The sequence below is a fragment of the Bacillus sp. DE0042 genome (assembly GCF_007680225.1).
Taxonomy (GTDB): domain Bacteria; phylum Bacillota; class Bacilli; order Bacillales; family Bacillaceae_G; genus Bacillus_A; species Bacillus_A wiedmannii.
Genome location: NZ_VEJP01000002.1, coordinates 1 through 115,343, shown reverse-complemented (window position 1 = coordinate 115,343; position 115,343 = coordinate 1). Strand labels below are relative to the sequence as shown.

At 33.6% G+C, this 115,343-nt stretch carries 135 protein-coding genes and 1 pseudogene (1 of these 136 running past the window's edge); 104 read left to right on the top strand and 32 right to left on the bottom strand.

The genetic code is table 11. The features are described 5' to 3' along the window. The 6 genes from FS802_RS10910 to FS802_RS10885 all read left to right on the top strand — a co-directional run. Positions 1–860, top strand: partial view of a M3 family metallopeptidase gene (locus FS802_RS10910; RefSeq protein ID WP_098654233.1) — the 3' portion only. It extends 715 nt beyond the left edge of the window; the window shows 860 of its 1,575 coding nt (coding positions 716–1,575); its start codon lies off the left edge, out of view; the stop codon is at positions 858–860. Positions 861–905: 45 nt separating this feature from the next. Then, entirely contained in the window at positions 906–1,904 is a 999-nt protein-coding gene (locus FS802_RS10905) for a phosphotransferase (RefSeq protein ID WP_098654234.1), read from the top strand. A 20-nt stretch (positions 1,905–1,924) separates the two neighbouring features. Beyond that, positions 1,925–3,304 carry a 5'-methylthioadenosine/adenosylhomocysteine nucleosidase gene (locus tag FS802_RS10900; RefSeq protein ID WP_144525027.1) on the top strand — a complete coding sequence of 460 codons (1,380 nt, stop codon included), beginning with the start codon at positions 1,925–1,927 and terminating at the stop codon, positions 3,302–3,304. 169 nt (positions 3,305–3,473) lie between these two features. Further along, a complete protein-coding gene (locus FS802_RS10895; protein WP_141545957.1) occupies positions 3,474–4,178 on the top strand; it encodes an alpha/beta hydrolase in 705 nt (234 codons plus the stop codon). A gap of 390 nt (positions 4,179–4,568) precedes the next feature. Continuing rightward, complete coding sequence (locus tag FS802_RS10890) at positions 4,569–5,027, top strand: GNAT family N-acetyltransferase (RefSeq protein ID WP_098654237.1); 459 nt, start codon at positions 4,569–4,571, stop codon at positions 5,025–5,027. A 100-nt stretch (positions 5,028–5,127) separates the two neighbouring features. Then, the gene (locus FS802_RS10885; protein ID WP_000504416.1) at positions 5,128–5,625 is read left to right on the top strand and encodes a DinB family protein; all 498 of its coding nucleotides are present in this window, start codon (positions 5,128–5,130) and stop codon (positions 5,623–5,625) included. A 45-nt stretch (positions 5,626–5,670) separates the two neighbouring features. On the opposite strand, the gene FS802_RS10880 is transcribed toward FS802_RS10885, so the two are convergent. After that, on the bottom strand, positions 5,671–6,087 hold the full coding sequence (locus tag FS802_RS10880) for a hypothetical protein (RefSeq protein ID WP_000591751.1): 417 nt from the start codon (positions 6,085–6,087) through the stop codon (positions 5,671–5,673). A gap of 121 nt (positions 6,088–6,208) precedes the next feature. On the opposite strand from FS802_RS10880, the gene FS802_RS10875 reads away from it, so the two are divergent. The 3 genes from FS802_RS10875 to FS802_RS10865 all read left to right on the top strand — a co-directional run bounded on the left by FS802_RS10875 (position 6,209) and on the right by FS802_RS10865 (position 10,223). Further along, on the top strand, positions 6,209–6,856 hold the full coding sequence (locus tag FS802_RS10875) for a response regulator transcription factor (protein ID WP_098654238.1): 648 nt from the start codon (positions 6,209–6,211) through the stop codon (positions 6,854–6,856). Continuing rightward, positions 6,849–8,225: a sensor histidine kinase gene (locus tag FS802_RS10870; protein ID WP_098654239.1), complete on the top strand. Its 1,377-nt coding sequence runs from the start codon at positions 6,849–6,851 to the stop codon at positions 8,223–8,225. Before FS802_RS10875 ends, FS802_RS10870 begins: the two co-directional genes overlap by 8 nt. Positions 8,226–8,426: 201 nt before the next feature. Next, entirely contained in the window at positions 8,427–10,223 is a 1,797-nt protein-coding gene (locus FS802_RS10865) for a Xaa-Pro dipeptidyl-peptidase (RefSeq protein WP_098720324.1), read from the top strand. Between the two features lie 62 nt (positions 10,224–10,285). Here the strand turns inward: FS802_RS10865 and FS802_RS10860 are convergent, their stop codons facing one another. After that, complete coding sequence (locus tag FS802_RS10860; protein WP_098654241.1) at positions 10,286–10,564, bottom strand: hypothetical protein; 279 nt, start codon at positions 10,562–10,564, stop codon at positions 10,286–10,288. Positions 10,565–10,758: 194 nt separating this feature from the next. Here FS802_RS10860 and FS802_RS10855 point away from each other — a divergent pair, with 194 nt between their 5' ends. From FS802_RS10855 to FS802_RS10845, 3 genes are all read left to right on the top strand, one after another. Then, entirely contained in the window at positions 10,759–11,523 is a 765-nt protein-coding gene (locus tag FS802_RS10855; protein ID WP_144525025.1) for a class I SAM-dependent methyltransferase, read from the top strand. Between the two features lie 202 nt (positions 11,524–11,725). After that, entirely contained in the window at positions 11,726–11,989 is a 264-nt protein-coding gene (locus FS802_RS10850) for a hypothetical protein (RefSeq protein WP_098654243.1), read from the top strand. A gap of 373 nt (positions 11,990–12,362) precedes the next feature. After that, on the top strand, positions 12,363–12,593 hold the full coding sequence (locus tag FS802_RS10845; RefSeq protein WP_000789031.1) for a hypothetical protein: 231 nt from the start codon (positions 12,363–12,365) through the stop codon (positions 12,591–12,593). Positions 12,594–12,853: 260 nt separating this feature from the next. Here the strand turns inward: FS802_RS10845 and FS802_RS10840 are convergent, their stop codons facing one another. Beyond that, complete coding sequence (locus tag FS802_RS10840) at positions 12,854–13,285, bottom strand: cytidine deaminase (protein ID WP_076538278.1); 432 nt, start codon at positions 13,283–13,285, stop codon at positions 12,854–12,856. Between the two features lie 170 nt (positions 13,286–13,455). Here FS802_RS10840 and FS802_RS31875 point away from each other — a divergent pair. The 8 genes and pseudogenes from FS802_RS31875 to dltD form a co-directional block, all read left to right on the top strand. Then, a pseudogene (locus tag FS802_RS31875) lies at positions 13,456–13,518 on the top strand (ankyrin repeat domain-containing protein); the annotation flags it as partial. A gap of 17 nt (positions 13,519–13,535) precedes the next feature. Continuing rightward, on the top strand, positions 13,536–14,132 hold the full coding sequence (locus FS802_RS10830) for a DJ-1/PfpI family protein (RefSeq protein WP_098654244.1): 597 nt from the start codon (positions 13,536–13,538) through the stop codon (positions 14,130–14,132). Between the two features lie 394 nt (positions 14,133–14,526). Further along, complete coding sequence (locus FS802_RS10825; RefSeq protein WP_001228713.1) at positions 14,527–14,883, top strand: FtsB family cell division protein; 357 nt, start codon at positions 14,527–14,529, stop codon at positions 14,881–14,883. Positions 14,884–15,142: 259 nt separating this feature from the next. Beyond that, complete coding sequence (locus tag FS802_RS10820) at positions 15,143–15,469, top strand: DUF3870 domain-containing protein (protein WP_000271317.1); 327 nt, start codon at positions 15,143–15,145, stop codon at positions 15,467–15,469. Between the two features lie 154 nt (positions 15,470–15,623). Next, on the top strand, positions 15,624–16,685 hold the full coding sequence (locus FS802_RS10815) for a dipeptide epimerase (protein WP_141545962.1): 1,062 nt from the start codon (positions 15,624–15,626) through the stop codon (positions 16,683–16,685). 39 nt (positions 16,686–16,724) lie between these two features. Beyond that, positions 16,725–17,726: a C40 family peptidase gene (locus FS802_RS10810; protein WP_000755434.1), complete on the top strand. Its 1,002-nt coding sequence runs from the start codon at positions 16,725–16,727 to the stop codon at positions 17,724–17,726. Positions 17,727–17,746: 20 nt separating this feature from the next. After that, the gene (locus FS802_RS10805; protein ID WP_000758263.1) at positions 17,747–19,369 is read left to right on the top strand and encodes a peptide ABC transporter substrate-binding protein; all 1,623 of its coding nucleotides are present in this window, start codon (positions 17,747–17,749) and stop codon (positions 19,367–19,369) included. A gap of 333 nt (positions 19,370–19,702) precedes the next feature. Beyond that, complete coding sequence (dltD, locus tag FS802_RS10800) at positions 19,703–20,884, top strand: D-alanyl-lipoteichoic acid biosynthesis protein DltD (RefSeq protein WP_000782287.1); 1,182 nt, start codon at positions 19,703–19,705, stop codon at positions 20,882–20,884. A gap of 39 nt (positions 20,885–20,923) precedes the next feature. On the opposite strand, the gene FS802_RS10795 is transcribed toward dltD, so the two are convergent. Together FS802_RS10795 and uptA are read right to left on the bottom strand one after the other, a co-directional pair. After that, on the bottom strand, positions 20,924–21,148 hold the full coding sequence (locus FS802_RS10795) for a hypothetical protein (protein WP_098094608.1): 225 nt from the start codon (positions 21,146–21,148) through the stop codon (positions 20,924–20,926). A 171-nt stretch (positions 21,149–21,319) separates the two neighbouring features. Beyond that, positions 21,320–21,925 carry an undecaprenyl phosphate transporter UptA gene (gene uptA, locus FS802_RS10790; RefSeq protein WP_098654245.1) on the bottom strand — a complete coding sequence of 202 codons (606 nt, stop codon included), beginning with the start codon at positions 21,923–21,925 and terminating at the stop codon, positions 21,320–21,322. Between the two features lie 277 nt (positions 21,926–22,202). Here uptA and FS802_RS10785 point away from each other — a divergent pair, with 277 nt between their 5' ends. Then, complete coding sequence (locus FS802_RS10785) at positions 22,203–23,603, top strand: HD domain-containing protein (protein WP_098654246.1); 1,401 nt, start codon at positions 22,203–22,205, stop codon at positions 23,601–23,603. A 192-nt stretch (positions 23,604–23,795) separates the two neighbouring features. On the opposite strand, the gene FS802_RS10780 is transcribed toward FS802_RS10785, so the two are convergent. After that, on the bottom strand, positions 23,796–24,560 hold the full coding sequence (locus FS802_RS10780; protein WP_000447228.1) for a DUF1836 domain-containing protein: 765 nt from the start codon (positions 24,558–24,560) through the stop codon (positions 23,796–23,798). A 259-nt stretch (positions 24,561–24,819) separates the two neighbouring features. Between FS802_RS10780 and FS802_RS10775 the strand changes: the two genes are divergently transcribed. Continuing rightward, complete coding sequence (locus FS802_RS10775) at positions 24,820–25,269, top strand: hypothetical protein (protein WP_000914488.1); 450 nt, start codon at positions 24,820–24,822, stop codon at positions 25,267–25,269. Further along, positions 25,257–25,565: a YxcD family protein gene (locus FS802_RS10770; RefSeq protein WP_000447756.1), complete on the top strand. Its 309-nt coding sequence runs from the start codon at positions 25,257–25,259 to the stop codon at positions 25,563–25,565. The genes FS802_RS10775 and FS802_RS10770 overlap by 13 nt, the downstream gene beginning before the upstream one ends. Positions 25,566–25,589: 24 nt before the next feature. On the opposite strand, the gene FS802_RS10765 is transcribed toward FS802_RS10770, so the two are convergent. The 4 genes from FS802_RS10765 to FS802_RS10750 all read right to left on the bottom strand — a co-directional run bounded on the left by FS802_RS10765 (position 25,590) and on the right by FS802_RS10750 (position 29,156). Continuing rightward, positions 25,590–26,825, bottom strand: coding sequence for an NAD(P)/FAD-dependent oxidoreductase (locus FS802_RS10765; protein WP_098654247.1), 1,236 nt, complete (start codon positions 26,823–26,825; stop codon positions 25,590–25,592). Beyond that, positions 26,822–27,154, bottom strand: coding sequence for a (2Fe-2S)-binding protein (locus tag FS802_RS10760; protein WP_098654248.1), 333 nt, complete (start codon positions 27,152–27,154; stop codon positions 26,822–26,824). The genes FS802_RS10765 and FS802_RS10760 overlap by 4 nt, the downstream gene beginning before the upstream one ends. Beyond that, positions 27,151–27,423, bottom strand: a complete 273-nt coding sequence (locus FS802_RS10755; RefSeq protein ID WP_016087518.1) for a (2Fe-2S)-binding protein — start codon at positions 27,421–27,423, stop codon at positions 27,151–27,153. The genes FS802_RS10760 and FS802_RS10755 overlap by 4 nt, the downstream gene beginning before the upstream one ends. A 71-nt stretch (positions 27,424–27,494) precedes the next feature. Further along, positions 27,495–29,156, bottom strand: coding sequence for a sigma-54 interaction domain-containing protein (locus FS802_RS10750; protein ID WP_098654249.1), 1,662 nt, complete (start codon positions 29,154–29,156; stop codon positions 27,495–27,497). A gap of 180 nt (positions 29,157–29,336) precedes the next feature. On the opposite strand from FS802_RS10750, the gene FS802_RS10745 reads away from it, so the two are divergent. From FS802_RS10745 to FS802_RS10715, 7 genes are all read left to right on the top strand, one after another. Beyond that, a complete protein-coding gene (locus FS802_RS10745) occupies positions 29,337–30,512 on the top strand; it encodes an NAD(P)/FAD-dependent oxidoreductase (protein WP_098654250.1) in 1,176 nt (391 codons plus the stop codon). Further along, positions 30,509–31,546, top strand: a complete 1,038-nt coding sequence (locus tag FS802_RS10740; protein ID WP_001257547.1) for a proline racemase family protein — start codon at positions 30,509–30,511, stop codon at positions 31,544–31,546. Before FS802_RS10745 ends, FS802_RS10740 begins: the two co-directional genes overlap by 4 nt. Beyond that, positions 31,543–32,484, top strand: coding sequence for a proline racemase family protein (locus FS802_RS10735; RefSeq protein ID WP_098654251.1), 942 nt, complete (start codon positions 31,543–31,545; stop codon positions 32,482–32,484). The genes FS802_RS10740 and FS802_RS10735 overlap by 4 nt, the downstream gene beginning before the upstream one ends. Positions 32,485–32,506: 22 nt before the next feature. Continuing rightward, positions 32,507–33,403, top strand: coding sequence for a 4-hydroxy-tetrahydrodipicolinate synthase (gene dapA, locus FS802_RS10730; protein ID WP_098654252.1), 897 nt, complete (start codon positions 32,507–32,509; stop codon positions 33,401–33,403). Positions 33,404–33,421: 18 nt separating this feature from the next. Beyond that, entirely contained in the window at positions 33,422–34,906 is a 1,485-nt protein-coding gene (locus tag FS802_RS10725; RefSeq protein ID WP_098654253.1) for an aldehyde dehydrogenase family protein, read from the top strand. A gap of 130 nt (positions 34,907–35,036) precedes the next feature. Further along, the gene (locus FS802_RS10720; RefSeq protein WP_098654254.1) at positions 35,037–36,527 is read left to right on the top strand and encodes an alanine/glycine:cation symporter family protein; all 1,491 of its coding nucleotides are present in this window, start codon (positions 35,037–35,039) and stop codon (positions 36,525–36,527) included. Positions 36,528–36,557: 30 nt separating this feature from the next. Continuing rightward, positions 36,558–36,995 carry a carboxymuconolactone decarboxylase gene (locus FS802_RS10715; RefSeq protein WP_141545958.1) on the top strand — a complete coding sequence of 146 codons (438 nt, stop codon included), beginning with the start codon at positions 36,558–36,560 and terminating at the stop codon, positions 36,993–36,995. A 146-nt stretch (positions 36,996–37,141) separates the two neighbouring features. Here the strand turns inward: FS802_RS10715 and FS802_RS10710 are convergent, their stop codons facing one another. Further along, the gene (locus tag FS802_RS10710) at positions 37,142–37,438 is read right to left on the bottom strand and encodes a P-loop NTPase family protein (protein WP_098654255.1); all 297 of its coding nucleotides are present in this window, start codon (positions 37,436–37,438) and stop codon (positions 37,142–37,144) included. A gap of 107 nt (positions 37,439–37,545) precedes the next feature. Here FS802_RS10710 and FS802_RS10705 point away from each other — a divergent pair, with 107 nt between their 5' ends. The 5 genes from FS802_RS10705 (at position 37,546) to FS802_RS10680 (ending at position 42,722) form a co-directional block, all read left to right on the top strand. Further along, positions 37,546–38,049 (top strand): GNAT family N-acetyltransferase, encoded by a 504-nt coding sequence (locus FS802_RS10705; protein WP_098654256.1) that lies wholly within the window; start codon positions 37,546–37,548, stop codon positions 38,047–38,049. 398 nt (positions 38,050–38,447) lie between these two features. Then, a complete protein-coding gene (locus FS802_RS10700) occupies positions 38,448–38,963 on the top strand; it encodes a DinB family protein (RefSeq protein WP_098654257.1) in 516 nt (171 codons plus the stop codon). A gap of 247 nt (positions 38,964–39,210) precedes the next feature. Beyond that, positions 39,211–39,876, top strand: coding sequence for a lytic polysaccharide monooxygenase (locus FS802_RS10695; protein WP_098654258.1), 666 nt, complete (start codon positions 39,211–39,213; stop codon positions 39,874–39,876). 161 nt (positions 39,877–40,037) lie between these two features. Further along, positions 40,038–40,967 (top strand): manganese-dependent inorganic pyrophosphatase, encoded by a 930-nt coding sequence (gene ppaC, locus FS802_RS10690; RefSeq protein ID WP_000416841.1) that lies wholly within the window; start codon positions 40,038–40,040, stop codon positions 40,965–40,967. A gap of 108 nt (positions 40,968–41,075) precedes the next feature. Then, a complete protein-coding gene (locus tag FS802_RS10680; protein WP_098654259.1) occupies positions 41,076–42,722 on the top strand; it encodes a M3 family oligoendopeptidase in 1,647 nt (548 codons plus the stop codon). An 18-nt stretch (positions 42,723–42,740) separates the two neighbouring features. On the opposite strand, the gene FS802_RS10675 is transcribed toward FS802_RS10680, so the two are convergent. Further along, entirely contained in the window at positions 42,741–42,938 is a 198-nt protein-coding gene (locus FS802_RS10675; protein WP_098654260.1) for a DUF4017 family protein, read from the bottom strand. Positions 42,939–43,099: 161 nt separating this feature from the next. Here FS802_RS10675 and FS802_RS10670 point away from each other — a divergent pair, with 161 nt between their 5' ends. The 3 genes from FS802_RS10670 to FS802_RS10660 all read left to right on the top strand — a co-directional run bounded on the left by FS802_RS10670 (position 43,100) and on the right by FS802_RS10660 (position 45,298). After that, positions 43,100–44,305, top strand: coding sequence for a peptide ABC transporter permease (locus FS802_RS10670; RefSeq protein ID WP_141545959.1), 1,206 nt, complete (start codon positions 43,100–43,102; stop codon positions 44,303–44,305). 20 nt (positions 44,306–44,325) lie between these two features. Further along, positions 44,326–44,775, top strand: a complete 450-nt coding sequence (locus FS802_RS10665) for a DUF6884 domain-containing protein (protein ID WP_098654262.1) — start codon at positions 44,326–44,328, stop codon at positions 44,773–44,775. A 307-nt stretch (positions 44,776–45,082) separates the two neighbouring features. After that, positions 45,083–45,298: a hypothetical protein gene (locus FS802_RS10660; protein WP_033657660.1), complete on the top strand. Its 216-nt coding sequence runs from the start codon at positions 45,083–45,085 to the stop codon at positions 45,296–45,298. Here FS802_RS10660 and FS802_RS10655 read toward each other — a convergent pair. From FS802_RS10655 to FS802_RS31035, 4 genes are all read right to left on the bottom strand, one after another. Continuing rightward, the gene (locus FS802_RS10655) at positions 45,283–45,735 is read right to left on the bottom strand and encodes an SET domain-containing protein (protein ID WP_000877592.1); all 453 of its coding nucleotides are present in this window, start codon (positions 45,733–45,735) and stop codon (positions 45,283–45,285) included. The two genes, FS802_RS10660 and FS802_RS10655, sit on opposite strands and share 16 nt — an antisense overlap. A gap of 142 nt (positions 45,736–45,877) precedes the next feature. Then, positions 45,878–46,234, bottom strand: a complete 357-nt coding sequence (locus tag FS802_RS10650) for a cytoplasmic protein (RefSeq protein WP_076874545.1) — start codon at positions 46,232–46,234, stop codon at positions 45,878–45,880. A 129-nt stretch (positions 46,235–46,363) separates the two neighbouring features. Continuing rightward, on the bottom strand, positions 46,364–46,987 hold the full coding sequence (locus FS802_RS10645) for an acetylglutamate kinase (RefSeq protein WP_141545960.1): 624 nt from the start codon (positions 46,985–46,987) through the stop codon (positions 46,364–46,366). Positions 46,988–47,671: 684 nt separating this feature from the next. Further along, entirely contained in the window at positions 47,672–47,833 is a 162-nt protein-coding gene (locus FS802_RS31035) for a hypothetical protein (RefSeq protein ID WP_000813317.1), read from the bottom strand. A gap of 285 nt (positions 47,834–48,118) precedes the next feature. On the opposite strand from FS802_RS31035, the gene recQ reads away from it, so the two are divergent. The 19 genes from recQ to FS802_RS10545 all read left to right on the top strand — a co-directional run bounded on the left by recQ (position 48,119) and on the right by FS802_RS10545 (position 64,783). After that, entirely contained in the window at positions 48,119–50,236 is a 2,118-nt protein-coding gene (recQ, locus tag FS802_RS10640; protein ID WP_098654264.1) for a DNA helicase RecQ, read from the top strand. A 25-nt stretch (positions 50,237–50,261) separates the two neighbouring features. Next, positions 50,262–50,645 carry a gamma-glutamylcyclotransferase family protein gene (locus FS802_RS10635; RefSeq protein WP_098654265.1) on the top strand — a complete coding sequence of 128 codons (384 nt, stop codon included), beginning with the start codon at positions 50,262–50,264 and terminating at the stop codon, positions 50,643–50,645. Positions 50,646–50,823: 178 nt separating this feature from the next. Further along, a complete protein-coding gene (locus FS802_RS10630) occupies positions 50,824–51,567 on the top strand; it encodes a class I SAM-dependent methyltransferase (RefSeq protein WP_098654266.1) in 744 nt (247 codons plus the stop codon). 116 nt (positions 51,568–51,683) lie between these two features. Next, entirely contained in the window at positions 51,684–53,759 is a 2,076-nt protein-coding gene (locus FS802_RS10625) for a HelD family protein (protein ID WP_098654267.1), read from the top strand. Positions 53,760–53,840: 81 nt separating this feature from the next. Then, entirely contained in the window at positions 53,841–54,197 is a 357-nt protein-coding gene (locus tag FS802_RS10620) for a DUF952 domain-containing protein (RefSeq protein ID WP_000629059.1), read from the top strand. 145 nt (positions 54,198–54,342) lie between these two features. Further along, positions 54,343–54,690, top strand: coding sequence for a PadR family transcriptional regulator (locus FS802_RS10615; RefSeq protein ID WP_000339351.1), 348 nt, complete (start codon positions 54,343–54,345; stop codon positions 54,688–54,690). Further along, the gene (locus FS802_RS10610) at positions 54,677–55,678 is read left to right on the top strand and encodes an HAAS signaling domain-containing protein (protein ID WP_098654268.1); all 1,002 of its coding nucleotides are present in this window, start codon (positions 54,677–54,679) and stop codon (positions 55,676–55,678) included. Before FS802_RS10615 ends, FS802_RS10610 begins: the two co-directional genes overlap by 14 nt. A 43-nt stretch (positions 55,679–55,721) precedes the next feature. Beyond that, positions 55,722–56,234 (top strand): GNAT family N-acetyltransferase, encoded by a 513-nt coding sequence (locus FS802_RS10605; protein WP_098654269.1) that lies wholly within the window; start codon positions 55,722–55,724, stop codon positions 56,232–56,234. Positions 56,235–56,438: 204 nt separating this feature from the next. Then, entirely contained in the window at positions 56,439–56,810 is a 372-nt protein-coding gene (locus tag FS802_RS10600; RefSeq protein WP_098654270.1) for a hypothetical protein, read from the top strand. Between the two features lie 32 nt (positions 56,811–56,842). Continuing rightward, positions 56,843–57,259, top strand: coding sequence for a GNAT family N-acetyltransferase (locus tag FS802_RS10595; protein WP_098654271.1), 417 nt, complete (start codon positions 56,843–56,845; stop codon positions 57,257–57,259). A 285-nt stretch (positions 57,260–57,544) separates the two neighbouring features. Beyond that, a complete protein-coding gene (locus FS802_RS10585) occupies positions 57,545–58,351 on the top strand; it encodes a GH25 family lysozyme (RefSeq protein ID WP_098654272.1) in 807 nt (268 codons plus the stop codon). A gap of 240 nt (positions 58,352–58,591) precedes the next feature. After that, positions 58,592–58,996, top strand: coding sequence for a GNAT family N-acetyltransferase (locus tag FS802_RS10580; protein ID WP_000288959.1), 405 nt, complete (start codon positions 58,592–58,594; stop codon positions 58,994–58,996). 15 nt (positions 58,997–59,011) lie between these two features. Next, positions 59,012–59,365, top strand: a complete 354-nt coding sequence (locus tag FS802_RS10575; protein ID WP_000340184.1) for an MmcQ/YjbR family DNA-binding protein — start codon at positions 59,012–59,014, stop codon at positions 59,363–59,365. Positions 59,366–59,386: 21 nt separating this feature from the next. After that, positions 59,387–60,094 (top strand): class I SAM-dependent methyltransferase, encoded by a 708-nt coding sequence (locus FS802_RS10570; protein WP_098654273.1) that lies wholly within the window; start codon positions 59,387–59,389, stop codon positions 60,092–60,094. Positions 60,095–60,159: 65 nt separating this feature from the next. After that, the gene (locus tag FS802_RS10565; protein WP_098654274.1) at positions 60,160–60,546 is read left to right on the top strand and encodes a ribosomal maturation YjgA family protein; all 387 of its coding nucleotides are present in this window, start codon (positions 60,160–60,162) and stop codon (positions 60,544–60,546) included. Positions 60,547–60,567: 21 nt separating this feature from the next. Next, positions 60,568–61,086, top strand: a complete 519-nt coding sequence (locus FS802_RS10560) for a DNA topology modulation protein (protein WP_000821261.1) — start codon at positions 60,568–60,570, stop codon at positions 61,084–61,086. A gap of 32 nt (positions 61,087–61,118) precedes the next feature. Further along, positions 61,119–61,796, top strand: coding sequence for a formylglycine-generating enzyme family protein (locus FS802_RS10555; protein ID WP_001078763.1), 678 nt, complete (start codon positions 61,119–61,121; stop codon positions 61,794–61,796). Positions 61,797–61,865: 69 nt separating this feature from the next. After that, positions 61,866–63,059: a macrolide family glycosyltransferase gene (locus FS802_RS10550; RefSeq protein WP_098654275.1), complete on the top strand. Its 1,194-nt coding sequence runs from the start codon at positions 61,866–61,868 to the stop codon at positions 63,057–63,059. Positions 63,060–63,415: 356 nt separating this feature from the next. Then, positions 63,416–64,783 carry a lytic polysaccharide monooxygenase gene (locus tag FS802_RS10545; protein WP_098654276.1) on the top strand — a complete coding sequence of 456 codons (1,368 nt, stop codon included), beginning with the start codon at positions 63,416–63,418 and terminating at the stop codon, positions 64,781–64,783. Positions 64,784–64,913: 130 nt separating this feature from the next. On the opposite strand, the gene FS802_RS10540 is transcribed toward FS802_RS10545, so the two are convergent. The 3 genes from FS802_RS10540 to FS802_RS10530 all read right to left on the bottom strand — a co-directional run bounded on the left by FS802_RS10540 (position 64,914) and on the right by FS802_RS10530 (position 66,442). Then, positions 64,914–65,348 carry a GNAT family N-acetyltransferase gene (locus tag FS802_RS10540; RefSeq protein WP_098654277.1) on the bottom strand — a complete coding sequence of 145 codons (435 nt, stop codon included), beginning with the start codon at positions 65,346–65,348 and terminating at the stop codon, positions 64,914–64,916. A 106-nt stretch (positions 65,349–65,454) separates the two neighbouring features. Then, positions 65,455–66,117, bottom strand: a complete 663-nt coding sequence (gene rpiA, locus FS802_RS10535; RefSeq protein WP_033657767.1) for a ribose 5-phosphate isomerase A — start codon at positions 66,115–66,117, stop codon at positions 65,455–65,457. 4 nt (positions 66,118–66,121) lie between these two features. Further along, a complete protein-coding gene (locus tag FS802_RS10530; protein WP_001125372.1) occupies positions 66,122–66,442 on the bottom strand; it encodes a 2Fe-2S iron-sulfur cluster-binding protein in 321 nt (106 codons plus the stop codon). 142 nt (positions 66,443–66,584) lie between these two features. Between FS802_RS10530 and FS802_RS10525 the strand changes: the two genes are divergently transcribed. After that, positions 66,585–67,271, top strand: coding sequence for an RNA polymerase subunit sigma-70 (locus tag FS802_RS10525; protein WP_000337485.1), 687 nt, complete (start codon positions 66,585–66,587; stop codon positions 67,269–67,271). A 21-nt stretch (positions 67,272–67,292) separates the two neighbouring features. Then, positions 67,293–67,874 (top strand): ATP-dependent Clp endopeptidase proteolytic subunit ClpP, encoded by a 582-nt coding sequence (gene clpP, locus FS802_RS10520; RefSeq protein WP_000991621.1) that lies wholly within the window; start codon positions 67,293–67,295, stop codon positions 67,872–67,874. A 43-nt stretch (positions 67,875–67,917) separates the two neighbouring features. Here clpP and FS802_RS10515 read toward each other — a convergent pair whose 3' ends face one another. Continuing rightward, complete coding sequence (locus tag FS802_RS10515; protein WP_098654278.1) at positions 67,918–68,775, bottom strand: glycine betaine ABC transporter substrate-binding protein; 858 nt, start codon at positions 68,773–68,775, stop codon at positions 67,918–67,920. Between the two features lie 171 nt (positions 68,776–68,946). Between FS802_RS10515 and FS802_RS10510 the strand changes: the two genes are divergently transcribed. Beyond that, complete coding sequence (locus tag FS802_RS10510) at positions 68,947–70,152, top strand: quaternary amine ABC transporter ATP-binding protein (protein WP_000370615.1); 1,206 nt, start codon at positions 68,947–68,949, stop codon at positions 70,150–70,152. Continuing rightward, a complete protein-coding gene (locus FS802_RS10505; RefSeq protein WP_098654279.1) occupies positions 70,145–70,981 on the top strand; it encodes an ABC transporter permease in 837 nt (278 codons plus the stop codon). The genes FS802_RS10510 and FS802_RS10505 overlap by 8 nt, the downstream gene beginning before the upstream one ends. A 48-nt stretch (positions 70,982–71,029) precedes the next feature. Here FS802_RS10505 and FS802_RS10500 read toward each other — a convergent pair whose 3' ends face one another. Further along, entirely contained in the window at positions 71,030–71,266 is a 237-nt protein-coding gene (locus FS802_RS10500; protein WP_141545961.1) for a hypothetical protein, read from the bottom strand. A 217-nt stretch (positions 71,267–71,483) separates the two neighbouring features. Here FS802_RS10500 and FS802_RS10495 point away from each other — a divergent pair, with 217 nt between their 5' ends. The 7 genes from FS802_RS10495 (at position 71,484) to FS802_RS10465 (ending at position 74,932) form a co-directional block, all read left to right on the top strand. Beyond that, the gene (locus tag FS802_RS10495) at positions 71,484–71,651 is read left to right on the top strand and encodes a glycine zipper domain-containing protein (RefSeq protein WP_098654281.1); all 168 of its coding nucleotides are present in this window, start codon (positions 71,484–71,486) and stop codon (positions 71,649–71,651) included. 100 nt (positions 71,652–71,751) lie between these two features. Beyond that, entirely contained in the window at positions 71,752–72,243 is a 492-nt protein-coding gene (locus FS802_RS10490) for an HIT family protein (protein WP_255291334.1), read from the top strand. After that, positions 72,227–73,051 carry a PP2C family serine/threonine-protein phosphatase gene (locus FS802_RS10485; protein ID WP_098654283.1) on the top strand — a complete coding sequence of 275 codons (825 nt, stop codon included), beginning with the start codon at positions 72,227–72,229 and terminating at the stop codon, positions 73,049–73,051. The genes FS802_RS10490 and FS802_RS10485 overlap by 17 nt, the downstream gene beginning before the upstream one ends. A 68-nt stretch (positions 73,052–73,119) precedes the next feature. After that, positions 73,120–73,443, top strand: a complete 324-nt coding sequence (locus tag FS802_RS10480) for a DUF4181 domain-containing protein (protein WP_071742437.1) — start codon at positions 73,120–73,122, stop codon at positions 73,441–73,443. Between the two features lie 27 nt (positions 73,444–73,470). Continuing rightward, positions 73,471–73,914: an NUDIX domain-containing protein gene (locus FS802_RS10475; RefSeq protein WP_098654284.1), complete on the top strand. Its 444-nt coding sequence runs from the start codon at positions 73,471–73,473 to the stop codon at positions 73,912–73,914. A 19-nt stretch (positions 73,915–73,933) separates the two neighbouring features. Continuing rightward, a complete protein-coding gene (locus tag FS802_RS10470; RefSeq protein ID WP_098654285.1) occupies positions 73,934–74,314 on the top strand; it encodes a DUF4181 domain-containing protein in 381 nt (126 codons plus the stop codon). Between the two features lie 39 nt (positions 74,315–74,353). Then, positions 74,354–74,932, top strand: a complete 579-nt coding sequence (locus tag FS802_RS10465; RefSeq protein WP_098654286.1) for a uridine kinase family protein — start codon at positions 74,354–74,356, stop codon at positions 74,930–74,932. Between the two features lie 44 nt (positions 74,933–74,976). Here FS802_RS10465 and FS802_RS10460 read toward each other — a convergent pair whose 3' ends face one another. Further along, the gene (locus FS802_RS10460) at positions 74,977–75,495 is read right to left on the bottom strand and encodes a GrpB family protein (protein ID WP_098654287.1); all 519 of its coding nucleotides are present in this window, start codon (positions 75,493–75,495) and stop codon (positions 74,977–74,979) included. A gap of 41 nt (positions 75,496–75,536) precedes the next feature. Next, positions 75,537–76,382, bottom strand: a complete 846-nt coding sequence (locus FS802_RS10455; protein WP_218012315.1) for an oxidoreductase — start codon at positions 76,380–76,382, stop codon at positions 75,537–75,539. A 135-nt stretch (positions 76,383–76,517) separates the two neighbouring features. Between FS802_RS10455 and FS802_RS10450 the strand changes: the two genes are divergently transcribed. The 7 genes from FS802_RS10450 to lpdA all read left to right on the top strand — a co-directional run bounded on the left by FS802_RS10450 (position 76,518) and on the right by lpdA (position 84,160). After that, entirely contained in the window at positions 76,518–77,477 is a 960-nt protein-coding gene (locus FS802_RS10450) for a helix-turn-helix domain-containing protein (protein WP_098654289.1), read from the top strand. Positions 77,478–77,600: 123 nt separating this feature from the next. Further along, the gene (locus FS802_RS10445) at positions 77,601–78,797 is read left to right on the top strand and encodes an MFS transporter (protein WP_000664571.1); all 1,197 of its coding nucleotides are present in this window, start codon (positions 77,601–77,603) and stop codon (positions 78,795–78,797) included. 41 nt (positions 78,798–78,838) lie between these two features. Continuing rightward, positions 78,839–79,318, top strand: a complete 480-nt coding sequence (locus tag FS802_RS10440) for a DinB family protein (RefSeq protein ID WP_000233780.1) — start codon at positions 78,839–78,841, stop codon at positions 79,316–79,318. A 169-nt stretch (positions 79,319–79,487) separates the two neighbouring features. Next, positions 79,488–80,486, top strand: a complete 999-nt coding sequence (acoA, locus tag FS802_RS10435) for an acetoin:2,6-dichlorophenolindophenol oxidoreductase subunit alpha (protein WP_098654290.1) — start codon at positions 79,488–79,490, stop codon at positions 80,484–80,486. A gap of 17 nt (positions 80,487–80,503) precedes the next feature. Further along, the gene (acoB, locus tag FS802_RS10430) at positions 80,504–81,538 is read left to right on the top strand and encodes an acetoin:2,6-dichlorophenolindophenol oxidoreductase subunit beta (RefSeq protein WP_000198898.1); all 1,035 of its coding nucleotides are present in this window, start codon (positions 80,504–80,506) and stop codon (positions 81,536–81,538) included. A 27-nt stretch (positions 81,539–81,565) separates the two neighbouring features. Beyond that, positions 81,566–82,765: a dihydrolipoamide acetyltransferase family protein gene (locus tag FS802_RS10425; protein WP_144525023.1), complete on the top strand. Its 1,200-nt coding sequence runs from the start codon at positions 81,566–81,568 to the stop codon at positions 82,763–82,765. Positions 82,766–82,780: 15 nt separating this feature from the next. After that, entirely contained in the window at positions 82,781–84,160 is a 1,380-nt protein-coding gene (lpdA, locus tag FS802_RS10420) for a dihydrolipoyl dehydrogenase (RefSeq protein ID WP_098654292.1), read from the top strand. 82 nt (positions 84,161–84,242) lie between these two features. Here the strand turns inward: lpdA and FS802_RS10415 are convergent, their stop codons facing one another. Beyond that, complete coding sequence (locus FS802_RS10415; protein ID WP_088107288.1) at positions 84,243–84,836, bottom strand: hypothetical protein; 594 nt, start codon at positions 84,834–84,836, stop codon at positions 84,243–84,245. 220 nt (positions 84,837–85,056) lie between these two features. Here FS802_RS10415 and FS802_RS10410 point away from each other — a divergent pair, with 220 nt between their 5' ends. Continuing rightward, positions 85,057–85,683: a DUF4085 family protein gene (locus FS802_RS10410; RefSeq protein WP_098654293.1), complete on the top strand. Its 627-nt coding sequence runs from the start codon at positions 85,057–85,059 to the stop codon at positions 85,681–85,683. Positions 85,684–85,733: 50 nt separating this feature from the next. On the opposite strand, the gene FS802_RS10405 is transcribed toward FS802_RS10410, so the two are convergent. Continuing rightward, positions 85,734–86,225, bottom strand: coding sequence for a hypothetical protein (locus FS802_RS10405; protein WP_098654294.1), 492 nt, complete (start codon positions 86,223–86,225; stop codon positions 85,734–85,736). Between the two features lie 250 nt (positions 86,226–86,475). Between FS802_RS10405 and FS802_RS10400 the strand changes: the two genes are divergently transcribed. From FS802_RS10400 to FS802_RS10375, 6 genes are all read left to right on the top strand, one after another. Next, the gene (locus FS802_RS10400) at positions 86,476–87,246 is read left to right on the top strand and encodes a DeoR/GlpR family DNA-binding transcription regulator (RefSeq protein ID WP_098654295.1); all 771 of its coding nucleotides are present in this window, start codon (positions 86,476–86,478) and stop codon (positions 87,244–87,246) included. A 12-nt stretch (positions 87,247–87,258) separates the two neighbouring features. Beyond that, positions 87,259–87,810 (top strand): GNAT family N-acetyltransferase, encoded by a 552-nt coding sequence (locus tag FS802_RS10395; RefSeq protein WP_098654296.1) that lies wholly within the window; start codon positions 87,259–87,261, stop codon positions 87,808–87,810. Between the two features lie 4 nt (positions 87,811–87,814). Next, positions 87,815–88,153: an NIPSNAP family protein gene (locus FS802_RS10390; RefSeq protein WP_098654297.1), complete on the top strand. Its 339-nt coding sequence runs from the start codon at positions 87,815–87,817 to the stop codon at positions 88,151–88,153. A 314-nt stretch (positions 88,154–88,467) separates the two neighbouring features. Continuing rightward, positions 88,468–90,318, top strand: coding sequence for a sigma-54-dependent Fis family transcriptional regulator (locus FS802_RS10385; protein WP_098654299.1), 1,851 nt, complete (start codon positions 88,468–88,470; stop codon positions 90,316–90,318). 112 nt (positions 90,319–90,430) lie between these two features. Then, positions 90,431–90,676 carry a DUF3977 family protein gene (locus FS802_RS10380; protein WP_098654300.1) on the top strand — a complete coding sequence of 82 codons (246 nt, stop codon included), beginning with the start codon at positions 90,431–90,433 and terminating at the stop codon, positions 90,674–90,676. A 21-nt stretch (positions 90,677–90,697) separates the two neighbouring features. Next, entirely contained in the window at positions 90,698–90,937 is a 240-nt protein-coding gene (locus tag FS802_RS10375; protein WP_098654301.1) for a hypothetical protein, read from the top strand. A 28-nt stretch (positions 90,938–90,965) separates the two neighbouring features. Here FS802_RS10375 and FS802_RS10370 read toward each other — a convergent pair whose 3' ends face one another. Continuing rightward, a complete protein-coding gene (locus tag FS802_RS10370; protein WP_088081319.1) occupies positions 90,966–91,163 on the bottom strand; it encodes a hypothetical protein in 198 nt (65 codons plus the stop codon). A gap of 92 nt (positions 91,164–91,255) precedes the next feature. Here FS802_RS10370 and FS802_RS10365 point away from each other — a divergent pair, with 92 nt between their 5' ends. Next, entirely contained in the window at positions 91,256–91,693 is a 438-nt protein-coding gene (locus tag FS802_RS10365; protein ID WP_000062931.1) for an NUDIX hydrolase, read from the top strand. Positions 91,694–91,728: 35 nt separating this feature from the next. On the opposite strand, the gene FS802_RS10360 is transcribed toward FS802_RS10365, so the two are convergent. Next, positions 91,729–92,340, bottom strand: a complete 612-nt coding sequence (locus FS802_RS10360; protein ID WP_098654302.1) for a TetR/AcrR family transcriptional regulator — start codon at positions 92,338–92,340, stop codon at positions 91,729–91,731. Between the two features lie 159 nt (positions 92,341–92,499). Between FS802_RS10360 and kynU the strand changes: the two genes are divergently transcribed. From kynU to FS802_RS10335, 5 genes are all read left to right on the top strand, one after another. Then, positions 92,500–93,786, top strand: a complete 1,287-nt coding sequence (gene kynU / locus FS802_RS10355) for a kynureninase (protein ID WP_098707879.1) — start codon at positions 92,500–92,502, stop codon at positions 93,784–93,786. 2 nt (positions 93,787–93,788) lie between these two features. Further along, positions 93,789–94,418, top strand: a complete 630-nt coding sequence (gene kynB, locus FS802_RS10350) for an arylformamidase (protein ID WP_144525021.1) — start codon at positions 93,789–93,791, stop codon at positions 94,416–94,418. Positions 94,419–94,450: 32 nt separating this feature from the next. Beyond that, on the top strand, positions 94,451–95,290 hold the full coding sequence (gene kynA, locus FS802_RS10345) for a tryptophan 2,3-dioxygenase (protein ID WP_098707881.1): 840 nt from the start codon (positions 94,451–94,453) through the stop codon (positions 95,288–95,290). Positions 95,291–95,407: 117 nt separating this feature from the next. After that, positions 95,408–96,325 carry a serine hydrolase domain-containing protein gene (locus FS802_RS10340; protein WP_098707882.1) on the top strand — a complete coding sequence of 306 codons (918 nt, stop codon included), beginning with the start codon at positions 95,408–95,410 and terminating at the stop codon, positions 96,323–96,325. A gap of 16 nt (positions 96,326–96,341) precedes the next feature. After that, complete coding sequence (locus FS802_RS10335) at positions 96,342–96,965, top strand: Pr6Pr family membrane protein (RefSeq protein WP_001258052.1); 624 nt, start codon at positions 96,342–96,344, stop codon at positions 96,963–96,965. 51 nt (positions 96,966–97,016) lie between these two features. Here FS802_RS10335 and FS802_RS10330 read toward each other — a convergent pair whose 3' ends face one another. Next, complete coding sequence (locus FS802_RS10330; RefSeq protein WP_000734895.1) at positions 97,017–97,349, bottom strand: DUF3889 domain-containing protein; 333 nt, start codon at positions 97,347–97,349, stop codon at positions 97,017–97,019. Positions 97,350–97,493: 144 nt separating this feature from the next. Between FS802_RS10330 and sleB the strand changes: the two genes are divergently transcribed. The 9 genes from sleB (at position 97,494) to FS802_RS10285 (ending at position 103,842) form a co-directional block, all read left to right on the top strand. Continuing rightward, positions 97,494–98,273: a spore cortex-lytic enzyme gene (sleB, locus tag FS802_RS10325; RefSeq protein ID WP_001249038.1), complete on the top strand. Its 780-nt coding sequence runs from the start codon at positions 97,494–97,496 to the stop codon at positions 98,271–98,273. Between the two features lie 15 nt (positions 98,274–98,288). Beyond that, positions 98,289–99,629: a germination protein YpeB gene (gene ypeB / locus FS802_RS10320; protein WP_098654443.1), complete on the top strand. Its 1,341-nt coding sequence runs from the start codon at positions 98,289–98,291 to the stop codon at positions 99,627–99,629. A gap of 26 nt (positions 99,630–99,655) precedes the next feature. Further along, positions 99,656–100,252, top strand: a complete 597-nt coding sequence (locus tag FS802_RS10315; protein WP_098720323.1) for a YhcN/YlaJ family sporulation lipoprotein — start codon at positions 99,656–99,658, stop codon at positions 100,250–100,252. Between the two features lie 107 nt (positions 100,253–100,359). Beyond that, positions 100,360–100,716: a hypothetical protein gene (locus FS802_RS10310; RefSeq protein WP_098720322.1), complete on the top strand. Its 357-nt coding sequence runs from the start codon at positions 100,360–100,362 to the stop codon at positions 100,714–100,716. 26 nt (positions 100,717–100,742) lie between these two features. After that, complete coding sequence (locus tag FS802_RS10305) at positions 100,743–101,240, top strand: GNAT family N-acetyltransferase (RefSeq protein ID WP_098707883.1); 498 nt, start codon at positions 100,743–100,745, stop codon at positions 101,238–101,240. A gap of 197 nt (positions 101,241–101,437) precedes the next feature. Beyond that, entirely contained in the window at positions 101,438–101,896 is a 459-nt protein-coding gene (locus FS802_RS10300; RefSeq protein WP_098654440.1) for a GNAT family N-acetyltransferase, read from the top strand. 152 nt (positions 101,897–102,048) lie between these two features. Next, on the top strand, positions 102,049–102,585 hold the full coding sequence (locus tag FS802_RS10295) for a DUF1697 domain-containing protein (protein ID WP_144525019.1): 537 nt from the start codon (positions 102,049–102,051) through the stop codon (positions 102,583–102,585). A 147-nt stretch (positions 102,586–102,732) separates the two neighbouring features. Continuing rightward, positions 102,733–103,161 carry a hypothetical protein gene (locus FS802_RS10290; protein WP_098654439.1) on the top strand — a complete coding sequence of 143 codons (429 nt, stop codon included), beginning with the start codon at positions 102,733–102,735 and terminating at the stop codon, positions 103,159–103,161. A gap of 96 nt (positions 103,162–103,257) precedes the next feature. Beyond that, a complete protein-coding gene (locus FS802_RS10285; RefSeq protein WP_098654438.1) occupies positions 103,258–103,842 on the top strand; it encodes an SMI1/KNR4 family protein in 585 nt (194 codons plus the stop codon). A 139-nt stretch (positions 103,843–103,981) separates the two neighbouring features. On the opposite strand, the gene FS802_RS10280 is transcribed toward FS802_RS10285, so the two are convergent. Continuing rightward, a complete protein-coding gene (locus FS802_RS10280) occupies positions 103,982–104,383 on the bottom strand; it encodes a DUF2178 domain-containing protein (RefSeq protein ID WP_098654437.1) in 402 nt (133 codons plus the stop codon). Between the two features lie 210 nt (positions 104,384–104,593). Here FS802_RS10280 and FS802_RS10275 point away from each other — a divergent pair, with 210 nt between their 5' ends. Both FS802_RS10275 and FS802_RS10270 read left to right on the top strand, forming a co-directional pair. Then, entirely contained in the window at positions 104,594–105,763 is a 1,170-nt protein-coding gene (locus FS802_RS10275; RefSeq protein WP_000025618.1) for a ParM/StbA family protein, read from the top strand. An 11-nt stretch (positions 105,764–105,774) separates the two neighbouring features. Then, complete coding sequence (locus FS802_RS10270) at positions 105,775–106,110, top strand: hypothetical protein (protein WP_001257747.1); 336 nt, start codon at positions 105,775–105,777, stop codon at positions 106,108–106,110. Positions 106,111–106,228: 118 nt separating this feature from the next. Here the strand turns inward: FS802_RS10270 and mleBCA are convergent, their stop codons facing one another. Beyond that, entirely contained in the window at positions 106,229–107,083 is an 855-nt protein-coding gene (gene mleBCA / locus FS802_RS10265; protein ID WP_000136590.1) for a BCA family alpha/beta fold macrolide esterase, read from the bottom strand. A gap of 186 nt (positions 107,084–107,269) precedes the next feature. Between mleBCA and FS802_RS10260 the strand changes: the two genes are divergently transcribed. Continuing rightward, positions 107,270–108,199, top strand: coding sequence for an NADP-dependent oxidoreductase (locus FS802_RS10260; RefSeq protein ID WP_098654436.1), 930 nt, complete (start codon positions 107,270–107,272; stop codon positions 108,197–108,199). 117 nt (positions 108,200–108,316) lie between these two features. Here FS802_RS10260 and pdxR read toward each other — a convergent pair whose 3' ends face one another. Further along, positions 108,317–109,756 (bottom strand): MocR-like pyridoxine biosynthesis transcription factor PdxR, encoded by a 1,440-nt coding sequence (gene pdxR, locus FS802_RS10250; RefSeq protein ID WP_098654434.1) that lies wholly within the window; start codon positions 109,754–109,756, stop codon positions 108,317–108,319. A gap of 146 nt (positions 109,757–109,902) precedes the next feature. Between pdxR and FS802_RS10245 the strand changes: the two genes are divergently transcribed. Then, entirely contained in the window at positions 109,903–110,820 is a 918-nt protein-coding gene (locus tag FS802_RS10245; RefSeq protein ID WP_098654433.1) for a DMT family transporter, read from the top strand. 131 nt (positions 110,821–110,951) lie between these two features. After that, positions 110,952–111,989 (top strand): DnaA N-terminal domain-containing protein, encoded by a 1,038-nt coding sequence (locus FS802_RS10240; protein WP_098654444.1) that lies wholly within the window; start codon positions 110,952–110,954, stop codon positions 111,987–111,989. Positions 111,990–112,006: 17 nt separating this feature from the next. On the opposite strand, the gene secY is transcribed toward FS802_RS10240, so the two are convergent. Further along, on the bottom strand, positions 112,007–113,311 hold the full coding sequence (gene secY / locus FS802_RS10235; RefSeq protein ID WP_000490105.1) for a preprotein translocase subunit SecY: 1,305 nt from the start codon (positions 113,309–113,311) through the stop codon (positions 112,007–112,009). A gap of 535 nt (positions 113,312–113,846) precedes the next feature. Between secY and FS802_RS10230 the strand changes: the two genes are divergently transcribed. Continuing rightward, the gene (locus tag FS802_RS10230) at positions 113,847–114,362 is read left to right on the top strand and encodes a DinB family protein (RefSeq protein ID WP_001091622.1); all 516 of its coding nucleotides are present in this window, start codon (positions 113,847–113,849) and stop codon (positions 114,360–114,362) included. Between the two features lie 583 nt (positions 114,363–114,945). Further along, the coding region (locus FS802_RS10225; protein ID WP_186367212.1) for a metallophosphoesterase at positions 114,946–115,343 on the top strand (398 nt) is incomplete at its 3' end.

Below are 115,343 nucleotides of genomic sequence, written 5' to 3'. Positions count from 1 at the left end.
GTAATGAGGTTAATATCCCTTTTTCAGTAGCACTTCAAAGCATATACGATGCGTTTGAAAATATAGATAAAGAATTAGCAGAATTTGCACGGAATGCAATAGAGAATGGATGGGTAGATGCGGAACCGAGAGAGAATAAACCACCAGGTGGCTTTTGTGCTCCTTTCTTCGGTGAAAAAGAATCACGGATCTCTATGCGTTATGACGGAAGTATTGATAGTGTAAGAGTACTTGCACACGAACTAGGACATGCTTGGCACTTTTATAATATGAGTTTTGAGCAATCTACTTCTTTTTTAGATGATTATTTGCCAATGAGTACGGCTGAATCGGCGTCTATATTCTTTGAAACCGTGCTTATAAACTATCTAATTCAAACAACAGATAGTATAGATATGAAAAAGTCATTGCTTAGTTGGAAAATAAGAAACTGTTTAAATTATGTAATGGCAATTCGAGCATCATTTGAATTTGAGAAGAATTTTTATGAAAAATGTAAAGAAGGTCCTTTAAGTGCTGATGAAATCGAGAAATTATCTATAGTAGCGCAAGAAAAAGCATACGGGAATGCATTATTAGAATATCAGCCGTTTGTTTGGATGAAATATGTTCAGTTTTATATAGCAGATGTTCCTTTTTATAATTATCCATACACATTTGGCTATTTAGCTAGTTTTAGTTTATTAGAAATAGCTCAAGAAAGTAAAAGTACTTTTCATTCGAAATATAAGGAGTTTTTACGAGAAACAGGAAAAGCTTCAGTGGAAGAGCTTATGAAAAAACATTTTGAAATAGATATAACAAGCTATTCGTTCTGGAATAAAGCTTTTAGACAAATTTCTAAAGATGTTGATGAATAGTTGCAATTGATGTAAGGAACGCCACGTAAAGGAAGGATAAGTAAGATGATTGATCCATTATGTAATAAAAAAGCTGCAATGATTTTTCAAGAGCTGAAGGTGGAGTGTGAATTTTTATTTAAGTTTAAAATTCGAAATGCAATACCTATTCATCGTGGTTGGCTAAATTTAAAGTGGAAACTCGAAACGGATGCAGGATCTTTTGTATTAAAGCAATATAATAAAGAACGATACAAAATGTATAACCCAGAAATTTTACTACAAGCATTACAACAACAGCAAAGATTACATAATAATGGTGTAAGTTGTCCAAAGCTCCTAACTTATAAAAATAATGTAATGCATACATCAAAAAATAATGAAAGATTTATAGTTTTAGAACATAAAGAAGGTAATCTAATTTCACCAGGAAAATTGAATGAAAAGGAAATCTACTCTCTTGGTAAGACAATAGGTCAAATGCATGATTTGTTAAATGATGGCTCTTTAATAGAAGGAGAAAAACCTAAATTTGTTCCGCCTACTAAAGAGGAAAGGTTGAAACATTGGGAAGATAAAAGGAGAGAAGCAGAACAGCTAGGAAAAGAACATATTCTCTACCATATAAAATTACAGCAAGAAGCAACACAATTAGTAAATATAGGTCAATTTTATAGTAGTAAAAGAGGATGGGTGCACCGTGATCTATGGGTAGATAATTTCTTATTCCATAACAATGAAGTCTCAGCAATTCTAGATTTTGATCGTATGGATTATGATTATGTAGAGTTGGATATTGGGCGTGCGATTATATCTTGTGCCTTACATGATGGAGTATTAAATAAGAGTCTAGTTGCATCATTTTTAGCGGGATACCGTAATAAATTAGACTTTCCAGTAGGGAGTATTGTTCGGACAATTCAAATGCTTTGGTATATGGAGTGTACATGGTGGATTCATGCCAACATGGATCAGCATAGTGTACCACCTTCACGCTTTGCGGATGAAATGAATTGGATAGCTGAAAATTACGGTGCCTTACATAATATATTGGCAGATTTATAAGAAAAAAGGGGACAACATACATGAACAGAATCGGCATTATCGGAGCAATGCAAATTGAAATAGACTTACTTTTAGAAAAACTAGTTATAGAAGAAGAACAGACAATTGCGGGAATGCCTTTTTACATTGGCGAATTCATGGGAACGAAAGTAATTATTACACGTTCTGGTGTAGGGAAAGTAAATGCAGCCGCATGTACGCAAACGTTAATTCATAAATTTGATGTAGATGCTATCATCAATACAGGTGTTGCTGGCGGATTACATCCAGATGTAAAAGTTGGTGATATCGTTATTTCAACGGATGTTACCCATCATGATGTAAGTAAAACTCAAATGAAAAATTTATTCCCGTTCCAAGAAGAATTTATCGCAAGTAAGAAATTAATAGAGTTAGCACGTACAGCATGCAATAGTAGTAGTTTACATATGGAGATTCATGAAGGAAGAATCGTCAGCGGTGAATGTTTTGTTGAAGACTCAAAACTAAAAGCGAAATTAATAGACGAATATGCACCGCTTTGTACAGAAATGGAAGGTGCAGCAATTGGACATGTTGCCTACATAAATGATATACCGTTTCTCGTTATACGATGTATTTCTGACAGTGCAGACGATGAAGCGCAAGTTTCCTATGATGACTTCGCGAAAACTGCCGCAAATTATTGTTCAGAAATTATCGTGGAGATGCTGAAAAATATATCGAGTAATACTTATAGTTCAAAAGGAGAGAATGGAATGTTACATGCATTAATTTTTGATATGGACGGAACGTTATTTCAAACAGATAAAATTTTAGAATTATCGTTATATGATACATTTGATCACTTAAGATCACTACAATTATGGGATACGGTAACGCCTATTGATAAATACCGTGAAATTATGGGTGTGCCTTTACCGAAAGTTTGGGAAGCTTTATTACCGAATCATTCTCTTGAAGTAAGAGAACAAACTGATGCATATTTTTTAGAAAGATTAATTGAAAACATTAAGAGCGGAAAAGGTGCTTTATATCCGAACGTAAAAGAAGTTTTTACATACATAAAAGAAAATAATTGTTCAATATATATTGCTAGTAATGGTTTAACTGAATATTTACGAGCGATCGTATATTATTATTCTTTAGACCAGTGGGTTACTGAAACATTTAGTATTGAACAAATAAACTCTCTTAATAAAAGTGACTTAGTAAAAAGTATTTTGAACAAACATGAGATAAAAGAAGCAGCGGTAGTTGGGGACCGTTTATCTGATATAAACGCAGCTAAAGATAATGGCTTGATTGCGATTGGATGTAATTTTGATTTTGCACAAGAAGATGAACTTGCGCAGGCGGATTTAGTAATAGATGATTTAATGGAGCTAAAGGGGATATTGCCTACTGTGCAGAGATTATAAAGTCATTTAAAAAATCATATAATATTTTAAAAATCCTTCTTCCACGAACGGAGTAGAATCATTTGTGATAAATTAGTAATAGTTTGATTTTTTTAAAAACTGAGTAGAGGATTATTAAGTGTGTGCAGTTTTTTGCCAATTCCTATATATCTTATTCCACGGAGGAAATATGCTGAAAGATAATTTTAACATTAGTAATATTCCCACGGTTTTGTGGGGAGATAAAAGTGAAAAAGTTTTTATTGCAGTACATGGAAATATGTCAAATAAGGAAGATGCAGTTATTCAAATATTAGCTGAAGAAGCTAATCAAAAAGGTTATCAAGTATTAAGCTTTGATTTACCTGAGCATGGAGACAGAAAAAATGATAATACTCCTTGCAAAGTACAGTTTTGTGTTAGTGAATTATCTATAATTATGAATTACGCAAAAGAACATTGGAAAGAAGTAAGCGTGTTTGCATGTAGTATAGGAGCTTATTTTAGCCTTTTAGCTTATCAAAATGATGTGATAGAAAAGGCATTATTTTTATCACCAGTAGTTAATATGGAACGAATTATCGAAAATATGATGAAATGGTTTAATGTAACACCAGAGCTTTTGCAAAAAGAAATGACTATAGAGACACCGATTGGTCAAAAGTTATATTGGGATTATTTATGTTATGTAAAAGAACATCCTATTAATACATGGAATACAGATACATATATTATGTACGGATCCAAGGATGAACTGTGCGAATTTGAAACTATTAACTATTTTACAAAAAAACATCGTTGTAAATTAGAAGTCATGGAGACAGGTGAACATTATTTTCATACTGAAGAACAGTTCAAGATATTTGAACAGTGGTTACACAAACATATCGATTAACAAATTATAATTTATCATGAACCTGTTAGAGAAGAATAGTGAATATATAAACTAATATTATATTTGAGAGACATTATAAATGTAAAAGTATTCACTTAAACAAACAATTGCCTGAGTTCAATAAGAATTAAACAACTTTATTAATGATTTTTTGAGTACAAATATCTTTATATGTATAGAAATTAAATAACTTTAAAGAGCTTTCCCACACACTAGAGTGTAGCAAGGCTCTTATATTTTCATAATAAAATAAAACAACTATATTATCGATTTACATCTGAAGTGAAGAATACGCATACTACGAATTAAATAAAATAACAACCATAAAAATGCTCAGAATAAATGATTCTTGAGTATTTTTATGTATTTTCAAATTAAGGGGGAAATCACTTGAAAGATATACATATTCAACAAATAGAAGATTTAATGATATACGAACACGATTTTCTTGTTCAAGAGAGCAAAGAAGAAGGATTTAATTTTCTAATAAGACTTATAAGTGAATATGAAAATAAAATAAACATATTTAATAAAACTGGTGAATATTTATATGGCATTTTTCAAGGGGAAAAGTTAATTGGAATAGGAGGATTAAACGAAGACCCATACTCAGAAAATAATAAGATTGGTAGAGTAAGGAGATTTTATATTGCAAAAGAATACCGAAGGAAAGGATTAGGGAGGTTATTATTAGTGAGAATTATAAGCGATGCGAAAAAACATTTTAATATAGTTGTTTTAAATACAGATACAGTACAGGGGGACAAATTTTATACTTCGAGTGGATTTGTGAAAGGGATAAAATTTGTGGGAGCGAGCCATTATTTGAACTTACATAAAAGGATGTAGTGAATTAATATTTATCCCTCTAACAGAACTTTTGTTCGTTTTTTGTATAGAGTGATGGTATAATTTATTAGAATCTATTATTAGAATGGGGAATTGGATAATGGGGGAGAATAAAATTATTAATGATTTTAATGAATATTCAATTTGGTTAAATACATTGAAAGGTATGAAAAAGGAATTGTGGGTGGCTCCAATATCAGAGGGGAAATGGACTATTAGCGAGATCATATCACATATTATGAATTGGGATGACTATCTTTTACGTGAGACATTATCATCAGTGAGAAATGGACAGGGAATGGAGTTCCCTGATTTTGATACATATAATAAACTAGCATCTAATTATGCTAAATCAGGTATATCTAAGGTGAAACTTCTTGAAGAAGCAAAAGCTAAAAGAGAGTTACTCGTAAAAGAACTTAAATTACTGCCTGATGAAAATCTAAAGAAACCTTTAACAGCCAATGGGGTATCACACTGTCCTCATACTGGAACGCCGTATTCTCTTATATATATTATTAAAGAATTTATAGATCATGATAACCATCATAAAAGACAGGTTATTCATTTTTTAAATGAAAATGTAGTTGCTAACTGATAAATAAAAGATCCCGCAAATGATATTTGTGGGATCTTTCTTACATTATAATTTTACATTCATTTGTTTCAATAATCCCTTCGGATCACCTTTCACATAATAAAAATGCGGGTTGTTTTCATCATCGTAAAGCATAATATAAGGCTTTTGATTAAGCGGTAGAAGAATTAGTACTTCATCAATTGTTGTATGTAACCATTGATTTGTAATAGAAACTGGTTTAGATAAAGGGATTTTTATCATGTGACCATCTTTTGGAACGACGTTTAAGTTTTTGAATGGGCCAGTAATCGATTTAGCATATTGAACAGCTTCTTTTTGAATAGCTGGATCTAAAGATTGTTTTTGAACGACCATTTCTTTTTGACAATCAAACACTTCAATTTGTTGATTTGTATTTGCGAACACATTTGTTGATAATAAGAAACAAAGAAGAGTAATGAACCCGATTTTTTTAATCATAGTACAACACCTCGTCTTTACTATACCCTTAAAAAGTTTAAATATTTTTCTGTCACATTTATGTAACAAAGAAGTTGTATAATACAATTGGTTTTTGTTTAATAGCAATGGAGGATAATGTATGAAAGTATTAATAGCAGATGATGAACAAGATATGTTAAGGATTTTAAAAGCTTATTTCGAGAAAGAAGGCTTCGAAGTTTTATTAGCGAAAGATGGAGAAGAAGCACTTCAAATATTTTATGATGAAAAAATTGATTTAGCTATTTTAGACTGGATGATGCCGAAACATAGTGGTATTACTGTTTGTCAGGAAATAAAAAAGAACTCAAGCGTTAAAGTATTAATGCTTACGGCGAAAAGTGAAAGCGAAGACGAATTAGCGGCGCTTCAAAGTGGTGCAGATGAGTACGTAAAAAAACCATTTCATCCAGGTATATTAATAACTAGAGCGAAAAAGCTTATACAGCATAATGATGTCATTCAAGTTCAAGATTTGAAAATAGATTTCACTAAAAATAAAGTTTATAAAAATGACAAAGAGTTAGATATTACAAAAACAGAGCTAGAATTAATAAAGTGTTTTTTAAATCATAAAGGCATGATTTTAACTCGTAAAAAATTATTAGATATCGTATGGGGATTTGACTATTTTGGAGAAGAGCGAACTGTTGATACACATGTAAGAAGATTACGTAAAAAAGTAGGAGAAAATATTATAAAGACGCATCGTGGTTTAGGATATAGTTTGGAGGAGCAGAGTGAATAAACTTGGAAAAAAGCTATTTCTCAGCATTTCTTTAACTGTTATTCTTATTTTTACAATTTCTTTATTATTAATTAACTATCTTTTACCGAAATATAATATTTACAAAACGCGAGAAAGTTTAGAAGGTATTACAGCACAAATACAGTCCATACCGAGCAAACAACTGGATGAAGCAATTACTAGCATTGAAAATAAAGGAAATGTTACGATTGCGTATACATCAATTAACAATTCGGAAGATCAAATTAATGATGAGTTACGTATGCAACTTACAAGGAAAAGGGTTGCTCTTAATAAACTTTGGATTACAAAAGAAGAAGTAATGAAAGTAAAGAACTTCGGGCAAGCGAATAAAATATATGATCAAGAAAAGATTAAATCTAGTTTTTTTGTGAAATACATTGCGAAAGACGATATGTTAATTTTAGTAGGAGTTTCGATCGCACATTCTAATGAAGTAATAAAAACGTTAAATTCATTTTATTTTTACATTTTTGGCATTACGATTTTTCTCATTATCGTACTTGTATGGATACTTTCAACAACAATCACCAGACCATTGAAAGAATTAAGTAATGTTGCAGAAGATATTTCAAATTTGAAATTTGAACGAGCGAAAGTGAAAACAAATGATGAAATAGGGGACTTAGCTAATAGTATTAATATCATGAGTGAAAAACTAAATGAAGCGCATGAAGATTTAACAGATCGAAATGAACATTTAAAACGATTTATGGGTGATGTGACGCATGAATTAAAAACTCCAATCGCATTAGTGAAAGCATATTCTATGGGAATAAAAGATGGTTTAGATGATGGTACATACATAGATACAATAATAAAACAAACTGATCACATCTCAAACCTAATTGAAGAGTTATTACGATTTTCTAAACTAGAAAGAGATGTTTTAGAAAGAGAAGAATTCGATATTAAATCACTAGTCCAAAGTATATTAGATAAGCATAAGATTGAACTGGAATCGAAAGAAATCAATTTGCAAGTGAACTATAATGTTAGCGATGCAGTTGTTAATGCTGATGTAAATAAAATGAAAATGGTCTTTCAAAATTTAATATCTAATGCGATAAAATATACAGCAAATCAAAATATAAAAATTACTTTAGAAGATCGACATAAAAATATATATTTTCAAATTCAAAATGGTATGAATGCTGAACAAATGAAAGATATCGATAAAATTTGGGAACCTTTTTACGTCCTAGAATCTTCTCGTAGTAAAGATCATTCTGGTACAGGACTAGGTTTAGCGATAGTGAAAAGTATTTTAGAAAGACATGGTTTTGATTATGGAGTCTCTACAATAGAGGGAGATATAAGATTTTATATTAATATGAAGAATGACTAATTCGAAACTATAAAAAACATCGTCTATTATTAGGCGATGTTTTTTTATGATTATATGAGAGCAGTAAATCAGAATATATAACCTCGAAAGCTCGTTTGAAGAGTGTTCTACAAATTTTTCAAGTTGTTGCATGAAATATAAACTGAATTTTCTGTGATTTTGTTGTATAGTAAAAGGAGACATATATGGGGAGGAAAAAGTATGGGGAAAAAGAAAATAGCAATTACATTATCAACAATCTTATCTTTATCAGTCACATCAGGAGTTTCTAGTATGACTGCGTATGCAGACAATAAAGAAACAAACTACATAAATGAGAATGACGTGAAGTTAAATGGGAAAGTTTCAGAAGGGGTACAATCAAATACGAAGATCGAATTAGAAAATGGGATGACAAAACCGATTTACTCGCTTGATGAAGCAATTATCGAAAATCTATTTGTAGAGACGGAAGTTGATAGTGATCGAGATGGAAAAAAGGATCGTGTATCAGTAAAAGTTATGCGTCCAAAAACTGATTCGAATGTGAAAGTTCCCGTTATTTATGAAATGAGTCCATATCGATCTGGCTTAAAAGATGTTCCTGTATATAATGTAGATGAAGAATTGTATGCGTATGAAGGGAAACCGTATGGAGCTGTTAATCTTGGTTCATACGGAAATTATTATGTGCCAAGAGGCTATGCAGTCATTTTAGGTGAAAGTATAGGAACTGGAAAATCAGACGGATGTCCAACTACTGGGGATGAGCAAGAAATATTAGGGACGAAATCTGTCATTGATTGGGTAAATGGGCGTGCGAAAGCATATACAGAAAATGGTGAGGAAGTTAAGGCTGATTGGTCAACAGGAAATGTAGGGATGACAGGAGTATCTTATAATGGTACGTTACCTAATGCTGTTGCGACGACTGGTGTTGAAGGGTTAAAAACAATTATTCCAATCGCAGCGATTAGTAGTTGGTATGATTATTATCGTGCAAATGGTGCAGTCATTGCGCCAGGTGGATACCAAGGAGAAGATACAGATAATATGGCCGAAGCAGTACTAACAAGAGAAAATCCTGAAGTTTGCAGACAAGTAATAAAAGAGTTAACAGCTGGACAAGACCGAAAAACTGGTAATTATAATGATTTTTGGGATAAACGTAATTATGTAAAAGATGCTAAAAATGTAAAAGCAAGCGTATTTGTTGTTCATGGTTTAAATGATTGGAATGTAAAGACGAAGCAGTTCGCGCAATGGTGGGATGCACTTGGAGAAAATAATGTTCCTCGTAAAATGTGGTTACATCAAGGTGGACATGGTGGAACATCAGCGAATGACTGGCAAAGAACACAAAATAAATGGCTCGATTATTGGTTGTATGGAATTGAAAATGGAATTATGAATGAACCAATGGTGGATGTTCAACGTGAAAATAAAACTTGGGATAAAATAAAAAATTGGCCGGATCCAGCAGCTGTACCGTCAAAAGTTCGTATGTATTTAAGTAACAAAGCAGTTAATTTTCCATTAAGTATGAGCTCTGCAAATAAAGTTTTCTCATTCGTAGATGATGCAAAAATGAAATCAAATCAATTAATAGCAAACCCAGAATTAGAAGTAGCCAATCGATTAGTGTATACAATGCCTGTACTTCAAAAAGATACGCGTATAAGCGGTACACCAAAGATTTCAATTACAGGAAATATTGATCGATCTGTATCAAATTTAACTGCTTTACTTGTTGATTATGGTGGAGCAAAGCCGGAAATTGTAACGAGAGGCTGGATGGATCCACAAAACTTAAAGAGTATAGAAAATTCAACAGCGATTCAATCGGGCAAAGATTATACATTTACATGGGATATGCAGCCTGATGATTATGTATTTAAAGCGGGGCATCAAATAGGGGTCATTTTAATCGCTAGTGACTATGATTATACAATTAGACCGAAAGCGGGCACGAAGCTTACAGTAAAATTAAGTGAAGTAACATTGCCGATTGTGAAATAAATAGTTATGAATAAAGAGCTTACTGCATAGTAAGCTCTTTAAACTTTGAAATGGGGAGTTTATTATGAATTTTTATTAGTAGATACAAAAATGCTTACAAATAAAAAAATTGCATTCATGATCAATAGACCACTAAAGGTAAGCCCAGCAAAACCTCCAGCGAATCCATCTCCTACTTTTTCACCAATTACGTGCAAAGTGGCGAAGAAAACAACGGGAGAAGAAAGTATGAAAATACCACTGGCTATTTTCCATATCCGTTTATATTTCTTTGCTATAAAGAAAATCAGTGTATTAAAAGTGATAAGAAGAAAAATAAATCCAATTAATGAATTCATCATATCCTCCTTTCAATATAATTCTGAATTTTCATATGTTCATTTTGAATGGAATATTATACAATATAATTATATTGTATGGAAAGCGAGTGATATATTATGACAGTCAGCTCTTTCGAATTTTTATTAAAAATAAAGGTACAGGAAGATTAATTGAGTTAAAATCTTCCGTACGTATAAAACGGAGGAGAAAATAAATGTTTAGTTTTTATAGTACACTTTGCACGGAACTTTATGATTACACAAAGCCTGTCGGGTATTCTTTAAATGGTGATATTGAGTATTACCAAGAACGTTTAAAAAATGGTAGAGGAAGAATTCTCGAAGCGGCAGTAGGATCAGGGCGTGTTATCATCCCACTTCTTGAAACTGGTTTTAAAGTGGATGGGATTGACTATTCACCTGAAATGCTAGAATCGTGCCGTATACGATGTAATGAGAGAGGCTTACATCCTCATTTGTATGAAGGAAGTTTACAACAATTTTCACTGCCGCATAAATATGAGGCAATTATCATTCCTACTGGATCCTTTTGTTTAATTGAAAATCGTGCGGATTCTATAAACGCATTGAAATGTTTTTATGAACATCTTAATCCAGGCGGGCGTTTAATCGTAGATATTATGCTTCCGCATGACTGGAAGACTGGAGAGGTTCATACATCGACCTTTTCTTTGCCAAGCGGAGACGGAATTACATTAGAAAATAAATCAATTGAAATAGATTGGTTGAACCAAGTTACTCTATCATATTTAAAATATGAAAAATGGAGTAAGGGACAGTTAGTACAATCAGAACTGCAACGCTTTGCGGTGCGCTGGTTTGGAATAGACGAGTTTAAAATTCTGTTAGAAAGTATAGGTTTCTCTAACATTACTTGTTCGGCTGACTATGTTTATGAAAATGAACCGTCAAATGCAAATCAAATGTTTACTTTTGAAGCTATGCGAAACGAAAAATAAAGAACTATCTATGATAACAAGGCAGTCGATATAGTATCGATTGTCTTGTTTCAATTGTATAGTACCTATATGTTATTACGTTTTCATTGTCCAAGCATTCTTCTACTAACTACATATACTATTTATATTAAAGACAGTCGCTCTTTTCAATAGAACTGTTATTTTTCTATAAATGATATTTTAGAGGAGTAGGGGGATAAATTTGGAAAAGGAAGCACAAGGAAGAATTGAAAATCAAGTGTATTCAAATCGTGTATTAAGATCAGAATTTGATGCAAATTGGGAAACATGTATATCAAAAAGTGGTCATGTAATTTATGTAGCGACAAGTAATAATGCTGAAGTAATTGTCCTTCTTGGAGATGGTTCAAGTAAATTATTAATATTTGAAAAAGGCGGTAAAGTAGTAGTAGGCGGCGGTGGAACAAGTCATTACAGTAAACCGCATATCGCAAGAAATATTTAAGGTAGAACGCGTTAATTGAGGAGAAGCTGGAAAACGGTTCGTCATTCATGTTTAGAGCATGATAGACTAACCGTTTTTATTTCTTTAAATCATTTTAGAGGAACTTGATTTATTACAAATACATCGGGATGACTAGCGAAAATTGGAAGGGAATTGTACGGATAAGAATTCGAATTATAATATAAGTTTGGAAGAAACATAAAAGCAATATAAAAAAGCATTTCCTATTTCGGGAAATGCTTTTTCTATGTTATAGTATAATAGTGTTTCGAAAAGATGTTATTTTAATATACTTCAAATCTTGTTGTGTATTATTTTTATATTAAATTAGTCGTGCAAGTATTTTTTTATATAAGGAGTAACAATTAGAGAAATGAAAAATATAGACTTTATACTAGAAAGTGATGAGGCATTAAAACCGTCTGAACGATTAGTACTATTATTATTAGAGAAGCATAGAATGTTATATACGAACGATCTATTAGCGTTATCTAATTTATCATATAAAACATTAACGGATTCATTAACAGCGCTTGTTTTAAAATCATATGTGTTAAAGGAAACAGGTAAAGGAAGAAGACAGAATTGTTATAGATTAGTATGATAAGACTGCTTACTTTAGAGAATTTATATTGATATTTTTCGAATATAAGGAGAAATAGAATTTTAATTTTCAAATGAAAAACGCGCCCGATGCGTACTTAAATATTTGAATTTCATTTTTATTAATGATAATCCTATCAGTAATGAGAATAGAAAAATAAAATAAACTGCATAAAAAAGAAATAAAAAAACAATCCATTTTTAAAATGGATTGTTTTTTTATTGGAATAATATTATTTGATGAATGGAAAACAGGAATGATTATTCTACTTCACTTGTGTACTTTTCAGGTAATAATTCCATTACGTTACATTTTACAAGTTCACCATTATAAGAAAGTATAACGTTTGTATTTTTTCCGTAATCACTTATTAATTCTCGACACATACCACACGGAGCAACAACCCAACATTTTTCTATGTCTTCATGAGGGTGTGGGTGAGCAACTGCTACAATGGTATCAAATTCATGATCGCCTTCTGAAATAGATTTTCCAATCGCCATAGCTTCACCACACACTGTAATTCTTCCAACATTCGCTTCAACATGCACTGCTGCATAAATATTACCTGTTTTAGTACGTACAGCGGAACCGATATGATGACGGCCATATTTATAGTTTTTTTCAATTACTTTTTCAGCAGCTGTAATTAAATCATAGTCCTCACTATTTAAAGGTATTATTTGTAACATAATTTCTCCTCCTTATTAAACATAATTATCGCTATTTTAACAGAAAATTTTAATATTTAAAACAAAAGATGGGAGTTGAAGATATAATATTATTATGTAAACTGACGTTTTGACAGGAAAATATAGTAATTAATAGAACATATAGAAGAGTATACTTAAATATTTTGAAAGATGAGAGAATAGCATATGATATTGCATTAGAAAAAGGATACGAGCACCTTTTAAAACATTAAAAACAGGAAGTGAACGTATGATAAATAAATGGAGTGTAGGCATATTTTTATTTAACGAGGTAGAAGTGTTAGACTTTGCTGGGCCATTTGAAGTTTTTTCTGTAACCGAAGCGGATGAAGAAAAACCATTTACTGTTTATACAGTTAGCCAAAATGGAGAAATGATTACAGCAAGAAATGGATTAAAGGTAAAACCGGATTATAGTATTGAAGATTTACCACCAATTGATATTTTAATCATTCCAGGTGGTAAAGGCGTTAGGGAAAATGAAGTGCAAAATGATATTATAATAAATTGGGTTCGTCAGCAAATGAAAGAAGTAAAGCTAATGACTTCAGTTTGTACGGGTGCGCTATTACTTGCGAAAGCCGGTTTATTGGAAGGCTTAAAAGCAACAACGCATTGGGCTAGTATTCAAACTTTCAAAGGTGATTTTCCGAATGTAGAAGTTATGGAGAATGTGAAATTTGTAGATGAAGGACACATTATTACATCTGCAGGTATTTCAGCTGGTATTAACATGTTATTTCACATTGTAAAAAATTTGTTAGGTGTGGAGATTGCTGAGGAAACAGCAAAAAGCATGGAATATGATATTGACTTACAAAATTAAAAAGCCCGATTTGGGCTTTTTTTATTATATTGAATGTATATAGGTAAGTTCCATTACAGATAATTTATGCTCCAAATCTTAGTTCTGAAACGATAGTATCGAATGTACGAAAATGCAGCTTTTTTCTCCTTGTAAGCATGTTAAAACGAGGAGAAATTTCGTATGTAAAAAAACTCTTCTACAATAGTAGAAAAAGAATAACAGAAACTACTATTTTATGGCAGCATACATAAAAAAATTCAAAGTAAATATGGAAATGTCGTCGAATGCTATCTTTAATTGGTTAATTTGTGAGATATTTTTGTGAAGGAGCTTATTTTATAAGAATAGAATTAAAGTTAGTAAGGGATTATGCCGAGGGTAGTGAAAATATATGTGTTAGGGGGATTTCATAATGAGGAAACTCAAGCGAATAAATGTTCCTAATATAGAAGAGCAACTATCACAGCCTAATGAGAAGCGAGCAATTAATAAGAAAAAACTAAGAAGATTTATATTCATGTTTATATTTATTGCGGCGACTACTTTGTACGTTCAATTTATTTTAACGAAACAACAAGAAATAATCGTAGAAAAAAAAGATACAATAACGAATCAAAAAAAACAATTGGTCTCTTTAAAGAAAGATCAGGATTCTTTAAAGACTAACATAGAAAATTTAACAGACGATGAGGAAGAAATTTTGAAGTTTGCGAGAAAAGAATATCAATTTTCTAAGTCAAATGAAACTATATTTGTGTTGCCGAAGTAGTGTAATAGAGCAGTTAGCGATTGCTAGCTGTTTTTTCATGTATGAATGGCATGGTACAAGTAACAATCACATATTGTAAAAATGAAGAGTTTGAGCTGTTTTTATAATTATGGAATATACACCGAAATAAATGTTGTTAAAATTCTGTCAATTGTATTATAATACAAGGTAAGCGGATACATTTTTTAATCAACGTTGAGTTTATCACTCATACGACTATTAAGAAAACCGTTATCCCGTATTAGAAAGGAAGATAGCTGTGTACGCTTCAAATACAATTTATATCGTAGGGGATGCGAAAGCACCTCAAAATAATCCTATTACCGAAAAGTTCAAAAGTTATTTTGTAGCGTTTGTACTTGTTAAGGAGACAGGGGAAATTGTAGATGCAGATTGCTCAGCGACAATTGCGTTAACATCTCAATTCGTTAAATATTTGTTTCTACATAAAAATATTAATGATCCACTATTGGTAACTGAAATAAAAAATAGATACTTCGGTTCGTCTCAAAAAGCACTACTTGTAGCATTAAAAGATGCACAGAAAAAATATAATCAAATCGCTGCTTTGTCTACCCATTCCTAGACAAAATCCAGCCATAAGAATCTTCTTATGGCTGGATTTTTTTATTTCACATTAACTTCCTACATGAAAAGTAAGCGAAAGAGGAGATTTATTGCTCCCAAAAAATTAATTATTTTTTGGGGATTAAGGTTCCACTTTGTCAGACAACGAAAGGATGAACAATATGAAAATTACCGATGTAAAAGTAAATCGTAGACGTGTAAATCTTCATACACCGTTTAAAACGGCGCTTCGTACCGTAACCGAAATAGAAAGTATAGATGTATATATTTATACAGATGAAGGAATTGTTGGGAAGGGTGCTGCAACCGCAACACCAGTTATTACGGGGGATTTCGCTAACGGGATTGAAGAAGCAATTTTAGGACCGATGCGTTCCTGTTTAATTGGTCAAGATATCATTCAATTTCAGCAGTTACTGCAGCACATTCAAATGAGTTGTATTGGAAACCCAAGTGCGAAAGCGGCGGTAGATATCGCTTTATATGATGTGTATTGTCAACACCAAAACGTTCCACTTTACGCATTATTAGGCGGGAAGAAAGAAATTTATACAGATATTACGGTGAGTGTAGATGAGCCTTTTATTATGGCGAAAGAGGCAAAGCAACATGTAGAAAAAGGATTTCAAACTTTAAAAATTAAAGTGGGAAAATCTGCTCATTTAGATTTAGAACGTATTGAAGCAATTCGAAATAGTGTACCCAAAAATACGACGTTACGATTAGATGCAAATCAAGGGTGGAACCGAAAAGAAGCGGTTACGATCATTAAAGAGATGGAAAATCGTAATTTAAATATCGAGTTTATTGAACAACCTGTTCATGCGAAAGATTGGGATGGGTTAAAGTATGTCAAAGATCATGTACAAACGCCCATTATGGCAGATGAAAGCATATTTTCAGCGCGTGATGCATTGAAAATCGTTCAAGGAGGATATGCAGACTTAATTAATATTAAATTAATGAAATGTGGTGGCATACGTGAAGCGTGGCGTATTGCCGATATTGCCGAAACAGCTGGTGTAAAATGTATGGTCGGAAGTATGATGGAATCTTCACTTTCTGTTAGCGCTGTAGCCCATTTAGCAGCTGCCCATCCTAATATTCATTACTTCGATCTTGATGCACCGCTTTGGTTAATGGAAGAACCGGAAGGAATGACGTATTCAGGGTCAAAGGTAAACCTTCAATCGACAGTGAATAGTAAATCTTAGGAGAAGAGACTAGTAAACTATCTTTTAAGGGGGATATGTATGAAAAAAGTAGGAACTGCATTTTTAACAACTTTATTTATATTTTCATCGTTTACATCAGCAAATGCTGAAGAGAAGAAAGATAGTAAAGCGTTTATCGATGTATCTGCCGCAACACTTTGGACTGCGCCTGATTCATTACGGCCAATAGATGTACCGAGCGCTACAAATCCAGTTGATTTATGGAAGTGGACGAAATCGATGACGCTTGACGAGAAACTTTGGTTAACAGATGCAAATAAATTAGAAACGCAAGCACTATTAGGTCAAGAAGTAACGGTTGTTGATAAAAAAGGCGACTGGGTGAAAGTGTTAGTCCATGGTCAACCAACACCACGAAACGAAGAAGGTTACCCGGGATGGATGCCTGAAAAACAATTAACATATAATCAAGAATTTGCAGATAAAACAAATGAACCTTTCGTATTAGTAACGAAACCGACAGCTATTTTGTATATTAATCCTTCTGAAAAACATAAATCGCTTGAAGTGAGTTATAATACGCGACTGCCGCTACTTAGTGAAGATACAATTTCGTACCGCGTGTTGTTACCAAACGGACAGAAAGCTTGGCTACGAAAAAATGATGGAACGGTTTACCGTTCTCAAAATGATATTCCAACTCCGGCGGCTGATGATTTAATAAACACTGGAAAAATGTTTTTAGGATTACCGTATATATGGGCTGGTACGAGTGGTTTTGGATTTGATTGTTCTGGATTTACACATACGATTTATAAATCGCACGGTATTACTATTCCGCGAGATTCTGGTCCGCAATCGAGAAATGGAATTGCAATTGATAAAGAAAATTTACAAAAAGGCGATTTAATCTTCTTTGCACATGATCAAGGAAAAGGTAGTGTTCACCATGTTGCTATGTATATTGGTGACGGAAATATGATTCACTCACCAAGAGCTGAAAGATCTGTAGAGATTATACCGCTAAATACACCAGGATATATAGAAGAATACGCTGGTGCTCGTCGTTACTTACCTTAAAAAATAGAGGGGGTTTTCAAATGAAAAAAGTTGTTCGTTACTCATTAGTTAGTACTCTATTAGTTTCTTCATTTTTAGTAGGATGCGCAAAAGAAAAAACAACGACAAAGCCGAAAGATGAGAAGAAAGTATTACAGTTACTAGAAACTGGTGAAATTCCGTCATTAAATTCAGGGAAAGTAACAGATGCAGTATCATTTAACGTTTTAAATAACGTAATGGAAGGATTATTTCGTTTATCGAAAAATGATGAAGTGATTGAGGCTGGAGCACAAAAATATGAAGTAAGTAAAGATGGAAAAACATATACATTCCACTTGCGTGAAGCGAAATGGTCTAACGGAGATCCAGTAACAGCACAAGATTACGTATACGCTTGGAAGCAGCTTATTAATCCGGATACTGCTTCTCAATATGCATACATTGCGTACGATGTGAAAAATGCGGAGAAAATAAATAAGAAACAATTAGGGTTAGAGGAATTAGGAGTGAAAGCGACGGATGATAAAACATTCGTTGTAGAACTAGAACATCCAGTGCCGTATTTTACGAAATTACTTATTTTACCGTCCTTCTATCCAATTAACGAAAAATATGCGAAAGAGCAGGGCGATAAGTACGGATTAGAAGCAAATAAAGCGGTGTATAACGGGCCATTTACATTATCAGAGTGGAAGCATGAAGCAAGCTTTACAATGAAGAAAAACGATAAGTATTGGGATAGAAAAGAAGTGAAGCTAGATGAAGTAAACTATCAAATTGTTAAAGAAATTTCAACTGCGGTAAATTTATATGAAACAGATAAAGTTGATAGAGCTGTCATTTCTACAGAATTCGTCGATAAATATAAAAATAATAAAGAGCTAAAACAATATACAGATCCGGTTATGTACTTCTTCCGATTCAATGAAAATGTACCGATTCTTAAAAATAAAAATGCACGTCTTGCGCTAAGTACAGTGTTTGATAAGAAAGGACTTGCGAATTCATTTTTAAATGATGGTTCGGTTGCTGCTAACTATTACGTACCAAAAGGATTTTTAAAAGGTCCAGATAAAAAAGATTTTAGAAGTACAGCAGGTGAGTTTAATAAAACTGATGTAAAACAGGCGAAAGAATATTGGGAAAAGGCGAAGCAAGAGACTGGTACAAATGAAGTAACGCTTGAGTTATTAAACTATGATTTGGAAAACTTTAAGAAAGTAGGAGAGTACATTAAAGAACAGCTAGAGAAAAACTTACCAGGCTTAAAGGTAAATGTAAAATTACAACCACATACGCAAAAGCTAGCGCTAGAGAAGAAGAAAGAATATGAAATGTCATTATCACGCTGGTTACCGGATTATCCAGATCCAATGACATACTTAGAAGTATTCCTTTCTGGAAGTAGTGTGAACAATACAGAATATGCAAACCCAGAATATGATGCGTTAATTAAGAAGATTAAAACAGAATTAGGTAATGATGAAAAAGCTCGTTGGAAAGCAATGCAAGATGCTGAGAAAACGTTACTGGATGATGCAGTAATTGCACCGGTATTCCAGCGCGGATTATCATACTTACAAAAGCCATATGTGAAAGATTTATATGTACATCAATTCGGTCCAGCTACAAGTTTAAAATGGGCAGATGTACAAAAATAAAAGTATAGAAAAACAGACTTCACGTATGTGATAGTCTGTTTTTTTGTACAGTTTCAAATGTAGAGACATTTTATATATTTTTTCATGTCTTAAAAATAAAATTATTAGTAAAATTCCAGTGTGAAATTTATGTAGAATCTTGTATAATTAACGTGTTTCTATGGAAACATTTTCTTGTGTTATTTATATAGGACTTAATAGAACAAGGAAAGAAATACATACATGTATATAATAGATAAATAGAATGGAACATGTATAGAGAAAAAGGAGAGAAATGATGGCGTGTCAAAAACAAGGGTTACAATTTAATAGCGATAGAAAGAGGAAGAGACGATGAAAATGAAGCATGCTTTTGGTCCCATAATTTTAGCGTGTGTGTTTTTTTTCATTATCATACTCATCCCATCGAAAAGTTTAGTATCACTTATTAGTGATAAGAAGGTAGAAGATGCGGCAACTTCCTTACAAAAAGAAAAATTGCAAAGTGTTTTCTTACAGCAAAAAATGTTAGAGAATTCGCAGTATTTACCGATGTATGGTTCATCTGAATTTTTACGAATGGATGCATATCATCCGTCTAATTACTTTAAAGTAAATCCCGCAGGTTTTACACCATATTTAATGGGGATTGGCGGTACGCAAAGTTTAGCTCATATATTAAATATGACGTCTACAATGGATGAGTTAGAAGGTAAAAAAGTAGTCTTTGTTCTATCACCACAATGGTTTACAAAGACTGGGGTATCACAAGGGGATTTTACGAACAATTTCTCTAAGCAACAAGCATATCATTTTATTTTAAATGATGAAATAAATGCTGAAATGAAGAAGCAAATTGCGAAACGACTATTAGACTATAAAGTTGTTCAAAAAGATGATATATTAAAGCATTCATTAGAAGGTATTGTATATAATGATACGAAACATAACATAAAAGCAGGTTTAGTTAAACCACTTGCTTATATGCATCGAAATATATTAGATCATAGAGATTTATTTAACTCTTTATTTAAGATTGAACCGATGAAAGAAAAAACTAATATGGGACTACGTTCAATATCTTGGGTAGATGCACGTAAACATGCAGAAGAAGAAGGGAAATTGGAATCTACTACAAACACATTCGGAATTGAAAATCCGTATTACTATAAACATAATTTGAAGAAAAAATTAAAAGGTTTAAAAAACTTTAGAGCAAATGAATCATATGAAGAATCACCAGAATATGATGACTTACAAATTGTTTTAAATATATTTAAAGAGAAAAATGTTAAGCCACTATTCATTTCTGTACCTGTAAATGGACCGTGGTATGATTACGCTGGTTTCCCTAAAGAACGCCGCGAAGTGTATTATAAAAAAGTTCGGGAACAAGTTGAGAAAGCAGGATACCCAGTAGTTGATTTTTCTGGCCATGAATATGATAAGTATTTCTTAAAAGATACAATTCATTTAGGTTGGAAAGGCTGGATTTACTTTGATGAAGCAGTGCATAACTTTTATACTGAAAAATAAGTGTGGAGAAAAAGGAACGGCTATAAGCTGTTCCTTTTTTTAATACAGAGGATTTTGATGTGGGCAATTCGGAAAGGCATGTATATCTTGAATTTGTCTAAAATCATAATGCTTCATTGCGAATTGAGCTTGATAAAGGTATTCATACACATATAATTGACCATCATGTGCTGAACATAATACACCAGAAGTTCCTTGCCCGTTCATGAAAGAAATGCCGATAGGGCGTCCGATTAAGTATTGTATTTTTTGTTGCCAATGCATAGGGGAATCACTCCTTTTTGAGATAATATACGAAATGGACGAGTGAATTGTTGCTTATCCATGTAAATGTTAAACTGAGGGGTTTTCTTGTAATTTCTACAGATTAGTCAATTTAAACATAAAAAACCGCTATAGTTCGTAATGAATGTATAGCGGTTTTTATTTATTATCTTAAGCAAGATTTTTACGTTTTTTTGTCCATTTTTTAATGATGAAGTATAAAAGAACGAGTATGACACCGCCAATTGCGAATGATTTCACATATGGCCCAGCAATATCATTAATATTCTCCCAATTTTGACCTAGTTTTTCACCTAAATAAATGAAAATGATAGACCAAGGGATGATTGCAAGTGCTGTTAATGTAGTGAAACGTAATAATGGCATTTTTGTAATACCAGCAGGAATTGAAATCGCATGACGTACTACTGGAATAAAGCGTGCAGTGAAAATTACACCAGTCCCGTAACGGTTAAACCAATCTTCAGCTGCATCTATATGTTTTTTATGAATGAAAATATATTTTCCGTATCGTTCTAATATAGGTCGTCCACCGTATCGTCCAAGCCAATAAATAAAGATTTGAGCAATAATGCCGCCAATTGTACCGAATACAACGGCGCCTACAAATGAGATACTACCATTGAATACTAAGAATCCCGCATAAGCAAGGACGATTTCACTTGGAATAATCTCAATCATTAGACCAAGCATAATGCCCCAATAACCTAATCCTTCAAAAAACGTTAATACTGAATGAATAAAACTACTTACCATTGTTGCACCTTCTAGTTTATGTATTTTTGAATAAATGTCCCTTTATTTAACAATGTAAAAGGTTCACTATATGTAGATTATACCTTATTTATATAGGGGATTGCTATTTCAATTCTTTTATGTCTTGCATTAGTAGTTTAGTAAAGGATATAAGCCCAGTTTTCATGAAGAGATAATAAATATTCTCTTATCACTTAGACAGGTACTTCACTTTCAAATAACGAATTATAATGTTAATAAAATTTTTATAGAAAATTAACATGATGAAGGTGAAAATATGAAAAAGGAATTATTAGAAAAGGCCTCATATCTACATAAAGCAGAATTAGAACAACTACATAAAGCTATATTAGTTTCCGAGAAAGCTCATGAAGGACAATTTCGCGTTTCAGGTGAGCCGTATATTACTCATCCATTTGCAGTTACAGAAATTTTGTTAGATTGTAAGGCAGATATTATAACTTTAGTTGCAGCATTATTACATGATGTGGTGGAGGATACAGATTATACAATTGAATATATACGTGATATATTCGGTAAAAAAGTGGCTGATATTGTAGAAGGGTTAACTAAAATTGATAAAAAACAAATCCCTAATAAAGAAGAGTATGAAGCAATAAACTTAAAGAAATTATTGTTAGCTACGCAAGGAGATATAAGAGTAGCTATTATTAAAGTGATAGATCGTCTACATAACATGAGAACTTTACAGGTGAAAGCTGTAAAGAAACAAATTCCTTATGCAAATGAAACACTCAAAATTTTCGCTCCGATTTGTAAAAGACTAGGGTTATTACATATTCAACATGAGTTAGAAGATTTAGGTTTTTATTATCTTAACCATTCTAAATATAAGGGAATGAAAATTCTTTTACAAAATTATGTTAAGTTATTAGAGGGTTTGTCTCAAAATATCATGCAAGATATAAATAATTTTCTAAATCCATCTTTAATATTTGAAGTTAACTATGAAGTAAGCCCTATTTATACAGCTTATTCTCGTCTCCAAGATATTCAAGACATTACAGCAGTGTCAAAAATAATTATCACGGCCTCAAATAATTTAGACTGTTATAAAATATTAGGAGTTATACATCAACTATACCAACCAATTCCATATCAATTTGAAGATAATATAGCAATTGAAAGTGATGTATTAAACAAATACTTAAAGACCAAAGTGGTAATCAATAACCATGAAATAATGATATGTATTGAAACAAAAATAAATCAGGAGATACGAGATAAAGGGGTATTTCATATTCTTACAAAAAGTATAACTGATAAGGATATGCAAAATATAATTCATAAATTGATGGATCATTTTATTAAGACAAATGATCTAGTAACTCAAGATGCGATTGAATTTTATGATTTAGTATCATATGAACTATTCCAAGATAACATTGTAGCATTTACTCCTAAGTTAGATTCCGTGAACTTACCGCAAGGTGCTACTGTAATTGATTTTGCTTTCGCATTAAACCCTGAGATTGCTAAGTATATGTCAGGTGCCAAAGTTAATGGTATAAATAAACCGATAACAACGAATGTTTCACATCTAGATATCATTGAACTTTTGGTAACTGAAAACATTAGTAATGTGAGACAGGATTGGTTAAGTTTTGCTAATAGCTCAAAAGCTCAAATCCAAATTTGTAAAGAGTTACAAAGATGAAGGAATTAAATTTATCGAGAAAATTTTTTCGGAATTTAATAGAATGAAATAATCATTTTTGAATTAATAATAGGCGCTTATAATTTTTCAAAATTAATACCTAGAAAAACAAGCATCCACCTGTTCTAAATATATAACAAGTGGATGCTTGTTTTCGTTATAAAAAAATAGAAGCATTTCTGCTCCTATTTTTTACGGTTTCACTTCTAAATTTTGTAAAAATAAAGTTGCTGTTACGTAACGTTTCGCTAACATTTGTACATAAGCGGTATGTACAGAAAGTGTGGCGATAATAATAGCGTTACGAATTGCTTCACGTTGTTCGTTGTTAACCTGATCGAACTTGCTTGCGATTTTATCAGCTTTTTCTTTTACGATGTTTTCAATTGTATGAACTGTATCTGTTGCATTTAGTTGTAAGCAATTCCCTTGATTGAGTTCTTCAAATAGGGAAGAGTATGCTCCATATAAATGAACAGGATTGATTAAGTCATCACTTCGATCGGCTGGGTCATTTACGATAAGGCGTAATAGCTTACGAATGGATTCAAAATCAAGTGCTGTTTTTAAATCTTCGACAATGAATAGTAAGGCTGCTTGTTCAATTGAATATTTTTTCCCTTTTTGAGGGGAGCCAATCATTTCTTTAATATCTCGTTTTACCCAGTTTTGCATGGCCGTTACTGAGAAACTTGTATTTTCAATCTGATTTCCAAGCGCAACTATTTCATTTAATGAAAAACCGACGTCTGTATCATCAATTTTAATCAGTTTTTCAAAAATAGGTGAAAGTGCGGTAGTAATAAAAGCAGTTACGCTTTGTCCGCTTTCAATATCTTTTTTATGTGACTTTGCCCACGCTTCTTGTAAAATACCGAGAGGCTTTTTCGTATTCCATCCTCTTAAAGATAGAAGAAGGGTAGCCATTTCGTTTCGTGTGAGATGAAATGTTTCCATCTTTTCACCTCCAAAAATATTAAAAAGTTCTTATGAACCTATAATATGTTTTGTTTCATTTAAAGTCAATTCTGTTTTGCTTAATTTTTCCTTTGTCACCAAACTGTTGTAAGTAAATAATGCTTGCATATTTCGACAAAAGTTCATATAATAAGTTCATAAGAACCTTTAAAATGTTTTTAAAAACAAATCTATCATTCTGAATTTACTAGAAAGGTAGATTTCACATATATCTATATAAAAGGAGAATGGATATAATATGTTGAAAAAACTTGTAGCAGTCATGACAGCATTCATGGTTATCTTTGGAGCTAGTAGCTTCATGTTTGTAGATCACGCAGCAGCGAAGAGTTACAAATCTGGTAAAAAATCATACACACCAAGTTCTGGTCAAAAGTCAAAAGTTGATTTGAACAAAAAAGATACTAACGTGAATTCACAAAAAACAACAACAGATTCAAAAAACAAAGCAACAAACACAGCACCAAAAAGTAATAAAGGAAGCTTTATGAAAGGTTTATTACTAGGTGGTCTTGGTGGTTTACTAATGGGTAGCTTATTTGCAAATATGGGAGCTCTTGGTTCTGTATTAGCGTTTATGGTAAATATGTTAGTAATGGCTGGTATCGTAATGTTAGCAGTTCGTGCATTTAAATACTTCAAAGATCAACGTAAGAAAAAGGCAGATGAAGTAGCATGGAAACAATAAAAATTTCTGAACAAGAATTAATAAATGCACTTTGCGTATATATCGCTGAAAAAAGACAAGTTGGTCCAGAAGAAGTTTTAGTTGAATTAATGTATGACGATGACTACGGTTTCTCTGCTGAAGTAGAGGTAAATGGTCGCAAACAAATTTTAATTCAAGCGAACTTAATCGAAGCACTACGCTTATTGCTTGATAGAGAATATAATGTCAATTCATTTGCAGCAAGGTTACAACTTGAATTAGACGATGAAGAAGGCATTTACGCATTAGCAAAGTTTAATAACTCAAATGAGTAGAAAAAAGAGCTGTTGAGAGTAATCTCAGCAGCTCTTTTTAGTATGTGCATATGCTTGGGAATAATCACGCCAAATTTCATTCATTTTCCGTCTACCGACATCAATCATCGGGTTAAATTGAATGGCAGCTTGTTGTCGTACGGTATGTACATGTTGGATCGCCTGTTGCAAGTGTTGTTCAACTGAATGGGATTTTGTATTTGCTTGTTTTACGATTGAATATCCAGCAACAGTTCCTTGTGCCATCGCGATTTTTCCGCTTTCAATGCCAGTTATATTGCCGGCTACAAATAAACCGGTAAGAGGGGTTTCCATCGTTTCGGAATGGAGAGGAACGTGCCCGCCTAATTCCGGAATGTAACGGAAAGGACAACCAGCTACAGCGGCTAGCTCAGCAAGAGGGTATAAGCCACCGGCAATACAAACGAAGTCTGCCTCATATATTTGTTCCGATCCAGTTATGATGTTTCCTTTCGTATCAATAGTAGCAACGCGTACACCTTTAACTTGATCTGTACCGATAATTTCAAGAGCTGCTTTTCGAAGGTGAAGTGGTGTGCCATTTATTTTCATACCGTTATTTGGATAGAAGTTTAATCCAGCTTGTTTCGCCCAATTATATTTCATCAATCGACTACCTATACGTAATAAAGGCGAAGGGGCAAGGTGTGCAGCATGTAATAGAGAGTTTAAAACTTCTTCTGGTTCACCAGCCTTTTGACTTAATTCACTTTTTTCAGGAAGTACGATATGTTCCACTTTAATACCTGCTAATTGTAATTCATTTAAAATAGCGAAGGACAAAATGTTAGCACCAATGATTACTCCTTTTCGCCCAACTTGAACGCGATGTACATTTGTCATTACTTGGGCTGCCCCGATTGACATGACTCCTGGAAGTGTCCAACCAGGAAGGGGAATGGAGTATTCAGCAGCGCCAGTAGCAAGTAAAACGAACGGTGCTTCTAACGTACCGATATTCGTATGTACGAACCAAGAACTTTCATCTTTATCTAAATTATAGACGGAAATGCCGCATCGAATATCAACTGAAAGTGATTTTGCTTCTTCGTGAAGGCGTTTTGATTCTTCTATTCCGTTCCACCATTCTCCAGTAGGTTCTTGATGTAATTGTCCGAGCAACCTTCCGCCAGGCTTCATAAATTCATCAATAACAAGTACATTTAGTCCAAAATGAGCACAAGAGATGGAGGCTGACAAACCTGCTGGTCCAGCTCCGATAATAATGACATCGTTCATCGCTTTTTCACCATCTCTCTCACGATATTTGGATGCTGTTTGCCGCTATCAACTACCATATCTTTTTCAACAACAGTTAAGCATGCTCGTACGTTCGTTTGATTGTTTATTGTGACGCGGCATTCAGAACAATGCCCGATATTACAGTAAATACCTCGCGGTGTTCCGCTATCTTCATGCACTCTTAAAGTTCTTATTCCGTTTGCAAGTAAAGCCGCCGCAATGGTTTCATGTTCATAGGCTTCATACTGTTGCCCGTTAAATTGGAAAGTGATGCGCTTCCTACTATTTAAACTTCCTAAAATAGGGTGATGTGTAATTCTATTCATTGATTTTCACCTACCGCTCCAAAGGTAACTGCGCGAACTGGTGGTTGATATTTTAATGGAATTTCATTAGTGTTTACGTCGGGATTTGCACTTTCAATCATTCGATCTATCATCATTCTACATGTGCGGCCACCGCAAAATCCCATGCCAGCACGTGTTCTTAGTTTTAATTCTCTTGCCGAGCATTTATATTCAGCAATTGTCGATTGAAGTTGTCCGTATGTAACTTCTTCACATCGACAAACAATTAAGTGATCTTTATTCGTCATATGTATTCCTCCTCTAGTTCGGTTTGCACAAATTATTATGCAAAAACTATGCCAAAATAGAGAAGGAAGGTTTATTGTAACCCGAGTTTTTTTAGGCGGTTATATAAAGTGGCCCTCGTAACACCAAGCTGTTTCGCGCATTCTAATTTATTCCCATTTAAAATGCGTAAAGCCCTCTCGATGACTTTTTTCTCATGTTCATCCATCTCTTCTTGCAAAGAGAGGATTGTATGATTGTTGCTGAGTAATAGGGAATGAGCCGTATGATTGTCTAACGTTTCAGTTGTATGAAATGGTAAATATTCTTGTTTTATAATACCGTCAGTTGCAAATACGACAAGTCTTTCAACGACGTTTCGGAGCTCGCGAATATTACCTGGCCAATTGTAATGAAGCAGTTCATGCATAATGCTTGAAGGTAAGTCACGAATTGGTCTGTTATAGTTGATTGAAAAATCGTTTAAGAAAGAATAGGTTAATTCAATAATATCTTCGCGTCTTTCACGCAGCGGTGGAATATGCAAGCTAACTACATTTAGGCGATAGTATAAATCCTCTCGAAACGTGCCTTTTCTCATTTCTTCTTGTAAATCACGATTTGTAGCAGCGATAATGCGGAAATTAATATGAATCTCTTTTTCTCCACCAACTCGGTAATATTTTCGTTCTTGTAGTACACGCAACAGTTTTACTTGCATATCAAGTGGCATTTCTCCTATTTCATCTAGAAATAATGTACCGCCTTGCGCGAGCTCTATTTTACCCTTTTTGCCTTTACTACTTGCACCAGAAAACGCCCCGCGTTCATACCCGAATAATTCACTTTCAAATAACGCTTCTGGAATGGCGCCGCAGTTAATTGAAATGAAAGGTGCCTTTGCTGCCTCGCTTGCTTCATGTATCGCTTTTGCAAATACTTCTTTTCCAACACCACTTTCGCCGAGTATTAAAACAGTTGATTTCACCGAACAAACTTTTCTAGCTAATTGTATCGTTCTTTGTATAACAGGGCTTTTTCCATTCATCGCAAGGAAAGGGTCGGATTCATCTTTGTACTTTGCAACCTCTTGTTCTAAACGGTGCATTTCATGTGACATATTAAATAGTTTTTCATTTAAAGCGACTTGATTTGTTACATCAGTTTCTGAAACGACAGCTCCGATAATTTCATCGTTACAATACACTGGATTTGAATTTATTAATACGAACAAATCTGGACGGGGCTGATGGAATTGAGCGATTATGCTTTTTCCGTCATGTAATGATTGCAAGATTTCCAAATCTTTATAGTCAAAAAAACGAGTGATAGGTTGTCCAATAATTTCAGTATGGTTGACTGAAAAAATCTTTTCGGCGCCATCTGTCCAAGTGCGAACACATTCTTTATCATCGATAACTGTAACAGAAGAATCCGTTGTTTGTATTACGGTGTTATAAAAAGATTGTAGTTCATTGTAAGTCTTGACAAGGAATGGAATAATTTGCTGAGCCATTATACAACATATAGGCTCTTTATTTTCGTTCATTACGATAACGGCCATTTCATTAGAAAACGCGTCAATTAAAGCGGTGAATGAGTCATCTTCATATATAACTGTGCAGTTATATTTTTCTGTAGTAGAAGGGTGGTAATAAAATTTTCCGTTAACTTGTTCAATATGTTGCATGTTGTATGTACGATCAATTGATAAAGTTTTTAGAAATTCTTTTATTGTAGGAAATGAGAATGCCATATTGTCCTCCTGTTATGTATAAAAATTTTGACAGTGATAAAAAAATAATACACCTATTTACGATAAATTTAAAATATTTTTACAAATAAAAATATTTTTTATAAAAAGTGTATGTAAGTAGAGTTGGCATGTCAATTGCATAAAAGAAAGTGAGGGAATAAAAGAAGGGAGGGGTGCTACGTGAGGCACTGTGACGTTTTAATAATAGGTGGTGGAATTATAGGTTGTTCTATCGCTTATTACACTTCAAAATACGGAAGAGACGTAACAATCATTGAAAAAGGGGAATTTGTCAGTGGAACGTCTTCACGGTGTGACGGGAATATTTTGGCTATTGATAAAGATCCAGGCTTTGATAGTCAAATGTCTTTAGTTAGTCAAAAATTAGTAACAGAATTAAGTGAAGAGTTGGAGCACTCATTTGAATATAGAGCGCCAGGAAGCATTCTCGTATGTGAGTCAGACGAAGAAATGGAAGCTGCACAGCAATGGGTGAATCGTCAAAAGGAAGCTGGATTACCGTTTCGAATGCTTGATAGACACGATATAAGAGAAGAATCGCCATTTTTTGCAGATGATTTATTAGGCGGGTTAGAATGCGCAACGGATTCAACTGTAAATCCATATCTTCTTGCTTTCTCACTTCTTGCAGAATCGAAGAAATTTGGTACGAAAGCTTTTAATCATACGGAAGTAAAAGAAATGAAAAGAGATATAGACGGTTCCTTTATTGTAGAAACGACAAATGAGACGTTTACTGCGAAGCAAGTGGTGAACGCAGCCGGTGTATGGGCTCCAAAAATCGGACAAATGTTAGATGTAAATGTCCCAATTGAACCGAGAAAAGGGCATATTATTGTAGCTTCAAGGCAACAACACGTTGGCTGTCGAAAAGTAATGGAATTTGGTTATTTAATTTCTAAATTTGGCGGAAAACGAAAAGTGGATGCTTTAACTGAAAAATATGGGGTAGCTCTTGTATTTGAGCCGACAGAAAGTCAAAATTTTTTAATTGGTAGTAGTAGAGAGTTTGTAGGGATGCATACGAGGATAAATAACGAGGTTATTAAATGTATTGCGAATAGAGCAATTCGCTTTTATCCGAAAATGGCGGATATGATGGTGATTCGTTCATATGCTGGATTACGCCCGTGGACAGAAGACCATTTACCGATCATTTCACGTGTGGAACATTTCCCGAATTACTTTATAGCGGCAGGGCATGAAGGAGATGGCATTAGCCTTGCAGCTGTTACTGGGAAAGTGATTGAAGAATTATTAAATGAAAAAGAAACAATTATTCCTATTGAACCACTTCGTTTGAGTCGTTTTACAGAAAGGGTGTTAAACGGATGAGGTCACAAAGAGTCTTTACGACGATTGATACACATACGGGCGGGAATCCAACGAGAACATTGATTAGTGGACTTCCTAAGTTAATTGGAGAGACGATGGCAGAGAAGATGTTACATATGAAAAAGGAGTATGACTGGATTCGCAAATTGTTAATGAATGAACCACGTGGTCATGATGTAATGTCAGGAGCATTATTAACAGATCCATGTCATTCTGAAGCAGATATTGGTGTTATTTACATAGAAACAGGTGGATATTTACCGATGTGTGGTCACGATACAATTGGTGTATGTACAGCTTTAATTGAATCAGGTTTAATTCCGGTAGTTGAACCGATTACTTCGTTAAAGTTAGACACGCCAGCCGGCTTAGTTGAAGTTGATATCTTTGTTCAAGATGGAAAAGCGAAAGAAGTCTCTTTCTGTAACATACCAGCTTTTTTACTGAAACATATTACTGTACAAGTCGAAGGAATTGGAACTGTAGAAGCAGATATTGCGTATGGAGGGAATTTTTATGCCATTATCGATGCGAAGTCAGTAGGTTTAGAGTTAGTACCAGAAAACGCATCTACAATTATCGATAAGGCAATTCATATTAGAAATATCATTAATGAGGAATTTGAAATCATACATCCGCAGTATTCGTTTATTAGAGGGTTAACCCATATTGAATTTTATACAGATCCTACTCATGAAAGTGCTCATGTGAAAAATACAGTTGTCGTTCCGCCAGGAGGAATTGATCGTTCTCCATGTGGTACAGGAACATCAGCGAAGTTAGCTGTATTATACACAAATCAAAAAATTAAAGTGGATGAAGAGTTTATTCATGAGAGTATCGTGGGCTCTTTATTTAAAGGGTGCGTCATAAATACAACATCTGTAGAAAATATTGAAGCTGTCGTAACGAAAATTACAGGTTCAGCTTGGCTTATGGGGATGCATAGATTTTTTTATAATGAAAAGGACCCACTGAAAGAGGGCTTTTTGCTAATTCCGCCGATGGAACATGAAACGGAGGATGTAAAATGAACATTCAAAAAATGTATACAGCAGTAGACGTACATGTAAATGGTGAAGCATTTCGTGTAATGAAAGATGTACCATGCAAATACTACTACAGTTTAGAGCAATTAAACGAACAATTTTCAGGTGAATTAGCAGAAGAAATGAAGCTTTTATTAAATGAGCCACGTGGTTTTATCGGATTAAATGGATGTATTGTCGTTCCTTCTACTCATATGGAAGTCGATGCAGCTGTATTATTTTTTAATCATGAAGGATCCATTCCGCTTCATTATGGAGGCATTGTCGCAGTCATAACGATGTTACTAGAAAGCGGGTATTTAAAAAAGAGAGAGACGAACCAATACAAAATCGAAACGCTATCTGGTATATTTTCAATCCATGCGTATGTAGAGAATGATGAAGTTGTATCTGTTTCGTTTGAAAGTAAACTATGTTATATGATTGAGAAAAATTTACAAGTTGGTAATATAAGTTACTCTCTCATACAGGCAGATAAAGTATATGCAGTTGTAGAAAAGGATGCATATTCACCAGAAATCAGTATTGAAAATATCTCTAAATTAAAAAAATGGGGTGAAGTTACACTTCAAGCTATACAAAAACAGTCAGTAATAAAAAGACTTATTTTAGTAGAATCTATGCAAACAGAAAAGAACCATATAAAGTCGATTACATTTCATGAAGATAACTTTATAGTACGTTCGCCTGGTTTTGTTTCTACTATTGTATCTTATGTTCATACTTTATTTAAAAATGATTATATAGCGGATAAACCTTTTAAAAATGAAAGTATTTTTAATAGCTTTATAACAGTGGAACAAGTGAAGAAAGAAGAACAAGGATACATTTTTCGCTTTGAAAGTAGAGGGTTTATTACAGGAATGCAGACGTTTCTATTAGACTCTACAGATCCGTTTCCGACAGGATTTTTATTAAAATAAAATAGTAAAGGGAGAGATAAATATGAAAAACATTAAAGGGGCATTTCCAGTATTAATCACACCAATGGATGAGTTTCAAGAAATTAATTGGAACGGTGTAAAACAAAACGTAAACTATTTTATCGATCAAAAGGTAGCTGGCATTATTATTAATGGAAGTACAGGAGAGTTTGTTAGTTTATCAAAAGAAGAACGATTTAAAATGGTAGAAACAGTATTAAAAGAAGTTGATGGCCGTATTCCAGTTATTGTAGGAACTGCAGCAGAAACGACGAAAGAAACGATTGAATATACGAAACATGCAGAAGCACATGGAGCAGATTGCGCATTAATTATTAACTCGTACTATTGTAAGCCGAAAGAAGAGGAAATTTATTTTCATTTTAAAGAAATCTCAAACGCTGTAAATATACCAATTATGTTATACAATAATCCGTTTACATCTGGTGTTAATATGAGTACAGAGCTCATGCTACGTATTGGAAAAGAATGTGAAAATGTTACACATATTAAAGAATCTAGCGGAGATATTCGTAAAGCAAGAGATTTAGTACGACAAGGCGAAGGTGCTTTTCAAGTATTCTGTGGATCTGAAGATTTAGTTATGGAATCTTATTTAGTAGGTGCAACGGGATGGGTTTCAGTAGCAGGAAATATCGTACCGGGACTTGTTACGAAAATGTATGAGCATTTCCAAAATGGTGAATTAGAAAAAGCCTGGGAAATAAACGATGCGATTTTACCTCTTTGTGAGTTTCTTGAAGGATCAGGAAAATATGTACAAATCGTAAAACGCTCAATGGAATTACACGGGCAAGCTGGGGGACCCTCTCGTTATCCAAGGCTCGGATTAACTGAAGAAGAGGATCAAAAGCTTCAAATGATTATTTCGAAAATTGCAGCTCATGCAGCTGTTTAAATAAGGAGGAGATCATATATGTTAACGACAAACATTGAGCTGAGACCAAAAGTGAAAGCGTTTTTAAATGAAGAAATTAAAATGTTTATTAATGGTGAATTTGTTCCATCCATTAGCGGGAAGACATTTGAGACATACAATCCAGCAACAGAAGATGTTCTAGCTGTCGTATGCGAAGCACAAGAAGAGGATATCGATGTCGCAGTAAAAGCGGCAAGATCTGCATTTGAATCAGGACCTTGGGCAGAAATGACTACTGCTGAAAGAGCGCACCTTATTTATAAATTAGCAGACTTAATTGGAGAGCATGGAGAAGAATTAGCGCAGTTAGAAGCTTTAGATAATGGGAAACCCTATCAAGTAGCACTGGATGATGATATTGCAGCGACTGTAGAAAATTATCGTTATTATGCGGGATGGGCTACGAAAATTATCGGGCAAACGATTCCGATTTCAAAAGATTACTTAAATTATACACGCCATGAACCTGTTGGCGTTGTAGGGCAAATTATTCCTTGGAATTTTCCGCTCGTTATGTCTTCTTGGAAAATGGGAGCTGCACTAGCAACAGGTTGTACAATCGTATTAAAACCAGCAGAGCAGACGCCTTTATCGTTATTATATACAGCGAAGCTCTTTAAAGAAGCAGGTTTTCCAAACGGTGTTGTAAACTTTGTTCCAGGTTTTGGCCCTGAAGCAGGAGCTGCAATCGTAAACCATCATGATATTGATAAAGTAGCCTTCACAGGTTCAACAGTTACAGGGAAATATATTATGCGTCAATCTGCAGAAACAATTAAACATGTAACGTTAGAACTTGGTGGTAAATCACCAAATATCATTTTAGAAGACGCTGATTTAGAAGAGGCGATTAACGGCGCATTCCAAGGAATCATGTATAATCACGGTCAAAATTGTAGTGCTGGATCTCGCGTGTTCGTTCACCGAAAACATTACGAAACAGTCGTAAATGAACTAGTGAAAATGGCGAATAACGTGAAACTTGGAGCAGGTATGGAGAAGGAAACGGAAATGGGTCCACTTGTATCTAAAAAGCAACAAGAGCGTGTGCTACATTACATTGAACAAGGAAAAGCAGAAGGCGCTACTGTTGCTGCTGGTGGTGAACGTGCATTTGAAAAAGGTTATTTTGTACAGCCGACGGTATTTACAAATGTTACTGATGATATGACAATTGTGAAAGAAGAAATTTTTGGACCAGTTGTTGTAGTACTTCCATTTGATTCAACAGAAGAGGTCATCGAAAGAGCAAATCGCTCTTCATACGGACTCGCTGCGGGCGTATGGACACAAAATATTAAAACAGGACATCAAGTTGCTAATAAATTAAAAGCAGGAACAGTATGGATTAATGATTATAATTTAGAAAATGCAGCTGCACCATTTGGTGGCTTTAAACAATCTGGTATCGGTCGTGAGTTAGGTTCATATGCGCTTGATAACTATACAGAAGTGAAAAGCGTTTGGGTAAATATAAAGTAATAGAGAATCTAACTGTTAATAAATAGAGGTATGAAATAATGAGAGATACGGACAACTGTAGGTTTTAATAATAGTTGTCCGTTTTCTTATATATAAAATAGCTTTTAAAAGAATGATAAGGGGGATTTGGATGGAGCAATTAGTAGAGTGGTTAGTAGGGCAAGTATGGAGTATTGGGTTAGTTGTTTTTGCATTAGGAGCAGGTGTGTATTTTACAATTGCCACTCGTTTTCTGCAAATTCGTTATTTTAAAGAGATGATTAAACTATTATTTGAAGGGAAGAGCTCGGAGACGGGAATTTCATCCTTTCAAGCATTTTGTTTAGCCTTATCAGGTAGGGTTGGAATAGGTAATATCGCAGGGGTGGCGACAGCTATCGCTTTTGGCGGACCAGGAGCCGTGTTTTGGATGTGGGTAATGGCTCTTTTAGGAGCAGCGAGTGCATTTGTTGAATCAACATTATCTCAAGTATATAAAAGTAAAGTCGGAAATGAATATCGCGGTGGTACACCATATTTCATTGAAAAAGGCCTGAAAATGAAATGGTTTGCAGTCATTGTAGCGGTTGTTGTAACACTTTCATATGGCGTTTTATTACCAGGTATTCAGTCTAGTAGTATCGCAGTTGGATTTGAAAACTCTAATGGCATTAGCAAATATATAACTGGAATATTATTAGTTATTTTATTAGCATCAATCATTTTTGGTGGCGTAAGGAGAATTGCAGGCGTTTCGCAAATGCTTGTTCCATTTATGGCAATTGGTTATGTAATTGTTACATGTATCGTATTAATTGCGAATGTAACAGAAATTCCAAGTATGTTCGCTTTAATTTTCTCTAGTGCTTTTGGTGTAAATGAAATGTTTGGCGGAATCGTCGGTGCAGCAATTGCATGGGGCGTAAAGCGCGCTGTATTTTCAAATGTTGCAGGTGTTGGAGAAGCGACGTATAGCTCCGCTGCTGCTGAAGTATCCCATCCTGCAAAACAAGGATTAGTTCAAGCGTTTTCTGTATATATCGATACTATTGTTGTATGTACAGCGACAGCTCTTATGATTTTAATAACAGGTATGTATAATGTTATACCGGAAGGGAAAAACGCTATTGTAAAGAACATAGGGAATGTTGATGCAGGTCCGATCTATACACAACAAGCAGTTGAAACTGTTATGACAGGGTTTGGTCCATTATTTATTTCAATCGCAATTTTCTTCTTCGCATTTACAACATTACTCGCATACTACTATATTGCTGAAACGACGCTTACTTATTTAGATCGTGATCTTAAACATAGCTGGTTAAAACCAGTTTTAAAAATTGGATTTTTAATTATGGTTTACATCGGTAGCGTTGAATCAGCGTCGCTTTTATGGAATCTTGGAGATTTAGGAATCGGTAGTATGGCATGGTTAAACTTAATTGCGATTCTACTATTAAGTAAAATCGCATTAAAAGTGTTAAAAGATTATGAAGCACAGAAAAAAGAAGGGAAAGATCCAGTATTTAATCCTAAAAATGTTGGGATTGAAGGATTAGTTTTTTGGGAAGAGAGAAGTAAAGAGATTGAAAGGAAAAACTATAAGGAACAATCTGTAGTGGATGATACTCTGAAATTGTAACCTTAATAAACTGAATATTCATTCTTTTAAATGAGGTATATTGCCTTCTTTTCATCACATACTACAATAGGTACACATAATTTGAATGGGGGTAATAATAAGATGGAACACGAACAACATAGTTCAGTAAATGATGTTCTACATCATTATAAAGAAGGTATCGGTAGTTTTACTAACCAAATCCCTGAAATTGCTGAAACATATAATGCATTCACGCAAGCTTGTTTTCAAGAGGGTTCTTTAACAAAAAGAGAAAAACAACTTATTGCATTAGGAATTAGTCTAGCAACGCAAGATGAGTACTGTACCATTTATCATACAAAAGGTTGTCTTGATCAAGGGTGTTCAGATAAAGAAATTCTGGAAGCATGCGGTGTTTCAGCAGCATTTGCTGGCGGAGCTGCAATGAGTCAAGCAGTAACTTTAGTGCAAGAGTGTTTAACAGAACTGAAAAATCAAAAGCATTGAATATAAAAGAACGTTTTAAACTTTAAGTTTAAAGCGTTCTTTTACGTGAGATTAAATTTGGGTATAAAAATTATCTGGTATGTGATGTAATAAAGTAAGAATTTTAAATTTAGTGGAAGCGAGAAATCACAACCATTTATTTAGTTTTAAGATTTTCTAAAAAGTTTCAATTGTTTCATATAATCAATAGCTTTTGTTTTGTTCTTTTGTTTACTTACATATTCGAATTCATTCTTATCTCGATAATAACTATTCATTATTTCTTCTGTAAGAATTCCATCGGAAATAGCTTTTTTAATTGCGCAATGTGGTTCATTTGTATGAGAGCAGTTAGAGAATTTACATTTCTTAGATATCGCCTCTATATCCTCATATCCAAGATCAAAGTCGTCCTTATGATTTATTAAGTTAAATCCTATTTTGCTAATGATTAATCCCTCCATCATTCATACATTCTAAAAGTATGTTCTATCTAAATATATATTTCCTTTTCGTATTCTGTTATTCCTTCTTTAAAACTTGGTACAATGAAACAAAAGGGGGATTAATAATGCAAAATTTAGTAATTGAAGAGATTAAGCAAATAAAAGATGAGGTGGAAGAGCTTTCTAACCTTTTGAAAACAGTTGTAGATGATGGAGCGTCAATTGGTTTTTTACCTCCACTGGAACAAAAAGAATCAATAAAGTATTGGCAAACTGTTTTAGCGCCAGAAGTGATATTATATGTCGCTAAAATAAACAATAAATTGGCAGGGAGTATTCAATTACATTTAGTTACAAAGCCTAATGGGATTCATAGAGCTGAAATTTGTAAGTTAATGACTCATCCAAACTTTAGACGTAATGGTATTGGGCGTTTACTTATGCAAAAAGCAGAGGAAAGAGCAAAGCAAGAAAACAGGTCTCTTTTAGTGTTAGATACTAGAGAAGGAGATCCTTCGAATAGATTGTACAAGTTATTAGACTATCAAGAATCCGGAAAAATACCAGGGTATGCAATTTCTCCGAATGGTGAGTTAGATGCAACGGTAATTTATTATAAAATCATTTAGTTTTTTATTTGAAAAGGGAAATAATTTCAAACGACACATTTGTTATTATGTTTGTGTGTTGATTTATAAAAAATATTGATAATTTAAAACAATGTTTAATAAAACCTTGTAACTTCATCTAGAACGTTCAATTAAAGGGCTAGTTTGTAGGGGGGATAACAGGTTTTTTAGAGTTATTATTTAACGTATTATCCAAAAGAAGTCTCCTTCCTCAAGCGTGTTAGCTCGGCTGTCTGCCCTAGGACAAATTCGTTAGCTATCAAAAGTAGCGATGAACCGAGAAGCCCCCACTTCGGGGTAAGCTCGTAAGTGATACTAAGTGGGTGGTAGTTCACATAGGAATTTTGAAGTCTTTTGGTGAATAGTAAATGTTAATCTAAAAGATGGAGGTTGCTGTGATGTTGAAACTGTTTCAATATAACTGGCAAGTTCGTGATGATTGGTTTACATGGTGCGAAGACATGTCGGCCGAAGAACTAGTAAAGAAACGGGTCGGTGGGTTCGGCAGTATACTACATACTCTATTTCATATTGTAGATGTGGAATATATGTGGATCTTAGGGTTGCGTGGTGAATTAGTGCCTGAGGAGCCATTGTTTGAAGAGTATGCCAGCTTACAAAAAGTGAAAAATCTTTCAGCTCAATACCACGGGAAAGTGAAGCCATTTGTGACCTCTTGGACAAATGAAATGGATTCTCGGAAACTTTCAAAAGCTGACTTCAATGAAGAGTCGATTAGCTCAAGAGACGCACCAATTAGGCGCCGAGTCATTGAATGTACACATGGAGAGTTAATACGTCATGTCATTGTCCACGAAATCCACCATATCGGCCAGTTATCTATATGGGCACGAGAGGTAGGAAAGGAGCCAGTTTCCGCAAATCTGAGAGGGAGAGGGCTATTTGATAACTAGACTAACTTTGCCAATTTCGTAATTTATTTATAAACGAATAGTTTAATTGAGTATATTTAACACCGCCTATATTTCTCTAGCGGTGTTATTTGAATGTATCAATAAAATTTATTTAATGTACTAATTGAATTTGAGAAAGTTTTTAGAGGGTTATGTTTGTATAGTCTCTCATCTTATAATGAATGTAGAGGAGATGACTAGGCAACTATAGTTGTTTTCGCTTTATTATGCGAAAGGGGATGTCGGGATGAAAACGAAAGGTTTACAGAAAGTGAAGAAAGTTATGTTAAGTGGTAGCATATTACTTACGGGATTGTTAACTTTCGGTTTTTCAGAAAAAGCTTCAGCTCATGGATATGTTGAATCACCAGCGAGCCGTTCTTATTTATGTAAGCAAGGGGTAAATGTGAATTGCGGACCGATTCAATATGAGCCACAAAGTGTAGAAGGAATAGGTGGATTCCCGCAATTAGGACCTTCGGATGGTCAAATCGCAGGAGCTGGCCATTTCCCTGCTTTAGATGTACAGACTGTAGATAGGTGGAAGAAAGTTACGTTAAACGGCGGGACGAATACATTCAAGTGGAAACTAACGGCACCTCATAGTACGAAAGAATGGAAATACTATATTACGAAAAAAGATTGGAATCCAAATAAACCATTATCACGATCTGATTTAGATTTAGTGCCATTCTATGTGAAAAATGATGGAGGAACTAGACCAGGAACTTCAGTAACACATGAAGCAAATGTACCTACTGATAGAAATGGATATCACCTTATTTTAGCTGTTTGGGAAATTGCAGATACTGGGAATGCATTTTATCAAGTTATAGATGTTAACCTTGTAAATAACGGTTTGGCATCGAATTTCGCGCTAAATCATGTAGTGCAGGCTCCTACCTTATTTTAAATAAAATATACATTTCGATCATCTAATTCATTTTAGATGATCTTTTTTACGAAAAACGATGAAAAATATAGAAGAAAGTACAATTATTTATAAAAAAATGGGCTTTAAATATTGTCATATTTGCTTCTTTAAGATATCCTTTTCATGAAGAGGTGGAAAACATGGAAAAAGTACTAGTTTTCGGGCATAAAAACCCAGATACAGATGCAATTTGTTCTGCAATTGCTTATGCAGAATTGAAAAAAGAATTAGGAATGAATGCTGAGCCTGTACGTTTAGGCGAAATCAGCGGTGAAACTCAATTTGCGTTAGACCATTTTAAAGTAGAAGGACCGCGTTTTGTTGAGACAGTTGCAAGCGAAGTGGACAACGTTATTTTAGTTGATCATAACGAGCGTCAACAAAGTGCTAACGATATCGAATCTGTTCGTGTGTTAGAAGTTATTGACCATCACCGTATTGCTAACTTTGAAACAAGCGATCCTATTTACTACCGTTGTGAGCCAGTTGGTTGTACAGCTACAATCTTAAACAAAATGTACAAAGAAAATGGCGTTACAATTCGTAAAGAAGTTGCAGGTTTAATGTTATCTGCAATCATTTCAGATTCTTTACTATTCAAATCTCCAACTTGCACAGAGCAAGACGTAGCAGCAGCTCGTGAATTAGCGGAAATCGCTGGTGTAGATGCTGATAGCTACGGCTTAGAAATGTTAAAAGCTGGTGCTGACTTAAGCGGAAAAACAATGGAGCAATTAATCTCTCTTGACGCTAAAGAATTCCAAATGGGTAATGCGAAAGTTGAAATCGCACAAGTAAACGCTGTTGATACAAACGACGTTCTTGTACACCAAGCGGAACTTGAAAAAGTTATCTCTGCAGTAGTAGAAGAAAAAGGTTTAGACCTATTCTTATTCGTTGTAACTGATATCTTAACTAACGATTCTGTCGGTCTTGCGATCGGTAAAGCAGCAAACGTTGTTGAGAAAGCATACAACGTATCTCTAGAAAACAACACTGCTACATTAAAAGGTGTTGTATCTCGTAAAAAACAAATCGTACCAGTATTAACAGAAGCATTCCAAGCTTAATTTTATTGAGTACAGATAAACAGCAAGGACAAGTAGTCAGATTGGCTACTTGTCCTTTTCTATCTCTAAAAAACAGAAAATTAAAATTTTAAAACGAGGGGATTGTGTATGCTTAATGATTTGGAGAGTAAATTACAGTCACTTTTAGAGCGAAATATTACTTCTGTTTCAGAATTAGAGAATTGGCTTTTGGATGAACAGAGTGTAACCGCTGAAATAGAAGAGGAGATAACAAGTAGTTTAATCGCCACGTATAGAGATACAAATGATAGAAATAAACGTAATTTACATATGTATAATCAAAATACAATTCAACCACTTTTAAAAAGATACAATGCAAAATTTGACCAGAAATTTATAGAGTCTCCGTTTTCCGACTTATTAGATGAGCAGAAATACAGTTTTATGAAAAAAGCAAGATTGATAAAAAGTAAAATGTTTAATGACAAGAACATTGCTCTTACCATTAAAGAGCAAGAGCTTATAACGCAGTATAGAGAAATAATGTCTAACATATCTATTAATTGGGAAGGAGAGCTAAAGACGTATGCATACATAAAAGCAAAGTTAGATAACCCCAATAGAGTTATTCGTGAAAAAGCTTGGTATGCTTTATTTGAAGCAAGAAGTATAGTGAAAATAGAAATAGATTGTATTATGAATGAACTCATACAATTGCGGAATGAGATCGCTTTACATGCAGGATTTAATAATTATAGTGAATATGCTTTTAAGCAAAAAAATAGAGATTATTGTATTGCAGAGTGTTATAAGCTTCATGAATCTATAGAAAAGTATGTTGTACCAATATGGGAACAGTTAGGAAGTCTTTCTAAAAAGAATCTCGGTGTAAAAAAATATCGCCCTTGGGATCTTACTCCAAGTAATTTACCAAAAACCCCGTTTCAAAATGCCATTGATTTATTGAATGGGGTGGAAGAAATATTTCGGAAGACAGATTTATATTTTTATGAGAAATTTATTTATATAAGGAAAGCTGGATTCATTGACGTAGAAGAACGTGAAAATAAAGCGCCAGGAGCCGCTTGTTTTACCTTGCCTCATAGTAAAGAGGTTTTTGTATATTCTAATTTTAGTCCATCATTTTATGCAATTAATGCACTTATACATGAAGTAGGGCATGCCTTTCATTTTTATAAACAATTTAACAATGATAGTAGTATGCAAGAAAAATATCTTCGCGAAGAAGTGGCTGAGCTTTATTCTCTCAGTCTTGAGTTGCTAGTAATGGATAAGCTGGATATCTTTTATAAGCAAGAGGATGAATATAAAGAAGTACAGCGCGTACAATTATATCGTGCTTTCTCACTGTTAATGTCGTCAATTGCAGGAGATGTATTTCAGCACTGGCTGTATTCAAATCCAAACCATACTCCAGGAGAACGTGATAAGAAATATATGGAACTATGCGAAAGGTATCAATATTCATCAGTCGATATTGCTGGATTAGAAGATGAAATTAGTTCAAGTTGGTTAGAATCATTTCATTTTATTCAGTTTCCTTTTTATAAAATTGAATATGCAATTGCACAAATAGGAGCAATGCAATTGTTTCAAATTTATCGAGAAGACCCAGAAAAAGCGATTGCTTTCTTTAAAGAAGGTGCGAGTGCAGATTGGAATTTATCCATACAAGAAATATATGAAAAAACAGGTATCACGTTTGACTTTTCGGAAGAAAGGATAGAAAGTACTGCGAGTGTAATTTTTGATCTAATTAATGAATTAAAATAAGGATAGCATTTGCTATCCTTATAACTGTGTGTTCGTAGATTTTTTCTTGTTTATATAAAATGTAATAATAGCCGCAATGATGAAAATAGGTATGGCATACGCTTGCCCAACAAACAACTTCCAGCCAATATGATTATAACCTTCAGATGCTGGAGCAATCATAGCGATTATGCAAACAATAATATAGAGTACTAGTGCAGGGATTATATTTTTCATTTGTTCACCTCCTTTTCATAAAATTATTACATATATATTTGTATAATACATTATGGCTTGAGAAAAGATATATGTTTTTCTAACATTTATGTAAATAAAAGGGTTGTTATTAAGTGGAATAGAATAGGTGTATGTAGAATGATATAGGGGTGTTACATATAATGAACAATATATTAAATCGAATAAAGAAAGATGTAAGTATAGAATTATTGAATACGCTATGGCCTGGTTTTAATAGGGCTGCATTTGCATTATATAATGATGAGCATGTGTATGTATTTCATCATCCATTATTTTTGAAAGATGATGGTGAGTATGCCGTTTTAAAGCGGGACGAACAATTTAAGGCTGATACATTTATCCTATTAAAAGATTATCCGACTGCCATCGTGAATATGAATAGGTATAGAGATTATGAAAGTTTACTTGCAGTTGTGGTGCACGAACTTTTTCATTGCTATCAATATTTGAATAAAGAAAGTAGATTTCCAAATGAATCTTTAGGATTTCAATATCCTATAACAGAAGAAAATATAGAATTGCGAAATAAAGAACGATTTTGTTTATATAATGCTGTGCACTGTAAGTCACAAGCTGAGAAAAATAATTATATTAAGCAATTTATCGAATTAAGAGAACAAAGAGCTCGTTTTATAAAAGAAGAGTTTATCACTTATGAGTGTATGGTTGAAAGTATAGAGGGGCCTGCTTGGTATGTTGAAATGAACGCTTACAATGCAGTATGCGAAAAGGATGAAAGCGAAACAATACGAAAATATATCGGATTTATTTTAGATGCATATGAAGCTAATTATAACATTAGGAAGAGCTGCTATAGCTCAGGAATGCTTTTATGTTTATTATTAGATGAAATCCATCCTGAATGGAGAACGAACTTCTTTAATAGTGATAAATCGTTATATGCTTTTTTAAAACAAAATATAAATGTGGATTTGAGTTTTAATAATGAAATTGCAATAAGTAAAGAAACACAGCAAATCCTTCATTTTGTTCAAAATGAAAGAGACAAGGATTTTAAACAATTTTATAAGGAAAAAGGATATCATTTGTATATTGTAGGGAATATAAAATTAAATTCGTTTAATCCAATGAATGTAAAATTAAACAAAAATAAAGCGTTACATAAAACCTTTTTAAGTGTAAGTATACATAATAAAACATATATGATAAATCAACCTGTTTTAGCATCTTTTGAAGAAGATTTTAAAAATATGAAACAAGTTCATATTATAATGAATGAAAAGCCAATAGAAACAAATAATGGTTGGAACGTAGTAGGGATTGGAGATATAGAAGCTGAGTATGAAGAAGTAGGGAATTCTATATTTTTATATTTAAAAAGTTAGAAGTGAGGTAAGAAATAACGATGAAAAGGTTATGCATAATTCCATGCGGAAAAAAGAAGATTTGGGATAAGTATCCAGATTACGGACCGATGGAGGCAAAAGATGTATATATTAGTCCATTCGGAAAAGCATGTCAGGCGTATGCAACTATGTTTTTCGAGAATTGGGTTATATTATCGGCGAAGCATGGATTTTTAAGACCAAATGATATTGTATTAGAAAACTATGATCTTGCCTTCGATTCAAAGAGTGATGAAATTATTAGCATGGAACAATTAAAACAACAGATGATTGAAAAAGACTTGCTTCAGTTTGATGAAATTGTTTTACTTGCAGGCAAGAAGCATAAGAAAGTAGTGACACAATTATATCCAGAAGAAAACCTTACGTATCCGTTAGCAGGATGTAAAGGAATTGGATATATGTTACAGAGGTTGAAAGGGGCTGTGGGGGAAGGAAAGGAACTATAGCCAACTTGTTGTATGAGCTTTTTAGTTATATATATTGTGAGCAAGAAGATAGAAAATACATATTAATTTAAAGCCCAAATATTGGGCTTTTTTCTTTGAGTAATCTCTTTAAATATATTAGGTACAACTAATAGAAAAGTATAACATTTATAACTATACATATAAATCTAGAATATAGACTAGTAAACAAACCTCTTTCTACTTTTAATCTTAGAATATGATGAATTCTATTTAGGAGGAGGAATATTTATGGGGAATCATTGTAGTTGCAGGCGTTCATTTTGGGATGATTTAATGTTCGGAAGATGTGGATGTAAATGCAGGGATTGTCACGAATGTCGTTGCAAAGAGAAACCGAAATGCGATTGTGACGAGTGTTGCTGCAAGGAGAAACCGAAGTGTGATTGTGAAAAATGCAATTGTAAAGAGAAACCGAAATGTCATTGTAAACATGAAGGGTATTAATAATAAAAAAGAGTACGCTAAGTACTCTTTAATTTTTTATGGTTATATTCCATCTTGAACAGATTTTTTTACAATTTCCCACGTGTCTTGTTTTTTAATCTTGATAGCTACATTAGTTCCGGTAGATTCCTTATAAAAGATATATCCATTGTTTTCGTCCACATATGTCAATGGTTCACTTATGCAATCTCGCGAACAAGATGTATTAATTAGCTCGATTAATGATAGTTCGCTCGGATCGGTTTTACTTGCATCTATAATAGTATCAACGTCTATTTTACGGTAACCTTGTAAGTTTACATGGAAACTTTGTTCAATTTCACCTGTAATGCTAGTATTCATTACTTCTACAGAATTTTTCTTTTCTTGAAGAAATCCATTCTCATAAAGTAATTTTGTATATCCAAGCCATCCGATTAAAACTAGCATAATAAACATACTAAATATTTTAAGTGTTCGAAGCCGTTTACTAACAATCGTTTCTGAGTATTTCATTCAGTTAAATCCTCCATTGTTTTTAATTAAAAGTATGCCTAGATACATACTTTTAGAAGAAGGATAGAACTTAACGAGTTCTATTCTAGATTCAAAAAAGAAAGCATCTGAAGTTAGATGCTTTCTTTTTAAGTATTTTTCGCTATCTGTTCGTTACTTGTTTCATAAGTGGTCTAATTTCTTTAACAGGTGGTTTTTTATCATAGGCATCAACGTATGAGAAATAGTAATTTAAATTTCTGAGAAGACCTTTTCCTATTTTAGCGCTCAAGAACGGAAATACTTGCCCAGTATAATCATCGAGAGATTTACAGTAATATTTTTCATCTAAATATATACTGTATTTACATGTTAGTTCAACTAGTGAGTTACCGTCATCATCAATTACTTCCTTAGAATCAATAATGTCTATTAATGCAAATTTTTCATTTAGATAAACTTTCTTCTTTTTCTCGTGTTTATTTGTGAGGATAAATACGAGACCAATGGCGTTAATCAAAAGATTTCCTCCTATAAAAAACGGATATTAATAAAATATATCGATATACGTTAAATGTAAAGAGGAGAGGTGAAATTTCATTGATACAAAGTTTAATAAGCCGATTTGTGTTTTCAAATCGGCTTATTATTATTGAAACACTTGAGGAAATTGCTTTACGATTGCGTTTGTTATCATATCAGCCATTTCTAATGCTTCTTTTTCAATTTTATCATATAGTTTTACGCTTGCTTCAAAATCTTTATTTAGGAAGGCAAGCGCTTCTGCTTTCGTAAGTGCTAAATGTTCATAAAACATTTTTCTGAATTCTTCTTTTTCTATATATGGGTTGATGCTAGTAAGAAACGCCACAATTTCATCACCATTAGCGTACCATTTTTTCTCTATAGCGGCAGCTGCATTTTGATCACCAGCTTTTGCGGCTTTAACTAGATCCGCTGCAATGACTAAGTGGTCTTTAATTAGTGAACTATATTTTTTTACAGCATCCTCACCATAGAATGGTTCAAGAGATAGTCCCATATGTGTTGCATTTTGAAGAAGACGCCCAACTGTAACGTTAACGTCTGGTAAATTAAAGACAATACTTATAATAGCTAATCTCGTCCAAGCGACGTGTTGTTCCCATAAAGAACGCATATAACCTTTTAAAAAGTTTTCATTTTTACTAATTCGGTAATTACGTACAGATGTATCAAAGTGTACATAAGGGTTATGATAGGGGGAGTAATACGATTGCCAATAAGAATACATAAACGGTAACACTCCTTTGAACATGTATAACTCAAAGTATGATGGGAATTTATTTTTAGTTACGTGTCCTAGATTAATTTCTGAAATTGATATGGAAAAAGATGAAGAATTTTATTGTGGTATATATAAATAAAATGAATACGATAATAAACAAGGCTCTGCAAGGGAAGTTGCAGAGCCTCAAAAGGGTATTGCCGAGATGTCGGACTCGACTAATTAATGTTATCATAAAATTCTATTAAAAAACCCTGGTAAATGTGTCCAAATGAAAGTGGATCTTTAATAAAGTCAAAGGGATCCGCTTCCCGCAGCAGATCCCTTTAACTAGATAATGTTGATGAGCAAAAACTCATCTGGAGTACTTTTATAGTAACAAGTGAAATTCGTTTTGTGTATTGAGAAAAAAAGAATTACTTCAATAAACGTTTAGAACTTATATTTTACTTCTTGTTATTATCATCATTTGTTGTGAGTGGAGTATGGTTATAAAATGGAGAAAAGAATTGCAAGCATCTAAAAGCGTAATGAAATATATAATAATCAAAAAAGACCTGCTTATATAAGCAGGTCAAATTAAGGGGTTTTATCCAACAGAATATGTCATATGATATCAACTGTATTGTATTAAGTCTATAAGGTTTATATTGAGAAAAGTTTTGTGAATGGATATATTTCGCACACGTATTAACGTTTAAAAAGTTGAGAAAGAAAATGAAAAAGCTTTTTATAAGAAAATAATGGCTGGTATTTATAATACGATTCATATTTCCACGCATCATGATTCGAGAATTGGAGTTGGTTCGGTACTGTTTTCTGCTTGATGGAACTAATATTCTGCTGCTTCATATAGTAACCTCCTGAATTCATATGTATAAGATTAGTAGTATTCAAGGAAGAGTAATAAAATGTATATTTATTTTGTAATTCATTTTATATGTGCTTTATTTATATTTTAAAATTCATAAATATAAATAGCCATTAAAACACCGTTGCTAAACAACCTTTAAAACGTAGAAAAGCATAAAAAAATGAAAAAGCAAGCTGTTAGTCATGTATTCATCACTTTCATGACGCATAAGTGATGATATAATAGGAATAGATGAAAGATATAGAAAAGCAGGTGACTCTTTTTTGTTTACAAAAGCACAAGAACTTTTAGCGTCTTATTTCGGTTATTCGTCATTCCGAAGAGGACAAGATGAAACAATTAAAAATGTATTAGATGGGAAAGATACGGTTTGTATTATGCCTACGGGTGGTGGTAAGTCAATTTGTTATCAAATTCCCGCATTAGTATTCGAAGGAACGACATTAGTTATTTCACCTTTGATTTCACTTATGAAAGACCAAGTAGATACATTAGTACAAAACGGTATTTCAGCTACTTATATTAATAGTTCTATTTCAATTACAGAAGCGAATCAACGCATTCAATTAGCGAAACAAGGACATTATAAGTTACTTTATGTAGCGCCTGAGCGCCTTGATTCAATGGAGTTTGTTGACCAACTTATCGATATGAAAATCCCGATGATTGCAATTGATGAGGCGCACTGTATTTCACAGTGGGGACATGATTTCCGTCCGAGTTATTTACATATACATCGCATAGTAGATTATCTTCCAGAAAAGCCGCTCGTATTAGCATTAACTGCGACGGCAACACCACAAGTTCGTGAAGATATTTGCAACACGCTTGGAATTAATCAAGAAAATACGATTATGACAACGTTTGAGCGCGAGAACTTATCATTTTCTGTTATTAAAGGACAAGATCGTAATGCATATTTAGCGGATTATATTCGTCAAAATCAAAAGGAATCTGGGATTATTTATGCAGCTACTAGAAAAGTAGTTGATCAGTTGTATGAAGATTTAATGAAAGCGGGAGTTTCGGTATCAAAATACCATGCTGGTATGAGTGATAACGATCGAAATGAGCAGCAAGAACTCTTTTTACGTGATGAAGTGAGTGTAATGGTAGCGACATCTGCATTCGGGATGGGGATTGATAAATCGAATATTCGTTACGTTATCCATTATCAACTGCCAAAAAACATGGAAAGTTATTACCAAGAAGCAGGACGTGCGGGCCGTGATGGATTAGATAGTGCATGTATATTGTTATATTCTTCTCAAGATGTGCAAGTACAGCGCTTTTTAATTGATCAATCGACAGGTGAATCTCGATTTTCAAATGAACTTGAAAAACTGCAAAATATGACTGATTACTGTCATTCAGAACAATGTTTACAATCATTTATTTTGCAATACTTTGGAGAAGAACCGAAAGAAGATTGTGGTCGCTGCGGTAATTGTACGGACGACCGCGAAAGTATCGATGTGACGAGAGAATCACAAATGGTTCTATCTTGCATGATTAGAACGAACCAACGATTTGGAAAACAAATGATTGCACAAGTTTTAACTGGTTCGAAAAATAAGAAAGTTATTGAATTCAATTTTCATACTTTACCAACATACGGGTTACTATCAAATCGTAGCGTAAAAGAAGTTAGTGAATTTATTGAGTTTCTAATTTCAGATGAGTTAATTGCAGTTGAACATGGTACGTATCCAACATTAAAAGTAACAGAAAAAGGGAAAGAAGTATTATTGGGTAAAGAGAATGTTTTACGTAAAGAACGAGTAGAGACAAGACAAATTGTTCAAGATCATCCTTTATTTGAAGTGCTTCGCGAAGTACGTAAAGAAATTGCGCAAGGAGAAGGTGTACCTCCATTCGTTATTTTCTCTGATCAAACGTTGAAAGATATGTGTGCAAAAATGCCGCAAAGTGACTCTGAACTTTTAACTGTGAAAGGGATCGGCGAACATAAACTTGTGAAGTATGGTTCTCATTTCTTACAAGCAGTTCAGCACTTTATTAAGGACAATCCAAACTATGCTGAAACAGTTAAAACAGAAGTGGTGACAGAGCGGAAAAAGTCAGGGAAAGCTTCAGCAAATTCTCATTTAGAAACGTATGAAATGTATAAACAAGGCATTGATCTAGATGAAATTGCGAAAGAACGTGGCTTATCAAGACAAACAATTGAAAATCATTTAATTCGCTCTTTTGAAGATGGAATGGAAATAGACTGGAATAGTTTTGTTCCTGCAGAATATGAATCACTGATTGAAACTGCCGTGCAAAATGCAGAGGGTGGTCTGAAATCAATTAAGGAACAACTTCCAAATGAAGTGAGTTACTTTATGATTCGTGCATATTTACAATTTAGAAAGTAGATATATATAAAGGGGATAGGGATATATGCATCACGTTTTCGTGTATGGCACATTAAGAAAAGAGCAAACGAATGCTCATTTTATGCAAGGTGCAATATGCATCGCAGACGGAGCATGGACGTATGGTAAATTATTTGATACAAACGAGGGGTATCCGGCAATGATTTGTTCAAATGAGGGCAAAGTATACGGAGAAGTTTATGAAGTAAATGAGGTTGTTCTGCAAAAATTAGATGAACTTGAAGAATATACAGGTAATGCAGAAAGTGATTTATATGAACGAATCACCGAAACGGTTTATTTAGGTGATAGAGAAATACGTGCATTTGTGTATGTTGCTCAAGATATAGGGATGCTAAAGAAAGTTATCATTTCTGGTGATTGGGTAGAGTATCAACAAGAAAAATAATAGCAGTCATAGAGCAGAAAGTGGTATCATCCATTATCTGCTTTTTATATTGGCACTTTCTAAATTCTTATTATTTTGATAAATTGTAAATGTAGGGAATAATAATGTTTTTTCATGGGTGTCAGAAATTTAGTATTTCACCTATAAAAGAAAAAATTATTGCAGGAGGAAAATAATAATGAACGAATTAGATGTGAGAGAATTTTACGAAAAACAATTCGAACTATCCAATTACGATATCAATACAGAAAGCTGGTTAGAGCAAGTTGCTAAAGAAGTTAAAGAGCAAATTGGAAATCCGTTTCAGTCGATGTTAGAACTAGGTGCAGGAAATGGCGGATTTGCAAGGGCGATGTCTAAGTTACGTGTAAAGATGACTACTGTTGAGCTCGTACCAGAGTTAGTTATGTTTGCAAAAGAACATTCTACTAATGAAATTGATATTCATTGCGCTGATTTTTATAAAATAAATTTTGAAGAAAAGTTTGATGTTGTTAGTTATTTAGATGGATTTGGTGTAGGAACAGATGATGAACAATTGATTCTATTAAAACGGATTAAAAATTGGATGAAGGATGATGGGTGTGCACTTATTGATATTTATCAACCACTGTATTGGAAAAAGGTAAGTGGACAAGAAATGACATTAAGTGCAGCTATGCGAAAATATGAATATGATAGTATAAATGAAAGAATGTTAGATCATTGGTGGCATCCTAATAATCCAAATGATATAGTTACACAGTCCTTACGTTGTTTTACGGTAGATGAGATTAGCAATCTATGTGCTGAAGCTGGTTTAAGTATTGTAGGAGTCTTCCCAGGAGGAGCATATGATTTTGAAAAACGAAAATATAAAGAATTAGCAACTTTAAATGAATGTTTGGCGTACCGAATTAAAATAAAGAAGAGTAGAGATTAATCTCTACTCTTCTTTATTTTAGAAAATTCTTACTAAAACTATTGACTTTATAAATGGATTTTTAATACAATTGTATTTCGACTGAAAAATTAGAACGGACAGGAGGGAATCATCAAATGAACAACATTTTTGAAGAAGAGTTACAAAGGATGAAAGATACATTAAGTACGATGGATGATCAATTAGAACAGCTCGAAAACATTCCGGTTTATTATGGAGATGATTTTAAAGAACAAATTCTAGAAAGTATGAGGGAGTCTAATAGACAAAACTTACGTATTGGTGTGCATGAGCCATACTTTGGGAGACTAGACTTTCAAGAGGATGGCAAGGAAGAAGTTATGCCGATTTACATCGGTAAAGTAGGTGTTTCACATAAAGACACAATGAAACCAATTGTAATTGATTGGCGGGCACCTGTCGCAAGTATGTTTTATTCATTTACCGGCGGTGATGAATTAGCGTTTTATCAATCACCAGACGGATTAGTAGAAGGTGATGTGTATTTAAAGCGGAACATCTCGATCCGAAGAAGAGAACTAGAACGTGTTGTTGATACATACGTGAAAGGAAATGAAGATGTATCGCATGCCGATGATTTTCTTCTATATCGATTAGGTGAGAATAAAGATAATAAACTAAAGGATATTGTTTCGACGATACAATCAGAGCAAAACGATATTATTCGTGCGGAAAGAAACTTACCATTATTAATTCAAGGGGTTGCAGGGAGCGGAAAAACAACAATCGCTTTACATCGCCTTGCTTTTTTAATTTATGAATATCGTGAGCAGCTAGAAGCTGAGAGAATGATTGTATTCGCTCCGAATAGTCTGTTTTTGGACTATATTTCGAGTGTACTTCCTGAATTAGGTGTAGGGAATATTAGTCAAACAACATTTCCGGATTGGGCATTACGCATGTTAGATGATTCGGTGAAACTGAAGCAGACAGAAAAAAAATTGAAAGAAGCATTTTCTATTAATCGTGATGAAGAAAAGGTTATGCTCGGTAAATTGAAAGGCACGCTGGAATTTAAGTCCTTTATTGAAGAGAGAATGGTTCAATTTGAAAAAGAATTAATACCAACAAGTGATTTTGAGGCATGGGACAAAGCTATTATTCCAGTAGAAGACATAAAAAAATGGATGCAAGTTGAATATAAACACTATCCATTAAAGAAAAGAAGAGAAAGATTAGTCGGCCGAATGAAGCGCTGGATTGAAATTGAACTGAAAAAGTATGGAGAAACAAACGAGAAGAAATTATTAAAAAAAGAAGCGACAAAGAGATTGAACACCTATATGAAGTTTTGGCCGAAAATGAGCCCACTTTCACTATATAGTTCAATATTGAAAAGTAAAGAAATACTCGAAGTATTGCCTGAAGAACTTATGAAAGAAACTGAAAAGAGTTGTCGTAAAAAAGAAGTGTATGTAGAAGATTTACCAGCTTTAATTTACATACATCACCGTATAACAGGTATTGAAATCGGACAGAAATTCCATCACGTCGTTATTGATGAAGCGCAAGATTTTTCACCATTCCAAGTGTATGTATTAAAAGAAATTACACTAGGTAATTCTTTTACTATATTAGGTGATTTATCTCAAGCAATTTATGATTATCAAGGGATTGAAGATTGGGATGCTTTTAAGGAAGTATTCCAAGAAACAGGTTATTATGAACTGACAAGAAGTTATCGTTCTACAAAAGAAATTATTGAATTTGCGAACGAAATAATTAAAAATGCAGAGATTCCAGTTGGACTCGCAACACCAGTTTTTCGTAGTGGTGAAGAGGTTAAAGTAATCCATGTAGAGGATCAATTTAATGAGATTATGAAGACGTTAAAACATCTACAAAATGAAGATGTGAAAACAATTGCGGTAATAGGAAGAACAGACGATGAATGTCGCGATATATATAAGAAATTAACAAATGCAGGATTAGCTGTAAACGTCATTGAAGCAGATCAAAGTAAATATGAAGGTGGTATTTCAGTAGTACCTGTATACTTGGCAAAAGGGCTAGAATTTGATGCGGTACTTCTCATCGACGTTGATGAAGTGCATTACAAAAATACAAAACACGATGCGAAGTTACTATATGTCGGATGTACAAGGTCGCTTCATGATTTATGGATTTTTCATAGCGGGAAAGCATCGCCTTTAATTAAAGGAATTAAATAAATATGAAAAACAAGAGGCTTTTCTAGTAACAAAAAAAGAACCTCTTGTTTTTCTATATAAAGACATGGAGAGAAAATAACTATGATTACAAAGGTAATAACAAAAAGAAATTGGGAAATTGCAAAGATAAATGGAGAAATTAATGAAACTTCACTAAAAGAAGAGGGATTTATTCATTGCTCATTTTTAAAACAGGCTTTAGAAGTTGCTGAAAAACATTTTAGTCATGAAGAAGATGTGTTATTACTGACAATTGATCCATCCTTAATAAAAGCAGAAATAAAATATGAACTCGCTTCTAACGGTCAAGAATATCCGCATGTATATGGAGTAATTAATATTGAGGCAATTGTAGATGTTACCCCATTTACTAAAGAAAAAGGAGAGTTTATATTACAAGAGGTACAAAATTACGATTGTAATAGCCGTTTAAACTAATAAGAAAAGCACAAATTATATAGTTTGTGTTTTTTTATTATCTATTTTTTGTAAATACGTATTGTTTTTATCACATTAATACTGTACGATACATAGTATAAAACACATACTGTATGACATATAGTAATGGAAATGAGGTGAGTGAATGGATGCTTTATTAAATTCGTTAATTACTGAACTAAGAAGAGGTACATTAACATTAGCGGTTTTAAGCCAGTTAAGAACACCGCAGTATGGGTATTCACTTGTCCAATTATTGGAACAATCAGGGATTATAATCGATCAAAGTACTTTATATCCACTACTTCGCCGATTAGAAAAGCAGGAGCTAGTAACGAGTAGTTGGGATAAAACGGAGAGTAGACCTCGTAAGTATTACGTTTTAAGTGAATACGGATTAGATATATTTTTGCAGCTGAAGAAAGAATGGATAAAGGATTCGAAAGAGCTTTATAACCTATTAAAGGAGGAGGACAAAAATGAATTTGATTGATATTTATGTAGAAGAAGTAGCGAAGAGATTACCTGAAAAAAATCGTGAAGATATTATTCTTGAATTACGGTCAACAATCGAGGATATGTTACCTGATGATTATAGTGAAAACGACGAAAAAAGAGTTCTTGAAAAATTAGGAAGTCCCGTTTCATTGGCTAATGGATATTTGGATAGACCGATGCATTTAATTGGACCACGTTATTTTGATGTATATACGACGTTATTAAAAATGATTATACCAATTGCAGCTGTAATCGCACTCATTGCAATGGTTGCAGAAAATTTTGTAGGATATAATGGTGAGCAAGCGGTATTAAATGTTATTTTAAATTTGATAGGTAAAGGAATTGGGGAAATTATCGAAGTAGGCCTCCATGTATTTTTCTGGTTGACACTTGTATTTGCTGTTATAGAAAGAACGGATAAAGAAAAGGACCCACAACCATTAACAACAAGTTTAAAAAAATGGACGCCAGATGATTTGAAAAATATTTCGTATATCCCGAAGAAAAAGGCGATCTCAAAGTTTGAAGTGTTTGGAGGTTTGATGTGGACTGCAATATGGGCCACACTTTACTTTTATGCGAATCATCTTGTAGGTCTATATCATGGTACAGAAAGCGGACTGAAGTTTGTCGCGCCAACTTTTAATCAAGATGTGTTACTTCAGTATTGGCCAATCGTTTTAATTATGATCGTGTTTGAAATAGGTATATCTCTTTATAAGTTAGTACAAGGACAATGGACGAAAAAGTTGGCACTTGGGAATGCTATACTTCAAATAGCTGGAACAATAGTATTCATTGTAATTGTAGTAAATCCGCATTTATTTAACGAAGGATTTATTACGTATGTGGCAAATGTGTTTACTACTTCTCCAGAGGAATTTAAAAAGTGGTTAATTGGTGGAGGTATTATCATTTATATTTTATCTGCGGTATTAAATATATTTGATGGTTTCCGAAAAGCTCGTATTCGTATGTAGGAGTGAAAGGAAAGAAGATATACTTTATGAAAGGAAGAAAGCAATGATAAGGGAAGCAAGGAAACAAGATGTAACATACATGTTAGATATTTATAATGATGCTATATTGAATACAACAGCCGTCTATACGTATAAACCTGTAACCCTTGAAAATAGAATAGATTGGTATGAACAAAAAAAGGCTAACGGCTATCCGATTTTAGTATGTGAATTAGATAATAAAATAGTAGGATTTGCGACATTTGGCCCGTTTAGAGCTTGGCCTGCCTATAAATATTCAATTGAGCATTCTGTGTATGTTCATAAGGAATATAGAAAAAATGGGATAGGAACTTCTTTAATGAAAGCATTGATCACAGTTGCAAAAGAAAGGGAATATATGACCTTAATTGCTGGAATTGATGCAGAAAATGAGAAAAGCATTGCCTTACATGAAAACTATAGATTTGTTCATGCGGGGACAATTAAGAAGGCTGGTTATAAGTTTAACAGGTGGTTAGATTTAGCTTTTTATCAATTGGAGCTTAATGGTCCTAAAAAGCCTACGGAAGAGTAAATGTTTGCGTTATGCGAATTATGTATTTTAGAAAGATAGTATGGGAAAATTTCATGCTATCTTTTTTATTGTATGGATAAATAACATGTAATAAAAAAGGTTTTTTTATATTCTATATCGAATTTTGAGAAGATGATAAAACTATATAAAAAAAGGTATGAATATATACAAAAAGTATAGTGAAGGCATGCTAGGGGTGAGCGATTGAAAAGAAACTTAAAAACTTCAACAATTATCATATTAATTTTAACAATTATCGCTATTGAAGTTGGAATCGCGATTTATGATCATAATCTGTCATTGGATACGATTTACTTTGCAGCAATCCTCATTTGTATTGTATTGCTTTTTGGCACACGTGTTTCTGAAGAGAAAGCAAGTACATCGAAACAGAGACGAAGAAAAACAGCACTTATATTTTGGCCATCTATTTTATTGTCTATCGTTAGTTTTGCTGTTATAAGTTATATGAGAATAGGCTATGTATCTGTACCAGGGATAATTGGTTTTTCGTGCTTTGTTACTTATGGTGGATTCGTATATATTAGTATTATAAAAAGGAAAAGTAAAAATTAAAGGTAGCTTACTAAGTTGAAAGGAAGAAATATATGAAACATATAGAAAGTGGTACTCGAACTGAAGGAGAATACATAAAAAATAAAGTAATTCAATATAACATGTCGATTTTAAAAGATGAAGCAAAACAGCCGATGGAGCAAGTAAGTTTCGTAGTAAAAGATGAGGATGGAAAAATATTTGGTGGGGTAACAGGAACGATGTATTTTTATCATCTTCATATAGATTTTTTATGGGTTGATGAAACAGTTCGTCATGATGGTTATGGCAGTCAACTGTTACATAAAATCGAAGACATCGCGAAGGAAAAAGGGTGTAGATTAATATTATTAGATTCATTTAGTTTTCAAGCACCCGATTTTTATAAAAAGCACGGCTACCGAGAATATGGTGTTGTTGAAGATCATCCTAAAGGACATAGTCAACACTTTTTAGAGAAGCGGTTATAGTAATAGTATTCGTGCTCTAGAAGAAAAATTGATTTTAAAAGCATCACCAAACAAGGTGATGCTATTTTAATTTTAAAGCAACTACTCAAGCTGATGTAATTATGGGGACAAATAGTACGATTCGTATAGCTATGATTTTCTTTTTTAATGGAAATAAGTTACTGTCTTTGTAGAAGACACTTGTCGTATTTACTATATGTACTAGCAAATACTATTGAATTTTTAGGAGAGGAAGAGCAATAAGACGAGCTCTGAATATAATACTAATAAAGGAGGTGTTTAGCAATGGGTTACATTGTAGATATTTCAAAATGGAACGGTAACATTAACTGGGATGTAGCCGCTCCACAACTAGATTTCGTAATCGCTAGGGTACAAGATGGATCAAATTATGTAGATCCTTTATATAAAAATTATGTCCAAGCAATGAAAACTAGAAATATTCCATTTGGTAACTATGGATTCTGTCGCTTTATTTCAATTGCTGATGCGAAGAAGGAAGCGCAAGATTTTTGGAATCGCGGTGATAAGAGTGCTACAGTTTGGGCTGCTGATGTAGAAGTGAAAACAATGGATGATATGAGAGCTGGTACACAAGCTTTTATCGACGAGTTACGCCGATTAGGTGCTAAGAAAGTTGGCTTATATGTTGGGCATCATGTATATGAGCCTTTCGGTATGGCGAACGTAAAAAGTGATTTTTTATGGATTCCTAGGTATGGCGGTAATAAACCAGCATATCCTTGTGATATTTGGCAATACACTGAGACAGGTAATGTACCAGGTATCGGCAAATGTGATTTAAATCAATTAATAGGAAATAAACCACTTTCCTGGTTTACTGAATCAGTACCAAAACAAGAGAATGTACAAGCACAAGTTTCTAAACAAAACATCATTCAATCAGGTGCTTTCTCACCATATGAGGCTCCTGAAGCTATGAAAGCTTTAACATCAGTTAAAATGACTGCTACCTTCATTTTACAATCGGATGGCTTAACGTATTTTATTTCGGATCCAACTAGTGATGCGCAATTAAACGGTATGAAAGGTTGGCTTGATCGAAAAGGTTGGTGGTATGAAGTTGACTAATGATAAAAGCCGTCCTATTGGGCGGCTTTTATCATTAGTCAACTTCATATATTATGTGCTATTTTTAATATAGAAGAAATAGGAAAGGATGAGAGAGGGAATGTTTATATTGCAATTGTAAAATCGGTATTATAAATTAATTTTATAAAGGTTTTTTATAATAGGTTGGATTCTATAGTTTTATATTGAAGTAAGGTAAGACAAAATAAATATAATGAGCAATTTGATAGGGGAAAGAAAATGTACACGTATAAATTGCAACATGAACAACCAATCTACGTAGAAAAAATAAGAAAACTTTATGACTCTGTCGGTTGGTGGCCAGAAAGAAAAGAAATCGATATTCAAAAAATGTTAAAGAATAGTATAGCGATTGGGGTATGGGAAGAAAATGAATTAATCGGATTTGCCAGGGTTGTTTCTGATGGTGTTTTTCGAGCGTACATAGAAGATGTTGTTGTACATGAAAGTGTAAGAAATAAAGGCATTGGAGAGAAAATGCTAACAATATTACTTCAAGAAATATCTCATGTTCATATTGTTAGTCTATTTTGCGGAGAGAAATTAATAAAGTTTTATGGTGAGCAGCAATTTCATGCGACGAAACAAATTGTAATGCACCGTAATCAAATCGTGAAAGAATAAGAGGTGTCAATTAGAATGGATGCAACTAGAACATATTGTTTATCAAAAAGAAAAGCGACTGAAGATTCTCCTGATGGTTGGAATGCAACATGTATGAGGCTTAATAATAAAATATTTGCGATAATAAACCATGAAGAAGGAGAAAAAGCTGCGATTACATTAAAATGTGATCCAGAACTTGCACTAAGATTAAGAGAAGAGTATCTAGAAGCAATCACTCCGGGGTATCATATGAATAAAAAACATTGGAATACAGTGTATATACATAAAGGTGTAGAGCAAGAGCAAATTAATAAGATGATTGATTGGTCATATAATTTAGTTCTACAATCATTTTCAAAGAAAAAGCAGCAAGAGTTATTAGATTAGTATGTATAAGGGGTGGATGATTTGAAAGACACAATCAAAAGTACATATGATAAATTAGCGAGTACATATAAAGAAAATCTAGATGTCGCAAATCCATATAACAGCTATTACGAAAGACCAGCGATGATGGAGATGATTCCAAAGAATTTAGAAGGGAAGAGTATATTAGATGCTGGATGTGCAGCTGGGTGGTATACTACTCAATTTGTAGAAAGGGGAGCAAATGTTACTGCAATTGACGTAAGTTCTGAAATGGTAAAAGCTGCAAAGGAAAGTACAAGTAATAAAGCAACGTTTCTTTGTCATGATTTGCAAGAAGTATTACCATTTGAAGATAATACTTTTGATGTTATTGTAAGTTCGTTAACGCTTCATTACTTAGAAAATTGGAATAAAGTATTTCAGGAGTTTCATCGAGTATTGAAGCCAGGTGGCGAATTTATATACTCCATTCATCATCCTTTTATGGATTTTACGAAGTTTACTAGTGAAAATTATTTCGAAAAACAATTATTAGTAGATACGTGGACTAAACCAAATATTACAATAGAAGTTAGCTTTTTTAGAAGATCACTCCAAGATATAATTAATGAAACAACAAATTATTTTGTGTTAGATAAAATGGAGGAACCGAGGCCAGTTGAAAAAATGAGAGAAGTAAACGAAAAATCATATCATTATCTAAATACAAACCCACATTTTCTTATTATGAAAGCCATTAAAAAATAGCTAGTAAAATAATTATATTTTACTAGCTATTTACAGTTTTAAATTACATATTAGGGGATATTGAGATGAATATGAAAAGAAATAGATTATTATATGCATTGTTTACTATAGTTGTAATTATTTTAAGTCTATGTTCCAGAAAATTTGTATTTACGTTACCTCATCTATTAAATGACTACTTAGGAGATGCTTTATGGGCATGTATGATTTTTACTGGATTCGGATTTTTATTTCCTAAAATGGACACGAAGAAATTGGCTTTTATAAGCTTGCTGTTTTGTTATGGGATTGAATTGAGCCAATTGTACCATGCCGAATGGATAGATAGCATTCGTGCAACAACCTTAGGTGGACTCGTATTAGGTTACGGATTTTTGTGGAGTGATTTAGTTGCTTATACAATTGGTGTTGGGATTGGAATGTTTTGTGAGTTTATGTTACGGAAGAAATAAAAGATGTAAGAAGGGGTATTTATGAAAAGAATAATATTAATAGGTTCTGGTGGTTCAGGAAAATCTACATTAGCAAAACAGTTAGGGAATAAATTAAATATTAAAGTACATCATCTTGATGCGTTATTTTGGAAACCGAATTGGGAAGGTGTACCGAAAGAGGAGCAAAGAACGGTTCAAAATGAATTAGTTAAAGGGGAAAATTGGATTATTGATGGGAATTATGGCGGAACAATGGACATAAGAATTAATGCAGCTGATACAATTATCTTCCTTGATATTCATAGAACAATATGTGTTTATCGTGCTTTTAAAAGGGTTGTACAATATCGGAATAAAACAAGACCGGATATGGGGGCTGGATGTGAAGAAAGGTTTGATTTGCAATTTTTCAAATGGATATGGCAATATCCTAAAACGAAACGACCCTCAATTTTAAAAAGGCTAAATCAATTGAGTAAGGAAAAAGAGGTTATTATTTTAAAATCTTCAAATGAAGTAAGACTATTTTTAGAGAAGTACGATACCATAGATAGTTAGACTATAAAAAGAAGTAACATGGGGGGATAGGATTGAATAGATTCATTGGCCCGGTTGATTCTAATATGGTGAAAATTCCAGCAGGAAAAGTAGAATTAAGAGATGATCGAATAAAAAAACAATGGCAAGTTCAAGTTAAACCGTTTCTTCTTGCAAAGTATGTTGTAACAGCGGAATTATATTATGCTATTATGAATCGTGCACTAAATGGTAATGAAAATAGTAATAAACCAGTTGTAAATATTTCATGGAATGATGCCATTATATTTTGTAATTTACTTTCCAAAAAAGCGGGATTAAAAGAATATTATTCTATTAGTGAAGATGGTCTAATTGTTAGTTGTAATTTAGATTCAAATGGCTACCGATTACCTTTTGAAGCAGAGTGGCAATATGCGTGTAAGGCAGGAACTACGGGATACATATATGGAGAACTGAAAGAGATTGCTTGGTACAATGAAAATTCAAGTGGATATATTCATGAGGTCGGAAAAAAAGAACCGAATGCATGGGGACTTTACGATATGTTAGGAAACGTTTGGGAATGGTGCTATGATTTATATGATGAACAAGTGTACGGATCATACCGAATTTTCCGCGGCGGTAGCTGGGCTGAAGCAGCTAGAGGTTGCGGTGCGACTTGTCGTCGCCGTAGTCATCCTACATTTCATATAGATGACCTTGGGTTTAGGCTTGCTAGGTCCATTTAGAAGAATAAGACAAAATACCTATAATACTAATGGCAACATAGACAAGATTTAAATTAAGGAGTGTTTAAAGTGGCACGTGTTTTATTCATTAATGCTGGATCAGAAGGACATATAAATCCAACGTTGCAAGTTGTAGAAGAATTAGTTTCACGCGGGGAAGAGGTAGTTTATTTTTCAATTGAATCTTTTAGAGATCGTATTGAGAGAACGGGTGCTACTGTACGAACAATTGACGAGCAAAAGTTTTTAAAAGCTTTTCTTTCTGGTGGTCGAAATTATTTATCAGAGAGAATAAATGGTCTTTTACATACGGCAGAGGTTATTATACCAAATGTTCTTGAACAAATTGAAGGGGAACATTTTGATTACATCATTCATGATTCAATGTTTGGTTGTGGACATATAATTGCTCAAATTCTAAAGCTTCCAGCAATAAATTCCTGTACATCGTTTGCACAGGATGAAAAATCATTTGAACAAATGTTAGACCACTTGTCTAAAAATATCCCCGTGGAAGTTCAGGATAAGATACATAATGATTTTGAAAGCTTAACGAAGGGAATTGCAGAAAAATATGGTGTTGAAATAAACTCACAGTATGAAGTTTTCTGTAATCCAGCGGCACTTACTATTGTGTATACAATAAAGGAATTCCAACCTTTTGGAGATATGTTTGATGAAACATTTAAATTTGTAGGTCCATCCATCTCTACACAAGTAAAAAATAAAGAGTTTGATATTACTACACTTGAAGAAAAAAGCCCGATTTACATTTCATTAGGTACTGTTTTCAATGAAGCGCTTGATTTTTATAAACTTTGTATGAAGGCGTTCGAGAATAGTGATCATACAATTGTGATGTCTATTGGTAATAAAACGAAAATAAGTGATTTAGGTAATATTCCTAAAAACTTCATTGTGAAAAACTATGTACCACAAACGAAACTACTCGCATATGCAAAGTTATTTATTACACATGGCGGGATGAACAGTACACATGAAGGATTATATAACGGGATTCCACTCATTGTAATTCCGCAAAGTGCAGATCAACCAGTAATCGCAAAGCAAGTGGAGAATCTCGGAGCTGGGATTAAGTTGTCTATGAAGGAATTAACTGAGGAACAACTACGTGAAAGTGTAGAAATCGTATTAAATAATCCTTCATTTAAAGAAGCAGCTTTGAATTTGAAGGAGTCTTTCCAAAAAGCAGGTGGATATAAGCAAGCTGTTGATGAAATTACTACATTTGCAGGCCAGTAATAATTAGAAAATTATACATGAGAAGAGTGTCTATATGAAAGGATATAGGCACTCTTCTGTTATATGAAGCGAAGAATCGATTGTTTTGAAAGGTTAAATATCTGCATTATAAATTTAGGCGATAGTTTTACGTGTTAGTAATGCTTTCACAGTTTCTGCACAACTTCTGCACATATTTTAGTGATTTCTATGTCATGATATATTCATTAAGTGAAATATTTCACAAGAAACGAAATATATTCTCACTATGGTGTATGAATAAATAACACATACATCGATACAAGATTGTCTCTTGTTATTCTTTTACATCAAAGCCCACATTACACTACGAAGTATAACAAGAAGGGGACAGGAACATGAATAATCGATTTTTAAAACAACTACAAAACATGAAAATGAACAAAAAAAGTCTAGGAGCTGTTGCATTAACAGCCGGAATTATTGGCACGACACTTATTCCTCAAAACGCATACGCGCATGGTTTTGTTGAAAAGCCTGGTAGTCGATCTGCTTTATGTAGTCCAACTTATGGTGCACTAAATGTAAACTGCGGAAGTGTTATGTATGAACCACAAAGCTTAGAAGCACCAAAAGGATTCCCGCAAGGTGGCCCACTTGATGGACAAATCGCTTCTGCAGGTGGAAAATTTGGTGGTATTTTAGATCAACAAACTGCAAATCGTTGGTTTAAAAATACAATCACAGGCGGGGAAAATTCTTTTACTTGGAAGTATACAGCACCGCACTTAACGAGCAAATGGCATTACTATATTACAAAAAAAGGATGGAATCCAAATAAAGCGCTCACAAGAGCAGATTTTGAACCAATTGGAACTGTACAACATGATGGTTCTGCAGCCTCAAATCATTTAACTCACAAAATTAATGTACCTACTGATAGAAGTGGATACCATGTGATTTTAGCAGTATGGGATGTAGCTGATACAGCAAATGCATTCTATAATGTAATCGATGTTAATCTTATCAATGATGTGAAACCAGATATAGAAGCTCCAAGTAGTCCAAATGGAATTCAGACACAAAACGTAACAGCGAATAGTATAGAACTAACGTGGAACGCTTCTACGGATAATATAGGGGTAAAAGGGTATCAAATCTTCCGTAACGGAGTGATGATTGATACAGTACCAGGAACTCATTTTATTGATAAAAAATTACAACCAAGTACAGAATACTCTTATACTGTAAAAGCAATTGACGTAGCTGGAAATGTCTCGAAAGAAAGTGCAGCGCTTTCAGTAAAAACAAAAGTTGAGGCTCCTGATACAGAAGCACCAACACAACCAAAAGGATTACATAGTATGGGAACGACAGCATCAAGTGTAGATTTAATGTGGAGTCCATCTGACGATAATATTGGTGTAGACCGTTATGATATTTATAGAGAAACAGAAGGATCAATGAAAAAGATTGCAACATCTAATACGACTTCTTATATGGATAAAAATTTACTCTCTAATACTACTTATAAATATGTAGTGAAAGCTGTTGATGTAGTTGGAAATGAATCTGTACAGAGTGATATATTCACAATTACTACAAAAACTGAAAGCGCTTCATATGAAGATTGGGATGCAAAGAAAGCATATGAAAAGGGAGATAGAGTTCTACACGAAGGAAAAGTATATGAAGCAGTCCAGAGCTATCAAGGAAATGGGGATCCAAACTGGATTTATGCCTTATCATTATGGAAAACAGTGTAAGCTTTACCTAGGTATGAACTAAGAGATGATGGGCTTTGATGCAAAAAGAAATCTTGAGAATTCACTTTTCTATTAATATAAAAGGGTAGTATATGAATACATAAAGTAGTTTCATATACTACCCTTTTTATTATGATAATACTTTCATCATAAGGACGTGCGGAATACCATCTTCCATAAATATATCAGAAGAAGTTTCATAGCCTAATTTCCTATAAAATCCTTCAGCTTGTGTTTGCCCGTGTAATTTCACTTTTGTAGCTTGTTCATTACGAGCAATTTCTTCTAACGTTTGAATGATGACTTTACCTAATCCATATTTACGATAGTCTTTTAAAATACAAATTCGCTCTAATTTTCCTGCGCCGTCAACAAATCGTATACGACCTGTACCTACAGGAAGCTCGTTATAAAAAACTAAAATATGTTTACATTCCTCACCGATTTCATCGAATGTATCGAATTCATCTTCAAGAGGGACATTTTGTTCTTTTACAAATACTTCTTTTCGAATATGAAAGGCAGTTTCTAAATCTGTAAGTTCTGTTATGAGTTTGGAGTGCAAATTGTTCAGCCCTTTCTATTGTGGTGTGCTTTTGTTTTCATAGTATATCATAATGATACGCCATTAAGAGAAAATATAAAAAGCTGACTGTAAGAGTCAGCTTTCATTATAGTTCCTTTATCCCGTTTTTTGTTCCAATAATCGCCTTACTAGTCATATTAACAAACAACCCTGTTTCAACTACACCTGTAATCATTTTTAATTGAGTGTGTAAATTGGTAGGATTAGTTATGTTATAAGGGAATATACAATCAATAATCATGTTATTGTTATCGGTAATAAACGTTTCATTATTTTTTAAACGTAACGTTGTTTGACAACCTAAAGATTGAATTTTCCTTTCGGTTTGTTTCCATGAAAAAGGTATAATTTCAACAGGTAATGGGAAAGTACCTAAATGTGTTACAAGTTTCGATTCATCAGCAATAATAATTAGTTCTTTGGAGGAAGTGGCAACAATTTTCTCGCGAAGTAATGCGCCACCACCACCTTTTATAAGCTGTAAATTAGCATCAATTTCATCCGCTCCATCAATTGTAAGATCAAGACTTTGTACGTCGTTTAACGAAATTAGAGAGATGTTTAGTTGTTTAGCTAATACTTCCGTTTCTTTTGACGTTGGTACAGCTTGAAATGATAAGCCTTCTTTTATACGCTCACCTAATTTTTGTATCGCCCAATATACAGTAGAACCTGTACCAAGTCCAACTTTCATCCCATCTTTTACAAAGTTAGCAGCATATTCACCAGCGAGCTGTTTGAAATTCAGCATATCATTCTGCTGGACGTGGGCCTGCATCAAGACCTGAATTTTCTACTGTAAGTATAGGACGAATGACTATATCTTTATGTACGTGCATTTGGCATGATAAACGTAAGTGATCTTCAATTCCTTTTTCTGTAATCGCATTTTTTTCATTTGTGCTCGCTTCACAGAAATCACCCGCTATAATTTCAACTCTACAAGTAGTGCAACGTGCTTTACCACCGCAACGATGGAGAATATGTACACCGTTATCTTCAATCGCTAATACTAACTTTGTTCCTTCTTTCACATCAAAAGTTCCCGCACCTTCAATTGTTAATTTTGGCAAATTTGTTCCTCCTCACGTAAAATTGTACATAACATATTTATGACCGCGAATTATTGAACATAAACATAATTTTTTTATATGCCCGTAACTTTTTTATTTGTTGAATCGTTAATTAAGTAAGCGCTGAAAAGGAGTGGTTATTTTGTGCACAAAAGTAACTCATATTTTAAAGAATCATATCGATATGAATCATTCAAATATAAACTTTTTAATTGAGCAATATGGAGAATTGAAAAGGTATTGTACATTTTTAACGAAAAATAAATGGGACGGCGAAGATCTTGCCCAAGAAACAGTTTGTAAAGTTCTTCAAAAATATAGTAATAAAGATATTTGTATGACGCTTGTATATAAAATAGCTAGAAATCGCTGGATAGACCAGATGAAATCAAAATCAGTTCATGAAAAAATAAAGGAACAAATTATTTTTGATGCCCCACAAGAGAACATTGCAGATTTGCATGAAATGGTAGGGAAAGTATTATCGTCATTAAATGTACAGCAATCCGCAATTTTACTATTAAAAGATGTGTTTCAATATAGTATAGCTGATATTGCTAAAGTATGTTCCGTATCAGAAGGTGCAGTGAAAGCTTCTTTATTTCGGAGTAGAAATAGGCTGAAAACTGTAAGCGAAGAAGGGATAGAGATTGTCGAATTCACAGATGATATTGAAGTTGTAGTAACGTCTATTCGTGAGGAGAGACCAGAATTATTAACGAAACTCCTTCCGACAATAGATTTTACTAAGTTACCATCTATACAGCCAGTCTTATTGTTTTATGCGAAAAACCCTTCTTCCTACAGTTGTATGCTTTGTGCGGCATAACAATTATTGGAGGGATTTAAAATGAATGCAATTCCATATGTAGTAGAACAAACGAAATTAGGAGAACGTTCCTATGATATATATTCAAGGTTATTAAAAGATCGCATTATTATTATCGGTTCAGAAATAAATGATCAAGTAGCGAGTAGTGTCGTAGCTCAATTATTATTTTTAGAAGCGGAAGATGCAGAGAAAGATATATATTTATACATCAATAGCCCAGGTGGTTCAACAACAGCGGGTTTTGCCATATTAGATACGATGAATCTCATTAAACCAGATGTACAAACGCTATGCATGGGATTTGCAGCATCATTTGGTGCATTGTTATTATTATCAGGTGCAAAAGGAAAACGGTTTGCGCTCCCTAACAGTGAAATTATGATTCATCAGCCACTTGGTGGTGCGCAAGGCCAGGCAACAGAAATTGAAATAACAGCGAAAAGAATACTAAAGTTAAAGCGTGATATTAATAAAATGATTGCAGAAAAAACGGGGCAATCAATTGAAAGAGTAGCACATGATACAGAAAGAGATTATTTTATGACTGCTGAAGAAGCGAAAGAATATGGGATTGTAGATGATGTTGTTACGAAAAAATAAGATAAACAGGCTAGAGGAATAGCATATCCTCTAGCCTGTTTTATTAATCTTTTACCCATTCATCAACTAGCGCTTGATTCTTTTCAATCCATTTGCGCGCCGCTTCTTCAGGGTCTTTCGTTTTATTTAACATGACCATTAATGTACCAAGCTGCTCATTATTCATTTTCCATTTATCAAAGTATTTTATAACATCCGGGTGATCTTTTTCGAAACCTTTACGAACAGAGTAATAAATGTCATCTTTTTCACCATATACTTTCTTAGGGTCTTTTAAATATTTTAAGTCAAATTCTGAAAAGCCCCAATGTGGATTCCAAAGCGTAACAGCGATTGGTTTCTTTTTCGTATATGCTTTCTTTAGTTCACTCATCATCGCAGCTTCTGAGGATTGGACAAGTTTTAATTTTATATCATATTCCTTCATCGCTTTATTCGTTAAATTCATAAGACTACTACCGGGTTCGATACCGACAATTTTATTATCTAGTTCATCTTTATGAGCATTTAAATCTTCGATACTGTTTATGTTTTTCACATAAGAAGGGACGACAAGGCCAAGTCCAGTACCTTCATACCATTTTGATTTTAAGACAATATCATCTTTATAACGAGCATTTAGCGGTTTATCCGTAACAGGTAGCCATACTTCTAAATTCGCATCCACATCACCGCGAGCAACGCCAGTCCAAATTGCAGCTTTTTCTAAATACATGAGCTCAACTTTGTAGCCTTTTTGTTCTAATAGAACTTTCCACATGTTTGCCGTTGCAATGTTTTCTTTCCAACTTGTTACACCAAGTTTAATTTTCCCTTTCGAATTTGCATTTGTTGCATTACATGAAGAGAAAATCATAGTAATAAATAATGCAAGGCATATAAGCCATATTTTCTTTTTCATCGAAACCCTCCTAAGAAACGTTTGCCTTTTTAAATAAATGTATAAGTAAGCATTCTTATTATGAACGGAAACGAGAATTTTAAAGAAATCTTATGAATGTCATTTTTATGTAATATTTCTTTGCAAAATCGCAACACTATATGAATAGATGGGTAGAAAAGGAGTAGTGACATGGATAATACAAAGGTGCGTGTTGAAAACGTAACAAAAGTATTTGGGAAACACCCGCAAAGAGCGCTGTCTTTATTAAAAGAAGGAAAAAGCAAATCGGAAATTTTGAAAGAGACAGGAATGAACGTTGGTGTAAAAAAGGCAACCTTTGAAGTATATACTGGAGAGATTTTCGTTATTATGGGTTTGTCTGGTAGTGGGAAATCTACGTTAGTTCGGATGTTAAACCAATTAATTAAACCAACAGCAGGGCATATATACATAGATGGTGAAGATATCGCAACGATGGGAAAAGAAGAGTTGCGAAGAGTGAGAAGAACGAAGATGAGTATGGTGTTTCAAAAGTTCGCTTTATTTCCACATCGTACAGTGATACAAAATGTTGCGTACGGGTTAGAGATACAAGGAGTTCAAGTAGAGGAACGGGAGAATAAAGCATTAGAATCGCTACAGTTAGTAGGACTTGATCATCATAAAGATAATTATCCTAGTCAACTTAGTGGCGGTATGCAGCAGCGTGTTGGAATTGCAAGGGCATTAACAAATAATCCAGATGTATTGTTAATGGATGAGTCATTTAGTGCTTTAGATCCACTGATTCGCAAAGAAATGCAAGATGAATTGTTAGAGCTACAAGATAAAATGGAGAAAACAATTATATTTATTACACATGATTTAGATGAAGCGCTTCGAATTGGTGATCGGATTGCGTTAATGAAAGATGGAGAGATTGTTCAAATTGGAACGCCGGAAGAAATTATGATGAGCCCTGCCAATGAATTTGTTGAGAAATTTGTTGCGGACGTAAATTTAGGAAAAGTAATTACGGCGGAATCTATATTAAAACGACCAGAGACTTTATTAATTGATCGTGGACCGCGTGTAGCACTTCAAATTATGAGGAATGCAGGTGTTTCAACTGTATATGTTGTAAATAAAAAATATGAATTTTTAGGTATATTAACTGCGGATGATGCGAGTAAAGCCGTTCAAAAACAATGGCCAATTGCTGATTTATTACTTAACGATATTCCGCATGTGTATTTAGATACTTTACTGGAAGAAACATATGCAAAAATGGCGGAGATGAAATATCCGTTACCCGTAATTGATGAGAAGAAAAGGCTAAGAGGAATTATTAAACGCGAAAGTGTCATTCAAGCTCTTGCAGGTAATATTGAGGAAGAGGTGAAAGACGATGAGTAGTATACCACGTATTCCATTAGGGGAATGGGTCGATTCATTTGTTGCAAGTTTATATGAGCACTTTGAAGGCTTATTCCGAGGATTCTCTTATATTATCGGTGGATTCGTTGATTTACTCACTAATTTTTTAACAATAATACCAGCTATATTGATGATTATTATCCTTTGTTTCCTCATTTGGTACACAACGAGAAAAGTATCTTTAATTGTTTTTACACTCATCGGTTTATTATTTATTTTAAATATTAACTACTGGGCACAGACGATGCAAACATTAGCACTTGTACTTACGTCTGTTATTATTTCAATTATTGTAGGAATCCCAATCGGAATTTTAGCTTCTCAAAATGAACGTTTTTCAAAATTTTTAAAACCGACATTAGATTTTATGCAAACAATGCCGGCTTTCGTATATCTCATTCCTGCGATTACATTTTTTGGAGTAGGTGTTGTACCTGGGATTATCGCATCAGTAATCTTTGCAATGCCACCGACAATTCGTTTTACTGACTTAGGAATTAGACAAGTTCCAGAAGATTTAATTGAAGCAGCGAATGCGTTTGGCTCTACCGCATCACAAAAATTATTTAAAGTACAATTACCACTTGCAACTGGAACGATCATGGCTGGTGTGAACCAAAGCATTATGCTTTCTTTATCTATGGTAGTAACAGCATCTCTTGTAGGAGCACCAGGTCTTGGAGTTGATGTATACCGCTCTGTAACACAAGTTAATATCGGAATGGGATTTGAAGCCGGACTAGCTATTGTTGTCATTGCGATTATATTAGACCGTATTACACAAGGATTTCATCAAAAAAGAAGATAAAAGGAAAACACACTTTATTATACAAAGTGTGTTTTTTTGTTCAAAAAATTACATACGAACGATAACAGAACCGCCAGCTGGTGCACAAACATGGTTTTGTTGTTGTTCCATTGATTTAATTAAATGATTATTCTCTTCGATTAATGAGATTAATTTCGCTAATTGACTTTCAAGACTTGCGATACGCTGCATCATATATTGTGAATCATGATGCAGTGTATTTCTTACGGGATGGGGGGAATACACATATTGTTGATTTATATTTGGATTCCAGTGAGGATGCATTTAAATCTTTCCTCCTTCAATAAATTACAAAGCTTTCTTATAGTAAATGCCTATGTATAATTAGTGGTTACTTGAAATTTTATTATGATAAAAGGATTATGTACAGAAAATGGAAAATGTTATATATGAAGTTAAAGTATATTTTGGGGAAATATTCAAGTGAGATAGTGAATATATTAATACATTCAAGTAAGTGTATGTTATTTAGGGAGAAACGATGGGAGGCGATGCAATTTTGGCTAAAAATAAAAAAAGAAATGATGCATTGGCGATAGGTGTCGGTATAGGGGTTGTAATTGGTGTGTTTCAAGGGTTCTTTACTAATAATTTAGTAATCGGAATTGTGATTGGAATTGTAATTGTGATTGCGTTTTTGAAGAAATAGTGAGTTGTAAATTTATTTAAAAAATCGCTTCGTTAAAAGAATGAATTTTCGGAATATAAATCCTGTTTTTCCTTTTTTTATGATATTATAAATAAAAAGGATGGTGATGGATATGTCAACAAACAATCAAGTAGAGCAAAACTGTTTTATTTGCGAAAAATATAGAGGAAATATTACAGTTCCAGGTGGAGCTATTTACGAAGATGAACTCGTTTACGTTGGACATGTCCACTGGGATAGTGAAGAAACATACCTTGGTTATGTAATGATAGATATAAAAAGACATGTACCTGGCCTTGCCGAACTAGCAGATGAAGAAGCAAAAGCGTTCGGACTTATAACAAGTAGAGTAAGTAAAGCGCTAAAAGAAAGTGAAGGTGCAGAACATATTTACACTTTTGTTTCAGGGAATGGTGTACCACATATGCATATGCACATCATACCGCGTTATCCAAATACACCCAAAGAGTTTTGGTCACCAACTGAAGTAGCGAAATGGACTGGTGCGCCATATGGTGACGCAGAGAAAATCAAAAAACTATGCGAAAGAATACGAAAGTATATGGTGAGTGAATATGCATACAACAAATAATAGACAATATTCATGGGTTGGAAATAAGAAGATGTGTTTAGACGAAGTTTCAGTAAAACAATATGGTGATATCGCACTCGGTGCATATGGCGGGAATATAAGTGCTGGAGCAAAAAAGAATGAAGATGGTGCGTTAGTTTGGTCAAATGGTGATTGGGAATTTGCAGCTATTTTAGATGGACATAATAGTGCGGAAAGTGTTGATTTAGTAGTAAATACAATCCAAAAGGAATATGAAAATATAAAAGTAATGATGAATGAATCGATTGATACAGTATTTCGATCTGTTGAAAATCATATACTTACAATTTTTCAATCCTCTTCATTTAAGGAAAAGTGCCAAAGCATTAAAGGTGAAACAGCTTGCTTAATATGTGTAAGAAAAGAAAATTATATATGGTGGTTGTCTATTGGCGATTGCCTCATTTATGTATTTCATGAAGAGTTACATAAGTTAGGACAATATGCATTAAATCAACGTCATTTTTACGAATGGATTGGAAATGTAAACACTTTTACTTTACCAGTCCCTTGCTATTCAACAGGAATTCGTGAATTACGTGCTGGAAAGAATCGAATTGTAATGGTTACAGATGGGGTATTAGAATGCGGGGAACGTCATTATGAAACACCATTGAATCTGTATAATGATATGAATAGAAATAATATAGAACTTGAAGAAAGTGTTCATCATGTATTAGAGCACGTTCATCATCAATTCGGACGAGATAGTGCGACAATTATTAGTTGGGACGTTGAAAACAAAGAGAATGCTACATATCCGAGTGATCAACCGGATAAAAGGTAAAGGAGGAGACATCACTGCTTTTAGTTAAAGGGATTTTATTAGTATTATGGATCATATTATTAGTTATTTTGGAAAAAGTAGTGAGAAAAAAATTAAATATACCGAAACAAACTGACTGGAATAGTAAATATGTAAACAACGCTCATAAATGGGGCACTAGGGCTCTTATCATTTCTTATATAATTGTAACGATGATATGTGCCACTTTAAATCCTATTTATATTAGTAATTTACCCATTTTATTTTTAATAATTTTATACTGCTTTCAATCATATATGGAGTGGAAATATGATAAAGAATCGAGGGAATATGTCATTTCTTTAGGAACAGTTCCATTATTAATAATAACAGGAATTATGATTAATCTTTTCTTTTATAACTATTGGATTTAATCATATGTGGAATGAATGGGGAGACAAATGAAAAATCCTAAATTACGTGCTGAAGTAATGATTTTAAATGAAGATCATTCTAAAGTGCTTGTTCAATGTGATGAGAATGAAGCATTTTACCGTTTTCCAGGATGTTCTATTGAATTTGGCGAGATGGCACAAGAAGCAATAATGCGGGAGTTGATGGAAGAATATGATTTGAAAGTTGATGTTCAAAAGTTAGCAATTGTAAGTGAGCATATTTTTGAGTGGAAGAATGAAAAAGGACATCACTGTACATTGCTACATTGGGGAACTGTTGAAGAGATAATTACCAATGAAATAAGACATAAAGAACATGCGGATATTATATTAATATGGAAAAGTATAGAAGAATTAAAAACGAAGCCAACATGCCCTGAAGGGATTGTAAGTTATTCACAAAAGGATAACTGTCATGTAATCCACTTTATTTTAAATAATGCAACGTAGTAATAGGAGGGGATTGAACATGTGGAATTCTTCTGTTTGGATAATAATTATAGGAATTGCTATAGGCGGATATTTTTTAGAGCAGTTTTTAAGAAGAAAGTTGAATATGGAGAAGAGAGGTTTCTTTGGATATAAGTATGTAAATAGCTTGCATGTAAAATTGGAAATTGTATTGTTTATTATTTATTTTGTAAGTAGTATGATTTATGTTAATAGCGATGAAAATGCAAACATAGGGTATGCCTTTTTCATTTTTTTTGCAACGTTATGGACGTTACGCGCATGGATGGAGTGGAAATTAGATAGAGAATCGAAAGAATACATCCTTTCAACAATCGGTTTACTTGCATTTGTAGTTATGATTTCATTGCTACTTTACTTCGATCCGATTTCAGCGTAAAAGTAAGTCTATAGATATAAAACGAGGGGATGAAATAGTTTGGGGTTAAATAAAATATTAGAACAAATTCGAGTGAAGTCTGTAGAGCAATCACTACTAATAATAGGTATTGATGGTTGTGGCGGCGCAGGAAAAAGTACGTTAGCTAATAAAATAAAAAGTAAGTTTTCAACTGTAACAATTGTTCATATGGATGATTTTTATTTACCATCCTCACAAATTATAAATGAACATCCTATGAATAAATCGATTGGTGCAGATTTTGATTGGAAACGCCTTTTACAAGAAGTTTTAGATCCGATTAGTAATGGCATTGAAGGATGTTATAAACGTTACGATTGGGAAACGGATTCTTTAGCAGAAACTCATACTGTCCCTGCAATCGGAATTGTTATTATAGAAGGTGTATATGCAACACGTCAGGAGCTGGCGGAAATGTATGATTTGAAAATATGGGTGAATTGTCCTCGTGAAACACGTATAAAAAGAGGGATTGCTAGAGATGGCGAACCAGCACGTGATATGTGGGAAAACAATTGGATGGTTGCTGAAGATATGTATGTAGAAAGTCATAAGCCACATGAATTTGCAGATTTTATTATTGATGGTACAAATTAAGAGTTAACTAATAAATAAGAAACCATTTAGTAGTAAATGGTTTCTTATTTAAATTTATCATTTATTTTAGCTAAAATGGATGTAACGAAATTTGTTTTATCCTCTGCATATTGATGTTTATCATTAGGATTAGCTTGTGAAAGTTGAACCTTTAACTGTTCATACTGTATACGAGAAGTTTTGTTGTCAATTAAGTAATCTCTGAATTGTAATTGCTCTATTAAATATGTGTTTCCTTGTTCATACATATGAATTTGATGAGTTCTTGGCTCTCCTTTATTAAAATAGTATCGTTCAGGCAGTACATCTTTTCTGTATTTATAGTTTAGTAGTTCTAACTTGTTTATACATGTTAAACCGTCCGTATAATTTTCTAATTCGATTGCAATATCAATAATTGGCTTTGCACTTAAATGTGGAATAGAAGTACTACCAATATGGTGTATCGCTAAAATATGTTCGCCAATTTGTTCTTCAATGAATTGTTTCTCTTTCATAAAATCAATTTGCCATTCTTCAGTCCACGGAACTAAATACACTTTCCCAAACGGTAAACCTAACATTTGATTAGCACCTCTTTCAAAATGTTTATCAAAAAAGTAAACTACATTTTCTTAAAGCTTCTCAAAACAAGGTATTCCCACAATCTCCAAGGAAGAATCTTCTTCGCAAAGATCATAAATTTTACACCTTTTCCAATCGGATATCGTAATTTCGTACGCTTAGATTCAGCAATCTCTACAATTTTATTAGCAACATCTATCGGATTACCAAATGTATCACTGCCGCTATTAATATGTTTTTGTATTTTATCCATATATTCTTTGTAAGGAGAAGGTGTATCAGATTGGTTTGTAGCTAGTTGTTTACTAACTTCCCAAATATTTGTGTTATAAGAACCAGGTTCAATTAAAGCAACATCTATTCCGAACGGTTTTACTTCTAAACGAAGTGATTCACTCCAGCCTTCTAACGCATATTTTGAAGAAACGTAAGGGGATAGACCAGGGAATCCAACTTGACCACTAATGCTGCTTATATTAATGATTTTCCCATTTTTTTGTTCTCTCATATAAGTTAAAACAAGTTGAGTGATTGAAATAGCACCAAAAAGGTTCGTTTCAAATTGTTTACGGTATTCCTCTACTGGAATTTCTTCTACAAAGCCTCCATTTGCATATCCTGCATTATTAATGAGAAGGTCTACTCTGTTTATTTCTTTTAAATATAATTGAAAGTTATGTATTGAGTTTTGATCGGTTACATCTAATTCTTGAACAGTTATGTTTTTCTGCAAATTGAGTTGAGTAGCATGAGATAGTAAGTTTACTTGTTTTTCAAGGTTTCGCATTGTAGCAATGACAATATAGTCTTTTTTCGCTAGTTCAAGTGTCGTTAATAGTCCGAATCCACTTGATGCTCCTGTAATAATCGCGATTTTTTTATCCATTTTCCGCCAGCTTTCTTTTTCTTTTATCATAACGAGTTATGGGGATAAAATCTATTTTTTGTATAAAGATATTTGTTATAATTGAAAATAGTTATCAATTAAATTTAGTTTTCACATAAAAGGAGTGTGGATTTCATGGAGACTAACGGTTTTCATGATATTTTTCATAAATACTTTCATGGTTTACAAGTTGTAGAGGAAAGGCATATGAATATGCCCAAAACAATAGGTAAGGGTGAAATACGAAGATGGACTTCATTTTCAGGAATGGAAATTGTGTTATCAAATTATCAATTTCATAATAATTATCGCATCCAGTTTGCATCTGATGCAGCAATGGTGGAACTTAATTTTTGTTTACAAGGATCTGGGGAAGTGCAAATTGGTCATACATCGTATGAATTAATGTCTGGAAATAGCTATTTATATTTTATGAATGATTTTGATGTGTTATTTGAATATGAAAAAGAAAGGCCTCTATATTCATTAGCAATTGGGATTCCTGTACAATTATTTAATCATTTTATGATGAATAATGCTATTGAAAAAAGTCTTGGTTTTTATTCTATATTAGGAAATCAATCTTTTAAAAAGTTTCAAAATCCAATTGATTCTATAACATCTAATCTTATTAAGAGAATGATAGAGCATCCCCAAAAGGATCGTATTAGTCAACTAGAATTAGAAAGTAAAGCGCTCGAATTGCTTTCTATACATTTTGGGAGAGTGTTGCTTAATGATTGTGACGCAAATAAAAGGAGTCAATTATCAAAAAAGGATTTGAATAAAATAAAACAGGCTGAAGAAATTTTACTTCAACGAATGGAATCACCCCCATCATTATTAGAATTGGCTAAAATAGTAGGATTAAATGATTATAAATTAAAAATTGGATTTAAAGAATTATTTGGGATGTCCACGTTTGCATATTTACGAGAAAAACGTATGGAACATGCGATAGATTTACTACGTTCGGGAAATAGTAATGTGACCGAAACGGCATTTGCAGTTGGGTACAATAATGTCAGTCATTTTTCAGAGTTATTTCGTAAAAAGTATGGAATGAATCCATCAAAACTTTTACGTATTTATTAACGTAAAACAGGAATAATCCGCTATACCGTAAATTCCTCCGTTATTTGGTAGTTGCTTTTTGTAATGGTCATTATAATTACAAACAACATCCAATTGGAAATAATTTTTTATGGAGGAATTTAAATGAAAGAGCGGAATGAAAGTCATTTTTGGCTATTTGTATTAACAGGGATGTTTCTTATTATAACAACAACCGGTTTTGCACGTATGGCATATGGAATTATATTGCCATTTATGCAAGAGGGACTTCATTTATCTACAGCTCAATCAGGTATGTTAGGAACAATACTTTTTTTAGGCTATTTATTAACTGTAGGAACATCTGGAATATTTACTATCCGTTTTGGCGCAAAATCCGTTTTATTAATAGGGAGTTGGCTTGTTGTTGTAAGCTTATTGGGATTAGCCTTTGTTTATTCATTTTGGCTAGTCGCTATTTGTATGCTATGTGCTGGAGCTGGTAGTGCTTTAGTATATACACCACTCATGTCAATAACGGTAGGATGGTTTCCGGACAAAAGAGGAACTGTAATGGGGCTGTTATTAAGCGGTGCTGGCATAGGTATGTTATTTAGTGGGATAATTGTTCCTTATGTAGTACGTACATTTCCTGAGTACAGTTGGCGTGGTGTATGGTTTTTGTTTGGGGTTATTACATGTATCGTAGTATGTATCACTTCAATTATTTTGAAAAATCCTGATGTAACCGAAGATGAGGAAAAAGGGAATCATAAATCGTTTTTATGGAAAACCAAAGAACTATATGTTATTGCATGGATGTATTTTATTGTGGGAATTGTTTACTTAATTCCGAATTTATATCAAACTAGTTTTATGATTGATAGTGGTATTTCGGCAGCAATGTCAGGAACCATTTATGCAATTGCCGGTATGTTTTCAATAGTAGGAGCTCCTATCTGGGGATTGATTTCAGATCGGATTGGCATAAAGAAAACGTTATGTATTGCACTTATTTTAGCTGTAATAGGTGATGTGGCACCAATCCTTTTTGGAAACATAATGGGTTTTATCGTATCGGCAATAATTTGGGGTTCTAGCCTCGGTGGAATCCTTTTATTAATACAAGTTGCAGCATCAAAGCAAGTATCCCAAAAGTATGTATCAATGGCAATTAGTTTTATATCTGTTTTTTATGCAGTTGGTCAAATGATTGGACCAGGACTTGCAGGCTGGATTATTGGAACAAGTGGTTATACAGCTGCTTATGGATTAGGTGCGTTCGGTTTCTTTATATGTATATGTATGGGATTGCGTTTAAAAAGAGGAAATCTTACAAACTCAGCGTATTTAGAGAAGTGAGTATTGTCATGAAATGAATCTTTTTAAAGGAGGGACGTAAAGTGGTACATGTGAAAGATGTATTAGCAGATCAATTATTAGCGAATGCAAACGATCCTAGTTGGTATATTCCATTTTCAGATGCAGTGAAAGACCTACCTGAGAGAGAAGCTTTTTGGAAACCGAATGAAGAGAGTAATAGTATAGCTGAAATTGTACAACATTTACTGTATTGGAATTCAACGTGGCAAACTAGGTACAAAGAATCGAATGTGGATGCCGTGCCCGCTATTGGTGATAATAACAAAAGTTTTATGCTTTCAAATAATCAAACCTTCGATGAGTTGAGAGAAAAACTACTAGAGAAACTGTTACAATGGCAAAAGCTTATAAATGAAGAGAAGGTTGAAAGTGATGTAGTTGGATTTCCTGTTTCTGCAAAGTGGTGGGAAATATTAGCAAATGTAACAACTCATAACGCTTATCATATTGGTCAAATTATTTACATCCGGAAGTTACAGAAGAGTTTTGAGAATGAATAAGATAATAATTCTCAAATTAGGTGAACAAAAGTGGACAAAACGAGACATATGTCTCATTTTGTCCACTTTTTTATTATGAAAGAAATGAGAAAACAAATGAAATCAAGGATTAGAATTTGGCACAGTACTTGCAATATAAAAGATGAACAAGAAAATAGGAGGGCTGAACATGTTAAAAACAACTGAAAGTAAAGGGAATGAAATTACGAAAGAACAAGCTCGTTGGATGTATGAAAAAATGTTAGAGATTCGTAAGTTTGAAGATAAGGTGCATGAATTATTCGCCCAAGGCGTTCTGCCAGGTTTCGTTCATTTATACGCAGGTGAAGAAGCGGTAGCAGTTGGTGTATGTGCCCACTTAACAGATCGTGACAGTATTACAAGTACGCATAGAGGACATGGACATTGTATCGCAAAAGGCTGTGATTTAAACGGGATGATGGCTGAACTTTTCGGGAAAGTGACAGGGTTATGTAAAGGTAAAGGCGGTTCCATGCATATTGCCGATTTAAATAAAGGAATGCTTGGTGCAAATGGGATTGTAGGCGGAGGTTTTCCACTTGCTTGCGGCTCAGCATTAACAGCTAAATATAAAGGAACGAAAGATGTGAGTGTTTGCTTCTTTGGTGACGGAGCAAATAATGAAGGGACATTTCACGAAGGGGTTAACTTAGCAGCGATTTGGAAGTTACCAGTTATTTTTATCGCCGAAAATAACTGGTACGGTGAAGCAACGACATTTGAATATGCTTCAAGTTGTGATTCCATTGCAGATCGAGCGAAAGCTTACAATATTCCGGGTGTTCAAGTGGATGGAAAAGATCTACTTGCAGTATATAAAGCAGCAAAAGAAGCGGTGGAGCGCGCACGTAATGGCGGTGGTCCAACAATAATTGAATGTATGACCTATCGTAATTACGGTCATTTCGAAGGTGAAGCGCAAACATATAAAACTTCAGAAGAAAAAGAAGAACATTTAAATGAAAAAGATGCGATTGTGAATTTCCGTAAGCATTTAATTCATGAAGCTTTATTAACTGAATCTGAACTTGTCGATATGGAAAAGGCAGTAGATGAAGCAGTGCAAAGATCGATTGAATTTAGTGAAAATAGTCCATATCCAGAGGAAGAAGAATTATTAAAAGATGTATACGTTTCTTACAAATAAGAGGAGGGTGAAAAATAATGACTAGAACAGTAAGTATGTCAACTGCAATTAATGAAGCGATGAAAATTTCAATGCGTCGTGATGAAAATGTAATTTTGATAGGAGAAGACGTTGCAGGCGGTGCACAAGTTGATCATTTGCAAGATGATGAAGCATGGGGCGGTGTACTCGGTGTTACGAAAGGACTTGTACAAGAATTTGGCCGGAATCGTATTTTAGATACTCCAATTTCTGAAGCTGGTTATATGGGAGCGGCGATGGCAGCGGCTGCAACAGGATTACGTCCGATTGCTGAATTAATGTTTAATGATTTTATCGGTAGTTGTCTTGATCAAGTGTTAAACCAAGGCGCAAAGTTCCGCTACATGTTCGGTGGTAAAGCGAAAGTGCCAGTTACAGTACGTACGATGCATGGTGCTGGTTTTAGCGCAGCGGCACAGCATTCACAAAGTTTATATGCGTTATTTACGAGCATTCCAGGTATAAAAGTTGTCGTACCTTCCACTCCTTATGACGCAAAAGGCTTATTATTAGCGGCAATTGAAGATGATGATCCAGTAATCTTCTTTGAAGATAAAACACTTTACAATATGAAAGGCGAAGTACCAGAAGGGTACTATACAATTCCTTTAGGGAAAGCAGATATTAAGCGTGAAGGTTCTGATGTAACAATCGTCGCAATTGGAAAACAAGTTCATACAGCACTTGCAGCTGCAAAGCAATTATCGAAAAAGGGGCTTGAAGTAGAAGTAATTGATCCACGTTCTTTATCACCACTGGATGAAGATACGATTTTATCATCTGTTGAAAAAACGAATCGCCTAATTGTTATTGACGAAGCAAATCCAAGATGTAGTATCGCAACGGATATTGCAGCAATTGTAGCGGATAAAGGATTCGATTTGTTAGATGCACCTATTAAACGAATTACAGCTCCACATACACCAGTTCCGTTCTCGCCACCACTTGAAAAGTTATATTTACCAACACCGGAGAAAGTAATTGAAACTGTATCAGAAATGATCGGAGACCAATCTTTATTACATGTGTAATGAAACGATTAGAAGGGAGAGAGAACTATGGCTGTAGAAGTTGTAATGCCAAAGTTAGGTATGGCGATGAAAGAAGGTATTATTACGAGCTGGAATATTAAAGCAGGTGATAATGTAAAAAAAGGTGAGCTAATTGCTAGTATTAACTCGGAAAAAATCGAAACTGAAATAGAAGCACCAGCGGATGGAACTGTTCTGGATATAGCTGTAAGTGAAGATGAGGGAGTGCCGCCGGGTACTGTAATTTGCTATATCGGTAAGCCGAACGAAAAAGTAGAAGTCTATGAAAATACAAATGTTGTAGAAGAAAAAACACCTAATGCAGAACCTAAAAATATACAATATCCAGAACCATATGCGAAAGAAGTGGCGAAGCAAAGAATCAAAATATCTCCGGTTGCGAAGAAAATTGCAAAAACTGAAAATCTGGATATCAAGGTATTAGTTGGTACAGGACCTGGCGGAAGAATTACAAAAGTAGATGTATTAAAGGCGCTTGAAGAAAGAGTAGCGGTTCCAGAAGTATTTGAACAAGAAGAAAGTAAAGTCATTCCTGTTACTGGTATGAGGAAAGCAATCGCAAACTGTATGCATGCTAGCTTACAAAATAGTGCGCAATTAACATTAACGATGAAAGTAGATGTTACAGATTTAGTAGCTTTACATAAAGAAATAGCGGAAGTTGCACAAAAACGATACGATAACAAACTAACTATTACGGATCTCGTTTCTCGTGCTGTTGTAGTAGCACTTGCGGAGCATAAAGAAATGAACAGCGCTTATATAGATGATGCAATTCATCAATTTGAACATGTTCATTTAGGCATGGCAGTCGCGTTAGAAAAAGGATTAGTCGTTCCGGCTATTCGCTTTGCTAATAATTTATCTTTAGTAGAGTTATCTAAAGAAATTAAAAACGTTGCACAAAAAGCAAGAGAAGGTGGTTTAAGTAGTGATGATATGCAAGGAACAACCTTTACAATTAGTAATTTAGGTAGCTTCGGTATTGAATATTTCACACCAGTATTAAATACGCCTGAAACTGGTATTTTAGGTGTTGGGGCAATTGAACATGTTCCAGTATATAAAGGGAAAAAATTAAGAAAAGGAAGTATATTACCTTTAAGTTTAACATTCGATCATCGTGTATTAGATGGTGCACCAGCAGCTGCATTTTTACGCACAATTAAACGTTATTTAGAAGAACCTGTAACAATTCTTTTATAAAGAGAAGGTGAGAGAATGAGTAAATTAGTCGTTATTGGAGGCGGACCTGCTGGTTATGTAGCAGCAATTACTGCGGCTCAAAATGGGAAAGATGTCACTCTTATTGATGAAGCTGATCTTGGCGGGACTTGTTTAAATGTTGGTTGCATGCCTACAAAATCATTGTTAGAAAGTGCAGAAGTGCATGATATTGTGAGAAAAGCGAATAATTACGGAGTTACGCTTAACAAAGGAAGTATATCAATTGATTGGAAACAAATACAGACGAGAAAATCACAAATTGTTACGCAGCTCGTACAAGGTATACAATATTTAATGAAGAAAAATAAAATAAAAGTTATACAAGGTAAAGCGAAATTTGAAACGGATCACCGTGTGCGAGCTACAAACGGTAATAAAGAAGATGTAGTAGATGGAGAACAGTTCATTATAGCGGCAGGTTCAGAACCGACTGAATTACCTTTTGCTCCATTTGATGGGAAGTGGATTTTAAATAGTAGTCATGCAATGTCTCTAGAAAATATACCGAAATCATTATTAATCGTTGGCGGTGGTGTAATAGGTTGCGAGTTTGCAAGTATTTATAGTCGTCTTGGAACAAAAGTTACGATTGTTGAAATGGCGTCGCAATTATTACCTGGTGAAGATGAAGATATCGCACAAATTTTAAGGGAGAAACTAGAAAATGATGGTGTAGAAATATTTACAGGAGCAGCTTTAAAAGGATTAAATAATTATAAGAAGCAGGCTTCATTTGAATATGAAGGAAGTATCCAAGAAGCCAATCCGGAATTTGTTCTCGTTTCTGTCGGCCGAAAACCACGTGTACAACAATTAGATTTAGAAAAAGCAGGCATTCAATTTTCAAATAAAGGAATTTCTGTGAATGAACATATGCAAACAAACAGATCACATATTTACGCAGCGGGTGATGTGATTGGTGGAATACAGCTTGCTCACGTTGCCTTCCATGAAGGAACGACAGCAGCATTACACGCGAGCGGAGAAGATGTGAAAGTAAACTATCATGCTGTACCTCGCTGTATTTATACAGCTCCAGAAATTGCTAGTGTCGGTTTAACAGAAAAAGGAGCAAGAGAGCAATATGGGGATATACTAATTGGAGAATTTCCTTTTACAGCGAACGGAAAAGCGCTTATTATTGGAGAACAAACGGGGAAAGTAAAAGTTATTGTGGAACCTAAATATCAAGAAATTGTAGGAATTTCTATTATCGGTCCTCGTGCAACCGAACTAATCGGACAAGGAACGGTGATGATTCATACAGAAGTAACCGCTGATATAATGAGAGATTATATTGCAGCACATCCAACTTTATCTGAAGCAATCCATGAAGCATTATTGCAGGCGGTAGGACATGCTGTGCATGCTTAAATAGAAATATAATAACCCACTATTCTCTACATTAATAAGAAAATAGTGGGTTGGATTTTTTCAATTAGTAAATATACAATTATTATTTTATTTCAATAGCTGAAGTAATGTCGTTCCAATCAGCAGCTAAATTTGCAGTTTGACCATACCAATCAGAGTGTCTAAAGGAGACACCTTTTCCATATCCTTGAGTTGAAGAATGTTCCCATAGCGTTGTTGAATAACTTGCAGAAGGTGAAGCTGTACTTACAGAAGAAATTCTGTCGTTCCAGCTAGAAGGTAAGTTTTTAAAGCCGCTGCTCCAATAAATATACTGTCCACCTTTATTTTGATGCTCATAAAAATCGGTACTACCAGCACCACTACCTAAAGGGTTAATTTGATTTTTAAGTGCCTTTTTATCCTTTTCAATAAAAGCATTCAATGTTTCTCTGCTAGTAAAGCCATAAGCTAACCAATCTCCATTTTCATTTTGCTTAGGTAGTACCATAGTAATTTGGATGTCTTTTTTTGATTGATCGCTTAATTTTGTGAATGAATTAACATTCTTTTCATCAACTTTTAAATAATCAAATGATTTAATTGTATTACCTTTTTCCTCAGCACTTGCTACGCCTAGTCCGCCAGTTAATGCAAAACCTGCTACTAATGTCCCTGCTACTAATTTCTTCAACATATAACCATCCCTTTTTGTTTAGATTTTTGTACAGGTGAATCTTGTACAACTAAAATGTATTCTAATTTTTTATTTTTGTAAATATTCTGAAGTTTTAGAAATAAAAGGCGGAATATTTACAGTTTTGCATTTTTTCTTTAGAAAAAATAGTTATTGGAATGATATAATAAATAGGTATATCGCTTTTGTTGGATGTTAAAATGTTTTAGGAGAGATGCGATTGAAGTATTTCACTGGAGATTGGTATAAAGAAATACAAATTATAGAATTTGTAAGTTTTATAGAGTCTATAAAAGAATGGTCAGAAATGGATATACAAAGTTTATTAGATGAAATAAAGGAAAGGAAAACAGATTTATTAAAATTCCTTCCTAAATCCATACATCCATTTATTCATAGCACCACAATTAATTTAGAATATCCTTCTAGTGAATTGAAAAAGCTTATGAAAGAATGGATAGAGGATTGTGAGAAAAGAAGGGCTCATTTAGATCGATTCTACTTAGAGCACTTCCATTCGATTAAGAAAAAACTCCCAACAAATGCTATTCAGTTATATGAATACTCACTACATGACAGTGTAGTCAAATCAGTAGAGAGAATATCAAAAGATACGCTAATTATTATTTTAGATTGCAGTAGTACTTTCAGTGAATTTGATAAACTGGAAGTAACTTTTACAGGAGTAACGAAATTTTCTATTCCGGAAAATTTTGAAGGCGCTTGGTGGTTATGTCATGAAATAGATCTTACTAATGAAGGGTTCGAATTGGGTGTTTTATTTGATTGCCCATTTGAAGAAGTGATGATTTGTGCAAAAGATGTGTTGCTTGAGAAAGGTAACTAGTAAACTTTATAACTTTACTAACGAAAAAAACAGTCTTACATGACTGTTTTTTATTTAGATGCTAAATTATCAAGTTTCCAATATGTATCTGTTAACGGAGCAGCTTTGCTATCTATGAATAAATACATATTATTTAAATCTTTTGGAGAAGTTTTCATATTAAATACAATGTCGGTAGTTAAAGAAAAATCAGATGGAACCTTTTTAGCATTTTCATTTTGTATAACTTCACCTTCGTATTTTTCACTCGTTTTTTCATCTTTTATGAAATATTTTATTTCTGAAAGATCTATCGTTTGTCCGTCAGCACGAGCGTTATTTATAGTAACGCGAGCTGTGAGACGCCACTCTTTGTCTATTTTTTCGAATTTAGCATTTTCAACAGTTGCTCTATAGTATTCATTTTTATATATTTCCCCATAGTGCATTGAATCCTTTTCAAGAGCGCTCTTTTCTTGTTTTGGTGCAGTATTCCCATTACATCCTGCCATTAGTCCTGTAAATAATAATGCTGTACAAGTTACTTTAATTATAGATTTCATAATAATTCCTTTCTGTGTTAAAAAGTAAAACATAGGAATAATTTTACATCAATAGGAAGTTAAATGGAAGTATGTTTGTGGAATATACAAATATACATTTATTTCGTTCTAAAGTTAACGGAATAGAAAGAGGGAAAAAGCTGAATAAAACGGAGTGAATAAGAATTGAAAATATTGTAAAACGGAAGAGACATGCATATAATTAAAATAAGGATGAGATTTCAGAATCTTCAATAACGGCGGTGGGTACATGTTTACTGAAGAGCGTAGAGAGAAAATTTTGGAGTTACTTAAGAAAGATGGAAGGGTAATTGCTAAAGATCTTGCGGAAAGTTTCGATATGTCTATTGATTCTATAAGAAGAGATTTGTCTATTATGGAGAAGGATGGCTTGTTAAAAAGAACACATGGAGGTGCAATCGAACTTTCGCGAGTGAGCAACTTAGCTGCCGAACCAACGAAACGTTATCGTGATAGTTCAATAGAGGAATATGCGATTGCGAAAGTTGCTGTATCCTACATACAAGAAGGCGATTCCGTTTTTATTGGCGGGGCTTCTATTCATTATGCTATGTTAAAATACTTACCTGAAATGTCATTTACAGTGATTACGAATTCTTTAGAAATTGCTAGTACCTTACGGGAATATAAGAACATTGATACATACTTAATTGGTGGAAAGGTGAAACCATCAGGGAATATGACAGATACACTTGCCTCTGAAATGATAAGTAGATTATCTATTGATCTTTATTTCTCTACAGGTGGTGGCATTTCATTGAACGGTATAAGTACTGCAACTCCGGAAGTTACTTATTTTGGAAAAAGAGTAAGTAAAATTGCTAGAAGAAATATTTGTTTAGCTCCTCATAAGAAACTTGGAATAGACTGCTTTATAAAAGGAGAGTCACTAATAGAAATTGACCTTATAATAACAGATGAAGAGGCTAGTAAAGAAACGATTCAAGAATTTGAGAAGCAAGGTAAAGAAATTATAATAGCATCAATAGACTGCATTTAAAAGGAGTTTGAAATGATAATAAGAGAACAGAAGCTTCATATAAATGGATTAACTTATACAATTCGTTCTGCAGCTGATACGGATGCTGAGCAGTTATCGGAAATTAGATTTCAGATCGATGGAGAAACTGAGAATATGGATAGAGAAGCTGGAGAGGGCTTTATAGATAAGATAGGTTTTCAAAAAATAATAAAAGCAGATAGTGAAGAGATGAAGAATCTCTTTTTAGTTGCAGAAGTGCACAACCAAATCGTAGGATTTTCAAGATGTGAAGGATCAAATTTGAAAAGATTATCCCATAAAGTAGAGTTTGGCGTTTGTATTTTAAGAGAGTTTTGGGGATATGGAATCGGTAAGAGTCTCTTGCAACAATGTATTCAGTGGGCTGATGAAACTGAAGTGAAAAAGATATCATTACAAGTGCTAGAGACAAATGAAAAAGCTATTCAACTTTATAAAAAATTAGGTTTTGAAGTAGAAGGTATTTTAAAAAATGACAAAAAGCTGTCGGATGGGAAGTATTATAATACGGTTGTAATGGGGAGATTCATAAAAGAGGTGTAGTGGGATGTTTTACAGAAGAAAGTACTATATAGTAAAAAATGAATTTGTAGAAATATTTAATGAGCATTTTACTAACACAAACTTACTTAACCAGTTAAAGCATGGTTCCAGGCTAATAGGACGCTGGATGAAAGATAATAATGATGGTACAACAGAAATATTCGCCATATGGGAATATGATAGTTATGAACAGTATAAAGAAATTGAATCAAAAATTAGAAGTGACGAGATGCATGTTAAAAGAATACAGGATTGGTATGAAAAACATGGCGGGAAAGAATATGTTTTACAGAAGTACATATTAGAGTTAAAAAATGAAGAGTTAGTATGTACTGTAAAGTGATAGAGGAGTGAGAGATTATGAGAATTAAAACAAAATTATATTTTAGTTTAGCGTCTACCATTTTATTTGCAATAACGGTCATAGTTTTCTTTATAAATGATACTCCACAAAAGTGGTTTTGGTTATGTATTTTCTTTGCGTCTATTATACAAAATATAGTTTTACTAAAAAAGAATAAAGAAGCGCATTAAGATATTCAAATTATTAACATATTTGTGTCGTCTTTCTAGTTTTATTGAAAACGCTTTTATTCAGTTTTATAATAAAAGTATGTTTTTACAGATCTCCAAAACAATGAATAGGGAGATGATACAATGTTAGCTTCACCGTTTTACTTACATACATGGAAAAAGTTTGTTGATGAAGGAGTCCTTGATTCGAACCGTATGAACGAAAGAATTTCAGAGTCATGGCATCGATGTAAACAAGCAAATGTGAATCCTCATATGAATAAAGGTCAGAAAATTTTGTCTTCTAATATTTTTCAAGATCAAAAGAAAAAGAGTGAAATCTTCCTTGATATAGCAATACCTCAATTACAAAATATGAGGAAAACCATTGATGAACTGCAAATGATGGCATTATTAATTGATCCAGACGGTTACGTTCTATCGTTAAGCGGAAATCAACAAACGTTAAAACGAGCGAAACATATTAACTTCATTGAGGGTGTGAAATGGACGGAAGCAGCTGTTGGTACAAATGCGATAGGAACCGCGTTACAGATTGAAGAGGCTATTATGATAAGTGGTACAGAGCATTATTCTGTCGCATCTCATAGCTGGAGTTGTGCGGCCGCTCCGATTCATAATGATGATGGGAAATTAATTGGTGTTCTAGATTTCTCCTGTCCAATTGAATTTTCACATCCGTATATGCTAGGGATGGTAACTTCAATTGCACATGCGATTGAACGTGAATGTAGTATTCGAGTGCATCAAAATGAACTACATTTAATCCATCGTTTTTTAGATGTAATTGACAGTGATGAACAAGTTGTCATTTGTAATCATCGTGATGTTATCGTTTCCGCAAGCAAAAAGGTTCGAGAACGTGTTTCTAATTGGTCACGAATGAAACTTGAAGATTTAATGCAACATGGATTGAAGCCTAAATTAGAAGTACCAGTATATAGTAATGATAGAATGATCGGGAAATGTATTTATGTACAGGAAAATAAACAAGGAAATTTATTTTCAACTTCCCCATTTATAAACGGAATTACTTTCCCAGGAGTTATTGGGACAAGCAATGCATTTCAACATACTTTAGAAGAAATTAAGCTTGTATCTCCAACTGACGCTAGTGTATATGTTTGTGGTGAAACAGGTGTAGGGAAAGAATATGTAGCGAGAGCGATTCATGAAAATAGTCCAAGAAAAAATGGCCCTTTTATAGCTGTTAATTGTGGTTCATTGCCGAAAGAATTAATGGAAAGTGAATTATTCGGTTATGCTGAAGGTGCGTTTACAGGTGCGCGGCGCCAAGGATATAAAGGGAAATTCGAACAAGCAGACGGTGGAACAATATTTTTAGATGAAATTGGTGAAGTGCCGCCAGAGATGCAAGTAGCATTATTGCGTGTTTTACAAGAACGAACAGTAACCCCGATTGGCAGTTCAAAAGAAGTACCAGTAAATATTCGTATTATTACAGCGACACATAAAGATTTACTGCGATTAGTAGAAGAAGGGAAATTCCGTCAAGATTTATATTATCGGTTACATGTTTATCCGCTATATGTTCCATCGTTAATAGAAAGAAAAGAGGATATTCCGTACTTCATACAAGATTTTTGTGAACGAAAGAATTGGAATGTTGTATTCCCGAAGAGTATTTGTAATCAATTTTTACAGCATAAATGGCCCGGAAATATTCGGGAATTATTAAATGTATTAGAACGGATTTACATTTTGTCGCAAGGTCGCGAAATATGCGAAAAACAAATCTCTTTTTTATTACAAACAATGATGGGAAATCCACATCAACTTGCATTGCAAGCAGAAAATAAAACAGAGCATACATTAAATTTCCGTGAAAAAATACAGCGTGATAGTATGATTGAAGCGCTAGAAAAGACGAATGGAAATGTTTCATTAGCTGCAAAACTTTTAGATGTACCTCGAAGTACATTCTATAAGCGAATGCAAAAATATAAGCTATAAAGTAGATTTTTGTAATCTACTTTTTCTTTGTGAGCTCATGTTCTGTCGGAATGTGCGCTTACCGGGGAAATAATTGAATAGTTAAAAATTAATTTCCGGAAGAGGAACTTATGTGAAGTATATTGAAATTGGCATCGGAAATAGGTGGTTCGTTCGAACAGAAACTGAAAATAAAGATGGAACTGAATTTGAGGAACGAGGAATTATAAAACCTATTTATTTTGAGTCTTTATATGTACGAATTTGGTTTCGGAAAACGTGTCTTATTTTTGATACGAAAGAAGGGTTTAAGAAAATAAGAAAAAATAGAGATGAGTATAAGTTTATTGTTGGATTTGTAAGTAGGTTAAAACAATAGAATTAAATAGGGGGTGTTCTTATAATTAGAATCACCACACTCATACTCGCTATTATTGTAATGGGCTATTCTATTTACAGTTGGAATGATGATTCGAAGCAAAGTGTGCTTATTTTGCAATTATTGTTATGTTTTATGCTAGCTGGTATGGGGATACAAATTGTTAAGAAGGATGAAAAAGAGAATAAGAATATGGGGCTGTTACTTTTACTTACAACGCTATTTTGTATTGCTGTGTCGTTAATGAAATATTTAAAATAAGCTGTTACTTAATATGTTGAGTAACAGCTTATTTTTTTGAAGTTTTCTCATTAAAAATAGTAGTTGCTGTTTGGTACATTTCTTTATCAATACAAAATTTTTCTGTTATCCAATAAGCAAGTTCAGAAGAGGTAAGACTATGTTCGCTTTTCTTACCTTGGAAATATTGTTTTAAAACATTATCATTAAATGATAGAAATTCGTTTACTAGTTTTTCTGACGGCATATTTTTTTCCTTTCAATATAGAAGTTAGCATTAAGAATATTATACAATAAATATCAGAAAATACAGTTATTAATAGAGTGGGAGAGAATTATATGTCTATGTCGCTATATTATAAAAAGATCCGGGAGCAATTAGGTCATGAACTAATTTTTATGCCGAGTGTAGCTGCTGTTATAAAAAATGGGCAAGGAGATATTTTGTTTCAATATCCTGGCGGGGAATACTGGAGTTTGCCAGCTGGAGCAATTGAACTTGGGGAAACTCCAGAAGAAGCAGTAGTTCGGGAAGTTTGGGAAGAAACAGGATTGAAAGTGCAAGTAAAAAAACAAAAAGGGGTATTTGGAGGAGGAGAGTACCGTCATATATATCCGAATGGCGATGAAGTAGAATATTTAGTTGTTGTGTTTGAGTGTGAAGTTATTAGTGGCGAGCTAAAATCGTTAGATGGTGAATCTTTAAAACTAAAATATTTCTCTTTATCTGAAAAGCCACCATTAGCGTTACCGTACCCAGATAAAATATTTTTATAGATGTAAAATAGCACACCTTACTTATTGAAGGTGTGCTATTTATATAATCCGGTCGTATACATCTCAGTTAACGTATGTACAACCTCTTCTAAGTCGATCTTTTTATCATTTTTCACAATTGTCCAAAGAAACATCTCATTCATCGCGAACCAAGCACGAGCTACAATTTCTTTATTTAATTCAGGATGTGCTAATCCACCTTCTTGAGAGTATGTAATATCCTGCGCAATATTGTTTATAAAGCGTTCCCGTATCTCGTCCCATTTTTGACGTATCTCTTTTGATAATCCTATAGCTTCTTGAACAATTTGCAATATAGCTCGTTCTTTTTCTGCTAGTTGTAGGAATGCTCTAACTTGATTTTGAATCATTTTATGTGCTTCTTCTTTCGTTTGAGGGGAAAAGGAGCGCTCAGCAATATCATAAAATTGATTCATAACATCTTCCATTAAAACGATGAGGAGATCATCTTTGTTTTTAAAGTATACATATGCGGTGCCATAACCGGTTTCTGCATGTTTAATAATTTGTGTAATTGTAGTTTTTTGAAATCCGTTACGTATAAAAATAGTGTAACCAGCGTGTAATAGTTTCTTCTTTGTTTCTAAGGAGCGGTGTTTTCTTGCTGAAAGAGTAGTGTTTTTCAAAGAATCACCTCTTTATACTGAAATATCTGAAAATATAACTGTATTGTAAAAGGAATTTATATATAAAGTCAACTGACATAATATCATTGACGTTATATCAACTAAGGTGATATATTTCAATTAGTTAGAATAAAAAGAAAATTAAAAGAAGGTGACACCATGTATAAAGAACCATTTCAACCAACTTATGAATATGCGCTTGAATGTGATAAACATGATGAACTGAAAGATTTTCAAACTGAATTCTATAAAAAAGAAGGAACAATATATTTAGATGGAAACTCATTAGGACTACTTTCAAAAAGAGCAGAGAAATCGTTACTTACGTTGCTACATTCATGGAAGGAGTATGGCATTGATGGTTGGACAGAGGGTGAACATCCGTGGTTTTTCCTTTCGGAGAAATTAGGTGAGTTGACTGCACCTCTTATTGGAGCTTTACCGGAAGAGACAATTGTAACCGGTTCCACTACTACGAATATACACCAAGTGATTGCGACATTTTATGAGCCGAAAGGAATACGTACAAAAATTCTTGCGGATGAATTAACATTCCCGTCAGATATATATGCACTTCAAAGTCAAATTCGTTTAAAAGGATTAGATCCAGATGAGCATTTAGTACGAGTGAAAAGCCGAGATCGTAGAACACTTTCTGAAGATGATATTATTCACGCAATGACAGATGATATCGCGTTAATTTTATTACCTTCTGTACTATATAGAAGTGGCCAAATTCTTGATATGAAACGTTTAACAGCGGAAGCACATAAGCGTGGTATTCATATCGGATTCGATTTATGTCATTCAATCGGTTCTATTCCGCATCATTTCAAAGAATGGGATGTTGATTTCGCAATTTGGTGTAATTATAAATATTTAAATGCAGGACCTGGTGGAGTTGCGGGGCTTTATGTAAATAAAAAGCATTTTAATAGACTTCCTGGATTATCAGGGTGGTTTAGTTCTAGAAAAGATAAGCAGTTCGATATGGAACATACATTAACAGCGGCTGATCATGCAGGTGCTTATCAAATTGGTACACCGCACGTATTAAGTACTGCACCTTTAATTGGTTCTCTTGAAATATTTAAAGATGCTGGTATAGAACGTTTACGTGAAAAATCGCTACATATTACAAGATACATGCTGGATTTAATTGATCATGAATTAAAAGATTTCGGATTTATAATTGGAAATCCATTAGAGGATGAAAAACGAGGCGGGCATATTTATTTAGAGCATGCAGAAGCAGCACGCATATGTAAAGCGCTAAAAGCAAATGGAGTTATCCCTGATTTCCGTGCACCTAATGGAGTAAGACTTGCGCCAGTTGCTTTATATAATACATACGAAGAAGTATGGCATTCTGTTCAAATTTTAAAGAAAATCATGAAAGATGAAGAATATAAGCAGTTTGAAAATAAGCGAGAGGTTGTGGCATAAACATGAAATCATCAGAGTGGATTGATATTTCACAACCGCTAAATAATGATATTGCCACTTGGCCAGGAGATACACCGTTCTCGTATGAAGTTTCATGGTCAAAAGAAGAAAGTGGTTCAGTAAATGTCGGAAAGTTAACGATGAGTATTCATACAGGTACTCATATTGACGCACCGTTTCATTTTGATAATGATGGAAAGAAAGTAATAGATTTAGATGTTCAAGTTTATGTCGGTCCAGCACGGATCATTGATGTTTCTAATCTTGAAAGCATTGGGAAAAAGGAATTAGAAAACTTTCATTTAGAAGGCGTAGAACGCTTGTTGTTACGCACATCTTCACATGGTAAAGTGAATGAATTCCCAGTTGTAATCCCGCATTTACGTGCTGATATCGCACCATTTCTTTCTGAAAAGGGAATTCGTTTAATTGGGGTTGATGTACAATCAGTTGATCCATTAGATGATAAAGAATTAGCAGCGCACCATCAATTGTTTAAACATGGCATACACATTTTAGAAAATGTCGTACTAGATCATGTAGCAGACGGTGATTATGAATTAATCGCATTACCACTTGCCTTGACAGATGCAGATGGAAGTCCAGTTCGAGCAGTTATTAGACCAATATAAGTAGAAATATATAAAAGGGGCGTTTGGCTAATATGAAAGAAAACGAAAAGGTAATTATGGAAAAAGGAATTCATACGGACTTTAAAGAGAATATGACATACGGGGAGTATTTACAATTAGATAGTTTACTATCTTCTCAAAAGAGATTATCAGATCATCATGATGAAATGTTATTCATCGTGATTCACCAAGCAAGCGAGCTTTGGATGAAATTAATTTTACATGAGTTAAATGCAGCAATCGAATCTATTAAAAATGATAAATTACAACCAGCTTTTAAAATGTTAGCACGTGTATCAAAAATTCAGTCGCAAATTATTCAATCTTGGGATATTCTTGCGACATTAACACCATCAGAGTACATTGAATTCCGTGACTCACTCGGTCAAGCCTCAGGGTTTCAATCGTATCAATATCGTATGATTGAGTATGCACTTGGCTATAAAACACCGCACGCATTAAAAATTTATGAAAAGGATCCAGAATTACACGCTCGACTTCATACAGCACTACATGCACCAAGTTTGTATGATGTGGCAATTCAAGCTCTTGTAAAAGAAGGATTCCCTATTCATAAAGATGTGTTAAATCGTGATATTACGCAGCCTTATGAAGAAGACGCAACAGTAGAAGCAGCATGGATAGAAGTGTATGCAGATGTGAAGAAGTATTGGGATTTATATCAGCTTGCTGAAAAATTAATCGATATTGAAGACTGGCTACAACAATGGCGTTTCCGTCATATGAAAACGGTTGAACGTATTATTGGTCATAAAATGGGAACAGGTGGATCTTCTGGTGTATCTTATTTGAAAAGGGTACTTAATCAATGTTTCTTCCCAGAGCTTTGGAATGTTCGTACGAAATTATAAAAAACAAACCTGTCAGTTTATTACTGGCAGGTTTGTTTTTTATTTGAACACATTTATGTTTTAATTAAAGCTACAAGATATAATAAATAAGGTAATGATTTAATTGGAGGTAAAGTTTTGGATTTCAAGCAACTAGAAAATAAATTTGAAAAGAAAAAAGTAAATACATTTCTCGTTTATCAAAAAGGTGAGCTAACCAATGAATATTATAAAACGATAGAATGTTCAAGTAATTTATATAAAATAAATTCGATTACAAAAAGTATTGTATCCATATTAATAGGTATTGCAATCGATAAAGGATATATAAATGATATACATACACCAATTACAAAATGGATTCCAAATATACCAGAAGAAAAAAACGAATTAACAATTTATCATCTATTAACGATGACTACAGGTGAAGATTGGAAAGAGTTCGGAAATGGAGTAGTGTTCCCAAATGATTTTGTAGAATCGGAAAACTGGGTGCAATACATATTAGAAAAAACAATAATTGAAGAACCCGCTACAAAAATGAATTATAACTCAGGGTCTTCGCATTTGCTTAGTTACATTATTCAAGAAGCTACCGGAATGTCGACAGAACAATTTGCAAAAAGATATTTATTTGATCCGTTAGAAATTACCGAATATGAGTGGCAACAAGATCCTCAAGGCATACATGTCGGTGGTTTCGGTATGAAAATGAAATCTAAAGATTTATTAAAGCTAGGAATTTTATGTTTGCAGAATGGATATTGGCAGGGGAATGAAATTGTATCATCGAAATGGTTAGAAGAATCAAGTACACCTCTATTTGAAACGTATGAACATGTCGGGGCATATGGATATCACTGGTGGGTATTGAATAACGAAAGATTTCACATACCGTATTGTATGTACTTTGCTATGGGGTACGGCGGACAATACATCGTTATCATACCTCAATTAGAGCTTGTTGCTGTAATAAGTAGTCATATGCCAAAACGTGGACTCGTTCCATTGAAATTATTTATTGAACATGTACAAGAGAATGATAAGTTGATATAAGAAGAGGAGAGAATGTATGAGAAGTGTAAAAACATTATCTTTATTTAGACTATGTTTAAGTCTTCTAGCATGTAGCGCCATTATTACGCAATTTATAATAAGGGCACAAGTGAAACCGTTCAATCCAGTTAACTTTTTTAGTTTCTTTACGATCGAAAGTAACATCTTAGTTGCATGTATTCTCCTTTTAAGTAGCATTGGAACAGCTACATTTGGCCGGTCAGAGCAGTTTAGTATACTTCGTGGTGCCGCAACTGTATATATACTTACGACAGGACTCATTTATTTTTTGCTATTAAGAGGATTAGAAGAATCACTTCAAACCGCAATACCATGGGTAAATACAGTGCTACATTATATCATGCCAATTGCCATGCTTTTAGATTGGATTATAAATCCACCTAGTAAGAAAATCACTTGGAAACAAGCTGCAAGTTGGCTCTTATTCCCGTTCTTTTACGTTGTGTACAGCTTAATTCGTGGCACGATTGTGAATTGGTATCCTTATCCGTTTTTAGATCCGAGAATAGGCGGATATGGTAGAGTGCTTTTATACAGTATAGGGATAGCGATTGTAATTAGTGCTATTTGTATATTGGTAAGATTTTTAGGGAATCGAGATTTTAGGAAAGAATTTTAGAAATGAAAGAAACCCCACTGTTAACATTTTAATAGTGGGGTTTCTTTCATTTTATCTACTCGTCTTCTGAAATGACATTTTTATAAATTTATCTGTCTTCGTTTCAAATTCTACATCAACAAAAACACCATATTCTTTTCCATCTTCACGTAGCCACAATTTAAATTTTTCAACCGTTATTTGAACGGTTTTCGGTTTTCTACCTATATGAAGGTAATCAATAATCTCCGCTTTTGGGTATTGTTCTTTCGTCTTTTCTACAGCAAGTTTACCCCATTTGGCATACGGTGGCTGCGCATGAACAATTGATGGACCGATATATATATTTGAACATGTTGTTATGAACAGAATGACGAGTACGATACGCTTTAACAATTTCTTCATGATGAACTCCTTTTATCTTTTTTTATATTGTTTACATATTTTTTGAACGATATGAGTTTGGATTTTTTTGTCTTCTTTACATAAAAGCGAAGCTTTTACAAAACATAACCAAGAAATCATTTCCGTAATTAAGGAGGGAAAACCATGCGTCAAAAAGCTATTTTTAAAATAGCAATTTTACTTGCGTTCATAGGACTATCTTTGATGGTAAGTAGTATACAACTAAAAAATGTTGAAGCTTTTTCTAATCAAGTCATTCAAAGAGGAGCATCTGGCGAAGATGTCATTGAACTGCAATCTCGTTTGAAATATAACGGATTTTATACGGGAAAAGTGGATGGTGTTTTCGGATGGGGTACATACTGGGCACTTCGAAATTTTCAAGAGAAATTCGGATTACCTGTTGATGGTTTAGCTGGAGCTAAAACGAAGCAAATGCTAGTAAAAGCAACGAAGTATGATAAGTCAACTGCTAATAAAGGAACGACAACGAATAAAGGAAATAGTGGTGGTACTGCACAAGAAAATAAACCATCTCAAAATAAAGGGACAAATGTTCCAAATGGTTATTCTCAAAATGACATTCAGCTTATGGCAAACGCAGTATATGGAGAATCTCGTGGTGAACCGTACTTAGGGCAAGTTGCAGTAGCTGCAGTTATTTTAAATCGGGTTACAAGTGCATCGTTCCCAAATACCGTTTCGGGTGTCATCTTTGAGCCAAGAGCATTTACAGCGGTAGCAGACGGACAAATATATTTAACGCCAAATGAAACAGCGAAAAAAGCTGTATTAGATGCAATTAATGGATGGGATCCAACAGGAAATGCATTGTATTATTTCAATCCAGATACTGCAACGAGTAAATGGATTTGGACTCGTCCACAAATTAAAAAGATTGGGAAACATATTTTCTGTAAATAGAGCGGAGGTGGAACTATGTTACGAGGTATTATAATCGTATTATTAACAGTCGGTGTAGTTGGAACTGGATACTGGGGCTATAAAGAGCACCAAGAGAAGAATGCTGTATTAATTCGAGCGGAAAATAGTTATCAACGTGCGTTTCATGATTTAGCATACGAAGTTGATTTATTGCACGATAAAATTGGAACAACGCTTGCGATGAATTCACGTGCATCTTTATCACCTGCATTAGCAGATGTATGGCGTTTAACATCTGAAGCTCGTTCGGATGTAGGACAACTTCCTTTAACATTAATGCCTTTTAATAAAACGGAAGAATTTTTAGCAAATATCGGCGATTTTAGTTATCGTGCAGCCATTCGTGATTTAGAAAAAGAACCGTTAAATGATCAAGAATACAAAACGTTGGAAACTTTATATTCAAATGCAGGAAATATACAAGATGAGTTACGAAAAGTACAACATCTAGTTTTGAAGAATAATTTACGCTGGATGGATGTTGAGATGGCACTCGCATCAAATCGTGATCCTGCAGACAATACAATTATTGACGGATTAAAAACAGTAGAGAAAAACGTGACATCGTATTCATCTACAAACTTCGGACCGACCTTTACTAGTGCACAAACAAATAAAAAAGGCGGATTTGAAGCAGAAGGGAAAGCAATTTCTAAAGATGAAGCGGCGAAAATCGCAAAATCATTTTTGAATTTAAAAGGAAATGAAAAAGTAGATGTTGAGAAAAGCGGAAAAGGTGCGAAAGAATCTTTCTATAGTGTGAAAATTAAAGATAAAGCAACGAATAATGAGTTTTATATGGATATTACCGGCAAAGGCGGATATCCAATTTGGGTAATGAATAATCGAGAAATTAAAGAACAGAAAATTAGTTTAAACGATGCAGGAAATAAAGGTTTGACATTTTTAAAGGACCATAAATTTAATAATATGGAGATTTTTGATAGCTCGCAATATGATAATGTTGGTGTATTTACGTATGTAGTAAATGAGAATGGTATACGAATTTATCCAGAAGCAATCCAAATGAAAATTGCTTTAGATGATGGTTCTATCGTTGGTTTTTCAGCAAAAGAATATTTAGCATCACACCAAAAACGAACAATTCCCTCAGCAAAGCTAACTGCAGCAGAAGCAAGAAAGAAAATCAATCCAGATGTTAAAGTTATGGAAGAACGTAAAGCTGTAGTTGTAAATGATTTGCATAATGAAGTACTTTGCTATGAATTTGTAGGTACTTTAGGGAAAGATACGTACCAAATCTTCATTAATGCAAATAGCGGAGCAGAGGAAAAAGTGAAGAAAATGCAAGCTGTTGAAAAAATTTATGATTAAACTTTAATAGTAAAGTGGTGAAAATAATGAAAATCCTAATATATATGTTGATGCTTTGCTTTTTTATAACAGGATGCAGTATTGGAAAAAAGGACAATCCAAACGAAAAACCAGAGCAAAAAAATGTTTCGACGAAAAATGTTAATTATACGAACAAACCAAATAAGCCAAATGAAAAAGCAGCGGATCATTTAGCATCTTTAGCCGCAAGTGTGCCAGGGGTAAATGATGCAACAGCCGTAGTAGTCGGCAAATATGCTATTGTAGGTATTGATGTAAAAGCGGAACTTGATCGAACTCGTGTTGAGTCCATTAAATACTCTGTAGCAGAAAGTTTAAAAAACGATCCGGATGGTGCTAATGCAGTCGTTGTAGCGGATGTTGATACGTATGAACGACTGAAACAAATTGGAAAGCAAATTAAAAAAGGAAAAACAGGTGAAGGTATACTTGATGAGTTAGCAGCAATTGTTGGCCGAGTAATGCCACAAGTTCCAAATGACATGATTGAAAATCGAGAAACGAATCCAATTAAAGATAATGATAAACAATTACCAAAAGATGAAGAACAAGAACTAAGAAAAGAACAGAATGACCAATCAAATAATCATTTGAATAAATAAAACTAACCCCGTACTAAAATGTGCGGGGATTTTTCAACATAATATTTAATATTCAGTTTATTTTTAAGGGAATATATGGTTTAATTATGATGGGAGGGACAACTGTTATGATGAAAAAAAGCGCATTAATAGTATGTAGTTTATGCTTAGGTTTCAGTATGACAGAGTGTGAACAGAAGAAAGAAGTGAAAAAACAAACAGCGACTTCTTCTACTGTGATGGAAAGGCAGCAGAAAGATTCTATCAATATAAATCATTTCTCGAACATAAATGAAGGAATGACTTATACAGAAGTGAAAGATTTAATTGGTTTTGATGGTAATTTACTTATAGAAGAAGGTGTAGAAGATTCTACACAAATTAAACAAATTTTTGCTTGGAAGGGAAGCGATCCAACTTCATTAGTTGAAATTACCTTTTTAGATGGAAAAGTGCATTCAAAAGAGCAGCAAGGTTTAAGTTAATAAGTTGAAAAATGGGAGAGTTTCGCATGAACATACATACAGGGGAAATTCAATTAGTTCCGTATAAGGAGAAATATAAAGAAGTTATACAAACATTTACTTTACCAAGTGAACAAGTTCAATTTACATCAGACCCAGGTGAATTATTGGAGAAAGCAAAAAGTGATCGAACAAAAAATGTGATTGTTATTTTAGATTACAACGGGGTACCTGTTGGTCTTTTTGCATTGCAAACAGGGGATAGAGTACAGGAGTTCACAGACAATCAAGATGCTATACTTTTAACTTCGTTTTCTATAAATCACAATAGACAAAGAAAAGGATATGCTAAAAAATCATTGGCATTATTACAAGAGTTTGTAAAACGTTATTTCCCGATAAAAAATGAGGTTGTACTTGCTGTGAATGAAAAAAATATTCCGGCACAAAATTTATATGAAAAAGTCGGCTTCCAAGATAAAGGCTTTAGAAGAATGGGACCAATTGGTCAACAAATTATAATGCATTTACCTATCATAAAATAATGAGAAGAAAAACTTACTCTTGAAAAACAAGGTAGTAAGTTTTTTTATTTAGAACGATAAGAGAATATATATGAAAAGGCTATATTTAAGAGTAAAGAAATTATAGCTAGTTACATAAAAAATAAAGATACTTGAAAAACTTTAAATTTAGTAAGTTCTACAATCATTAAATAATACTTTTGGGGGGGCGTAGCTTTATGGAAATTATTCAATTACTAAAGAAGGATGACTTATTTAATAAGGCAATAGATGTTTTTTGGAAAGAATGGGGGGAGGCAGGTGGGCGTGCATTTTATGAAGATTGTATGACTAATGCTTTAACTGATCCAAATGACATACCAAGTTTTTACATTGCAAAAGTAGATGATAAGATTGTCGGAACGTATGCATTAATTCGCAATGATTTAAATAGTCGTCAAGATTTGAGCCCGTGGCTAGTGTGTTTGTTTGTAGATGAAAAATTTAGGGGCAACTCTATAGGAGCAAAATTGTTGAATCACGGACTGCTAGAAGCTGCAAAGAGAGGGTATCACTTTCTTTATCTTACTTCAGATCTTAACGGATATTATGAAAAATATGGATGGAAAGAAATTGGAGTTGCTTATGGGCCTAGTGGAGGGTACATACCTTTGTTTAAAAAGTCAACGGCTCTATAACGAAAGCACTTTTTATTCAACAAACAGGTGCTTTCGTTAAATGAAATTAAACACCAAAAACCTTACTACAATAAAATGTAGCAAGGTTCTTATAGGTTATATTAAATAACTTTACATCAACTTTGAAACACATTTAAACGAGGAGAAATGATATGACAATTTATATTGCATTACTAAGAGGAATCAATGTAGGCGGACATAAGGTAATCCAAATGGCTGATTTAAAACAAATGTTTGAATCAATAGGGTTAAAACAAGTAAAAACATATATTCAAAGCGGTAATATCGTGTTTGAATATGATGAAGATATAAAATTTCTAAAGGAAAGAATACAATCTGAAATTAAAATCACTTTTGGGTATGATGTTCCAGTCATGTTAAGAATACATGAGGAATTTATAAATATTATAAAAAGTTGTCCTTATGAAGCCGATTCATTGCTAGAAGGTGAAAGTATACATGTTGCTTTCTTAGCAAATGAACTTTCTGAAAAAGAAAAATATCAGCTGCTTATGCAAAAAAATGAGACTGAAGATTGCTATATTCATGAAAAAGTTGTGTATTTATTTTTCAAAAATAGCATTCGAAATTCTAAATTAATGAACCAGTTTCAGAAGTTACATACACCAGCTACAGTAAGAAATTGGCGGACTGTGAATAAATTAAAAGTGATAGTTGAAGGTATGTAAAGAAATACGGTAAAGTATATTGGAATACGATTGACAATAGACTAACATCTACAGAAACAAACTCTTAGGGACGTATTACTTAGGGGTGATAAATGTTTAAGAGACTATAGTTATAGTATAAAATAAACAAATTAAGGGGTAGGTAAGATGGGGAAATTTGTGAAAGACCAAAAGGTAGTTGCACTTACATTAGAGGGTTTAGCACCATGTACGGTTGTAAGAGTTGGTTGGATTTTTATCATGGTACAAGTAGAAGAAACGAAGCACCTATACTCACTTACAAAAGGTAAGATAACGTCTATAGAAGAAGATAAACACTATCTTTTAGAAGAGAGTTTTGATGAAGAGGGCGTTTATGATATAGGTAGGGTATTTGGTGCAATTGAAACAACAGACATGGAACTTGCAAAGAAATCATTTGAAGAAAATGAAGACTTCAAGAAATACGAAGATTTTCACAATCCATCAGAAGGGAAACTGTATGATGGAGAGTACTATACTACAATCAAAACAGGTAAAGAGTTATTAGGACAATACTTTAATCAAGAAGGAATAGAGCGTAATGGTACAAATTAAATTAGATGTGAAAACAGTTAAAAGTAAAATCTTATTTATGTTAGGTATATAGACTAATAAAAAAATTTTATATTTTATTATTGGGAGGACGAAATAATGGATTTGGTAAACAAATTTTTAAACGGCTTGAGAGCAGCATTATCTACAGATGATCTCGAAACACTAAATAAAGCGTGCGGTGCTACAAAAGAGGATATTGATACATTAAGGTCAGAATATCCAAATTGTCCAGAATCACTAATCTCTTTTCTTGAAAATATTGATGGTACATATTGGCGGAAATATGGAGAAAACGAAGTTGCGGTATGTATTTTAGGCTCAGATGTTGAAGAGTATCCATATTATTTGCTTTCTACACAGCAAATGCTCGAAAGTTCAAAAGAAGAAGAAGACGTATCCTATCTTTTAGAATACCAAGATGACGAGGATGCTGTTGATTCTAAGATAAATCCAAAAGGACTTCTCCCTGGCACTTATATTCATTTTTCAGACTGTATGAACAATGGTGGAACATCAAGACTCTATATTGATTTTAACCCTTCTGATGAAGGTGTATGTGGTCAAATCATTCGTTTTTTGCACGACCCTGATGAATATGAAGTGATTGCAAACAGCTTTGATGAGTATTTACAGAATCTTATTGATGGTGATTTTAATTTTCTAGAAGAAGAATCTCAATAATTTGTCTACAAACTCATTTAAAAGGTTAGAAATTAAACAACTTTAAAGAGCCTTACTACAATATGATTTGTAGCGAGGCTCTTATATTTTTTAATCAAAATTAAATAACATTATTATTACTTTACAAAACCTCATCTTTTTATTTATATTGTTTAGCAACAACGAATTCGACAATAGGATAAATAAAGAATGAAGAACAAAGTGCGATAAAGAGAGGAAGATTCTTTATTTCATCGAGTAATAGGAATGCAAATCCTTCTGATAATATTAAAATAAAAAATATAAGGCATATAAGTGCAAAATAAGCAATTTTAAAGCTTTTATATTTAATTTGTTGTCCCATTTCATCTTTGCTTTCTTCTGATACTCCGTTTGGATCTCCCCAAGTCATATGATTGATGAGGTAGCTAATTATTATTGCGCTTGCGAAGATTGTTCCACCTAAAATCGCACCTTCAGAGATGTATTTATAGACTCCATGTATAAGTACTCCAAGTAACGATAAAGTGATTGTTAGTAAAATGAAATTTTTGCGATTCATATTAGAAACGGCACCTCCATAGTTGTAAAAAACTATTTACACCCATAGTATAAAATTGAAAAACCTTTATGTCAAATATTTTTTACATGAAAGGTGTAATAATATGATATTTTGTTTTTACGATTAATAAAAAATTACATTACATTTGAATGTAAAAGAATGGGCTCGCATATATTTGGAAGGGATGTCAGATTAATTTAGGGGGTAGTTATGTCTATTCTATTAAAAGCTGGTGCTGATGCAGGAAATAACGGTTTGAAGTTAATGGTGAAAGGGCAAGACCCTATTTTTATTCCGAGTATATATTCTTTATATATAGGAGAGCCTACAGGATTGTTAGATGAGAGTGATGTTTCATTATCCGAATTAGAAAATCACATTGACGTGACCATTAGTTCTCCATCGCTAATGTTAAATAATGTGCGGTATATCGTAGGTGAAAAAGTCATTCAAGATCAATTAAAAGGTACTGAGGTTGAGAAGAAATCAAATAAGTCAACTGATGAGTTAATGGTTATTACAATTCTATCTGGTTTAGCGGTGAGTGCTATGCGTCAAAGTCCAACTTCTAGTCATATTAATATTCGTTATGATTTATCTGTTGCTCTTCCTATGCAGCTTATTACACAAGAAATAGCTGCGGAAAATGCGAAGCGTTATATGGGCAATCATAAGGTTGTGTTCCATTATCCAAACGGACGTGATGTGACAATTAATATTTCAATCGAATATTGTAAATGCCTGCCTGAAGGCGCTTCTGGTACGTGGGGCATTGTATATGATGAAGAAGGAAATGTTGTGAAACATAAAATTGAATGTGAACAAAATCAAGTTTCAGAAGTTGATTTTGTTGATAAAACTTTATTGTCTTTTGATATTGGTGCAGGGACGACAGAAGAAGTAGTTTCACTAGGTGTGAACTTTAGACCACAACTAAGTAAGGGCTTATCATATGGTGTGAAAGAAACGTTACTACAAATTATTACAAGATGGAACCGGAAGTATCCAACAAAGACGATTGATAGTATTACAGAGTTTAACCAAATTTATTTAAATGATAAGCATCCGAGAAATGCATTATTAGTTGAGGAATCACAACCAGCATTATTAGGATTAGCAGCACGTGTCGCAACGGATATTATAAATAAAATTGATGACATGAAAGACGATCCATACGTATTTATTTATGGCGGGGGCGCAGTAATTATTAAAAACAGTTTAAAAATGATTTTAAAACAAAAAGGACGACTAACAAATGTAATCTTTGTAGATAATCCATTATTTACAAATGCACGTGGATTATTAGTCTACACTTGTTCACCAAAATATAGAGAGCATAAGCAAAAAGAGTTAGGATTTACAAACTTAACGATAAGTTAGTTGGTGGAAGTATGCGATCTAGGCGATATAAACGTGGTGATCGAGTAAAAATCAATATTCATAAGTCAGTATCACCTGAAATGATTGCATGGCTAAATAAACAATCAAATCCAACCAATTTCTTTTTCTTTGCAGCGCAGCAACTCTTTAAACAAGTAGGAGATATTGATGTGTCAAAAGCTATACCAAGTAGCCATGTTTTCTCATTATACGTAGAGCCATCTTCCTTATTAAAGGTCGAAGTAAATCCTTTTAAAAATGTACCACTAGAAGCTAATAAATCCACCGATAATATTAAAAAAAAATCATGGGAATCTGTTGATCAATTAGATTGTCCGTTTTTTTAAACATAGAAAAAATAAGTATTGCCCATCACTATACATACGGATACAGTGATGGGCTTTTTTACATGTAACGAATAGAAGGGGCACAAATTGTGGTGTGCCCCTTCTATTCGTTATTTATCTATATTTTAGATGTATGTTCAGTAACTGCATGAAGTATGTCTTCCCAGTCATCAGGATGATTTTCATGTCCTGCGCCTTCAAGGGTTAATAGCAATGAGTTAGGAATTTCATCAATAAGTGCGAGACCATGTTCAAAAGGGAGTGCTGTATCGTCTGTTCCGTGAATAACTAATGTAGGTGCTTGTATGGAGTGAAGCACACCTTCATAAGCATCATCCCCTTGAAGTAAAGCGTGATTAAACATACTTAATAGATTATTTGCTCGTTCTATTTCTTGTTTTACTTGATTATAGACTCTTTTTTCATCAAATGTTCGTTTGGATCCACATAAAAGGCGAGATCCGGAAACTAAATATTCTGCTACAACATTTTCATTTGTCCAATCTAAATGCGTGCCATTTGCGTGATGTGTTAAAATTCTTTCGTCCATCGGAGGTAAATCGCGCGTGTTATCGTCAGAGCCTATCACACTTGTAGCTAATAATGTTAACGTTAAAATTCTTTCGGGATGTTTTACAGCAGCAATTTGAGCGATCATACCACCTAATGACATACCAAATAGATGTGCTTTATCAATATGATAAGCATCGAGTACCCCAATTGCATCTTCAGCCATATTTGTAACTGTATAATTGGAAGTTCCAGGCTCATATGTAACAGAGCATCCCACATCACGGTTATCAAAACGAATAACAAATTTCCCCGTGTTAGCCAACTGTTCACAAAACTCTTCATCCCAATAAACCATTGAACACGTAGCGCCCATAATTAATAAAATAGCTGGGTTTTTAGGGTTCCCAAAGCTTTCTGTACATATATCAATCCCGTTTATTTTAAATATCTTTTCAGTCATAGAGTTTTCCCCATTTCTTTTGAATTTCATTAAAAATACAATGTTGAGTGATTCTAAGGTGTATGTAAGTTTCGTTTTGGAATTAATAGTGCAATAACCCCTAAAAATAAGTATATAGCCATTCAAGGCAAAAAATTTTGAGAAATATTTGTATGTTATTAAAATAAATAGCAAGGAGGAATGGAAATGAAAGCAATTGTTATAGATCAATATGGTAATGTTGAAGAATTAAAAGAAAGACAAGTTTTAAAACCGGTTGTTAAAGATAACGAGGTATTAATACGCATTCTCGCAACATCTATTAATCCTGTTGATTGGAAAATAAGAAAAGGAGACTTACAAGAACAGTTACGATTTTCATTTCCAATTATTTTAGGGTTAGATGTAGCTGGGGTTATTGAAGAAGTTGGGGAAGAGGTAGAGTGCTTCAAAGTAGGAGATAAAGTATTTACGAAACCTGAAAATATAGGGAAGGGCTCTTATGCTGAATTCATTACAGTAAAATCGGATTTAGTATCCTATATGCCTACTAATCTAAGTTATGAAGAGGCAGCTTCTATTCCTCTGGCAGGACTTACAGCGTGGCAAAGTCTTGTAGATTACGCAAAAATAAAAGAACATGACCGAGTACTCATTCATGCTGGAGCTGGTGGAGTTGGAAGTTTGGCAATCCAAATCGCAAAATCATTTGGAGCTTTTGTTGCAACAACTGCAAGTAGTAAGAATGAAGAGTTTTTAAAGTCTTTAGGAGCAGATCTCGTTATTGATTATAAAAAAGATAAATTTGAAGAATTACTATCAGATTTCGATATTGTATTAGATACAATAGGTGGTGAAGTACAAAAGAAAAGCTTTCAAATTATAAAAGCTGGTGGTGTGTTAGTTTCGATTGTTCATGAGCCAATTCAAAAAATAAAAGGGATAAAATCAGGGTTTTTATGGCTAAAACCAAACGGAAAGCAATTAGAAGCATTATCAAAATTAATTGTACACGGAAAAATAAAACCAATTATAAGTAAAGTTGTGCCGTTTAATGAAGAGGGGGTTAGAGAAGCTCATATTTTGAGTGAAGGTCAACATGTTAGAGGTAAAATTGTAATGAAAGTCGGAGGATAATGAAGATAGTGGCTTGTAGAGAAAGTGAAGTTGAACCAGGAAAAAACTTAGAAATAAATACTATCCCAAAATTTACATTTTTATTTTGGGATAGTATTTATTATTGGACATGTAATGTTATTTCAATAATATACAATTTCGTATTGTATCATGTAATTTCTCTAAACCAATCAACATATCTTTTTCATTTAACATTGAGTAGCTAATCCGTAATTGATTATTACTTATATCGGTATTTAATAGACAAGCTGTTCCTGGTAAAAAAGAGACATCTACTTCATTTGCTTTTTGTAATAAGGTAAAGGGATCTATCGAATCAGGAAGTGTAATCCATAAATTAAAGCCACCATTTGGTATTTCAAATCGTAATTCTTTAAGTGGTGATAACATATCAATCGTTATGTCACGTCTAATTTGTAGAGCCGTACGTAATTTTTCTAAATGATTTTTCATACGTTCTGCACGTAAAAAAGGAAGGAGTGCTTTTTGCGTTAATAAAGGACTACCGATATCCATTGAACCTTTTACAGCATATAACCATTCAAAAATAGGCCCATCGGCAATAAGAGATGCGATACGCAATCCTGGTGCTAACGTTTTACTAAATCCTTTTATATATATTACATGACCGTTCGTATCAAAATTTTTGATAGGAGGGGGAATAGTAGCACCCTCAAAATATATTTCTCCGAAAGAATCATCTTCAATTATAAAAAACTCATATAGCTCTGCTAATTCTATAAGTTCCATTCGCCTTTCATTACTCATTACTGTACCTGTCGGGTTCTGGAAAGTTGGATTCGTATACAATAATACGGGATTTTTACTTTGACAAATATCATCGATTAAGTCGGATCGAACTCCATGATTATCAAGAGAAACTGGTATAATTTTAGCGCCTTTATTGATGAAAATATCAAGTGCAGAACTGTAACAAGGACTTTCCACTAATACAATATCACCAGGTTTTAATAATGTTTGAGCAATTAAATCAATTCCTTGTTGTGCTCCGCTTGTAATTAATAATTGAGATGGATCGGTCACTAAATTTTGGTGTTCACTTAAGTAATTTGCTATTTCAACTCGCAGTTCATAATCACCCTGTACTGGCCCATAAGTTGCTAGGATCATCTGGTCTTTATTAAGTATTTTATGCATTTCGTCTGCTAAGAATGGATTTGGCAATAAACGAGGATATAAAATTGCTTGTGAAAAATCGTAATATTTTCGGTGCTGATTCATTGCATATTGAGATCGCATAACATTAATCGTTTTCGTTTGTTGCCATTTGTACGGAATTGGTTTGAAATCTTTCTTTACATGTTTATGTATATAAGCACCTTTTCCTTGCTCAATGCGTATATATTCTTTCTTTTCTAATTGCTTATATGCCTTACGAACAGTTAATAGGCTAATCTGCAAATCTTCGGCCATAGAGCGTAAAGATGGAAGGGGGTCACCATGCGCAAGCATGCCACTTTGTACTCTTTCAACGATTTGCATATATATTTGTTGGTAATACGGTATGTTGGATTCTTTACGAAGGACAATCTTCATGGTTTCACCTTTTTCGTTTTTATTTTATTAAAGCGAAAAATATAAAGAGAATCAACTACAATTTTAAGTAACTGTTATATACATAGATACACTGTTATACACCATACCTTCTATACTCATGTTAAGAGTAAAAAGGAGGAAGAAAAATGGTCATTTTCAATTATATTTTAGTATGTATTATTTTCGGAACAACATTTTTAACGATAAAAATCGGAATTGAAGCAGGAGCGCCCCCATTATTTTCAGCAGGAATTCGTTTCTTTTTAGCAGGCGTAATTCTGATAATTATATTTAAGTTAAAGCGAAAAGAAATTATGCCACATGTATTTTCAAAACGTATTATATATGCTGGTTTTTGCTTAACGTTTATGACATTCGCTACATTGTACTGGGCGGAACAATATATTTCTTCAGGATTAGCTGCTGTACTTTCTGCTACGGGGCCGATGATGATTTTATTATTACAGGCAAAGAGAAATAAGGAAAAATTACAAAAAGAGCAACTCGTAGCATTAATTATTGCACTAATAGGTGTTATTTTTGTTTCTTTACCAGGAACGCACCAAGAAATAAGTCTCATATGGAGTATCGCTTGTTTTGTTTTAATAATAGGAGAGTTATTTTACGGAATAGGCTCTATTCGCTCAAAAGAAATACTTTCGGATTTACAAAGTGTTTCACCATTTCTCATTAATGGTATTCAAATGTTTTACGGAGGAGTTTTATTACTAATCATATCCGTCATAGTAGAACAACCGAATGTATCTGTATTAGCTTCATGGAGTGTACAGTGGCCTATTTTATATCTTATCTTTATCGGATCAATTGGTGGGCACGGATTATATTATTGGCTCTTATCAAAAACAAACCCTGTATTCCCGTCAACGTGGTTATATGTATCACCGCTAATTGCTATTATAGTAGGATATATCATATTAGGAGAACCTTTAAACCCTACAATGGGAATAGGTGCTTGTTTTATTTTGGTTGGTGTATTTTTAGCTAATCGATCCACACTCCGGAGCTATTTCAAACAAGGGAAATTATTTGAGAAGGAAATGTAGTTGTATAAAGAAGCAGCCCTGTATATAACAGGGCTGCTTCTTTATACATGATACGGATTGACTTTATTTATTGGAAAGGCGTAATATTATTAAGCTATATGAAAGAGAACTGTAAAAAGAGGGGAGTTATTATGAAAATGAATTGGACTGAAGTAAAGGAAAAAATTCGACCGCAAATTTCAAAACCATCATATGAAACTTGGTTTACTAATACTACTGTTTATTTAGAGGATGATATATTAACAATTTATTGTCCAAATGAATTTGCTCGTGACTGGTTAGAATCTCACTACAAAGAATTAGTATTTCATACATTAAGAGAAATGTTTAATACGACGTTTGAAATCCAGTTTGATCTATGTAATGACGAACCATCAAAGTTGAAAGATGTTCCAAAAAAAAGGCTAAATAGCTGGGATGAAGTAAAGAAAGCGTTAAGGCCAAAATTAGCAGAGAAAACATTTATAACCTGGGTTAGAAATACAAATGCTACTATAGAAGATAATACATTAATAATCTTTTGTGAGGATGCGTTTCATCGTGATTTGCTTGAAGGTGAGTATAAAAATATAATTTCAAGTACCGTACAGAAAATTACAAATGAAGAATATCAAATTTGGTTCGAAATAGAATCAAAAACCACTTCTATCACACATATTCATCATATGCAAAATAATCCACTCACTTCCGGACAAGAAGAACCCAATACAATTTGGAATGAAATAAAAGGTAAAATGCAATTAATAATTTCAAGACCTTCATATGAAACATGGGTTAAAGAAACGACAGCCAGAATAAATGGAAATTCATTGATTATTTATTTTGAAAACGAATTTCAACAAGAATGGGTTGAAAAGTCTTATAAAGATTTAATTTCGCAATTAGCTAAAAAGTTAACTGGAAATACATATGAACTTCAATTTGAATTAGAATCAAATAAAGATGCAACCAGTAGTGGTGAAAAATCAAAATCACCTACTGAAAATACTATTTTCGAATTATGGGAGCAGTTCAAATCGTCCAATGATGAGTTAAAATATAATAATGTAGAGGATAGCGAAAAACGCATCCAAGCATTAGAAGAAAAAATTGTGAACTTAGAAAAAGTGATTGATACATTAGTGGGAAAATTAGAGGTAGTAGAATTAAAAACACAGTTGGAAAAATAACCAACTGTGTTTTTTACTTAATTCGCTTTATTGATAAATCCTTTATAATGACGTTTTACAAGCTGACTTTCTAAAGTCTTCATTGTTTCAAGTGCTACACCGACGATGATAAGTAAGCTTGTACCACCAATTTGTGCAGAAGGTGGTAATGTAGCAATTTTCGTGAATACGAGCGGTAAAATTGAAATTGCCCCTAAGAAAATTGCACCGATAAATGTTAAACGGTATAAAATTTTAGTTACATATTGTTCTGTTGATTTACCAGGACGAATACCAGGCACATAGCCATTTTGCTTTTTCAAATTCTCAGCCATTTGTTCAGGGTTTACTTGAATAAATGCGTAGAAGTATGTAAAAGCAACGATCAGACCGACATAAAGCGTCATTCCAATTGGATGTGCGAAATCAAGATTTGCAACTAACCATTGCGATACGCTTGAATCAGGGAAGAGCTGCGCAATTGTACGCGGCGTCATTAAAAATGCGGAAGCAAAGATAACTGGAATTACACCAGCACTATTTACTTTAAGAGGTAAATGAGTGTTTTTTGCTCCTTGATATTGATTGTTTCCTGAAACAGCTTTTGCATATTGAATCGGTATTTTACGCACAGCTTGTTGAATGTAAATAACGCCAACAACTATCGCTAAAATTACGAGACCAATTAAGACCATCTTTATGATGTGCATGAATAATTGATCGCCTGCATTTTGAAATTGTTGCAAATAAATTTGATTCGCAACATTTGGAATCGCCGCAACAAGTCCTGCGAAGATAATCATCGAAATACCATTACCTACTCCATTAGCGGTAATTTGTTCACCTAACCAAAGTAAAAATGCAGTACCTGCAGTTAAAACTGTCGCAATAAATAAGTATGTAGTCCAGCTTTGATCTGTTATTAATTGTCCACCTGCTATATTATTAAAGCCATAAGACATCCCAATGGCTTGTATGAAGGCGAGAATGATTGTAAAGTATCGAGTGAATTGAGCTGATTTCTTACGGCCCATTTCTCCTTGCTTTGCCCATTCCGAAAATTTAGGTATAACGTCCATTTGTAGTAATTGTACTATGATGGAAGCTGTAATATATGGTGTAATACCTACAGCGAAGATTGAGAAGTGTTGCAGTGCTCCTCCGCCAAATACGTTTAGCATACCTAAAACGTTAGCTTGATCTTGTACTTTTAATACCTCTGCGTTAGTATGAGGAACTGGAATAAACGTGCCAATTCGAAAAACAATTAGCATCGCTAGTGTAAAAAGAATTTTGTTTCTTATCTCAGCTACTCTCATGAAATTTGAAATCGTACGAAACATTATGTCGCCTCCTATATTTTTATCAGTTCAAAACTGATTATTATATCCCGATGAAGTAACCACAAACCTCCTTCCGCATTAAATTCATTTGACAAATGGAATTTTATACATTTTGTAGTTTTCTCGGATATAAAAATATAAGGTGTTTTTTAGCGACCAATAAGCTTTTCGTAATTATTCAATACACATAATATATCGAATAAATTAACAAATGTACATACATACGCATGAAAAATGAATGAATAGGGGCATTTTTTACATTTATTTAATGCTAGATTGATAATTAGGAACGTTTTATGTAGTTGTATTGAAAGGATTCCGTGGAAAGTATTATGGTGTAGCTGTAGCACATGATAACCTCAAGGAAATCTTCAAGGATGTTGAGAAAACTCATATATTTTGTCGTGAATTAGAGAAACTATTAAAGCAAGAAAAGATTTGATTGAAATAGTAGTGAAGGAAAATCTTTCTTCTATAGAGAATATTTCTAACGCAGGAATCTAAGTATATAGGTTCTAATGAAAGGAGAATTCACATGAACACATTTGTAAAGGATAAGTTTTATAAAACGAGAAATCAATTATTTGAGGAAATTACTTTGTTAAGTGATGCTCAATTTAATAGAAAACCAGATAAGGATAAATGGAGTATAGCACAAGTTTGTCATCACTTAGTTTTATTAGATGAGAGAGTTATAACGGTTATTTCGTCAGGATTAAAAAAGATGGATAGTTTCCAAAATGAGCGTAAAGAAATTCATACTATTGTATTAGATAGATCGATAAAATTTATAGCACCAGAAATGATTGAACCAAGTATAGAACCATTTGAAGTGCTGCAAATGGTTGATTTGTTAAACGACTCTAGAAAAGAATTAATGCGTTTTCTGAGTACAATAGAAGATGAATCTAAATTGGCAAAAAAATCAGTGATGCATCCAGCTCTTGGAGAATTACTTCTTGATCAGTGGATAGAATTAATCTATTTGCATGAACAGCGTCATATAGAACAAATCAAAGAGGTCAAATTGCTTTGTGAAGTTGAAAAGTAAAAATTATTATCTATTTATTGAGCGATTTAAGATAGCATCAAGGGTTTGAGTGATAAAATACAAGTCTTAATTAAAATTATGATGAATTTAGTTGAAAGCAACCAATAAGCAGAAGAAAATACGAAACTAGCAGATCTTACTCTTGAATAGGAAACGAACATTCAAAAAAACGAATCCGAATTGTTGTATAAGTGTAACTCCGTCTTAAATGAAGAACGGGGTTATTATTTTTGGAAGTGACCTCAGCATTTTCATTTAGAAGGAAATAAATTAGCAATGAAATCCGAAAATGTAATTAGCATTACATACTATATCTTTAAGTTATAATGATTTCCGGAAATGAGTTATATGTCCATAATTTTGACAGTACATATACATCTACCGTTGGTTTAGCGCTCTTCACACGTTAGAGGAAGAAGTAAATACTATTCTGCTAGGGGGGATATGCATTTTATTCTCTATATTTTCAGCAGAACCACCTCCAAAATTATCTTTTGCAGTTGGATTTTTCCGAATAATAAGTTACATTTTTAAAGTTCAAGCTACTTTATAGCAGTACAAAAAGGGGAGAAATATTGTTATTATGCAAAAAATGAAATGGAAGAACTATGTATGCTATTTTATTATTCTTATGCTTATTGTAACAGCAGTAACAGCCAAACCAGCTATTTCTAAGGCTGAGGAATCTGATGTTAATATTACATTGTTAGGTACTGCAGATATTCATGGTAGATTTATGCCCTGGGATTATGCGCTCGATGGTGCAAATACGAGCGGAAGTTTAACACAGCTTTATACGGTTATAAAGAAGGTGCGTCAAGAAAATCCCAATACCATATTAGTAGATGCTGGGGATACAATTCAAGGAAACTCAGTAGAATTATTCAATGATCAGCCACAATCGCCAATGATGGTAGCGATGAATGCAATGGGATATGATGCTTGGGCATTTGGAAATCATGAATTTAACTTTGGATTAGA

Excerpts from the sequence above, each read along its gene's own strand:
- FS802_RS10905 (WP_098654234.1), top strand. The coding sequence starts at position 906 with ATGATTGATCCATTATGTAATAAAAAAGCTGCAATGATTTTTCAAGAG.
- FS802_RS10900 (WP_144525027.1), top strand. The coding sequence starts at position 1,925 with ATGAACAGAATCGGCATTATCGGAGCAATGCAAATTGAAATAGACTTA.
- FS802_RS10895 (WP_141545957.1), top strand. The coding sequence starts at position 3,474 with ATGCTGAAAGATAATTTTAACATTAGTAATATTCCCACGGTTTTGTGG.
- FS802_RS10885 (WP_000504416.1), top strand. The coding sequence starts at position 5,128 with ATGGGGGAGAATAAAATTATTAATGATTTTAATGAATATTCAATTTGG.
- FS802_RS10880 (WP_000591751.1), bottom strand. The coding sequence starts at position 6,087 with ATGATTAAAAAAATCGGGTTCATTACTCTTCTTTGTTTCTTATTATCA.
- FS802_RS10875 (WP_098654238.1), top strand. The coding sequence starts at position 6,209 with ATGAAAGTATTAATAGCAGATGATGAACAAGATATGTTAAGGATTTTA.
- FS802_RS10865 (WP_098720324.1), top strand. The coding sequence starts at position 8,427 with ATGGGGAAAAAGAAAATAGCAATTACATTATCAACAATCTTATCTTTA.
- FS802_RS10860 (WP_098654241.1), bottom strand. The coding sequence starts at position 10,564 with ATGATGAATTCATTAATTGGATTTATTTTTCTTCTTATCACTTTTAAT.
- FS802_RS10855 (WP_144525025.1), top strand. The coding sequence starts at position 10,759 with ATGTTTAGTTTTTATAGTACACTTTGCACGGAACTTTATGATTACACA.
- FS802_RS10845 (WP_000789031.1), top strand. The coding sequence starts at position 12,363 with ATGAAAAATATAGACTTTATACTAGAAAGTGATGAGGCATTAAAACCG.
- FS802_RS10840 (WP_076538278.1), bottom strand. The coding sequence starts at position 13,285 with ATGTTACAAATAATACCTTTAAATAGTGAGGACTATGATTTAATTACA.
- FS802_RS10830 (WP_098654244.1), top strand. The coding sequence starts at position 13,536 with ATGATAAATAAATGGAGTGTAGGCATATTTTTATTTAACGAGGTAGAA.
- FS802_RS10825 (WP_001228713.1), top strand. The coding sequence starts at position 14,527 with ATGAGGAAACTCAAGCGAATAAATGTTCCTAATATAGAAGAGCAACTA.
- FS802_RS10815 (WP_141545962.1), top strand. The coding sequence starts at position 15,624 with ATGAACAATATGAAAATTACCGATGTAAAAGTAAATCGTAGACGTGTA.
- FS802_RS10810 (WP_000755434.1), top strand. The coding sequence starts at position 16,725 with ATGAAAAAAGTAGGAACTGCATTTTTAACAACTTTATTTATATTTTCA.
- FS802_RS10805 (WP_000758263.1), top strand. The coding sequence starts at position 17,747 with ATGAAAAAAGTTGTTCGTTACTCATTAGTTAGTACTCTATTAGTTTCT.
- dltD (WP_000782287.1), top strand. The coding sequence starts at position 19,703 with ATGAAAATGAAGCATGCTTTTGGTCCCATAATTTTAGCGTGTGTGTTT.
- FS802_RS10795 (WP_098094608.1), bottom strand. The coding sequence starts at position 21,148 with ATGCATTGGCAACAAAAAATACAATACTTAATCGGACGCCCTATCGGC.
- uptA (WP_098654245.1), bottom strand. The coding sequence starts at position 21,925 with ATGGTAAGTAGTTTTATTCATTCAGTATTAACGTTTTTTGAAGGATTA.
- FS802_RS10785 (WP_098654246.1), top strand. The coding sequence starts at position 22,203 with ATGAAAAAGGAATTATTAGAAAAGGCCTCATATCTACATAAAGCAGAA.
- FS802_RS10780 (WP_000447228.1), bottom strand. The coding sequence starts at position 24,560 with ATGGAAACATTTCATCTCACACGAAACGAAATGGCTACCCTTCTTCTA.
- FS802_RS10775 (WP_000914488.1), top strand. The coding sequence starts at position 24,820 with ATGTTGAAAAAACTTGTAGCAGTCATGACAGCATTCATGGTTATCTTT.
- FS802_RS10770 (WP_000447756.1), top strand. The coding sequence starts at position 25,257 with ATGGAAACAATAAAAATTTCTGAACAAGAATTAATAAATGCACTTTGC.
- FS802_RS10765 (WP_098654247.1), bottom strand. The coding sequence starts at position 26,825 with ATGAACGATGTCATTATTATCGGAGCTGGACCAGCAGGTTTGTCAGCC.
- FS802_RS10760 (WP_098654248.1), bottom strand. The coding sequence starts at position 27,154 with ATGAATAGAATTACACATCACCCTATTTTAGGAAGTTTAAATAGTAGG.
- FS802_RS10755 (WP_016087518.1), bottom strand. The coding sequence starts at position 27,423 with ATGACGAATAAAGATCACTTAATTGTTTGTCGATGTGAAGAAGTTACA.
- FS802_RS10750 (WP_098654249.1), bottom strand. The coding sequence starts at position 29,156 with ATGGCATTCTCATTTCCTACAATAAAAGAATTTCTAAAAACTTTATCA.
- FS802_RS10740 (WP_001257547.1), top strand. The coding sequence starts at position 30,509 with ATGAGGTCACAAAGAGTCTTTACGACGATTGATACACATACGGGCGGG.
- FS802_RS10735 (WP_098654251.1), top strand. The coding sequence starts at position 31,543 with ATGAACATTCAAAAAATGTATACAGCAGTAGACGTACATGTAAATGGT.
- dapA (WP_098654252.1), top strand. The coding sequence starts at position 32,507 with ATGAAAAACATTAAAGGGGCATTTCCAGTATTAATCACACCAATGGAT.
- FS802_RS10725 (WP_098654253.1), top strand. The coding sequence starts at position 33,422 with ATGTTAACGACAAACATTGAGCTGAGACCAAAAGTGAAAGCGTTTTTA.
- FS802_RS10720 (WP_098654254.1), top strand. The coding sequence starts at position 35,037 with ATGGAGCAATTAGTAGAGTGGTTAGTAGGGCAAGTATGGAGTATTGGG.
- FS802_RS10715 (WP_141545958.1), top strand. The coding sequence starts at position 36,558 with ATGAGGTATATTGCCTTCTTTTCATCACATACTACAATAGGTACACAT.
- FS802_RS10710 (WP_098654255.1), bottom strand. The coding sequence starts at position 37,438 with ATGGAGGGATTAATCATTAGCAAAATAGGATTTAACTTAATAAATCAT.
- FS802_RS10705 (WP_098654256.1), top strand. The coding sequence starts at position 37,546 with ATGCAAAATTTAGTAATTGAAGAGATTAAGCAAATAAAAGATGAGGTG.
- FS802_RS10700 (WP_098654257.1), top strand. The coding sequence starts at position 38,448 with ATGTTGAAACTGTTTCAATATAACTGGCAAGTTCGTGATGATTGGTTT.
- FS802_RS10695 (WP_098654258.1), top strand. The coding sequence starts at position 39,211 with ATGAAAACGAAAGGTTTACAGAAAGTGAAGAAAGTTATGTTAAGTGGT.
- ppaC (WP_000416841.1), top strand. The coding sequence starts at position 40,038 with ATGGAAAAAGTACTAGTTTTCGGGCATAAAAACCCAGATACAGATGCA.
- FS802_RS10680 (WP_098654259.1), top strand. The coding sequence starts at position 41,076 with ATGCTTAATGATTTGGAGAGTAAATTACAGTCACTTTTAGAGCGAAAT.
- FS802_RS10675 (WP_098654260.1), bottom strand. The coding sequence starts at position 42,938 with ATGAAAAATATAATCCCTGCACTAGTACTCTATATTATTGTTTGCATA.
- FS802_RS10670 (WP_141545959.1), top strand. The coding sequence starts at position 43,100 with ATGAACAATATATTAAATCGAATAAAGAAAGATGTAAGTATAGAATTA.
- FS802_RS10665 (WP_098654262.1), top strand. The coding sequence starts at position 44,326 with ATGAAAAGGTTATGCATAATTCCATGCGGAAAAAAGAAGATTTGGGAT.
- FS802_RS10655 (WP_000877592.1), bottom strand. The coding sequence starts at position 45,735 with ATGAAATACTCAGAAACGATTGTTAGTAAACGGCTTCGAACACTTAAA.
- FS802_RS10645 (WP_141545960.1), bottom strand. The coding sequence starts at position 46,987 with ATGTATTCTTATTGGCAATCGTATTACTCCCCCTATCATAACCCTTAT.
- FS802_RS31035 (WP_000813317.1), bottom strand. The coding sequence starts at position 47,833 with ATGAAGCAGCAGAATATTAGTTCCATCAAGCAGAAAACAGTACCGAAC.
- FS802_RS10635 (WP_098654265.1), top strand. The coding sequence starts at position 50,262 with ATGCATCACGTTTTCGTGTATGGCACATTAAGAAAAGAGCAAACGAAT.
- FS802_RS10630 (WP_098654266.1), top strand. The coding sequence starts at position 50,824 with ATGAACGAATTAGATGTGAGAGAATTTTACGAAAAACAATTCGAACTA.
- FS802_RS10625 (WP_098654267.1), top strand. The coding sequence starts at position 51,684 with ATGAACAACATTTTTGAAGAAGAGTTACAAAGGATGAAAGATACATTA.
- FS802_RS10620 (WP_000629059.1), top strand. The coding sequence starts at position 53,841 with ATGATTACAAAGGTAATAACAAAAAGAAATTGGGAAATTGCAAAGATA.
- FS802_RS10615 (WP_000339351.1), top strand. The coding sequence starts at position 54,343 with ATGGATGCTTTATTAAATTCGTTAATTACTGAACTAAGAAGAGGTACA.
- FS802_RS10610 (WP_098654268.1), top strand. The coding sequence starts at position 54,677 with ATGAATTTGATTGATATTTATGTAGAAGAAGTAGCGAAGAGATTACCT.
- FS802_RS10605 (WP_098654269.1), top strand. The coding sequence starts at position 55,722 with ATGATAAGGGAAGCAAGGAAACAAGATGTAACATACATGTTAGATATT.
- FS802_RS10595 (WP_098654271.1), top strand. The coding sequence starts at position 56,843 with ATGAAACATATAGAAAGTGGTACTCGAACTGAAGGAGAATACATAAAA.
- FS802_RS10585 (WP_098654272.1), top strand. The coding sequence starts at position 57,545 with ATGGGTTACATTGTAGATATTTCAAAATGGAACGGTAACATTAACTGG.
- FS802_RS10580 (WP_000288959.1), top strand. The coding sequence starts at position 58,592 with ATGTACACGTATAAATTGCAACATGAACAACCAATCTACGTAGAAAAA.
- FS802_RS10575 (WP_000340184.1), top strand. The coding sequence starts at position 59,012 with ATGGATGCAACTAGAACATATTGTTTATCAAAAAGAAAAGCGACTGAA.
- FS802_RS10565 (WP_098654274.1), top strand. The coding sequence starts at position 60,160 with ATGAATATGAAAAGAAATAGATTATTATATGCATTGTTTACTATAGTT.
- FS802_RS10560 (WP_000821261.1), top strand. The coding sequence starts at position 60,568 with ATGAAAAGAATAATATTAATAGGTTCTGGTGGTTCAGGAAAATCTACA.
- FS802_RS10545 (WP_098654276.1), top strand. The coding sequence starts at position 63,416 with ATGAATAATCGATTTTTAAAACAACTACAAAACATGAAAATGAACAAA.
- clpP (WP_000991621.1), top strand. The coding sequence starts at position 67,293 with ATGAATGCAATTCCATATGTAGTAGAACAAACGAAATTAGGAGAACGT.
- FS802_RS10515 (WP_098654278.1), bottom strand. The coding sequence starts at position 68,775 with ATGAAAAAGAAAATATGGCTTATATGCCTTGCATTATTTATTACTATG.
- FS802_RS10510 (WP_000370615.1), top strand. The coding sequence starts at position 68,947 with ATGGATAATACAAAGGTGCGTGTTGAAAACGTAACAAAAGTATTTGGG.
- FS802_RS10505 (WP_098654279.1), top strand. The coding sequence starts at position 70,145 with ATGAGTAGTATACCACGTATTCCATTAGGGGAATGGGTCGATTCATTT.
- FS802_RS10500 (WP_141545961.1), bottom strand. The coding sequence starts at position 71,266 with ATGCATCCTCACTGGAATCCAAATATAAATCAACAATATGTGTATTCC.
- FS802_RS10495 (WP_098654281.1), top strand. The coding sequence starts at position 71,484 with ATGGGAGGCGATGCAATTTTGGCTAAAAATAAAAAAAGAAATGATGCA.
- FS802_RS10490 (WP_255291334.1), top strand. The coding sequence starts at position 71,752 with ATGGTGATGGATATGTCAACAAACAATCAAGTAGAGCAAAACTGTTTT.
- FS802_RS10485 (WP_098654283.1), top strand. The coding sequence starts at position 72,227 with ATGCATACAACAAATAATAGACAATATTCATGGGTTGGAAATAAGAAG.
- FS802_RS10475 (WP_098654284.1), top strand. The coding sequence starts at position 73,471 with ATGAAAAATCCTAAATTACGTGCTGAAGTAATGATTTTAAATGAAGAT.
- FS802_RS10470 (WP_098654285.1), top strand. The coding sequence starts at position 73,934 with ATGTGGAATTCTTCTGTTTGGATAATAATTATAGGAATTGCTATAGGC.
- FS802_RS10460 (WP_098654287.1), bottom strand. The coding sequence starts at position 75,495 with ATGTTAGGTTTACCGTTTGGGAAAGTGTATTTAGTTCCGTGGACTGAA.
- FS802_RS10455 (WP_218012315.1), bottom strand. The coding sequence starts at position 76,382 with ATGGATAAAAAAATCGCGATTATTACAGGAGCATCAAGTGGATTCGGA.
- FS802_RS10450 (WP_098654289.1), top strand. The coding sequence starts at position 76,518 with ATGGAGACTAACGGTTTTCATGATATTTTTCATAAATACTTTCATGGT.
- FS802_RS10445 (WP_000664571.1), top strand. The coding sequence starts at position 77,601 with ATGAAAGAGCGGAATGAAAGTCATTTTTGGCTATTTGTATTAACAGGG.
- acoA (WP_098654290.1), top strand. The coding sequence starts at position 79,488 with ATGTTAAAAACAACTGAAAGTAAAGGGAATGAAATTACGAAAGAACAA.
- acoB (WP_000198898.1), top strand. The coding sequence starts at position 80,504 with ATGACTAGAACAGTAAGTATGTCAACTGCAATTAATGAAGCGATGAAA.
- FS802_RS10425 (WP_144525023.1), top strand. The coding sequence starts at position 81,566 with ATGGCTGTAGAAGTTGTAATGCCAAAGTTAGGTATGGCGATGAAAGAA.
- lpdA (WP_098654292.1), top strand. The coding sequence starts at position 82,781 with ATGAGTAAATTAGTCGTTATTGGAGGCGGACCTGCTGGTTATGTAGCA.
- FS802_RS10415 (WP_088107288.1), bottom strand. The coding sequence starts at position 84,836 with ATGTTGAAGAAATTAGTAGCAGGGACATTAGTAGCAGGTTTTGCATTA.
- FS802_RS10405 (WP_098654294.1), bottom strand. The coding sequence starts at position 86,225 with ATGAAATCTATAATTAAAGTAACTTGTACAGCATTATTATTTACAGGA.
- FS802_RS10400 (WP_098654295.1), top strand. The coding sequence starts at position 86,476 with ATGTTTACTGAAGAGCGTAGAGAGAAAATTTTGGAGTTACTTAAGAAA.
- FS802_RS10395 (WP_098654296.1), top strand. The coding sequence starts at position 87,259 with ATGATAATAAGAGAACAGAAGCTTCATATAAATGGATTAACTTATACA.
- FS802_RS10390 (WP_098654297.1), top strand. The coding sequence starts at position 87,815 with ATGTTTTACAGAAGAAAGTACTATATAGTAAAAAATGAATTTGTAGAA.
- FS802_RS10385 (WP_098654299.1), top strand. The coding sequence starts at position 88,468 with ATGTTAGCTTCACCGTTTTACTTACATACATGGAAAAAGTTTGTTGAT.
- FS802_RS10370 (WP_088081319.1), bottom strand. The coding sequence starts at position 91,163 with ATGCCGTCAGAAAAACTAGTAAACGAATTTCTATCATTTAATGATAAT.
- FS802_RS10365 (WP_000062931.1), top strand. The coding sequence starts at position 91,256 with ATGTCTATGTCGCTATATTATAAAAAGATCCGGGAGCAATTAGGTCAT.
- kynU (WP_098707879.1), top strand. The coding sequence starts at position 92,500 with ATGTATAAAGAACCATTTCAACCAACTTATGAATATGCGCTTGAATGT.
- kynB (WP_144525021.1), top strand. The coding sequence starts at position 93,789 with ATGAAATCATCAGAGTGGATTGATATTTCACAACCGCTAAATAATGAT.
- kynA (WP_098707881.1), top strand. The coding sequence starts at position 94,451 with ATGAAAGAAAACGAAAAGGTAATTATGGAAAAAGGAATTCATACGGAC.
- FS802_RS10335 (WP_001258052.1), top strand. The coding sequence starts at position 96,342 with ATGAGAAGTGTAAAAACATTATCTTTATTTAGACTATGTTTAAGTCTT.
- FS802_RS10330 (WP_000734895.1), bottom strand. The coding sequence starts at position 97,349 with ATGAAGAAATTGTTAAAGCGTATCGTACTCGTCATTCTGTTCATAACA.
- sleB (WP_001249038.1), top strand. The coding sequence starts at position 97,494 with ATGCGTCAAAAAGCTATTTTTAAAATAGCAATTTTACTTGCGTTCATA.
- ypeB (WP_098654443.1), top strand. The coding sequence starts at position 98,289 with ATGTTACGAGGTATTATAATCGTATTATTAACAGTCGGTGTAGTTGGA.
- FS802_RS10315 (WP_098720323.1), top strand. The coding sequence starts at position 99,656 with ATGAAAATCCTAATATATATGTTGATGCTTTGCTTTTTTATAACAGGA.
- FS802_RS10310 (WP_098720322.1), top strand. The coding sequence starts at position 100,360 with ATGATGAAAAAAAGCGCATTAATAGTATGTAGTTTATGCTTAGGTTTC.
- FS802_RS10305 (WP_098707883.1), top strand. The coding sequence starts at position 100,743 with ATGAACATACATACAGGGGAAATTCAATTAGTTCCGTATAAGGAGAAA.
- FS802_RS10300 (WP_098654440.1), top strand. The coding sequence starts at position 101,438 with ATGGAAATTATTCAATTACTAAAGAAGGATGACTTATTTAATAAGGCA.
- FS802_RS10295 (WP_144525019.1), top strand. The coding sequence starts at position 102,049 with ATGACAATTTATATTGCATTACTAAGAGGAATCAATGTAGGCGGACAT.
- FS802_RS10290 (WP_098654439.1), top strand. The coding sequence starts at position 102,733 with ATGGGGAAATTTGTGAAAGACCAAAAGGTAGTTGCACTTACATTAGAG.
- FS802_RS10285 (WP_098654438.1), top strand. The coding sequence starts at position 103,258 with ATGGATTTGGTAAACAAATTTTTAAACGGCTTGAGAGCAGCATTATCT.
- FS802_RS10280 (WP_098654437.1), bottom strand. The coding sequence starts at position 104,383 with ATGAATCGCAAAAATTTCATTTTACTAACAATCACTTTATCGTTACTT.
- FS802_RS10275 (WP_000025618.1), top strand. The coding sequence starts at position 104,594 with ATGTCTATTCTATTAAAAGCTGGTGCTGATGCAGGAAATAACGGTTTG.
- FS802_RS10270 (WP_001257747.1), top strand. The coding sequence starts at position 105,775 with ATGCGATCTAGGCGATATAAACGTGGTGATCGAGTAAAAATCAATATT.
- mleBCA (WP_000136590.1), bottom strand. The coding sequence starts at position 107,083 with ATGACTGAAAAGATATTTAAAATAAACGGGATTGATATATGTACAGAA.
- FS802_RS10260 (WP_098654436.1), top strand. The coding sequence starts at position 107,270 with ATGAAAGCAATTGTTATAGATCAATATGGTAATGTTGAAGAATTAAAA.
- pdxR (WP_098654434.1), bottom strand. The coding sequence starts at position 109,756 with ATGAAGATTGTCCTTCGTAAAGAATCCAACATACCGTATTACCAACAA.
- FS802_RS10245 (WP_098654433.1), top strand. The coding sequence starts at position 109,903 with ATGGTCATTTTCAATTATATTTTAGTATGTATTATTTTCGGAACAACA.
- FS802_RS10240 (WP_098654444.1), top strand. The coding sequence starts at position 110,952 with ATGAAAATGAATTGGACTGAAGTAAAGGAAAAAATTCGACCGCAAATT.
- secY (WP_000490105.1), bottom strand. The coding sequence starts at position 113,311 with ATGTTTCGTACGATTTCAAATTTCATGAGAGTAGCTGAGATAAGAAAC.
- FS802_RS10230 (WP_001091622.1), top strand. The coding sequence starts at position 113,847 with ATGAACACATTTGTAAAGGATAAGTTTTATAAAACGAGAAATCAATTA.